This window comes from Bradyrhizobium sp. BTAi1 (assembly GCF_000015165.1).
GTDB lineage: Bacteria > Pseudomonadota > Alphaproteobacteria > Rhizobiales > Xanthobacteraceae > Bradyrhizobium > Bradyrhizobium denitrificans.
This window is the reverse complement of the sequence record NC_009485.1, coordinates 3825338-3940680: the sequence shown is the minus strand read 5'-3', so window position 1 is coordinate 3940680 and position 115343 is coordinate 3825338. Positions and strand designations below refer to the sequence as shown.

Below are 115343 nucleotides of genomic sequence, written 5' to 3'. Positions count from 1 at the left end.
CATGTCGAGATTGGCGTTGATCTTGCCGAGCTCGGAGATCTCGATCTGCTGCGCGGCGCCGGTCTTGGCGCCGCCGCCTTCGAGCAGACGCACGCCGCCGTCGCGGATGTCATAGGTGCCGATGAAGTCGCGGCCGCGGCCGACCGGCCAGGTCATCGGCGTGGTGTCGAGCGCCAGCGTCTTCTCGATCTCGTCGAGGAGATCGAAGGTGTCGCGGCTCTCGCGGTCCATCTTGTTGATGAAGGTGATGATCGGGATGTCGCGCAGGCGGCACACCTCGAACAGTTTTCGCGTGCGCGCTTCGATGCCCTTGGCGGCGTCGATCACCATGACGGCGGAGTCGACTGCGGTGAGCGTGCGGTAAGTATCCTCGCTGAAGTCTTCGTGGCCCGGCGTGTCCAAGAGATTGAACACGAGCCCCTCGAACTCAAAGGTCATCACCGAGGTCACGACGGAGATGCCGCGCTCGCGCTCGATCTTCATCCAGTCCGAGCGGGTGTTGCGGCGCTCGCCCTTGGCCTTGACCTGGCCGGCAAGGTTGATGGCGCCGCCGAACAGCAGGAGTTTCTCGGTCAGCGTGGTCTTGCCGGCGTCCGGATGCGAGATGATGGCGAAGGTGCGCCGGCGCGCCACCTCGTCGGACAAGGCGGTGCGGGCGGGCTGTTCGGTCGTGACGGCGGTATCGGACATGAGGCGGCAGGCGTCGTTTCGGGGCCAGAGAGCGGGCGATGTCGTGGGAAACGCGCGGGATCAATGCCGCCGCGCGCCCTCCATATAGGCGTTTTGCACCGCAACTCCAACCGGGGAGTTAACCGGGCGGCCGACGGGATAGCTCCGGCGCTGGCACCCCGCCCGCGGCCGTCCTTCGAGACGCCCGGCTGTGGCGGGCTCCTCAGGACGAGGTCTGAAACGTGCGGCGAGGTCTTCGCGACCAGATTCCCCCTTCAACCGCATGGTGAGGAGCGCCGCCGTTGCGGCGCGTCTCGAACCATGAGCCCCAACGCCCCTAGGAAGGCACTCCCATCCAGTCACCCGTGCCGGAGCACCGACACCAGCCAGAAGGCCAGCGCCGAGACGATGGCGGAGGCCGGAATCGTGAAAATCCAGGCGTAGACGATCGATCCGGCCACGTTCCAGCGCACCGCCGAGGCGCGGCGGGCGGCGCCGACGCCGACAATGGCGCCGGTGATGGTGTGGGTGGTGGAGACGGGCACGCCGAGGAAGGTCGCCAGGAACAGGGTGATGGCGCCGCCGGTCTCGGCGCAGAAGCCCTGCATCGGGTTCAGCTTGGTAATGCGCAGACCCATGGTGCGGACGATCCGCCAGCCGCCCATCAGGGTGCCCAGCGCCATCGCCGCCTGGCACGACAGCACGACCCAGAACGGAACCGTGAAATGCTCGCCGAGATGGCCCTGCGAGTACAACAGCACGGCGATGATGCCCATCGTCTTCTGCGCGTCATTGCCGCCATGGCCGAGCGAGTACAGCGAGGCGGAGGCGAATTGCAGGATGCGGAAGGCGCGGTCGACTGCGAACGGCGTCGAGCGCACCGAGGCCCAGGACACGATCGCGACCAGGATCATCGCCAGGATCAGTCCGACCAGCGGCGACAGCACGATCGCCAGCACTGTCTTCGACAGCCCGCTCCAGACCGTGGCCGAGATGCCGGCCTTGGCCACCCCTGCCCCGACCAGCCCGCCGATCAGCGCGTGCGAGCTCGACGACGGGATTCCGGCGGCCCAGGTCACGAGGTTCCAGACGATGGCCCCGACCAGCGCGGCAAAGATCACCTGCGCGTCGACGATCGCGGGATCGATGATGCCGGTGCCGATGGTCTGGGCGACGTGCAGGCCGAAGACGCCGAAGGCCACGAAATTGAAGAACGCGGCCCAAAACACCGCATATTGCGGCCGGAGCACGCGGGTCGAGACGATGGTCGCGATCGAGTTGGCGGCGTCGTGCAGGCCATTCAGGAAGTCGAAGGCAAGCGCGACGGCGATGAGGCCGACCAGGATCGGAAGGCCGAGATGAGCGTCCACGGCGCGACCCTACCCTAGACCTGTTCGATCATGATCGAATTGATCTCGTTGGCGACGTCGTCGAAGCGGTCGGCGACCTTCTCCAGATGATCGTAGATCTCCGCGCCGACGATGAAGTCCATGGTGTTGGCGTTGCGGTGCTTGAGGAACAGCTCTTTCAGCCCGATGTCGTGAAGGTCGTCGACGCGGCCCTCGAGCTTGGTCATCTCCTCGGTGATCGCAGTGATCATCGGCACGTTCTGGCCGATCGCCTGCAACAGCGGCAGCGCGCGCCCGATCAGGTTCGCGCAGTCGACCAGCAAGGTGCCCATCTCCCGCATCGTCGGCTCGAACTCCTTGACCTCGAACAGCACCACGGCCTTGGACGTCTGCTGCATCTGGTCGATGGCATCGTCCATCGAGGTGATCAGGTTCTTGATGTCGCCGCGGTCGAACGGGGTGATGAAAGTGCGGCGGACGGCGGTCAGCACTTCGCGGGTGATGTTGTCGGCCTCGTTCTCGAACTGGCTGACCCGCTGGCAATGCACCAGAATGTCGTCGCCGCCCTTGAGCATGTCCTGCAGCGCATGCGCGCCCTGGATCACCACCTTGTTGTGGCGGGCGAACAAATCGAAAAACCGCTCCTCCCGCGGGAGGACGGCACGAAACCAGTTCAGCATGGGACGAGATCCATCGATTCCGAAACGGGCCGGGGCCGGCCCGTCACAGAAGTGTCATACTCCGGATCGCGTCACAGCAGAAGCGGCGGCCGGATCATCCACCGCTTTCTGCCTTTTCGGCGTTACCCCAACAAATCAATGGCTTAGAGGGATCGCTTGAACAGATGGGCGATTTCCCCGACCACCCCGCGGCGGAAGGTGAGCACGCAGGCGACGAAGATGACGCCCTGGATGACGGTCACCCACTGCCCGAAGCCGGCCAGATATTGCTGCATGGCGATGATCACGAAGGCGCCGACGACCGGACCGAACACGGTTCCAAGACCGCCGACCAGGGTCATCAGCACGATCTCGCCCGACATCGACCAATGCACGTCGGTGAGCGAGGCGTTCTGGGCCACGAACACCTTCAGCGCGCCCGCAAAGCCGGCGATGGTGCCGGACAGGATATAGGCCAGCAACTTGTACTGGTCGGTCTTGTAGCCGAGAGAGATCGCGCGCTGCTCGTTCTCGCGGATCGCCTTCAGCACCTCGCCGAACGGCGAGTTGATGGTGCGGAAGATCAGCAGGAAGCCGGCGAGGAAGCCGACCAGCACGACGTAATACAGCGTGGTGGGCTTCGACAGGTCGATGAAGCCGAACAGCCTGCCCTGCGGGATGCCCTGGATGCCGTCCTCGCCATGGGTGAACGGCGTCTGCAGATAGACGAAGTACAGCAGCTGCGACAGCGCCAGGGTGATCATCGAGAAGTAGATGCCCTGGCGGCGAATCGAAATGTAGCCGGTGACGACCGACAGCACGAAGGCGCCGGCGATGCCGGTGAGGATGCCGAGCTCCGGCGGCAGGCCCCAGACCTTCAGCGCATGCGCGCTGCAATAGCCGGCGGTGCCCAGGAACATCGCGTGGCCGAACGACAGCAGCCCGCCATAGCCGATCAGCAGATTGAAGGCGCAGGCCAGCAGCGCAAAGCACAGCGCCTGCATCACGAAGAACGGGTATAGCCCGGTGAACGGCACGATGGCGAGCAACGCGGCCATGATGACGAACACGATCATCTCGTCGCGCATCGCGCGCGGTGTGATCGGCAGGGTCTCGTCGGTGATCGATGTCATGTCAGGCCGCCCGTCCGGTCAGACCCGTCGGCTTCACCAGGAGCACCAGGACCATCAGAACGAAGACCACGGTGTTGGAAGCCTCGGGATAGAAATATTTGGTCAGTCCCTCGATCACGCCGAGCGCGAAGCCGGTGATGATCGAGCCCATGATCGAGCCCATGCCGCCGATCACGACCACCGCGAACACGACGATGATCAGGTCGGCGCCCATCAGCGGCCGGACCTGGTTAATCGGCGCCGACAGCACGCCGGCGAGCGCGGCGAGGCCGACGCCAAGGCCGTAAGTGAGCGTGATCATGCGCGGCACGTTGACGCCGAAGGCGCGCACCAGGGTCGGATTTTCAGTGGCCGCGCGCAGATAGGCGCCAAGCCGCGTGCGCTCGATCAGGAACCAGGTCGCCAGGCACACGATCAGCGAGAACACCACGACCCAGCCGCGATAGATCGGCAGGAACATGAAGCCGAGATTCATGCCGCCGCGCAGCTGATCGGGGATCGCGTAAGGCAGGCCCGAGGAGCCGAAATAGTTCTGGAACAGGCCCTGCACGATCAGCGCGATGCCGAAGGTCAGCAGCAGGCCGTAGAGGTGGTCGAGCCCGGTCAGCCACTGCAGCAGCGTGCGCTCCAGGATCATGCCGAAGATGCCGACGATGATCGGCGCCAGCAGCAGCGCCCACCAATAGTTGATGCCGCCGAGGTTCAGCAGGAAATAGGCGCAGAACGCGCCCATCATGTAGAGCGCGCCATGGGCGAAATTGATGATGTTGAGCATGCCGAAGATGACGGCAAGCCCGAGACTGAGCAGCGCGTAGAACGAGCCGTTGATCAGTCCGACCAGGAGCTGTGCGTAGAGGGCCTGCATCGTCTTGTTCTGTCTTCTCTCGGCGTTTCCTAAAGGACGAGCAGCCCCGGCAGCGGACCGCCGGGGCTGCAGCGGCTCACTTCTTCAACAGGGCGCACGCACTCTTGTCGAGCGGCGTGAAGGCCTGGTCGCCCGGCACCGAGCCGACCAGCTTGTAGAGATCCCACGGCGCCTTGGACTCGGACGGTTTCTTGACCTCGAACAAATAGGCGGTGTGGATGGTGCGGCCATTGGGCTGGATCTCGCCCTTGCCGAACAGCGCATCCTCGGTCGGGATCGACTTCATCTTCTCGACGATCTTGACGCCGTCATGGGGGTTCTCGCCGAGCGCCTCCAGCGCCTTGAAGTAATGCAGGAGGCCCGCATAGACGCCGGCCTGCACCATGGTCGGCGGCGCACCGTTCTTCATCCGCTTGGCAAAGCGCTCCGAGAAGGCGCGGGTCTGGTCGTTCATGTCCCAGTAGAAGGTTTCGGTGAAATTGAGGCCCTGCGCGATGTCGAGCCCGATCGACTTGACGTCGGTCAGGAACAGCAGCAGCGCGGCAAGCTTCTGGCCGCCCTTGGTGATGCCGAACTCGGCCGCCTGCTTGATCGAGTTGGTGGTGTCGCCGCCGGCATTGGCGAGGCCGATGACCTTGGCGCCCGAGGACTGCGCCTGCAGCAGGAAGGACGAGAAGTCGGAGGTGTTGAGCGGGTGCTTGACGCCGCCGATCACCTTGCCGCCATTGGCGGTCACGACCGCCGTGGTGTCGCGCTCCAGCGCCGCGCCGAATGCATAGTCGGCGGTCAGGAAGAACCAACTGGTGCCGCCCGCCTTGACCAGCGCCTGGCCGGTGGTGTGCGCCAGCATGTAGGTGTCATAGGTCCAGTGCACCGTGTTGGGCGAGCACTGCGCATTGGTGAGGTCGGAGGTCGCGGCCCCCGAATTGATGTAGACGCCGTTCTTCTCCTTGACGACGTTGTTGACCGCCAGCGCCACGCCCGAATTCGGCACGTCGACGATGATGTCGACCTTGTCGACGTCGAACCATTGCCGCGCGATCGAGGTGCCGATATCCGGCTTGTTCTGATGGTCGCCGGAGATCACATCGATCTTCCAGCCCTTGCCCGCGAGCCCGGAATCCTCGATGGCCATCTGCGTCGCCAAGGTCGAGCCGGGGCCGCCGAGATCCGAATACAGGCCGGACTGGTCGGACAGCGCGCCGATCTTGACGGTCTTGTCGCCGGCCGAGGCGATGCTGCCCGCCGCGAAGCTGAGCGCCGTTCCCAGCAGCAATGACGCGATGAATCTGTTTTTCATTTCCAACTTTCCAGAATGTTCCAAGAAACGGTCCCAGCGCCGGTCAGACGCCGAGGTAAGTATGAAGCTTGTCCATGTTGGCGGCGAGATCGGCATTGGCGAAACCGTCGATGACCTTGCCGTGCTCGACGACATAATAGCGGTCGGCGACGGTCGAGGCGAAACGGAAGTTCTGCTCGACCAGGAGGATCGTGAACCCCTCCTTCTTCAGCCGCGCGATGGTGTGGCCGATCTGCTGGATGATGACCGGAGCGAGGCCTTCGGTCGGCTCGTCCAGCATCAGGAAGCTCGCGCCGGTGCGCAGGATGCGCGCGATCGCCAGCATCTGCTGCTCGCCGCCGGACAGCTTGGTGCCCTGGCTCTTCAGCCGCTCCTTCAAATTCGGAAACAGCTCGAAGATCTGGTCGAGCGTGAGCCCGCCCGGCCGCACCACCGGCGGCAGCAGCAGGTTCTCGCGGACGTCGAGGCTCGCGAAGATGCCGCGCTCCTCCGGACATAGCGCGATGCCCAGCCGCGCGATTCGGTCCGAAGTCATGCGGATCAGCTGCTGGCCGTTGAACTGCACCGAGCCGGTGCGCTTGCCGATGATCCCCATGATCGACTTCAAGGTCGTGGTCTTGCCGGCGCCGTTGCGCCCGAGCAAGGTGACGACCTCGCCGGCATTCACCGTGAAGTTCATGCCGTGGAGAATGTGGGATTCGCCGTACCAGCTCTCGAGATTTTTCACATCGAGAATGGTGCTGGTGGCAGCCGCCTGCCCTGGCTTTGCAGCCGTCATCACCTCAGGCATGTCCGGCTCCCAGATAGGCTTCCTTGACGCGCTCATCCTTCGCGAGCTCGGAATACGGTCCCTCGGTCAGCACCTGGCCGCGGGTCAGCACCGTGATGGTGTCGGACAGGTTGGCGACGACGCTCAGATTATGCTCGACCATCAGGATCGTGTATTTGGCCGAGATGCGCTTGATCAGCGCGGCGATCTTGTCGATGTCCTCATGGCCCATGCCGGCCATCGGCTCGTCCAGCAGCATCATCTCCGGATCGAGCGCCAGAGTGGTCGCGATCTCCAACGCGCGCTTGCGTCCATACGGCATTTCGACCGCCGGAATATTCGCGAACTCGCTCAGGCCGACATCGTTAAGCAGCTCCAGCGCCCGGGCATTGAAGCGGTTCAGCACGCTCTTGGAGCGCCAGAAGTCGAATGACGAGCCATGCTGCCGTTGCAGGGCGACGCGGACGTTCTCCAGCGCGGTCAGATGTGGAAACACCGCCGAGATCTGGAACGAGCGGACCAGGCCGAGACGCGCCACATCGGCCGGCGCCACGGCCGTAATGTCCTGCCCCTTATAGAGAATCTTGCCCGCTGAAGGGCGCAGGAACTTGGTCAGAAGATTGAAGCACGTGGTCTTGCCGGCCCCGTTGGGACCGATCAGCGCGTGAATGGTGCCCCGGCGTATCTTGAGCGAAACATCGCGAACGGCAAAGAACCCCGCGAATTCCTTCGTCAATCCGTGGGTTTCGAGAATGAACTCGTCAGCCAAACAGAATCCCCCCAGCCGGCGCCGTCGGCGCCCAGCCCTCGCTTCTTCCTGTACGGCGGCTCTGCCGGACGGTTGGACAATTGCTTGCCACCACCCGCGACCGCTTCGCGCCGGAATATGCCGTCAATCGAGGGAGTTAGGCAAGGCGGAAAGCTGGGCATTGGCGTCGCAACGCCATCCATGCACCTTGCGTTGATACGATTCTCTTCTTCCCGCGGACATAGAATACTATGCCACCATCATGCGCTTCACCGCCAGCGCGTTTGGCGCCGGCCCCGCAGCGCGCGTGGTCATTCGCGATCACGACGGCACGGGCTCTTACGGGTTGCCGGCACCGGCCTGCTACTTCGCGCCCTTCACGTCCTTGGCGTAGATCTCCGGCTTGAAGCCGACGATACGGCGGCCACCGAGATCGAGCACCGGCCGCTTGATCATCGATGGCTGCGCCAGCATCAGCGCGATCGCCTTGGCGTCGGTGAGTCCCTCCTTGTCGGCGTCGGGCAATTTCTTGAACGTGGTGCCGGCGCGATTGAGCAACAGCTCCCAGCCGACCTCGTCGCTCCAGGTCTTCAACGTCGCCTTGTCGATTCCAGCCGTCTTGTAGTCGTGGAAGTCGTAAGCCACGCCATGATCGTCGAGCCAGGCACGCGCCTTCTTCATCGTGTCGCAGTTCTTGATTCCGTAGATCGTGATGCTCATGGCTTGCGTCCTCAAACAATCGTGTCGCACCGCAACGGATGTCTCATGTTGCGACAATTGGCCCGGCATTTTGCAGTGCGATTCACCGGCTTTTGATGCGGAAAACACGCTTCGTTCCGCGGTCGGAATTCACCCGGACCTTTGCCACGAAACTGTCGGCTCAGCATTACATTTTCTTCGCATCCCCGGCGTATCTGGCGCGCGAACAGGAGACCGCGATGGGCAAGATCATGGTACGTTGCACGCAGACCGGCCGCAGCATCGAGACCGGGATGGAGATGGAGGCCGCACGCTTTCAGCGCATGCCTGTGTTCTTCTCACGCACCTATTGCCCGCACTGCCGCATCCACCATGAATGGTTCGCCGCTCACGCCTGGGTCGAGGACTCGCGCGACCGCGAGCCGTTCGCTCTCGCCTGACCAGATGCAGAATCCCGATACAGAATAACGTATGCCATTTGGACCTGATCGAGCGACGGCGCGATGATCTCTCTCAGTCGTCCTTCGGGTCATTCTTCAGCGGCTTGGTGGAATCTCCCGGCATCAGGCACGGATACAATTCCTGAAACTCGAACTCGGTCGCGCCGGCAGCGCGATCGAGGCGCAGCACCACGTCGAAGCGCTTGCCTGACCAATGGGTCGGCAACTGGTCGGCATTGCTGACCGGCAGGCGCGGCAGGATGTCGGAGATGATCGCCTTGTGCTCCCAGGCGACCAGCACCGTGCCGGCGAGCGGCAACAGCGCGTCGACCAGCGCGGCTTCCTGTCCCTTCGCAAACGATGTGTTCGGCCTGTCGAGGCCGACGCGCGCCGCCAGGTCCAGCACCGTCTCATAGGGTCGCCGGCTCGGTTCCGAGCCGTCCTTGGTGCTGTCGGGATCGGCCGCATAGACCGCCTGCGGCGCAGGATAGGTCGAACCGCCGAGCCCGGCACCGAACAGCGCCGTCCACGCCCCTGCCCGCTCCCAGCCGAAGATCACCAGCGACTTCGAATCCACCTTGCCCTTGTGCGTCAGGCCCGGACCGGTCGCATCGCCATCAGGCTTCTCGGCGTGGCGGATGATCAGAAGCGTGAGCGCGTCCATCGTGTCCTCCGCGGGCAGACTCCATCGTCAGATGCTGGCGGCCGCCAAAGTAACGCACGCGCCAAGGCCCTGCTGTGAACTCGTTCACAGGATGCATCGCGGCGGGCGCCCCTCAACCGGAAGCCTTGCGCTGCGGCGTTGCGGCGCCAGCGCCCGCGGCTGGCATCAGCGGCTGTCCAATCCAGGCGCGGTTGAGCAGCCGCGTGAACGGCGGGCAAGCATTGCCGCGGATGCGCGCCATCGCTTCCTGATAGGGACCGACGGTCCGCAACCGGTCCGGCAGCATTGCGTAGGCCCGTGGCAGCCAGACGCGGGCCCGCGCAGCGCTGCGCCGTTCGCGCTCTCCATGAGGCAGGTCGAACGCGAGCCGCAGCCGCTCGGGCAGCATCTCCGCGGTCAGCGCGGTGAACCAGCGCGGCGGCCCGATCAGAGTCGCCTCGCCGGAGAAGATGCGCCGCGCGATATCGCGCGCGGCCGTGCTGACCGTGAGCGTCTCCGACGCCATCATCCCGGCGGTGTAGGCCTTGAACGCGTCCCAGTCGCGCGGCAGCATGTCGTGCGGAATCCCGAACAGGCGCGCGAAGCGCATCGCCTCACGCCAATATTGCTCGCGCTCGGCCGCCGCGAGCGGTGGACACAGCAGGCCGTAGGACATCATCGCGGTCTCGACCAGCGTGGCATGGACCCAGCGCAGCGCCTCGACATCGTTGGCACGATAGCGCGACCCCGCCGCGAACGGTCCAACCGTCTCCGGCATCACGCCGTCGACGGCGGCATGACGCCGATACAGCCGGCGCGCCACCGCGACCGCCTGCGCGCGCGTGCCGAACACCATCGTGTAGACGATGCTGAAGGTGCGGTGAAAACGGCCCAGCGGATCGGCGAACACTTTCGACTGCTCGGCGATTCCGGCCGCCACCCAGGGATGGGCGAGCTGCAGCAGCAGCGCCCGCCCGGCGCCGAGAAACAGCGCCGCCTCGCGATGAACGCGCCACATCACGCTGTCCGGGCCGAGCACGCCGTCGCCCGCCAGGGCGGGCGCCGACATCACCTCGTCCAGGCGATTTTCGAAATCGGCTTCGCTGACGATCACGGCCGCTTCGGGATCTCCAGCCCGCGTTGCACCGCCGGCCGTGCCAGGCCGCGCTCCAGCCAGGCCGGCACGTGCGTCAGCTCGTCGAACGCCACCAACTCGCGCGCGCCATAAAAGCCGATCAGATTGCGCACCCAGCCGAGCGTCGCAATGTCGGCGATGGTGTAGTCGGCGTCCATGATCCATTGCCGGCCATCGAGCCGGGCCTCGAGCACGCCGAGCAGCCGCTTGCTCTCGGCGACATAGCGCTGCAGCGGGCGCTTGTCCTCGTACTCACGGCCGGCGAATTTGTGGAAGAAGCCGAGCTGGCCGAACATCGGCCCGATGCCACCCATCTGGAAATGCAGCCATTGCAGGGTCTGCCAGCGCCGCGCCGGATCGGCGGGAAGGAATTGTCCGGTCTTCTCGGCCAGGTACTGCAGGATTGCGCCGGACTCGAACAGGCCGAGGGGCTTGTCGCCGGGGCCATTGGGATCGATGATCGCCGGAATCTTGCCGTTCGGATTGAGCGAGAGAAATTCGGGGGTCTTCTGGTGGTCCTTGCCGAAATCGATCGCATGCGGCTCATAAGGTAGACCCGTCTCCTCCAGCATGATCGAGACCTTCACGCCATTCGGCGTCGGCAGTGAATAGAGCTGGATGCGGTCGGAATGCTGCGCCGGCCAGCGCTTGGTGATCGGGAAGCTGGAAAGATCGGACATTGTGGCTGTGCTCGCGCTGACATCGGTTGCATCAATCTAAGGCCGGACGCCCCTGCTGCAAGGCATGATGCGGAACCGCCGTTGCGCGCCGGTCTTATGATGCTGTCATGTGCGGAGACTCGGCGTGCCCAGTGCAACCTACCAGATGATCATGCAGGCGATGCGCACGCGCCAGCAGGTCCTGTGCATGGATCGGGGTTTCGCCCGCGCGCTGTGCCCGATCATCCTCGGCCATAGCGGCGGGCGCGAGCGCGTGCTCGGGTTCCAGTTCGCCGGCGGCGCGAGCCGCGGCCTGCCACCGGGCGGCCAATGGAAATGTTTCGACATCAGCGGCATGAGCGAGGTCGAGCTGCGCGAGGGACGCTGGCATTCGGGGCGCAGCCATTCCCAGCCGCAATATTGCGTGGCCGATGTCGAACTCGACGTCAATCCGGACAGCCCTTACGTGCCGCGGCCGCCGATCGGCAACAACGGACGGCGAAGTCGATAAGTGCTATTGCGGCTCGCGCAGGCGCACGCGCAGCAACGCCGGCAGCTTCGAGGTCGCTTCATGCTGCGCCAGCTTTGCCGCGACGCGGCGCATCAGCGCCGAGGCGCCCTGCTTCGCGAGCACCTTCATGCCGCGGGCGCTGAAATCCACCACCACCTCGTGATGACGCATGCCCTTGCCGCCCTTGACCAGGCCAAGGTCGCGCACCAGGCAATAATGCCCGTCGCTCATGCGTGCCAATCGGGTGTTCTCGAACATGTCACGAAGCAATGCATCGAGTCGCAAATCCGTCAAGATTGACAGGAACGACTCATGAACTCAGCACCTGCGACACCGGCCGCCGCGGCGCAAAGGGCAGCGCCGGACCATAGCCGAAGCGCAGCACGAGATCCGGCCGCCGGGTGGTTCCGACCACGCGCGCCAGCTCGGGCCGCAACGACGCCACCTCGACTGGCTGGTTGATGAACGCAAGCTTGAGCCCGAGCCGCGTCGCTTCGAGCGCGAAGCGCTGGCAGGCCTGCCCCACCCTGATCCAATGCGACGGATCGGCCCGCTCGGCCGCGAACACGACAAGTCCCGCGGAGGACGCGATCTGGCGGGCATATTTGTCGTTCTCGGCCGCGGCATCGAACAGGCGGTCGAAGGCAACGCCGCCAAGCGCAGTCGGCAAGGACGGGTTGCCGCTCGCCGCAGCGAACAGACCGTCGCCGGTCATCATCGCGCTGTGCGGATTGAAGCGGATCCAACGCTTGAGCTCACGCATGAACGCGACATCGCGCATCTGCGTGTCATTGCCGGCCACGACGAGATCGCGGATGGCAGCGATACGGGCGGGATCGGTGACCAGAGCGAGATCGACACCCGGCACCGCTGCAGCGCTCTGCAGCGCCGCGAGATCGCCCGGCGGCACCGCGCGGCCGTCATACGCGGTCCGCGTCGACTGCCGGCGCACGATCGCCGCAAGCAGCCGATCCTCATGGGGCGCGCCCTTGACGAAATCGTAGCGGATCGTCTGGCCGTCGATCGCAAGCTCGCCTTGATATCCGGCCGCCGCGGCGGCGATCGCGAGATTGGCGGCGGCGCAGCCCAGGCTGACAAACAAATGATGGTCGTCGGGATCGACCGCCGGCGTCCGCCGCGACACATCGGGCCCGATCTCGATCGCATCGCGGCTCACGCGAAAGCGCCAGGGCTGCGTGTTGTGACTGTTCGCTGCGAGCGTCGCATAGCGGATCACGTCAGCAATGTCGGACGACAGCGGCGCGCGCAGCCGCGCGCTGTAGTCGTCATAAGAACTCATCGTTCCCGTCGCTGCGCGCCATGCGCCGGTGCCGCACGCCGCGGCCGCAAGGGCGCCGCCCGCTCCTAACAAAATCTGCCGTCGGTTCATCGAACGCGCTCGCGAATTCGCCGCAATGTGACCTGGGATCACGATAGCGGTGACCTGCGCCGGCGCGTTGTTGCAGATCAACATCTGCAACAACCAACTCATAGATAGCTCGATCGCTGTTGACAGCAACATCAAAGCCGCGTATGTCCCGCGGCCTCGCGAGCGATTGCGCCCGCGACAAAGATGAGCACGACGATGTCCTTCGGCTATGAACATAAGATTTGCACCGCCAACGGCTTTGCGCCGGTGGATGGCGCACGCCATGCTCGGGGGAGCGGTCTTGCTTGAAGCAGGATCCATGAAGTCCGCATCACACGGACCCTCCCGAGCCAGCCGCTCCGGAGGGTTTTTTATTGCCCTCACGCGAGTTGGCTGCACGGCGAACAGCAACGGAAGTGCCGGCGATCTGCCGGAACGGGAGACCCGGATCCCGGGGCTCGCGCAGGTGATGCGCGGCCTAAGCGCGCGGGGCCTGTCGGAGGGAACGAGGCGTCGAGCCGGACACCGATGACAGAGCGAGCTTGCTTGAGAGCTCGCACCACGCGGCGCCCTGTGGCGCCGCAGACAAGTGATTTCAATTCCCGGCCGTTCGCGGCCGGGAGCTGCTGGTGGTGAAGATCGCGGATCCTTCGCGCCAATGCGGCCACGCGCCGCCTTCGATCGATCGTACCGTGGAATCCGTCAAGCGAGACGGGTGAGTCGCGGGTTGCGGTGAGGCCTCGCGCCAAGCCTGCGTTTCGATCGTCGTATTGCCGTGATTGCCCGTTCCCCAGCATGCCATCTATCGTCGCCCGGCCACGGCCGGGCGGCCAAGGCGGTGGTGAAGATGTCTGTTACTTCGTTGAAACCGAGCGCCCGAACAGGGCAGCAACAGCATCGCCGATTCCCCGCCGACGTCATCCACGAGCCGTGGTGAAGATGACTGTTACTTCGCCTTTCACGCGAGAGGTCGCGGGTTCGAATCCCGCCCGGCGTTCTGCCGGTAGCTCAGAGGACAGAGCGCTTTCCGGTCCATTCTCGGTGGACCGGATCTCAGTCGTCGTCCGTTCCCGGCTCGTGGTCGATATCAAACGGTGATCGTTTTCGAACGATCACGTCGTTACGGTGCAGATGTTTGCTGCGCCAGCTCATCCACGCGCCGTGGTGAGGAGTGCTGATACTTCGACTGTTAATCGAGAGGTCGTGGGTTCGAGTCCCACCCGGCGTTCCATGCGCCGGTAGCTCAGTGGCAGAGCACTATCTGCTCCACGCAAATGGAGCGGAGCTCAGCATTCGCCCGTTCCCGGCGCGCGGTCCCTGCAACGCGTGATCTCCAAACCGACCACGCGGAGCCGGCCGGTCCTCCGGCCATTCCATCCATCATCAACCCAACCCGAGGAGGCCATCATGGTCAGGCTCAACACGTTCCTGCGCGCCTTCACCCATGAGGGTGCGCCGTCCCGACAGCTCGCGCCTGCGCAGGCGCTGCAGCGCACGCTGATGAGCTGTCTGTTGTGGGAGGACCAGTTCTACGAGGACGGGGTCGCGATCGCCGACCGGATCAAGGCGCTGGTCCCGCTGGTCGCACCGAGCGAGGTCGCTCAGCTCGCGGTGCGTGCGCGCGAAGAGATGAAGCTGCGGCACGCGCCGCTGCTCGTCGCCCGCGAGATGGCGCGGCTGCCGTCGCACCGTGCGCTGGTGGCCGAGACGCTGGCGCGCATCATCCAGCGCCCGGACGAGATGACGGAGCTGCTGGCGATCTACTGGGCGGACTCGCTGGGGCCGCAGCAGCAGCGCAAGCGGCAGCCGGTGTCGGCACAGGTCAAGAAGGGGCTGGCGAAGGCGTTCGGCAAGTTCGACGCCTATCAGCTCGCGAAGTATGACCGCGAGGGGCCGGTGCGGCTCCGCGACGTCCTGTTCCTGGTTCACGCCAGGCCGAAGGACGCCGCCCAGGAGGCGGTGTGGAAGCAGCTCGTCGATGGCGAGCTACCCTCGCCCGATACCTGGGAGGTGGCGCTGTCGGCCGGCGCGGACAAGCGTGCGAGCTTCGAGCGGCTGCTCGACGAGAAGCGGCTCGGAGCGCTGGCGTTGCTGCGCAACCTGCGTCTGATGCAACAGGCCGGTGTGCCGCGCGCGACGATCGCGGATGCGATCGCGGCGATGCGGACGGACCGGGTCCTGCCGTATCGGTTCATCACGGCGGCGCGGCATGCGCCGGACTTCGAGCCCGAACTCGAGGCCGCGATGCTGCGGTCGATCAAGGGTCATGCGCGGCTTCCGGGCCGCACGCGGCTGCTGATCGACGTGTCCGGCTCGATGTTCGCGGCGCTGTCCGCGAAGTCGGAGATGACGCGCGCCGATGCGGCGTGCGGGCTGGCGGTGCTGGCCCGCGAGGTCTGCGACGAGGTCGAGATCTTCACGTTCAGCGACGCTGTCGTGAAGGTACCGCCGCGCCGTGGCTTCGCGCTACGCGATGCGATCCTCGGATCGCAGCCGCATTCCGGGACCTATCTCGGCCGGGCGGTCCAGGAGGTCGACCGCAAGGGAGACCGCCTGATCGTCTTCACCGACGAGCAGAGCCACGATCCGGTGCCGTCGCCACGGGCGCGCGGGACCATGGTGAACGTGGCGTCGTACCAGCACGGGGTCGGTTACGGACCTTGGACGCGGGTCGACGGCTTCTCCGAGGCGGTGATCGCGTGGATTGCCGCGCAGGAGGAGACGCTGCGCGGGGCGACCCTGCACTGACGACAACCGACCCGGACGCGTCACAGACGCGCCCGGGTCTTCTTCCACATTCAGTGGATCACACGACAAGCATCGGTTTAACTGACGCCATGTACCTGTCCATTGCCACCACCCATCAGCCCGCCACCGATCTCGGCTTCCTGCTCAACAAGCATCCGGATCGGCTGCATGAGCTCGCGCTCACCTATGGCAGGGCGCTGATCGTCTATCCCGAGGCGAGCGAGGCGCGCTGCGAGGCGGCGCTGCTGCTCGACGTCGATCCGATCGGCCTCGTCCGCGGCAAGGGCCAGAGCGACGGGCTGCTCGATCAATATGTCAATGATCGCCCCTATGCGGCGTCCTCCTTCCTGTCGGTCGCGCTCAACAAGGCGTTCCGGACCGCGATGAACGGCGTCAGCAGCGCGCGCCAGGAGCTGGCCGACAGCGCGATTCCGCTGGAGGCGGTGGTGACGCCGCTGCCCCTGCGCGGCGGCGAGACCTTGTTGCGCCAATTGTTCGAGCCGCTGGGTTGGGACGTCACGCTCGCGCCCATCCCGGGACCGCAGGGCGACCCGACCAGCCGCTATGTGCGCCTCACTCTGCGCGGCACCACCAGGCTGGCCGCGCTGCTGAACCATCTTTACGTGCTGATCCCCGTCATGGACGACGCCAAGCATTACTGGGTCGGCGACGAGGAGATCGACAAGCTGCTCAAGCGCGGCGAAGGCTGGCTCGACGCGCATCCGGCCAGGGAGCTGATCGTGCGCCGCTATCTCCGCCATCGCGGCGTGCTGGCGCGCGCGGCCCTGGCGCGGCTCGTGCCCGAGACGGAGGACGAAGCGCTGGAGCCCGAAGCCCAAGGCGCGTCCGAGGAGACGTTGGAGGCACCGATCCGGCTCAACGATCTGCGCCTGGCCGCCGTCGCCGAGGCGCTGCGCACAACCGGCGCCAGCACCGTCGCCGATCTCGGCTGCGGCGAAGGCAAGCTTCTGCAGTTGCTCCTGCGCGAGCGCTGGGTGACCCGGCTGATCGGGCTCGATCCGGCCGCCCGCGAGCTGGAGCGCGCGGCCAAACGGCTGAAGCTCGGCATGCTCGGCGGACCACCCGAGGGCCGCGTCACACTGCTGCACGGCTCCCTCACCTATCGTGATGCGCGCTGGGCGGAGGCGGATGCGGCTGCGCTGGTCGAGGTCATCGAGCATCTCGATCCCGACCGTCTGCCGATGGTCGAACGCGTCGTGTTCGGTGCGGCCCGGCCGCGCGCCGTCGTCGTGACGACGCCGAATGCCGACTACAACGCTCTGTTCCCGAGCCAGCCGGCTGGAGGATTCAGGCATCGCGACCACCGTTTCGAATGGTCGCGCGCCGAATTCGCCGGATGGGCCGCGCGCGTCTGCGCAAGCTTCAACTATCAGGTCGCCTTCTCCGGCATCGGCCGTCACGACGACACGCACGGCACACCGACACAGATGGCCGTCTTCACCCGCTGAGCAATTCCATGAACATCGAAATTCCCGACTTCGCGCTGGTCGTGCTGATCGGCTCGACCGGCTCCGGCAAGTCGACCTTCGCCGCGAAGCACTTCCTGCCGACCGAGGTGATCTCCTCGGACCATTGCCGCGCGCTGGTGGCCGACGACGAGACCGACCAGGGCGTGTCCGCTGACGCCTTCGACATCGTGCGCGAGATCGCAGGCAAGCGTTTGAAGCACCGCCGGCTGGCGGTGATCGACGCCACCAATGTGCGTCCTGCCGATCGCAAGGGCTGGGTCGAGCTGGCGCGCAAATGGCACGCGCTGCCGGTCGCGATCGTGTTCGATCCGGGCATCGACGTCTGCATCGCCCGCAACAAGACACGCCCCGAACGCAGCTTCGGCGGTCCCGTCGTGCAGCGCATGGTCCAGGAGATCCGCCGCGGCCTCGGCGGCCTGCAGCGCGAGGGCTTTCGCCAGGTCTGGAAGCTCGACAGCGTCGAACGCATCGCGGCCGCGACGATCGCGCGGCAGCCGCTGTGGACCGACAAGCGATATGATTCCGGCCCGTTCGACATCATCGGCGACGTCCATGGCTGCGCGAGCGAATTGCAGGCGCTGCTCGCGAAGCTCGGCTATCGGGTCGCATGGCGCGCCGAGGATAGCCGGCGCGCCGTCACGGTGACGCCGCCCACAGGCCGCAAAGCCGTGTTCGTCGGCGATCTCGTCGATCGCGGCCCGCAATCGCCGGACGTGCTGCGCATCGTCATGAGCATGGTCGCGGCCGGCACCGCTTATGCCGTGCAGGGCAATCACGACCGCAAGTTCCAACGCTGGCTGGCGGGCCGCAAGGTCACCATCGCGCATGGCCTGCAGGCGACGATCGACCAGCTCGCCGGTGAGGATCGCGGCTTTCGCGACGCCCTGCCCGGCTTTCTCGATGGCTTGCGCAGCCATGTCTGGCTCGACGGCGGCCGGCTCGCGGTCGCGCATGCCGGATTGAAGGAGGAGATGATCGGCCGCGGCTCCGGCGCGGTGCGCGAGTTCGCGCTCTATGGCGAGACCACCGGCGAGATCGACGAATTCGGCCTGCCCGTGCGCGCTGATTGGGCCGCGGCCTATCGCGGGCCGACCGCGGTGGTCTATGGCCATACGCCGATGCTCAATGCCGAATGGGTCAACAACACGCTGTGTATCGACACCGGCTGCGTGTTCGGCGGCCGCTTGACGGCGCTGCGCTGGCCCGAGCGCGAGCTCGTCGAGGTCGCGGCCGAGCGCGTCTGGTGCGAGCCGGTGCGGCCGCTTGCGGCGCGGACGGCTGCCGGCTCCGCGCAGGCCGAGGCGGATCATTTGCTGGACATCGCCGACGTCAGCGGCCGGCGCTGGATCGACACCACGCTGCGCGGCCGCCTGGTCGTCGCCGAGGAGAACGCCTCGGCTGCGCTCGAAGTGATGAGCCGGTTCGCGCTGCCGCCACAATGGCTGGTCTATCTGCCGCCGACCATGTCGCCGTCGGAGACGAGCGCGCGCGAAGGCTGGCTCGAACGGCCGGAGGAGGCGTTCGCGCATTTTCGCGCCCGCATCGTCGCCGAGGTCGTGTGCGAGGAGAAGCACATGGGCTCGCGCGCCGTGATCGCGCTCTGCAAGAGCGTTGATGTCGCCAAGATGCGCTTCGGCATCGCAGGCGAGGAGAGCGGCGCGATCTGGACCCGCACCGGCCGTACGTTCTTCAGCGACGCGACGATGACCGAGGCGCTGCTGGCCCGGCTGCGTGACGCGGTCGAAACCGCCGGCCTGTGGCAGGAGTTGAAGACCGACTGGCTGCTGCTCGACGCCGAGATCATGCCATGGTCAGCCAAGGCCGGCAGCCTGATCGAGAGCCAGTACACCCCCGTCGCGGCGTCGTCGGTCGCCGGCCTTGCGGCCGCAGAGGATGCCCTGACGCGCGCCGCTGCACGCGGTCTCGACGTCGCAGCGCTCCGCGATCACGTCCGCAATCGCGGCGCGCGGGCACGGCGCTATGGCGAGGCCTGGGCTCCTTATGTCTGGCCGATCGGCGGCATCGACGATCTCAAGGTCGCGCCATTTCACCTGCTCGCCAGCGAGGACCGGGTCTGGTTCGACCAGGATCACGTCTGGCACATGACGATCGCCGACCGGCTGTCGACCGCGGATTCCGTCATCACGCGCACGCGATGGCGCACGGTGACATTGGCCGACGACGCCGCGGTGAACGACGCCATCGCCTGGTGGGAGCAGCTCACGGCCGGCGGCGGCGAGGGCATGGTCGTGAAGCCCAGGACCTTCGTCGCGCGCGGGCCGAAGGGCCTGATCCAGCCGGCGCTTAAGGTGCGCGGCAGCGAATATCTGCGCATCATCTACGGACCGGAATATGATGCGCCGGAGCACATCGCGCGGCTGCGCCAGCGCAAGCTCGAGGGCAAGCGCAACCTCGCTCTGCGCGAGTTCGCGCTCGGCCACGAGGCGCTGACCCGCTTCGTCGCCCGCGAGCCGCTGCGCCGCGTGCACGAATGCGTGTTCGCGGTGCTGGCGCTGGAGAGCGAGACGATCGATCCGCGGCTGTGACCGGACGGCCCCCCTGAGCTTGGCGCGCCTTGACAGGCCGTCGTGCTCAGTTGGATGCGCCGCCCGGCGGAGCGCGCTTCAGCAGCGGCGCGACGGTTTCGATCTCATCGGTCATCACGCCGCCGCCAAATGCCGTGGGCAACCGGGCGATCTCGGCCGGCGTATCGAGGCCCGCGGAAAATGCCTCGCCGCGATACGCGCCGATGACGAAGACACGGCTGCCGGCGTCCGCCATTCGTGCCAGGAACCGATCCGGCCACCCCCAGAGCCACGGCGCGACATTGATCGGGACCAGCACCATCATGGTGCGGCAGGCGGAGGGCACCAGCCCGGTCCAGCCATAACCGATATAGCGCAGCAAGCAGCTCTTCAGCATGCTCCGCGACATGAGCCTCAGCTCGGGTTGCGCCGCCCTGAGGGCCGCGATCGGCGCGTCACCGCCATAGACCATCAGACGGCCGCGTTGCGCCGCATCGATTGGCGCCAGAGCCGCTGCAAGCTGCCGACCTTCCGCCGGATCGTTGCTCTTGATGTTGATCAGGAACGACCGATCCGGAAACGTCGCGAGCACATCATCCAGCGACGGCATCAGGCCGATGCCTTTGCCACGGAACGGAAAGGTCCGGCCGCCATCGGCGGTGTAGCCATAGCCGATGTCGAGGCGTCGCAGCTCCCTCATCGCATGCTCCCGCGTGACGCCCTTACCGTCGGTGCGGCAGTCGAGCGTCCAGTCATGGAACACCGCAAAGCGCCCGTCGGTGGTCGGATGCACGTCGAATTCGACGATATCGGCGCCCGCCGCGAAGCTCGCGCGCATCGAGGCGATGGTGTTCTCGAGATAGTCGTGCGTCGGCGGCAGCATGCGCGCGGCGGTGCAGGTGTCGCCAGTCAGTCCGGTGCGATCGAATTGCTGCGACAGCCCGCGATGCGCCAGCAGCAGCGGCTGCCCTGCTCTCTTCGCCACCCAGAGATTGGTATTGTTGACGAACATGAAGCCGGCACAGATCAGCAGCACCAGCCCGCTCAACTTTCCAAATCGGCTCATGCCACGCCAATTCCACGACGATTCGAGCCGAATTGAGTCTTTTCCTGGCGGACGGCTTCGCGCGCGATGTCCAGCGGCTGCAAGCCGCTCAACAGAGCGTTGCGATGAAGACGTTAAGCGCGAGCCTCGTGGATCGGGAACTGCAGCCGAAGGGGCTCGCGCGAACGCTCAGGGAGTCGCTGAGGGCGGCGTTCGCGCAAACGCGTCCGCGGCCTCCAGTTGCAGGCGATCCGGCGTATCGACATAGCGCGGCGAGTAGTGGAACGTGGTGAGCCGGCGCACGCCGGCCTCGCGCGCCAGACGTCCAGCCTGCGTTGCGGTCAAATGGCGGCGTTCACGCGCGATGGCGGCGTCAGCGTCGGCGAACGCACTCTCGATGAACAGATGATCCGCATTGCGCGCCAGAGCGACAATGGCGGCGGCGTTGTCGGGGGTGTACGCGGTGTCCGTGACATAGGCGACGCGCTGCCCCGGGCCGCTGCGAAGAACGTGCTCGCGCAGCCGTCCGAGGCTCTCGAAGCGGCCATTGCCGACCTCGATCGGCATGTCATCGCCCTCGCCGCGCCGCGCCGCGCTTTTGGCCGTATTAAGCCAGGGACCGACCTCGAGGCCGAGCGATGCCAGCCCTTCGGTCCAGACATTGATCCGCATCGCCTCCTGCAGAGCAAAGCCGAGCGAAGAAATATTGTGCTCGAGGGCGCGGGCCTCGATCGTCAGTTCGCCATCGTCGAACACGACGCCCTTCGGCAGCGACGCGCGCTGCGCGGCTTCGCCACGAAAGGCGTCGCGGGCGCGAAACACCTTGCGATCGGCAAGGCATTCGGCCGCGAACTCGCTGACATCGACGACGAAATCGGGCGAGCTTTCTCCGAGCAGGTTCCACTCATAGGCCGCAAGCTTCGCAGCAATGCCGTCGATCATGCCCACCGGTCCGACCACGCGCAACGCGCCGGGACGCCCGAGATGCACGCGCAGCAACCGGTCGAAGCCGCAGAAATGGTCGAGGTGGCGGTGGCTGACAAAGACGTCGGCGACACGAAGCAGCTCGCGATGCGATAGAGGCACAAGATCGCCGCAGTCGAACAGCATGGCCCTGCGGCCGAAGCGAAAATCAAGATAGACGCCGGGATCCCCGAACACGTCGTTGATCAGGCGCGGCTGCACCAACGCGCTCATCGCCCCCTGCCGCGTCGTGTCATGCGGGCCAATGCTCCTCGCGCGCTCCCCGGCGCAGATGCGGCCGGCGATGTCCGGGCTTCAGGCCATCCAGATCTTCGATCGACATCACGCACAATCCCCAGAGACGTGGGGGATATGCCAGATTTTTGCCGATCGACAAACCCGACGCAGCGACAATGCGTCATCGCGGCTGCGCCGCGGCCGACCGCATCACTGCGACCCGACCCGCCGCGCGCCCTGCTCCTTCAAGATCGCCTCCACCACCTCCGGATCGTCAGCGTGACAATCGACGGACACCTCGATCTCGCCTTCGAGCTCGGGCTTGCCGCTTTTACCGACGCCAGGATGGCCGCTATGGACGTCGGCGCCGGCGGCGCGCGATCCGGCGCTGTTGGCGGCGCCCGATGCCTGGACGAAGACGTCGGTGCGGGCGATGCCATGGTCCTGTACCAGATGCTCGACGGCAAGCTCGGCCTCGCGGCGCGTGGCGAAATGGCCGGTGATCGTGCGTTCCATAGATCGCTCCTGACAAGGGTCGGGCCGTCCCGGCCTGCTCAGGTCCGAACGCGCGGCACGGGGTAGCCGTTCCAGCTCTCAAGCGGCGGCCTTATTCCGCGCGCGACAATCCTCGCGAGGCTGAGCCTGCGCGTCAGTCACGGTGCTCGGCCGGCCCGACCAAGCCCGGGGCCGACCAACGCATCAGGCAATGGCAGCGCGGAACATCCCGCGTGATCACTTGCCGTCGTCGAGATGAACCAGCACCGCGGCATTGGCGATGATGATGGCGTCACTGCCCGCTTCGGCCGGAATCTCCAGCCCGCCCTTCACGGCGGTCACCGTCACCGTGCCATAGGGCAGTTCCTTGGCGACCGCCGCAGTATCGACGGCCTCGGGATTTGGCACGCCGATCGTGACATCGACGAGCATGTCCTGCGGCGTCTTGCCGACCATGCGGAAGAAGCCGAGGCTGGAATGGCGGATCGCATCCGACACCGCGCGCTTCGCAGCCTTGGTGGCGTCACGGCCATGGACGTCGACGCCCATGCCCATCTCAGTGATACAGCGAATACGCGCCATGTCGGAGTTCCCTCGTTCGCTCAGCCTGTGCAGCGTGCGACCTTAGCGCGCGCCGCAGCGGGCGCAACCTGTTGCGGATCGACGCGAGGTCGCGGCAAAAAGGTCATCAAATATCGGCATAAGTCGTGCATGATGCGGCCCTGAATGACCGCGAAATGCTTGCGGAGCCGGATCCATGGGTTTTTCACACAGCCTGGGCGGCACGACCTATCGCTTCGACGATCTCAGGACGCTGCTGGCCAAGGCGACGCCGCCACGTTCGGGCGACGTGCTCGCCGGCCTCGCCGCGCAGGATGCGGCCGAGCGCGTCGCCGCGCGCATGGCGCTCGCCGACCTGCCGCTGCGCCACTTCCTCGACGAGGCCGTCATCCCCTATGAGAGCGACGAGGTGACGCGGCTGATCGTCGATCAGCATGACGGCAGCGCCTTTGCCGAGATCGCGAGCCTGACCGTCGGAGCGTTCCGCGAATGGCTGCTGTCGGATGCGACCGATGCCCGGAGGCTTTCGGCGGTGTCGCCGGGCCTGACGCCGGAGATGGTCGCCGCGGTCTGCAAGATCATGCGGCTGCAGGATCTCGTCACCGTCGCCGCCAAATGCGAGGTGGTGACGCGCTTCCGCTGCACCATCGGCCTGCCCGGCCGGATGTCGACGCGGCTGCAGCCCAACCATCCGCTTGACGATCCCAAGGGCGTCGCGGCCTCGATCCTCGACGGGCTGATGTATGGCGTCGGCGACGCCACCATCGGCATCAATCCGGCGAGCGATGATCTCGACACGATGCTGCGGCTGCTCGACATGATCGAGACCCTGCGGCTCGCCTCGCACGCGCCGATCCAGTCCTGCGTGCTCGCCCATGTCACCACCGCCCTCAAGGCCATCGAACGCCGCGCGCCGGTCGATCTCGTGTTCCAGTCGCTGGCCGGCACCGAGGAAGCCAATCGCGGCTTCGGCATCACGCTGGCGCAGCTCGACGAGGCGCTCGATGCGGCCGAAGGCCTGGCGCGCGGTCCTGCCGGCGCCAACCTGATGTATTTCGAGACCGGACAAGGCAGCGAGCTGTCCTCATCAGGACATTGCGGCGTCGATCAGCAGACCCTGGAGGCACGCTGTTACGCGGTGGCGCGGCGCTACCGGCCGCTGCTGGTCAACACCGTGGTCGGCTTCATCGGGCCGGAATATCTCTATGACGGCAAGCAGATCATGCGGGCGGGGCTGGAGGATCATTTCTGCGGCAAGCTGCTCGGCCTGCCGATGGGCTGCGACGTCTGCTACACCAACCACGCCGAAGCCGACCAGGACGACATGGACGCGCTGCTGACCCTGCTCGGCGTCGCCGGCTGCACCTACATCATGGGCGTGCCCGGCGCCGACGACATCATGCTGAACTACCAGAGCACCTCGTTTCACGACGCGCTCTACATCCGAAAGGTGCTGGGCAAACGCGCCGCGCCGGAGTTCGAGGCCTGGCTGGCGGCCACCGGCATCAGCGACGGCAAGGGCGAACTGCGCTTCGATCCAGCCCGGCTGATGCCGTCGCTGCCGCTGCTGGGAGCCGAAGGGTGAGCGAGACAGACGATCAGGCGCCGGCCACGTCGTCATCCGACGATTGGAGCTGGCTGTCGCGCTACACCGCGGCGCGGATCGCGCTGGGCCGTTGCGGGCCGGGACTGCCGACCTCGGCCCATCTCGGCTTCCAGGCCGCGCATGCCGAAGCGCGCGATGCGGTGCTGAAGCCGTTCGATGCCGCCGGCTGCGCCGCCGACGTCACCGCGCGCGGCTGGCCGGCGATTGTCGTGCGCAGCCGCGCTGCCGACCGCGCCACCTACCTGCAGCGCCCCGATGCCGGTCGCCTGCTGGCGCCGGACTCGGAAGCGCTGCTGTCGGAGCCCCGCGCGCCGGCCGACATCGCGCTGGTCGTGGCCGATGGACTGAGCAGCCGCGCCGTGCAGGTCAATGCTCTGCCTGTGCTCGATACGTTGATGCCACTGCTCGCCGCGACCGGGCGGCGGCTGTCGCCCATCATCGTCGCCGCACAAGGCCGTGTCGCGCTGGCCGATCATGTCGGCGAGCTGTTTGATGCCTCGGCCTCGATCATCCTGATCGGCGAACGTCCGGGCCTGAGCGCGGCGGATTCGCTCGGCCTCTATCTCACCTGGATGCCGCGCCGCGGCCGCGTCGATTCCGAGCGCAACTGCATCTCCAATGTCCGGCACGGCGGGCTCGCGCCGGAGGACGCGGCCAAGCAGGCCGCCGAGCTGATCGCGCGGATGTTCAAGCATCGTGCCGCCGGCGTCAGCCTCGCCCGCCTGCCGCAGCTCCCCGCGCCGGACGGATCGTGACGCCGGCGCGTCGCGCAACATCACACCGCGCAATAGCGATCCTGGATGTCCTTGTCGGCCAACAAAGCGGCGGCGCTGCTCTCATGCACGACCTCGCCCTGGTCGATGATCACGGCGCGATCGGCGAGCCGCAGCGCCCATTCGACATTCTGCTCGACCAGCAGCAAGGTTTTGCCCTGGTCGCGCAGGCGACGAAACAGCACCCCCATCTCTTCGACCAGCACCGGCATGATGCCTTCCGACGGCTCGTCGAGCAGCACCATGCGCGGCCGCGCGATCAAGGCCCGGGCGATCGCCAGCATCTGCTGCTCGCCGCCCGACAAGGTCACGCCCTCCTGATCGAGCCGCTCGCGCAGCCGCGGAAAGGTCTCGGCGATCTCCGCAAACGCCGCGCGCTCCTCGATGTCCGCCTTGGCCGCCACCAGCCCGAGCCGCAGGTTCTCGCGCACCGACAATCCGGGCACGATGCGGCGCTCCTCCGGCACATAAGCGAGGCCAAGGTGGAAGCGCCGATGCGCGGCCAGCGGCAGCAGGTCCACGCCCGCGAAACGCACCTGCCCCGCGGCGCGCGGCATCAGTCCCATGATGGTGCGCAAGGTCGTGGTCTTGCCGGCGCCGTTGCGCCCGACCAGCGCAACCACCTCGCCCGCGTTGACGCGCAGCGAGATACCGTGCAGCACGTGGCTCGCGCCATACCAGGCCTGGACGCCGTCGAGTTCGAGCAATGCGGTCTCAGCCATAGCCTTCACTCTGTCCCAGATAGACCCGGCGCACGTCGGGATTGCTCCTGATGTCGTCCGGCCGGCCGTCGGCGAGCAGCCGGCCGTGGTGCAGCACCAGCACGCGCTGGCTCAGCCCCAGCACCATCTTCATCTTGTGCTCGACCAGCAGCACGGTGCGCCGCTCGGCCAGCCGCTCGAGCAGCGCGACCATGTCCTTGGTTTCCTCGGGCCCCATGCCGGCGGTCGGCTCATCCAGCAGCAACAGCTCCGGCTCGGAGACCAGCGCGATCGCGATCTCCAGCGCACGCTGCTGGCCGTGGGCAAGGAATTTGGCCTGCTCGCCGCGCTTGCCGATCAGCCCGACGGCCGTCAGCGCCGCATCGGCGCGCTCGCTCAGCTCGACAAGGTCGGCGCGCCTGCGCCAGATGTCATAGCTGACGCTCATCGCCTGCGCGGCGACCCGGACATTCTCGTGCACCGACAGGTCGGGGAAGATGTTGGTGATCTGGTAGGAGCGCGAGATGCCGCGATGCACGAAGCGGTGCTGCGGCAGGCCATTCAGCGCCTGCCCCTTGAAGCGCAGCGTGCCCGTGCTCGGCGACAGCGTGCCGGACAGAATGTTGAAGAACGTGCTCTTGCCGGCGCCGTTCGGGCCGATGATCGAGGTCAGCTCGCCTGCCGCGAAAGAGACGGTAATGCCTTCGAGGGCTATGAAGCCGCCGAAGCGACGGCCGATGCCGTCGGCGCGCAACAGCTCGGTGCTCATCGCCGCTCCCTCGCCGCCGGCAGCAGGTCCAGCAACGTGCCCCAGATGCCCTTCGGCAGGAACAGAACGAAGCCGACAAAGATCGCGCCGACGACGATCTGCCAATGCGGCGTCCAGATCGAGACGACGTCTTCCAGGATCAGGAACACCGCGGCGCCGATGAACGGCCCGAAGAAGCTGCGGGCGCCGCCGAGCAGCACCATCATCACGATCATGCCGGATGTCTGATAATGCAGGATGTCGAGCGGCACGATCGACAGGTGCAATGCCGACATGCAGCCGCCGATCGCGGAGATCGCGCCCGACAGCATGAACACGATCAGCTTGCAGCGTTCGACGTCGTAGCCGCACGCCCGTGCGCGCTGCTCATTCTCCCGGATCGCCTCGATCACCGCGCCGAAAGGCGAATTGAGAATGCGCGACTGGGCCCAGATCGCCAGCGCCGCAAACGCCATCAGGACGTAATATTTGTTGACCGGATCGAGAAAATTGATCTGCAGGCCGAGCAGATTGACGTGATCGACGGTGAAGCCGCGCAGCCCGTTCTCGCCCCCCGTCCATGACGACGCCTGCAAGGCGACGTAATAGACCAGCTGCGCCAGCGCCAGCGTCACCATCGAGAAATAGATGCCACGGGTCCGCGTTGAGATGGTGCCGATCGCGGCGGCGAGCGCGGTGCTGGCCGCAATCGCCAGCGGCACCGCGGCGAACCACGGCAGCCCGAAGCGGCCGATGGCGATGCCAGTGAGATACGCACCCGTTCCGAAGAAGGCGGCATGGCCGAACGACAGCAGCCCGGTATAGCCGAACAGGAGATTATACCCCATCACCACGACGCCATAGATCAGCACGTTGACGGCCAGCGCCTTCGACGGCAGCAGCCAGGGCAACAGGGCCAGCGCCACCAGCGACACCAGGACGCGATGGTCGGCGATCGCCGCCATGACGCGCTGCGCCTGCGGAAGCGCCGGTGCCGCGCCGCTCGACTGCATCGCCATCACGCTCTCCCCTTGAGGCCGAACAGGCCCTGCGGCCGGACCAGCAGCACCGCCGCCATCAGCGCGAACATCACGATGGTCGCCATTTCCGGCGCGAACAGCGCCACCATGCTGATGCAGACGCCGACCATCAGCCCCGCGACCACCGCGCCGACGATCGAACCGAGGCCGCCGATCACCGTGACGACGAAGGCCTCCGCGAGCACCAGCGTTCCCATTTCCGGATTGACGCTGCGCATCGGCCCCGCCAGGACCCCGCCCAGCGCCGCCAGGCCGACGCCGAGGCCGAAGATCGCGAGCCAGACCCTGCCGATGTCGACGCCGAGCACGCGCATGATCTGCGGATCGCGGGCGCCGGCCCGCACGATCAGGCCAACCCGGGTTTTCTCCAGCATCAGCCACAGCGCCAGCAGCACGACGGCCACCAAGGCGATCACGAACAGCCGGTACTTCGGAAAGAAGCCGAAGCCGAGATCGACGACGCCGATCAGTTGCGACGGCGTCGGAAACGGAATGCCGTCGCTGCCGAACACGATGCGCACGCCCTCGACCAGAATGTAGCTGAGCCCGAAGGTCAGCAGCAAGGGATCATCGACCGACCGGCCATAGAGGCGCCGGACCAGGACGCGCTCGATCAGCATGCCGAAGGCGCCGACCAGCAGCGGCGCGAGCAGCAGCCCCCACCAGAAACTGCCGGTCAGCGACGCCAGATAGAGCCCGGCATAGGCGCCGATCATGAACAGCGCGCCATGGGCGAAATTGACCACGCCCAGCATGCCGAACACGATGGTCAGGCCGAGCGCCGTGATCACCAGCACCGCCCCAAGGGCGATGCCGGAGAACAGCTGCATGATGATCAGGGAGAGATCCATGCGGTCCGGATCAAGTCGCGTGGCCGAGTTCGCTGCAGCTGCGCAGCATCTCGTCGGCGCCGGGATCGTTGGCCACGATCGCGAACAGGTCGCTGTCATTGGCCATAGCCGACTTCTTCTTCGATTCCAGCACAAGCACCGACTGCACCGATTGGTGGTCGCATTTGCGGTAATGCTGCGGGCCCTTGGTCAGGTCATATTGCAGGGCCTCCAGCGCCGCGACGACCTTGTCGGTCTCGGTGCCGCCGGCCGCCTGCATCGCCATCAGCAGCGAGCCGACACCCGAATAGCCATAGGCGCCGTAATCCGTCGGGATGGCACCGCCATTGGCGGCGCGGAACGCCGCGTTGAATTCGGCCGCGGTCTTGTTCTGGGTCTCGAGTCCCCAATAATAATTGGCGCCGCCGACCACGCCCTCGAACACGTCGGGCCCGACCGCGAGACGCTGGTTGTGCAGGATCACTGGCACGACGATCTTCATCTGCTGCTTGATGCCGAAATCGACCGCCTGCTTGATCGCATTGGCCTGGTCGCGGCCGAAATTGCTGATGCACAGCACATCCGGGCGCAGCGACATCAGCCGCGGCATGAAGGTCGAATAGTCCGCCGCGCCGAACGGGTGCAGGATCTCGCCGACGGTGTCGGCCCCGATCGCCGCCTGCGCCCGCTTGAAGCCGCGCAGCATCTCGTGGCCATAGGCATAGTCGGCGACGAGATGCGCGACCTTCATGCCCTTCTTCAAGGTCTGCCGCGCCACGGCCGCCGTCGTCATGTGCGGATTGAGCGCCTCGTGGAACGTGAACTTGCTGAAATCCTTGGCCTCGTTGATCGTATCGGACTGACTGATCGACACGTAGATGACGCCACGCGCGCGGGTCACCTCGTTGACCGCGAGCTGCACCGCGCTGGAGAGCGCGCCGACCACCGCATGCACCTTGTCCTTTTCGATCAGCTCCAGGGTGCGCGTCGCCGCCTCGCCCGCATTGAGCTTGTCGTCGCGCACCAGCAGCTCGACCTTGCGCCCGGCGATGCCGCCCTTGTCGTTGACCAGCTTGACCGCGAGCTCGGCGCATTTGACCTGGTCGCGCGCCTCGGCCGCGAACGGGCCGGTCAGCGGCGTCGGAAAGCCGATGCGGATGGTCTCGTCAGCGGCGCGACCGAGCCGCGGCATCGCCAGCGTGGCAATGCCGGCCGATGCTCCCAGCAGCGCGTTACGCCGGGATATGCCGCCTGGTCCTGGCCTGTTGTAGCTTGGCATGATGTCCTCCCTCGACCTGTCTTGTTAGTAGCGATTGAGCGCTTTCAATATGCGGGCCGGCGTGATCGGAATCGTGTTGATCGACGCGCCGAACGGCGTCAGCGCGTCGTTGACGGCATTGAGCACGCAGGCCGACGCCGCCGCCGTCCCGGCCTCGCCGCAGCCCTTGGCGCCCAGGATGGTATCGGCCGTCGGCGTCTCGACATGGTCGATGACGATATCGGGCATCTCCATCGCCATGGGCACGAGATAATCGGCCAGCGATCCGTTCAGCAGCTGGCCGGTCTCGCCGTAGCGGCATTCCTCGAACAGCGCAGCGCCGAGACCCTGGACCACGCCGCCACGCAGCTGCTCGTCGACCAGCATGGGATTGATGATACGCCCGCAATCCTCAACGACATAGTGCTTCAGCAGCTTGACGAAGCCGGTGTCGACGTCGACCTCCAGAGAGCAGCCCTGGATGCCGTTGGTGAACGCGAAGGGATAGCCCTGCGGCGCGAAGTGGTGGCTGACGGTCAGCTGCGCCTGCGTCCCCGGTGGCAGCGTGTCGGAGCGGAAATAGGCGATGCGCGCGATCTCCGCCACGTCCAGCCGCGGCTGCCGGGACGCGGCACTGACGACCTGGCCATCGACGATATCGAGCGCCGCCGCCTGCTCCTGCAGGACCAGGGCCGCGATTGCAAGGATGTTGGCCTTGAGCCGGCGCGCAGCCTGCAGCGCGGTCTCGCCGCCGATGCCGGCGCCGCGGCAGGCCCAGGTCGCGCCACCATGCGGCGTCACCTCGGTGTCGCCGGTGATGACCTTGACGTGCTCCTGGGCGAGGCCGAGCTGGTCGGCGACGATCTGGCCGATGATCGCCTCGGTGCCCTGCCCCTGCTCGGTGACCGAAATCGCACAGCGCACCTCGCCGGTCGGCGTCAGGCTGATCGTCGCGCCATCCTGCGACGAGATGCGCGCACCGCCGACGCCGTAAAAGGCCGGGCTCGGATTGGTGATCTCGACGAAGGTCGCAATGCCGATGCCGCGATGCACTCCGCGCCGGCGCAGCTCGGCCTGCTCGCCCCGCAGCGCGTCATAGTCCATGATCTCGCGCAGGCGCCGCAGACAGGCCTGGTGCGACAGGGCCTCGAATTTGTAGCCGGTCGGCGACACCAGCGGATAGGCGTCGTCGGCAATCACGTTGCGATCGCGCATCGCCAACGGATCGAACCCCGCGCGGCTGGCGGCGATGTCGACCATGCGCTCGGTGACGGCGCAGGCGATCGGATGTCCGACGGCGCGATACTGGCTGGTCTGCACCTTGTTCTGGAACACGACCTCCAGCGCCGCCCGGTAAGAGGTGAAATCATAGGGCGCGCCGATCAGGCGGATGACCTGGTTGCCTTCGACCACGCTGGTGCGCGGATAGGTCGAAAACGCGCCGATGGCCGTGGCGTCGTGGACGTCCATCGCGAGGATCTTGCCATCGGCGTCGATGGCCATGCGCGCCTGCACGCGATGGTCGCGGGCGTGAATATCGGAGACGAAGGATTCGATGCGGTCCGCGACATATTTCACCGGACGCCCCAGCATCATGGACAGACCGACCACCGCCATGTCCTCGTGATAGACATGCAGCTTCATGCCGAACGAGCCGCCAATATCCGGCGCGATGACGCGGACGCGCGCTTCCGGGATGTTGTAGTGCCGGGAATAGAGGTCCTGGAACTGATACGGCGTCTGGGTGGCGTGATGCACCGTCAGCATGCCGCTGTCAGGCTCGTAATCCGCGACGATGGCCCGCGGCTCCAAGGTGACCGGCGTATGCCGCCCGAAGCTGAACTGCTGTTCGATCACATGGGCCGCAGCTACGAAGACCTCGTCCACGCCACCGCTGTCAAGCTGGGTCCGAAAGCAGATGTTGGACTGGCTGGCCGGATTGGCCCTTGGCGTCCCCGGCTGGCGCGCCTCGTCGAGATCGACGACCGCGGGCAATTCCTCATAGTCGACCGAGATCAGCTCAAGCGCATCCTCGGCCAGCGCCCGGCTGTCCGCCACGACCGCGACGACCGCCTGCCCGGCCCAGACGACGCGGTCGAGCGGCAGCGGCAGCTGCGGCTCGGAGGTCATGCCCTTGAAATGATCGAGCGTGCCGGTCCATGGCGTGCATATCCTGGCGAGGTCAGCGCCGGTTGCGATCAGATGCACGCCGGCGAGCGCGCGCGCCGCGTCGGCATCGATGCTGATGATCCGCGCATGCGCGTGCGGGCTGCGCAGGAACGCCGCATGCAGCATGCGCGGCAGGCGGATGTCGGTGACGTAGCGCCCGCGCCCGGCGAGCAGGCGCTTCGCGTTCGGCCGCGGCACCGAACGGCCGATATAGGAGTTCGGACGATCAAGCGGAGTGAGCGGCGCGGTCATGACGATGCGCCCTCCGCACCTTGCGCGGCCTTGGCCGCACGTGCCTCGGCAACCGCTGCGATCGCGTCGACGATCGCTTCATATCCGGTGCAGCGGCAGAAATTGCCGGACAGCGCGTCACGAATGGCCTCCCGGCTGGGCCGCGCGACGTTTGAGAGCAGCTCGTGGGCGTTGATCAGCATGCCCGGCGTACAGAACCCGCATTGCAGCGCGTTGCGCCGGTGAAACTCAGCCTGCAGATCGGCGATCACACCGCTCTCGGACAGCCCCTCGATCGTGTCGATCCGCGCGCCATCGGCCTGCACCGCGAACATCAGGCAAGCATGGACGGCGCGGCCATCGAGCTGGACCAGACAGGCGCCGCAAGCGCCCATCTCGCAGCCGGCATGCGTGCCGGTGAGTTCGAGCTGAGTGCGCAGGCAATCGACCAGCGTGTCGCGCGGCGCGACATCGCAAGCCGTCTTGCGGCCGTTGACGACGAAGCGGACGCGGACCGTCGCGTCAGCCTCGTCCAGATCGGACATGATCGAGCTCACGTGGCCCCTCCGATCTGGCCCAACAGCCGGCCGAGCAGGACACGCGCCAGGTGCAGCCGCATCGCGGCCGGAACGTCGTCGCCGTCATCAGGCGCAAGGTCCTCGCCGAGCGCGGCCTGCGCCGCCGCAATCACATCGGGACTCAGGCGTGATCCCGCGATCTCAGATTCGGCTCGGCGCGCGCGCGTCGGGACATTGCCGACCGAGAAGAACGCGATGCGAATGTCCGTGATCAGATCATCCGCGCAGGTCGCGCTGATGCCGCAGCCGACCAGGGCATAGTCGCCGCGCCGACGCGCCAACTCATCGAATGCAATGCGCTGCCCCGGATTGAACAGCGGCACATGAACCGCAACGAGCAGCTCGCCCGGCGCAAGCGCCGTCTCGAACAGATCGACGAAGAAGTCCTCAGCCCTGACCCGGCGCCGGCCGGCCGGCCCGGCGACCTCGATCTCGGCCTCCAGCGCGAGCACCACCGCCGGGAATTCCGACGCCGGATCCGCGAGCGCGACGCTGCCGCCGAGAGTGCCCCGATTGCGGATGGCGGGATGGGCAACGAAGGGCGCAGCAGCCCGCAGCAGCGGCGCAAATTCCGCGATCAGCGGCTCGGTCAGCATCTCGCAATGGCGCGTCAGCGCGCCGATGCGCAGCCACTCGCCCTCACGTCGCACCCCGCGCAGCTCATCGATGTGGTTGATATCGACCAGACGGCGCGGCGCCTGCAGCCGCAGCGCGAGCGCCGGAACCAGGCTCTGGCCGCCGGCAATGTAGCGCGCGTCATCACCGCCTTGCGCGTGAGCGTCAAGCGCCTCCTCGACCGTACTTGCACGAAAATAGCTGAAAGCCCTCGCTTTCATCCGTTTCCTCGCTTCCAGGGCTCATCAGCCCGGATTCCCAGATTTGTGACCATCTGGTCTCAAAACACTGGCACACTGCCGCCAAGCCGGTCAACCAGAAACGAACGATTGGTCACAAATATGCTTTCGGCTATCAAGCCGAGATGCCGCGACAACGATGAAGGCCATGGCCAGACCTCCGAAAACCGCAAGCGCAAAGAAACAGGGCGCCAGCCGTGCGGGCAGCCAGCGAAAGAGCGCAAGCCATCCGAGGCTGCGGCGCCGCAACATGCGCGCCGCCGACCGTGAGAGGCTGATCGTGGATGAGGCGATCCGCTTCTTCGCCGAGCGCGGCTTCGAGGGCCAGACGCGGGAGCTCGCCAAGCGCATGGGCATCGCGCATTCGGTGATCTACCGGCATTTCCCCAGCAAGGAGGCGCTGATCGAACGCGTCTATCAGGAAGTCTATCTGAGCCGCTGGTCGCAGGATTGGGGTCCCCTGATCCGCGATCGCAGCCAGCCGCTGCAGGCGCGCTTGACGGGCTTCTATCTGGACTATGTGGCCCGCGTGTTCGAGTATAACTGGGTGCGGATCTTCGTGTTCTCCGGAATGCGATCGTTCGGCATCACCGGGCGCTACCTCGACCTCGTCCGGCGCGAGATCATCGAGCCGGCGGCGCTTGAGCTCCGACATGAGATGAACTTGCCTGATGTCGAGATCTGCCCGCTCGGCAGCCGCGAAACGGAAATGTTCTGGGGCCTGCACGGACGCATCTTCTACCTCGCGATCCGGAAGTTCATCTACGAGACGCCGGTCCCGTCCGATCTCGAGCAGACCGTTCGCGACGCGATCCAGCTGTTCCTGGACGGCGCGCGATCGACGCTCCCCGGCATTCTGCACGACTCGGCGAGCGGCTGCGGCGCGTGAACGGCCATCGCCGCCGGCCCGACAGTGTCCTTCGACGTCATCGCCGATCCGCCCCTGCTGCCCGGCTGGATCACATCGCCGGGCCGCGGAGCGTATCGCGATCGGCAAGCGCGATTTTTGCTATTTCATTTTTTCCGAATTCATGATCTACTCCTGCGCATCCTGCTTCGGCAAGAGGGGCGGATCGCGATCGTCACGACACGCGAGGCGGGATGCGGTGGCTGCGATCATGCCGCAGCGCGCTCCGATGGCGCGCGGACGAACGGCTGGTGGCGGACGTGAAATCGCGTGGTCCTGGCGCCCCGATGCTGGCGTCAAGCCGTCTGGTGACGATAATCCGGACGGCGACGGTGGCTAACAGGCCGGACACCGGGGAGAGCGCGAGATAAGCGTGAAAACCATCGCGCGGGGAATGCCGGAGTTCGGCTGAACCTGTGGTGACTGCCGCCTGCTTTTTTCTCTGCAGGCGGGCCATGGGTGCGGCCAGCCCCCGGCATTCCCCGCGCCCTCTTCTTCGACAGGGCGGAACGGACTGGAGCAACTCGGACGCATCGGCGCCGCGGGCCGCTTGACGACGTCTCGCTGCTGCGGTCCCCATTGAGGCACGGTTTGACGATACGCTGTTTGACTCCGTGAACGTCTCCAGTCCGGCCTCACGCCCCTCAGGCGACGCGGCCCCGGCCGTTGCGGCTGATCTTCGCCGCGACGAGATAGGACAGCGGCATCGCGACGATGAAGCCGACCAGCGCCGCGAGCGGCAGATCCTTCATCGGACTTCCGACCGGTCCCTGCACCGTCAACAACGCCGTGACCGCGCTGCCCGCCAGCACCGTGCCCAGCATGACCCAGATCAGAATTGCGACCTTGAACATCTCCCATTCTCCGTCAGTAGGAAACATCGATCCCTTGACGTGGCGATGCTCTGCCAGCGGTCTTTGTCCATCATTGATCTGGAACAACCGGACACGACAAAACAGGGAGAAGCACATGCTCCTCCCTGTTCCTATCAATTCCTGTTCCTATCAGTTAGAGGCAAGCTGGCGCGACTGCTCCGTACGGATCCAGCCGACGCCGGCTTCAACGCGGCGCCGGCACGAAGTGGTCGTGCTTGCTGACCGACGTGCCCGTCGCAGGATCGGTGATCCTGATCTCGATGTCGACCGGCACCGGCGGAAGATCGGCGCCCTTCGCCTCGACCGACATCCGGATCTCGCGGGTCTGGTCCTGTCCCACGTCGATCAGCATGCGGCCGTCGGCTTCGCGGCTCTCGCCAGCGACCGTCACCTTGGCATTCGGCGGGCCGACGACGTCGAGCACAAAGTCACGCGCGCCGCGCTTGTTGAGCAGCCGCACCGTGTAGTCATTGCGCACGCCGCCATCCGACAGCTGCACAAACAGCGGATTGCGCTCATGCAGCACATTGATGCCCATCGTGCCGCGCGTCGCCAGCGTGTACAGCATGATACCCCCGACGATGGCGATGAAGCTCGCATAGATGATCGTGCGCGGCCGGATGATGCGGTAGATCTCCGGCTTGCCCTCTTTGCGCCTGGCCACGTTGATGTCGGTGTCGTAGCCGATCAGACCGGTGGGACGGCCGATCTGGGTCATCACGCTATCGCAGGCGTCGATGCACAGGCTGCACTGGATGCAGCCGAGCTGGAGGCCGTTGCGGATGTCGACGCCGGTCGGGCAGACGTTGACGCATTGGTGGCAGTCGACGCAGTCGCCGGCCGGCGCGCCCTGCAGCCGCGCCGCCTCCGCCTTCTTGACCGACATGCGCGGCTCGCCGCGGTCGCCCTTGTAGGTGACGTTGAGCGCCCATTCGTCGGTCAGTGCGGCCTGGATGCGCGGCCACGGGCACATGTAGATGCAGACCTGCTCGCGGGCGTGGCCAGCGAACACGTAGGTCGTCGCCGTCAGAATGCCGATCCAGAGATAGGCCGTGAACGGCGCCTGGAAGGTGGCGAGGTCCTTCACCAGGGTCGGCGCATCGTCGAAATACAGCACCCAGGCGCCGCCGGTCCACCAGCCGATCATGATCCAGAGAAAGTGTTTGAGGGCGACCTGGCGGATATGCGTGAAAGTCCAGCCGCGCTTGTCGCTGAGCATGCGCTCGCGCCGGTCGCCCTCGACCCAGCGCTCGACGGCATAAAACAGGTCCGTCCATACCGTCTGCGGGCAGAGATAGCCGCACCACAGCCGGCCAGCGACCGCGTTCATCAGGAACAGGGCCACTGCGGCAATGATCAGCAGGCCGGTGAAGTAGTAGACCTCCTGCGGCCACAGCTCGATGAAGAAGAAGTAGAAGCGGCGGTGCGGGAAATCGACCAGCACCGCCTGGTTCGGCATCCCGGGACCGCGATCCCAGCGCACGAAGGGCAGCAGATAGTAGATGCCCAGCGTAATACAGAGGATGGTCCACTTGATGCGCCGGAAGCGGCCATGCACGGCCGCCGGATAGACCTTGTCGCGCGCCTTGTAGAGCGGCCCGACGATGTAGGTTTCGTCCGAGTCAGCCATGATATCCTCGCTTCATCTTCATCCTGCCTTCCATGTCGGGCCGGTTCAGGAGAACGCGTTGCCGCTTCGCAAGCCCAGCTTCCTGAACACGATCGCCGCCGGGCAGAAGCCCGTGAACGAGGCCTGGATCATGTTGACGCCTGCAAAGGCCGTCAGCAGGAACCAATAGGGACTGACGGTCCAGCCGAGCGCAAGGCCGAGCAGAACGACGACCCCGGCAAAGAAGAGAACTGCTTTGTCGATATTCATGACATGGTCCTTCATGGTTGCCTTTGAGCGTAATCAAGCCGGCGCCGCGGCATCACTGCCGCAAGCCGGACAGCGTCCAGGCGACGATTCGTTGCGAGTCCATCGCACCCGAGATCCGCGCCAGTTCCCGGCCCTTCTGCAGCAGCAGCAGGGTGGGAATTCCAGAGATGCCGAACTTCGCCGAGATCTCCGGCGCCTCGTCGGAGTTCAGCTTCAGAAGCTGTACGCGCGGTTCGAGCGCCTCGGCGGCGCGCGCGAACATCGGCGCCATCGCCCGGCACGGGCCGCACCACGGCGCCCAGACATCGACCAGCAGCGGCAGGTCGCTATGCGCAACATGGCGCTCGAACGCCGCCTGGTCGACCTCGATCGGATGGCCGGAGAACAGCGGCGCGTGACACTTGCCGCATTTGCCCTGGGTGGGCGCGCGGCCGGCGGGCAGACGGTTGATCTGTCCGCAATGGCCGCACACCAGTTGAAAGGTCCCGCTCATGTGCCTGTCCTGACCTCCTTGATCTTGGCGATGTTGAGCCGGTCGAGCAGAAACTTCTCATAGAACGGCTCCGGCGTGCCGCGCCGCATCTTGCGCAGGAAATACTTCTCGAAGGCGACCTTGGCGTAATGCACCCACTCTCCCTTCGCCGACCAGTTGACGTTACGCGGCGGGATTTGCGGCTGCGCCAGGAAGGCGACGCCGGAATCACCGAAATCGGCGAGGCAGATCGCATTCCAGGTCGGCTGCGCCTTCGGCTCCTGACCGCGCAGCAGCGCGCCGATGTTGAGGGCGGTCGCCGTGACCATCGACTCGATCATGAAGCCGGTCTTGGGCACGCCGACCGGCACCGGCGTCGGCCCGATCGGCGGGATCGCGACGCAGACGCCGATCGCGAACACGTTGGCGAAGGCCGGATTGCGCTGATGCTTGTCGACGATCACGAAGCCGCGCGGGTTGGTCAGCTTCTCGATGCCCCTCACGGCGCCGACGCCGCGGAACGCCGGCAGCATCATGGAATAGGCGAAGGGCAACTCATGCGTCTTGCGGACCGAACCGTCGTCGGCCACCTCCTCCACGACCATGCGGCCGTCCTCGACCTTGGTGACGCGCGCACTGGTGATCCACTTGATGTGCTTCTCGCGCATCTCGCTTTCCAGCAGCCCCTTGGTGTCGCCGACACCGTCGAGACCGAGATGGCCGATATAGGGTTCGGAGGTCACGAAGGTCATCGGCACCTGATCACGCATCTTGCGGCGGCGCAGTTCGGTCTCGAGGATGAAAAGAAATTCGTAGGCCGGGCCGAAGCAGGACGCGCCCTGCACCGCGCCGACGATGACCGGGCCGGGCTTCTCGGCCAGTCTGTCGAACGCCGCCTTGGCATGCGCGGCATGGTCGACATGGCACACCGACTGGGTATGGCCATCGGGGCCGAGCCCCGGAATCTCGTCGAAGGCGAGCTCGGGGCCGGTGGCCACCACGAGATAATCGTAGGCGACCATAGTGCCGTCCGTCAGCTCGACCTGGTTCTCGGCCGGATGGACGCGCTTGGCCCCCTGCGTCAGCAGGCGGATGCCCTTGCGCTGCATGACGTCGACGAGATCGATCTCGATGTCGCCGCGCTTGCGCCAGCCCACCGCCACCCACGGATTGGACGGCACGAAATGATAGGAGGATCCCTGCGAGATGACGGTCACGCGGTCCTCCTTTCGCATCTGGGGCAGCAATTCATAGGCCATCAGCGAGCCACTCAGCCCCGCTCCGATCACGACAACGTCCGCCATTGGGTCCTCCATCGCCTTGCTTCGTTCTTGTTTCGCTCAGCCCTGATCTCCCGGCCGGCCTTGACTATATATTCGTATCTCTGTATATACGCAACTATGAAATTTTATGCAGACATCATGGAAGCGGCGGCCGACCAGGCCAGCGACCTGTTGAAGGCGCTGTCAAACCGGCATCGGCTCCTGATCATCTGCCAGCTGGTCGACACTGAACGGTCGGTCGGCGAGCTCGCGGCGTTCCTCGGACTGCGCGACTCGACCGTCTCCCAGCACCTTGCGCTGCTGCGCAAGGACGGTCTGGTCACCGCCCGGCGCGATGGGCAGACGATCTACTATTCGATCACCAGCGAGCCGGCCCGCGAGGTGCTGAAGACCCTCTATCAGGTCTATTGCGCAGCGCTGCCGCCGAAACCCGCACAAAGACAAAGACTATGACAGTGCCGAGCCCACGACTTGAGCAACGTCAAGTGGGAACCCGTATTCCGGTGGGATGTCTGGACCGGCCGCAACGGTTTCGCCTGACCACCCGATTTGACTCAAAAGAGACAGGACAAGGCTGATGCGCACATTATCGCTCCTGAGCTTGATCGCCGCGATGACGTGGCAGATGGGCTGGCAGGCCGCGCCGGTGCATGCCGAGACGCTGACCGTCACACCGCGCCAAGTCGCCGACGAGAAGGCGGTGTTCGCGACGGTGGAAAGCATCAGCGTGGTCCCGGCGCGCGGCCGCATCGGCGGCACGATCGCGCAGCTCTCCGTTCGCGAAGGCGACCCCGTGAAGCGCGGCCAGCCGATCGCTCTGATCGGCGATGAGAAGCTCGCTCTGCAGCTCAAATCGCTCGACGCCCAGATCGAGGCGCTGCAGGCGCAGGCCAACCAGGCGCAAATCGACTTCACGCGTACCGAAGGCCTCGTCGAACGCGGCACCCTGCCCCGTGTCAAGCTCGACGAGACGCGCACCGCGCTCAATGTCGCCGAGAACGGCCTGCGGGCCAAGACCGCCGAGCGCGCGGTGGTCAATCAACAGATGAGCGAAGGCCAGGTGCTGGCGCCCGATGACGGCCGCGTGCTGAAGAAGCTGGTGACGGTCGGCTCGGTGGTTCTACCCGGCGATCCCGTGGTCACGGTGGCGCAGCAGAACTTCAAGCTGCGGCTGCGCGTGCCCGAACGCCATGCGCTGTTCCTGAAAGCCGGTGACAAGATCCGCCTGGATGGTGCCGAGTTCGGCGAAAGCGGCGACAAATGGGGGGTCATCGACCTCGTCTATCCGCAGATCGAGGAAGGACGCGTCGTCGCCGATGCGATTGTTCCCGGCCTCGGCCAGTACTTCGTCGGCGACCGGCTACGCGTCTGGATCTCCGGCGGCCAGCGCGACGCCTATGTGATCCCCGCCCGCTACGTCACGACCCGCTTCGGCATCGACTACGTCCAGCTGCAGCAGGGAGCGCAGAAGGCGAGCGTACCGGTGCAGCGGGGCCGCGCCCTGCCGAGCGCCGATGTTCCCGATGGTCTCGAAATCCTGTCCGGCCTGCGCGCCGGCGACCAATTGGTGCAGCCGTGAAACTTGGACTCTCAGGCAAGCTGACCCAGGCGACCATTGCCTCGCCGCTGACACCACTGTTCCTGCTCGCCGCGCTCGTGGTCGGCCTCATCGCGGTGGTCGTCATCCCGCGTGAGGAAGAGCCGCAGATCAGCGTGCCCATGGTCGACATCCGCGTCAACGCCGACGGCCTGCGCGCGCCCGACGGCGTCGAGCTTGTGACCAAGCCGCTGGAGACGATCGTCAAGGCGATCGACGGTGTGGAGCACGTCTACAGCCAGACCGAGGATGACCGGGTCATGGTGACCGCGCGGTTCCTGGTCGGCACCAAGTTCGAGGACGCCATACTGCGCGTCCACGACAAGATCCGCGCCAATCTCGATCGCATCCCCGTCGGCATCCCCGAGCCGATGATCGTCGGCCGCGGGATCAACGACGTCGCTGTCACGGTGCTGACCCTGTCACCGAAGCCGGAGGCCGCCGAGCGCTGGTCCGACAAGGACCTCTACGAGCTGGCGGACAAGCTGCGCGCCGAGCTGACCAAGGTCGACAATATCGGCCTGACCTACATCTCCGGCGGCGGCGCCCAGCAGATCCGCGTCGAGCCTGATACCGAGAAGCTGTCGCTGTTCGGCGTGACCTTGCAGCAGCTCGTCGCCAAGGTGAAGGATGCCAACCGCTCGTTCCTCGCTGGCGACGTCCGCGACGGTGGCATCGTGCGCAACGTCACAGCCGGGCAGACGCTGACCGGCATTCCCGATATCGGCCTGCTGCTGATCTCGACCCGCGACGGCCGCCCGGTCTATGTGCGTGACGTCGCGACCGTCGTCATCGGCCCCAATCTCGCCGAACATCGGGTCTGGGACGACGCGCGCAATGGCAAGGGCGACTGGCACCGGGTGCCCGCGGTGAGTCTGGCCCTCGCCAAGCGCGCCGGCGCCAACGCGGTCGTGGTGTCGCACGACATCGCGCAGCGCCTCGAAGGACTCAAGACCAGCCTCATTCCGAGCGATGTCGCCGTCACCGTGACCCGCGACTATGGCGAGACCGCGAACGAGAAAGCCAACGAGCTCTTGTTCCATCTCGGCCTCGCCACGATCTCGATCGTCGTGCTGATTGCGGTTGCGATCGGCTGGCGCGAGGCGCTCGTGACATTCGTGGTGATTCCGACCACGATCCTGCTGACGATGTTCGCCGCCAATCTGATGGGCTACACGATCAACCGCGTCAGCCTGTTTGCTCTGATCTTCTCGATCGGCATTCTGGTCGACGACGCCATCGTCGTGGTCGAGAACATCGCCCGCCACTGGGGCATGGCTGACGGCCGGCCGCGCCTGCAGGCCACGATTGAAGCGGTGGCCGAGGTCGGCAATCCCACGGTCGTCGCCACCCTGACCGTGGTTGCCGCCCTGCTCCCGATGCTGTTCGTGTCGGGACTGATGGGCCCCTATATGGCGCCGATCCCCGCCAACGCATCGGCCGCGATGCTATTCTCGTTCTTCGTCGCCATGGTCGTGGCCCCGTGGCTGATGCTACGGCTGGCGCCAAAGCAGACCACGGCCGCGGCCGGCGCGCATCACGATGCGCATGGCGAAGGCCGCCTCGGGCGCATCTACCGCAGCGTCGCGCGCCCGATCGTCGCCAGCAAGCGCTCCGCCTGGATCTTCCTGCTCGGCGTCGGCATCGCGACGCTGCTCTCGATGACCTTGTTCGCCACCAAGTCCGTCACGGTCAAGCTGCTGCCGTTCGACAACAAGTCGGAGATCGCCGTGATGGTCGATCTGCCCGAGGGCGCGAGCCTGGAGGATACCGAGCGGACGCTGTTTGCCGCAGCCGACATCGCGCACCAGCTGCCGGAGATCACGACTGTGCAGAGCTATGCCGGCACGGCCGCGCCGTTCAACTTCAACGGCCTCGTCCGGCACTATTATTTGCGCGAGCGCCCGGAGCTCGGCGAGCTCCAGGTCAATCTCGCAGCGCGCGGCGATCGCAAGCGGGCGAGCCATGACATCGCGCTCGATCTGCGGCAGCGGCTCAAGGCCGTTTCCGTGCCGTCAGGGACCAGCATCAAGGTGGTCGAGGTGCCGCCGGGGCCGCCAGTGCTGGCGACGCTGCTTGCCGAGATCTACGGCCCGGATGCCGCGACAAGGCGCGCCGTCACGAGCGAGCTGAAGAAGGTGTTCGCCGACGTTCCGTTCATCGTCGACATCGACGATTCGATCGGCCAGCGCCGGCCGCGGCTGCGGCTGTCGATCGACCAGGACAGTCTGGAATTCTTCGGGGTCGAGCAGCGCGACGTCTACGACACCATCCAGACCTTGTTCGGCGGCGTCTCGGTCGGCTACTCGCATCGCGGCGAGGACCGCAATCCGATCGAGATCGCGGTGCGGCTGCCCAAGCGCGACAAATCGTGGAGCGAGGCTTTGGCCTCGACGCCGGTGCCGGCCAACACAGTGCCGGGCAGCAAGACCGTGGTCGAGCTCGGTCAGGTCGTGAAGGCCACGATGGAAGATGGTTCGCCGATGATCTTCCGCCGCGACGGTCGCTTCGCCGATATGGTGATGGCCGAGCTCGCCGGCCGCTTCGAGGCACCGCTCTACGGGATGCTCGCGGTCGCCGACCGCATCGACGCCCATGACTGGGGCAAGCTGCCAAAACCGGCGATCGGCTTCCACGGACAGCCCAAGGACGAGTCCCATCCGACGCTGCTATGGGACGGCGAATGGGAGATCACCTATGTGACATTCCGCGACATGGGCGCGGCGTTCGGCGCAGCGATCCTCGGCATCTACGTGCTGGTGGTGGCGCAGTTCAAGAGCTTCCGCCTGCCGCTCGTCATTCTGACTCCGATTCCACTGACCCTGATCGGCATCCTGCTCGGCCACTGGCTGCTGGGCGCGCCATTCACCGCGACATCGATGATCGGCTTCATCGCGCTGGCCGGCATCATCGTCCGCAACTCGATTCTGCTCGTCGACTTCATCCGGCACAGCGGCGGCGAGGGCAAGACGCTGCGCGACGTCGTGTTGGAAGCCGGCGCAGTGCGCTTCAAGCCGATCCTGCTCACGGCGCTGGCCGCGATGATCGGTGCGGCCACGATCCTGCTCGACCCGATCTTCCAGGGCCTGGCGATCTCGCTGCTGTTCGGCCTGGCCTCATCCACTTTGCTCACCGTGCTCGTGATCCCCGCGATCTACATCGCACTGCGCGAGCCCGGCAAACCCACCACGAAGATGTCGTAGGAGACACGAATGACCAAGTTGTACAGCGAGATCTGCAAGGACCTGTCCGGCAACTTGAAGACGCTGCGCAAGGACATTCCCGACGTGATGCAGGGCTTCTCCGCATTGGCGCGGGCCGCCGGCGCCGACGGCGCGCTCGACAAGAAGACCAAGGAGCTGATTGCGCTTGCCATCGGCGTCGCGGTCCGCTGCGACGGCTGCATCGGCTTTCACGCCGAGGCGCTGGTCCGTCTCGGCGCAACCCGCCAGGAGGTCGAGGAGACGCTCGGCATGGCGATCTACATGGGCGGCGGGCCGTCGCTGATGTATGCGGCCGACGCCATTGCAGCGTTCGAGCAGTTCCAGCAGCAGACGGCGGCCGCCTGAGCGCCCGTCAGCTGCAAATGTCGAGAATGGCCAGCATGTAGATGCGGATCATGTCGAGATAGTCGGGAATGTCGACGCGCTCATCCGGCATCGTATTGTACCGGCCGCCAGGGCCACACACGATGCCCTGCATCCCGCCGGAAGTATAGAGATGGCCGGCGTCTGTGCCATAGAAGCAGCTCGGTGCGACCGGCCCCGTCGGCTGCGCCACGCCGCGCACGGCACGATAGGCATCGTTGACCGCGCGCACGATCGGGCTGTCCGGTGCCACCTCGAAGGGCGGCATGGTGGGCACGCCGGCGCGGTCCTCCGACATCAGATGCGCCTTGAGGCCGGGAAACCGCGCCTCGAGCGCATCGAGCTCGCGCCGCATGTCGGCCAGCGCGCCCTGCTCGGTCTGCCCGGGCGCATAGCGGCCGGAGCCCTTGATGCGGACGAAATCCGCCACCTGCGGCGTCCGCCACTCGTGCAATTCGCGGCCGAGCGCGCCGTGAACGACGCCGACATGGACACGGTTGATCGCCTCATGCGCGGGCGAGCGGGCACCCGAGAACGTCATGGTATTGAGGCGCGGAATGAGATCGCAGGCCGCCATGATGGCATCGACCGCCTGCTCGCGCTTGGACAAATGCCGCGTATTGCCGACGAGCTCGATGATGAACATGAACGCCGCCGCATGCATGGTCATCGCCTGGAGGTCGGTCGGCTCTGAATTGATGAAATAGTCGGCGCGCAGCCCCTGCTCGATCAGCGAATAGGTGCCGACGCCGCCCTGCAGCTCGCCGACCACATAGGTCAGGATGACATCGCCCCTGAGCTTCACGCCCGCATCGATCAGCGTCTTGACCGCGCAGAAATAGGCCGCGTCGCCAGCCTTCATGTTGGACACGCCGATGCCGTAGATGAACTTGTCGTCGACCTTCCCTTCCCAGGGATCGACGGTCCAGCCTTCGGTCACCGGGTTGGTGTCGACATGGCCGTTGAACAGCAGGCTCTTCCCACCCCCGCTGCCCTTCCAGCGTCCGACGGCATTGACCCGGCCTTCGGTGCCGAACGGAGCCACGGCGGCGTCCAGGCCGATTTCGCGCATCCGCTCCGCCATGAAGGTCGCGAGCTGCTTCTCACCCTCCGTTTTCGAATAGCTCTTGTGCTGTACCATGCGCGACAGCAGCGCGAGCGCCCCGGGGACGTCGATGCGGGCGAGCAGTTCGTTGCGATCCATGTGTTGCAATCCTTGCGGTCAGCCGACAGGCGCCGGCGACGCCGCCATCAGTTCGCGGGTGTAAGGGTGAACGTCATCGGTCCCGAACGCGTCGATGGCGCGGCTGTCGACCAGCTGACCATGACGCATCACGACGATGCGGTGCGCAATCTGGCGGATCAGATTGAGATCGTGGGTGATGAACAGATAGGCCGCGCCGGTCTCGGCCCGCAGCGCCAGCAACAGATCGATGATCTGCGCTTGCACGGAGACGTCGAGCGGCGCGGTGATCTCGTCGCAGATCACGAGCCGCGGGCGCGCTGCAAACGCGCGGGCAATCGCAACGCGCTGTTTCTCGCCGCCGGACAGCTGGTGCGGCCAGCGTGTGGCATAGGAGGCCGGCAACCGGACCTGCTCCAGGAGCCGCGGCACGGCAGCGGTATCGCCGCCATACAGCTTCAACGGGCGCGACAGGATCTCACCAATGCGATGGCGCGGATTGAGCGAGGAGTCCGGATGCTGGAACACGATCTGGACATCGCGGCGGTAGCCGGCGCCCATGTCGCCTGCGCCGTGCAACGTGCCGCCGTCGAAACTGATCGCGCCGGAGAACCGGGCGAGACCGGTCAGGGCGCGCGCGATCGAGGATTTGCCCGAGCCGGACTCCCCGACAACGCCGACGATCTCTCCGGCGCGGATGTCGATATCGACGGCCTTTGTCGCCGGCGGCGGCGCGGCGCGGAACAGACCGGCCCTGCCATACTGGACCTCGATGCCGCGGGCCTGAAGCAGCACATCGGTACCGGGGATGTCGTGGACCAGCCGCCGCTCCGGCCGTGGCACCGCAGCGATCAGCGACCTGGTATAGTCGTGCTGCGGTCTGGAAAAGATCTCCGATGCCTTGGCCTGCTCGACGACGCGGCCGTGGCGGATCACTGCGACGCGATCGGCGACACGGGTCATCATCGCCAGATCGTGCGAGATATAAAGCGCCGCGACGCCTGTCTCGGCGCGCAGACGCGCGAACAGATCGATGATGCGGGCGCCGGTGATGACGTCGAGCGCCGTGGTCGGCTCATCGAACAGGATGACATCCGGCCGGCAGCCGAAGGCGGTGGCGATGATCACACGCTGCTTCTCACCGCCGGAAATCTCGTGCGGATACCGCCGCAGCACCGCGGCCGGGTCGCGCAACTCGACATGTCCGAGCAGCTCGATCGCGAGCGCCTTGGCGTCCCGGGCGTTCAGATCACGGTGGCGCATCAGCGCCTCGGTGATCTGGCGACCGATCGTGAGCGTCGGGTTGAGCGCCGTCGACGGATCCTGGAACACCATGCCGATCCGGCGGCCGCGGACCGCGGTGAGCTGCTTGGCCGTCAGGGATTGCAGGTCGATATCGCCGAGCTGCAGCGACCCGGAGATTTCGCGCGCATTGGCCGGCAGATGGCGCATCAAGGCCCAGGCCAGCGAACTCTTGCCGGAGCCGGATTCTCCGACGAGGCCGAGCACCTCGCCCGGCGCGATGGCGAGCGATACGTCGCGCAGCACAGGGACGACGCCCGAAGCCGTCAAATAGTCGAGCCCGTAATTGTCGATCGTGAGCGCAGCTCTCATCGATCATCTCTCGGGTTGAGCGCATCGCGCAAGGCATCGCCGACGAGATTGAACGCAATCGCCGACAGCGCGATCGCGGCCGAGGGCGCGATCAGGATCCACGGGGCGCGGTGCATGTATTGGCGTGCATCGGCGACCATCAGGCCCCATTCCGACGCGGGCGGCTGCGCGCCGAGGCCAAGGAAGCTGAGCGTCGCGAACAGCATGACCGCGAACGACACCCGGATGGTAGCCTCGATGATGATCGGCCCCATCACATTGGGCAGCATCTCACGGAAGATGACGTGAGCCGCCGCCTCGCCGCGCGCGACCGCCGCCTTGACATAGTCCTGATTGCGCACGGCCAGCGCCACCGAGCGCGTCACCCTGGCCATACCCGGCGCAAAGGCCAGCGCAATTGCGACCACGGCATTGCCCGCGCCATTGCCGAGCGTGCTGACCAGCAGCAGCGCCATCAGCAGACCGGGGATCGCCATCACGGCATCGTTGGTGCGCATGATCGCCTCGTCGGACTTGCCGCCGAGATAGGCCGAGCCGATCCCGATCACGGCGCCGATCGCGCTGCCGGCCAGCGTGGCCGCAAGCGCCATCGGCACGGTCGCCCGCGCACCGGACAGCAGCCGGCTCAGAACATCGCGGCCGAATTGATCGGCACCGAGCCAGTTCTGCCATCCCGGAGCCCGGAAGCGGCCGAGGAAGTCCATCTTCTCCGGACCGTAGGGCGCAAGCCATGGTCCGAGGAGACAGAGGATGGCGAGCGCGACGAGCAGTGTCAGCCCGATCACGCCCTGCGGCTTGCGGATCATCCGTTGCAGCAGCTCAGTCATAGCGGATCCGCCGGTCAAGCAGGGCGTAGACCACGTCGGCAAGCGTGTTGGTGATCGCGTAGGTCGTCGCCATGATCATGGCGCCGGCCTGGATCGACGGCAGATCGCGGGTGGTGATCGCGATCATCAGCGCACGGCCAATGCCGGGAATGGCGAAGATCTCCTCGATGACGATGATGCCGCCGAGCAGATAGCCGACATCGAGCGCAACGATGGTGATGACCGGCAGCAGCGCGTTGCGCATGACGTGCCGCACCAGCACCGTGCGCTCCGGCAGGCCCTTCAGCCGAGCGGCACGGACGTAGTCGGATTGCAGCACGTCGAGCGTTTCGGAGCGCATCATGCGCATGACATGCGCGACGAGGATCACCGATACGGTCAGGACCGGCAGCGCCAGATGACGCAGCGCCAGCCCAATGTTCTCCAGCGGCGACACGTAGCCGGTCGCCGGCAGCCACGGCACGATATCCGTCAGCAGCAGCGCCAGCACGGTCGCGGTCACGAACTCCGGCAGCGACACGCCGAGATAGGCGATCACACTGGTGGCGGTGTCCGCCACCCTGCCCTGGCGCAGCGCGGCAAACATTCCCATCGGCACCGCGACCAGGAGGGTCAGAGCAAGGGAGCCTGCGGCGAGCAGCAGCGACCGCGACAGCGCCGTCAGCATCTCCGGCGCCACCGGCAGGCCGGTTCGCATCGAGACGCCGAAATTGCCGCTCACCGCGCGCGCGACCCAATGCACGAACTGCAGCCAGACCGGATCATCGAGCCCGAGCCGCGTGCGGACGGCGGCGAGCGCCTCGGGCGAGGCGTTTTCGCCCAGCAAGGTCTGCGCGGCATCGGCCGGCAGCGCCTGCGTGATGGCGAACACCAGCACGCACACGATGGCGACCGTATAGATCATGAGCAAGAGCCGCCGCAGCAGCCAGGCGAACGACACCGGAGAACCTCGTCTCAGGCGCGCTTGGGCGCGCCGGCGCCGAGCGAGACCAGATCGAGCCGGAACACCGATCCGCGCGGATGCAGCTGATAGCCTTCGACATAAGCCCGTTGTGCCGCGAGAATGTCGAAGAACACCGGGATGACCGACGGCACCTCCTCGGTCATCATCGCCTGCGCCCGCTCATAGAGCGCTGCGCGGTTGGCGTCATCGGTCTCACTGCGGGCGGCGGTGATGAGTTCGTCGAAGCGCGGGTTGTTCCAGCGCGTCTCGTTCCAGGCGGCATCCGAGGTGTAGAGCAGCTTGAAGATCGCATCGGCCGTCGGCTGCATATTGTAGAAGCCGACATAGAAATTGCCTTTCTTCCAGACCTGATCGAGATAGGTCGCATGCGGCATGGTTTGCACGTTGATGCGGAATCCTGCCGGAGCGGCCATCTCGCGGATCGCGACGCCGAGTTGCGTGCGCGTGTCGGGCTTGTCGGAAGCAACCATGGTCAGGTCGATGCCGGACGGATAGCCAGCCGCGGCCAGCAGCTGCTTGGCCTTCGCGATATCCGGCTTCTTCAACGCGCTATCCTTGTAGAAGCGATAGGCCGGGCTGAGCGGCGTGTCGTTCCCGGGCGTGCCATAGCCGCCAGCGACGAACCCCGCCATGGCTTGGCGATCGATGGTCAGCGCCAGCGCCTGGCGCACGCGAACGTCGTTGAAAGGCTTCTGATCGCAGCCCATGTTGACATTGAGGAACTGCCCCGAGGGAACCCGCAGCGCCTTGACACCGGCGGCCTTGCCGAGCCGCTCATATTCGCCGGGCGTGGTCGACAGCATCAGATCGATGTCGCCCGAGATCAGAGCCGACGCTTCGGCGGTGCGATCGGGATAGACCAGAATCTCGACCCGATCGAGCGCGGGGCGAGCCGGATCGTAATAGGCCGGATTGCGCTCCACCACGATCTTGCGGTCCGGCTCGTAGGACACGAGCCTGAAGGGGCCCGACCCGTTCGCCTTCGTCGCGAGGCTGGCAAGGTCGCTGGCGATCACTTTCGCCGGCACGATGCGCGCATTGGTGTAGGCGAGCGCGACCGGGAAGTCGGCGAAGGACCCGGACAGCGTGAACTTCACCGTGGCGGCGTCGACGGCCGCAACATCCCTGATGGGACCGACATTGGTGCGCGCGGGCGAGGCCGTCTTCGGATCGAGGATCGCCTTGAAGGTCGCGACGACATCGTCGGCCGTCAGCGGTGAGCCGTCGTGAAAGCTGACATTGGGCCGCAGCTTGAACGTCCACTCGGTCAACCCCGCCGCATGTTGCCAGGACAGCGCCAGATCCGGCTCGACCGCCATATCCGGCTTCAGCCGGGTCAGGTTGGAATAGAGCAATTCGGTGATGAGATATTCCGGATTGACGCGCGCCAGCAGCGGATGGATGACCGCAGCGCCCTGGTCGACGGAGATGCGCAGCACGCCGCCGCGCTTCGGCGCCTCGGCGGCGAGGGAGATTTGCGGCAAGGCGCCCAACGCGAGCGCGGTGCCAGCGAGGAAATGGCGACGGGTGACGGACGGCATCAGGGCAGAGTCCTCTTAGGGCGTCATGGTTTCGGGAGAGAGTTCGGGACAGAACTCGACTGAAAGATAGGCCAGCACCGATTTCGCCAATGCGACGATGTCGGTCAGCGTGGTCGACTCGCCTGGCGCGTGAATGCGGCTGTCGGGCTTGCCGAGACCGGTGAGCAGCACCTCCTGCATGCCGGTGGCCTGCTGCACCCAGCCGAAATCGGAGCAGCCGGAGGCGCCCCAGCGTGCGAAGTCCTCGGCGGCGTAACCGAACCCGGCCGAAAGCGCCCGCTGCCAGCGCGGCCAGTGGGGACCGCCGGGGTCGGCGGTCGGCGCCAGATGACCGGTGAGGATGATGTCGAGATCGAGGCCGCTTGCGGCCTGCCTGATCACGGTCTCGATCTCGCTGCGCGCGGCGGCAAACTGCTCTTCGGGGGCGTAGCGGCGGCACAACAGGATCTCGAACTGCGACGGGATCTGTCCGCCACACTGCCCGCCATGAACGGCCGAGATGTCGAGGCTCGCGGTGAGCGGCCCGGTTGCCTGCGGCGGTGGCGGCAAGGCCGACGTCCGCTGCGCGATCACGGGCTTCAGGCCGGCGAGCGCAGTGAGGATCGGCAGCGCCGCTTCGATCGCATTGGCGCCGGCGCTGCGCTGCTCGCCGGCATGGGCCGCTTTGCCGCGCACGCGCACCGTCAGCGTGAACAGGCCGAAGCAGCCGGCCCAGATTCGCGGCATGGCGCTGCCGTTGAAGTTCAGAATGTGCCCTTCGAGGCGTCCCTGCTCTGCAAGATAGCGGACGCCCGGATAGAGCCCGGCCTCCTCGTCCGTGCACAGCAGCAGCATCGGATCATAAGCGAGCACTAGGCCCGTCTGCTGCGCGGCGCGCAATGCGAGCAGCGCAGCCGCTATCGATCCCTTCATGTCCGCAGCGCCGAGGCCGAACAGGCGATCACCCTCGCGGGCGAGCTGCAGCGGATCACCGGCCCAACCGGGCGCCGCCGGCACGGTGTCGACGTGGAAATACAGCCCGAGCACCGGCCGGCCGGAGCGGCGCCGCGCAATCAGGTTCGTGCGCTGCCCGCGCGCGCCGGGCGCCCGCCAAAGCTCCTCGGGAACGATCACGCGCTCGCAATCCAGCGCCAGCGGGACAGCGAGCTGCTCCATCAGATCGGCAAAGGCCTCATAGCCGGCGCCCGGCGGAAAGCTGGTGTCGACCGCCACCATGCTGCGCAAATCATCCACCGCGGTTTCGGACAGCCGCTCGATCGCCGCGAAGGCGCCAGCCAGGCTGGCCGCGCCCCGATCCGGGATGTCCAGAGAAATCATTTGCCGCTAACCCAATCCTATATTCTATATAGAAATAGAGAACACGACGTGGCACTTGTCAATTCCATGAAACAGGCAGGCGTGGCCAGCAAAGCGGCAGACGGCATGGGGGCAGGTCCAGGCGGACTGCCGGTGCCGTTGTACGAACATGTCAAACGGCAGATCGCCGAGGCGATCCTCATCGGCGACCTTCCCCCGGGGACGGTGCTGCCCGGCGAGGTCGCGCTCGCCGATCAATATGGCGTAGCTGTCGGCACCATCCGCCGTGCGCTGGCCGATCTCACCGCCGGCGGCATGCTGATGCGCCGGCGCAAGACCGGCACGGTCGTCACCGGTCGCGCATCACAGCATGGGCTCAGTTTCTTCTTCCAATATTTCCGCCTGCTCGGCGCCGACGGCAGCCTGCTCCAATCCGAGGCCGAGGTGCTGTCGGTGATCATACGACCGGCCGCCCCGACCGAGGCGGCGCTGTTCGCCGTGGCGGTCGGCGAGAAGCTGCTGCACCTGCATCGCATCCGGCGCGTCGGCGGTGCGCCGGTGCTGCATTCGCGCATCTCGCTGGTCGCCAGTCGCGTGCCGCAGTTTCCGCGCGAGACGAAGAAGGTTCCCGCCCTGATCTATCGCCACCTGCTCGAGGCCTACGGCATCCGCATCGCGGCCGTGCGGGAGAAGGTGACCGCCGAGGTCGCGACCAAGGAGGACCGCAAGCTCCTCGGCCTCGCGGCGCCGAGCGCCGTGCTGGTCATCGACGAGGAGGCCTACGACCAGACCGGCGCATTGGCGATCCTCAGCCAGCACCGCGCGACGACGGCGCAGCACTATTATTCCAACGAGATCCGCTGAGACGCGAATGTTCGTCCAACGTGCCGCAGCGCGGCCGATCGCCAGCGATCAGCAGTGCCTCCTCACGCCCGCAGGATGCAGCGTGATCTCGAGGGTCACGCCTGGGTTGGTGCCGCCGCCAGTTCGACGCCGCAACAGATGCGGCCGCCGTCGATCACGAACCGACCGGCCAGGCGCGCAACGTCGGCCGGCCAATCGCGCTTGAGAACCCGCGCCTCGAAGGCTCCGGCCGGCCAGTCGATCGTCAACTCCACATCGCTGAATTCGAGGAAGCCGCGGGTGATCGGATACTGACATTTGTAGTAAGCCTCCTTCGCGCTGAAGAACAGGATCGGCAGGATCGGCTGCAGCTCCTGCGGCTGGCGACGAAGCCACGCCCGCTCCCCTGATGTCAGGACCAGGTCGTGCATCGACGGCTCGAGCTCACGCACATCCTCGATGTCGAGACCGAGCGCCCGGACATCGCGGCTGCGCGCGACGACCACGGCGCAATAATCGGCGCAATGCGAGATGCTCCCCGTATAGCCGGAGGGCCAGACCGGCGCCCGGTCGGCCCCTGGGACGAGCGATATCGGGGTCGCGCCGAGCGAGGCGAGCGCCCGGCGCGCCAACATGCGCGCGGTCGCGAATTCGGCGCGCCGCTTGGCGACTGCAGCTCTGACATGGGCCAGTTCCTCCGGGAACAGCTCCTCATCGCCGTGACAGATCTCCGAGGCGACGACCACGACCGGACGTCGAAACAGCTCGGCGATTTCCATGACAGAACTCTCCACCACATCCGGCTCGCGCGCGCACATGGTGCTTCACGAAATCAAGCCGTCAGCCGCGCGTCGGGCTGCTCTTCACGTTGGAGCACGCGCATGCGGCGGATTCAAGCTTGCGCCGGGCCTCTCGGGTTCACCCCGTCAAACTTGGGGGGTGGAGACAACAGCAAGAGCTTCGCAGCCATCATTGCGCGGTTCGGCCCGGCTCCGATCCCAGCGGATTGCGCTGAATGGGCAGCCCGAACGGGTCGGACGGCAACACGGTCGGCCGCGGCGGCGCGCTCCACGGGGATGGCTGGCCACGTCCCGTCTGGGCTCGCGGCACGCCGAACTGACGGCTGGCCGGCGGCGACGGCGCCGTCGCTTGCGGGTACAGCAGCGTCTGCGGCGGAGCTTGCGCAGGCGCGGCACTCTGAGGCGGCGATGCCGGTTGCAGGGGCGCAGCCGGTTGCGGCGATACGGCGGACTGCGGGCCCGTGGAGGGCGACGGCGATGCGGAGCTCGAGGCCGGCGCCGACGCAGCCGGCTGCGCCGGCGCGGTGGACTGTGCGGCGTCGGCCGGCTTCGGCTGCGCCGCCCCGACGGCCGCGTCCTGTTTCTCACCCGAGAGCGCCTCGTTGGTCTTGAACATGTCGGCGCCCAGGATCAGCGGCAGCTCCTTCGATGAATTGCCGATCACCACCACCTTGGCATTGTTCGACTTGGCGAGCTGCAGGGTCGCCTCGATGCCTTGCCAGGTCAGCAGCGCGGGCGTGAGACTCGAGCCGACGATGGTCTGGAAATCGCGGATGCCGGCCGCCTCGATGCGGCGACGCGCAGCCTCACCCTCGACCGACTGCAGAATATACATGTAGGCCTGGGCCCGCTGCTCCTCGGCGAGCTTGTGGTCGATCGCCTCGTTGATCTGCTGGGGCAACTCCACGCGCCTGATGATCACCTTGACGAGGCGCACCAGATCAACCGGAAATTCACTGATGGCCTCGCTGAGGACACGGCTTTCCAGTTCCTGATTGGAGAGCAGATAGAGCTGGTCGCCGGTGATCTTGCCGACGACGTCGCGCACCCCGCCGCTGATCGCCGGCTCGACGATTTTCTCGAAATAGTCCGGCCCCAGTTGACGGTTGAGCTCGGCGAGCTTGCCGGTCGCGGGTGTCGCGAACACCGTCACATCGACCGAGATCGTCAATCCGCCCTGGCTCAGCGCCTCGACCTTGTAGCTGCGTGAAATCAGCCGGGTGTCGTAGATCCGCACCGAATTCCACGGCCATTGCAGGTGCAGGCCCTCGTTGTAGACCATATTGTCGCTGGTGCCGCCGAAGAACAGCGAATATCTGACCCCGGCAAAGCCGGGCGGAATGACGATGAAAATGTGCCACCAGGAATAAATGACGAGGAAGCTGACGATCGCGAGCGTGACCAGGAACGCCGTCCTGAGGCGAGCGCGCAGCCGTCCGCCGCCGCCCATCTGCAGATCCGGCATCGGGACATGTTTCATACGCGCGCCTCCTGCGAGCGGATGCTGCCCTGCTCCATGTAGATCACCCGGTCCGCAACGCCATAATAGCGATCGTCATGCGTCACCGCCACGATCGTCTTGCCCTGCGCCTTCAACTCCGGCAGCAGCTTCGTATAATAATAGTCGCGCGACGTGACATCCTGGTCCGCCGCCCATTCGTCGAACACCATGATCGGCTTGTTCTCGAGCAGCGCGCCGATCATCGCCAGCCGCTTGCGCTGGCCGGTCGACAGATCGAGCGTCGAGAACGCGCCGTCAACGAACTTCACCTTGCGGTCCAGACCGAACCGGCGCAGCAGGTCGTCGACGCGCCCAGGGTCGGTATCACGCAGGCCGTAGAGCCGGTCGAATAAATGAAAATCAGCGAATACCACCGAGAACAGTTGACGATAGCGCGCCGCATTATGCGGGCGGACCGCAGCACCGTTCCATACCAGCTGGCCGCCGAGCGGGCGGTACAAGGCGAGCAACAGTAGCAGCAGCGTCGACTTGCCGCTGCCATTGCCGCCGGCGATGAACACGATCTCACCAGGCCGTAGCGACAGATCGATGGGGCCGACGCGAAAGCCCTGCCCGGCCTCGGCGCCGCCATGCTCAAACGTCAACTCGCGCAACCCGATCGAGTGGAATTCCGGATCAGCCAACAATGACGTCGGCTGCGCGTCGCGGTCGGCGCTCTCCAGCCACGCCTCGACCGACCAGATGTGCTCCGCCGCGGCATTGGCCTTGATCGCCTCCGGCAGCGCCCGCACGAAGACCTCCATCGGTCCGGCAATGAACAGGATGATATAGGTGATCTTCTCGATGACCAGCCGATCGACCTGGTATTGCGGCAGAATGAAAATGATGGCCGCGAGCAGCATATAGAAGAAGGTCTGGCTGGAGGCGAGGCCCTTGAGAAACTGGCGCTGCGACTGGATGCGCAGCTCCCGCGCCTGTGCGCCGTAGCCGAGAATGTAATTGTCGAGCAGATCATCGCCCTTCTCCGGCGCGATCTTGATCTCGCGGAAGCCATAGACGAGATGACGGATGCTGTCGAACAACCGGCGCTCGCTCTCGCTCGCGGCGTCCAGGATCGTCCGGCTCGAGCGTTGGCTGCGCCGGTAGTAGATGATCGCCGCACACACCAGCACGCACAGCATGATGAACGCGAACATCGACAGGGTCGCGACATAGAAGGCAGAGAACAGCAGCATCACCGCCGATGACGCCCCGATCACGATCGACTCGCTGGCCTCCGAGATCACGAAGCAATCATGCGACAACGTCCCGATCAGTCGCTCGCGGTTCATCGCATCGAGCGCCTGAAGGTCGATATCGCGGAGCTTGCGCACGATGTTCTCGCGTATGCGCGTGAGCATCGCCTGGACGATGATCGCCGTCCGCGACAGGGCATAATTGCGCGCCCAAAGAAAGATTGTCGCCAGCAGAGCGAACAGCAGCAGATTCGGCAGCGTCGCGCCGGCCTCCCCACCTCCGACCACCGCATTGACCACCGCCATGGAGGCGCCCATGGCGATGCCGGACAGCGCCGTCATCAGCGCCAGACTCAGCGCTTCACGCGGAGCGTCCGATTTGTCGCGGATCAGTGCGGTGTAGCTCGGTATCGGCCCCATGCGGGAGCAGCTCCTGCGCGTCTCACGCGTCAATGATGAATCCGGGCCAACACCGGCTCGGGACGCGCCAGGAACATGCGGTCCGAACTAGACAACGGCTGCAAGCCGTCGATCCAGGTCGCGCTGTCATCGAAACGGGCAAAGAACGGTCGCTTGACCCAATCCGCGATCCGCGCCTGCACGTAGCTGAGGACGAAGCTGCGGGTGCCGCCCATATCCGCGACACCGTCGACCGCGACCTTGCCCATGTCGGTCGACATGATCGGCCCGCGCGCCGAGCGCGCCAGGCCGGAGACCTGCCTGATGCCACCGCGGTAGATCTCGAGTGCGCGCGCCAGCGGCACCTCGAAGAATGCGCGCGGCCCGGTGTCGCGGAGCACGAACATATAATAGGGCACGATGCCCTGCCGGACCTCGCGGCTCCAGAGCTCTTGCCAGATCCGGGCGTCGTCATTGACGCCGCGGACGACAGGCGATTGGCTGCGCAGCACCGCGCCGGTCGACAACAGGCGCTGCACCGCACGACGCGCAGCCGCCGTCTCGAGCTCGCGCGGATGGCTTATATGCAGCATGATCGCCAGATGACGACCGGAGCGGACCACCTCTTCGAGAAGCGCGATCAGATCGTCGGCGTCGTCATCGGTGGTAAAACGGTAGGGCCAGAAGCCCAGCATCTTGGTCCCGATGCGGATGGTCGTGACATGGGCGAGATCAGCACCAAGCAGCGGCAGGAGATAGCGGCGCAAGACCGACGCCCGCATGATCAGCGGGTCACCCCCGGTCAGCAGCACGTCGGAGATCTCCTTGTGCTCTTTAATATACGCGACGAAGCGCTGGCTCTCGTCGGTCGCCATCCGCAGATCCCGGTTGCCGATGAATTGCGGCCAGCGGAAGCAGAACGAGCAATAGGCCGCGCAAGTCTGGCCGCTGGCTGGAAAGACCAGGCAGGTCTCGGCATATTTGTGCTGCAGCCCCGACACCCCACTACCGCCGAGTTCCGGCATGTTCATCGTCATCTGCCGCCCGGGATGGGGATTGAAGCGCCGGTGAATCGCCGCCGTCACCTCGACCGGAGCCGAACCGCCGACGCGCAATGCCCGTTCCAACGCGTCGAAGTCGGCCGGATCGAGCATATGACGATCCAGCATCGTCAGGCGGTAGAACGGATCCTCATCCGGCTCGGCCCAATCGATCAGTTCATCGAGCACATAATTGTTGACCCGGAACGGCAGCACCTGACCGACGACTCTCATGTCGTGCAGGGCTCGGTCCGGAATGTCGCGGTAGCGGCGTAAAATGTCGATGTGCTGCAGCCCGTACAGCTTGAGAGACTTTCCCGCCACGCGCGACCTCGCACCAAATATCCGGCCCCTTCGACCCACGGACAACCATCCACGCGGATCGGAAACCACGACGACAAACAGCCGTCGTCGAAGCGACGACAGATGAACGCAAGCTGATGACTAAACGGAAACGCCGGAAGACAAGTTCGCGACTGACCGCCCCTGATCTCGTCGCCCTTCTCTCAGCATGAACACTGCCCGACCGCGACTGTAGGTAGCCACCGAATTGTTGTCAATCAATCGGACGGGTCCTACACATCAAGCGCCTTGCATGACCGCGTATCGTCATCCAGACTAATCTGGTTGATTCATGTGAGAGTGACACATGCCTCTGATCCTGGTCGCTTTCTATATTCTCCTCTGTCTATTTGTCGGCTTTTTGGGGCGTTACACGCGTCCGGGACCGTGGATCATCTTCATTCTATCTCTCATCTTCACGCCATTCGTCATTCTGCTGCTGATGGTCGTGTTTGGTGAGCCATCGCGACCGCAGCGCACGAGCTGATTTCAGATGTGCGGGCTGGCGGGCGTCTGGTGCTGGGATACGCCGATCGACCGCCCGGCCATTGCCCGGGCGCTCGGCTTGCTGGACCATCGCGGCCCCGATGGAAACGGGCTGTGGATATCCGAGGACGGCAAGGTTGCGCTGGGCCATACAAGGCTCAGTATCATCGATCTTGTCACCGGCGAGCAGCCGCTGTCGCATCCCAACGGCAAGCTTCAACTCGTCGTCAACGGCGAGTTCTATGATTACGAACGCATCCGCAACGATTTGACGGCCCGCGGCGCACGATTCAGGACCCGCTCCGACAGCGAGATCGCCCTGTGGCTATATGACGAGTCCGGCACGCGCTGCTTCGCCGATCTCAACGGCGAGTTTGCTTTCATTCTCTGGGACGCCGGCGCCGGCCGCCTGATCGCTGCACGGGACAGGTTCGGCATCAAGCCCCTGTTCTACGCCGTCCAATCCGGACGCATTCTGCTCGCGTCGGAGATCAAGGCTCTGCTGGCGATGGGCGTGCCGGCGCAATGGGACGTCGAGGGCTATCTCGATGCTGCCCATGTGCTGCAGAACGGAACGCTGTTTTCCGGCATCCGCCAAGTCCCGCCAGGTTGTTATCTCTCGGCCACGCGGCACGGCATTACCATTCAACGCTATTGGGACGCTCCCTTCGCGTCGGCGCTGTCACCGATCGAGGACGAGCATGGCGCGCTCGATCAGATCCGCGCCCAAATGTCGCGGGCGACGCGATGGCGGATGCGCGCCGACGTACCGGTCGCGGCCTATCTCAGCGGCGGCATCGATTCGATGTCCGTACTCGCGCTGGCAGCCGCCACGACGAACCGGGCACCGGACGCATTCACCATCGCCTATGAAGACGCGGCCTACGACGAGAGCCATCGCGCAGAGAGCTTTGCGACGCAATTGGGTACCCGCTTCCATCGCGTACCCGTCAACGGCGCGGCACTGGCGGACCATTTCGCAACCTCGCTCTGGCACAGCGAGACCGCGTGCTTCAACCCGCACGGCACGGCCAAATTCATCCTCAGCAAGGCCGTACGTGATGCTGGCTATAAAGTCGTCCTGACCGGTGAAGGGGCCGATGAGATCTTCGCCGGCTATGCACCTTCGCGTGTCGATGCGCTCGGCGGCAGTGCGGCCATGCAGGCGATGATCGCTACACGCGACCGCGCGACCTATGCGGTGACGCCGCAGCACACGGCGACCGACCAGCTCCCACTCATCGCGCAGAGATTTGGTACGGTGCCGACCTGGTTGCGACACCAGATGGCGCACCTGCTGGGCGTCGCCGACCTGCTCCGCGATGATCTGCGCACCGCATGGTCGACCGACCGGCCGTTGGCGGCCTTTCTGAAATATCTCGAGCCGTGGACCGTTCCTGCGCTCGATACGGTCGATCTCGGGATCGCCCTGATGCTCAAGACGACCCTGCCCAATTATGTCCTGGTCACGCTCGGCGACCGCATGGAGATGGCCCATTCCATCGAGGGCCGCCTGCCGTTCCTCGATCACCAGGTCGTTGAGCTGGCATGGCGGTTGCCCAGCCACTTGAAGATTCGCGACGGCGTTGAAAAATTCGCTTTGCGGCAAGCGATGCGCAACCTGCTGCCGGCAGACGCCGTCGACCGGCAGAAGCATCCCTTCATTGCGCCGCCGACCGCCACCGATGCCAAACACCCGTTCGGTGCCATGATCCGCGATGTGCTGCATGGGCCGGCTCTGGCCGCACTCCCATTCTTTGAGCCGAGAAAGGTGCGCAAGCTGATCGACCGTCTGACGTCACTCCCTCCAGAGGATCGCCTGCGGCTCGAACCGCTGCTCGTCGAGATCGCCAGCCTATGCATTATCCACGATCTTTTCAAAATGAGTTCATCCAGCGATCCGAGCGCGCAGCTATCAATCCAGATGCCGTCAACAGAGGCCTTGGCGTAAGAGCTTCCAGTTGACGTCAACCATCGCCACCTATATCTCTTCTTGCAGCTATCCTGATACTCGTCCTTTGCGAGTAGATCAGCTCTCCGGTCAAGTCGCGTTCCGTTTGTTGTGTAACGCTCACCATTTTCACCGCCCGTTCTGTTGTGCTCGTTCTTCCATGGTAACGCACGCGTCGGACTGATGCGCAGACGTTCTGTTGTCTATTGCGTCTTGATCAAGAGGGAGTCGTGAGCGTGCCAGCAATTTGTGTGGAGATACGCAGAGTTGGCGGCGCGCTGAGGATGCATGATCCATGCGCTCGCTTTGCATCACGCTGGCCGGTTCGGCCGAACGCGCCTCGACGCGCATCTTGAGCTCCGTCGAGCGGAGCGGTGCTTGGCGGCGACGTGCACGACAATCAACGACTGAAACACTTCGACGGCTGGGGGACCGCGGATGGGCATCAATGTGGACACGACGGCGTCGCTGTCGCGACGACAGGCGCATTGGGAGAAATCGTCGTCGATCCGGTCGCGGCCACGGCGCGTGCTGCGCAATGTCAGTCCCGATGAACACTTCTATCCCACAGCTCGTCAGCCCATTGCGCTGCATCCGCTGGTCAAGGCTCTCGGCACCGCCGCTCGGCAGCGCATTCTGCTGCAATCACTTTACAAATTCCTGAATGATATCGCGTTCGTCGAAACCCGGGTCGTCAGCGAGGTCTCGCTCGCGATTGCCAATGATCAGCTGCCATGGCCGTTTCCGGCGCAGCTGCGCGCCGACGTGCTCACCGTCGTCATCGACGAGGCCTTCCATGCCCATGTCGCGATCGACTTCATGGAGCAGGTACAGCGGCTGACCGGTGTCACGCCGCTGTCATTGCCGACGACCCTCACGGTCGAACAGGCGATCCGAAACGCTCTTCCCAAGCTGCCGGCTGATCTGCACATCGCGCTCAAGACGATCTCCGTCTGCATTGCGGAGAACTCCGTTACCAAGGATCTGATCGACGTGCATCGCGAGGACGGCCTCAATGAGACCTTCCATGCCGTAAACGGCGATCACATGATCGACGAGGTCCGCCACTGCCTGATCTTCGGCGATGTCCTCCGACATCTCTGGAGCGTCCTGACGCTTGCGCAGCGCCGTGCGATCGGTGCCGTTCTGCCCGACTTTCTCGGCGACTATCTTAGTCTCTCTCTGCAGAAGCAGTTCGACATCGACATTCTCGCCGACGTCGGGCTCGACGCACGCCAGATTGAGACCGTCATCGCCGCCACCCATCTCGACCAGGATCTCGCCACTTACCGCACCGTCAACCCGATCGTCGACAAGGTCGTGAACTTCCTGGCCGAAAGCGGCGTGCTCGACGATCCCGAGATCCGCAAGGCGTTCGAGGACCGGCGTCTGGTTGACAGTTGAGATCGCGGCGAGACCACGCTTTCTCGCCGAAGTCTGGCGCAGAACGGCTGATAGGAGACGGACGAGACCACCATGCGGAGCCTCGATTGCGTTGTTCAGGGCAATGACGATCTGACGCTGGAGATCGTCCGTCATCTGCACGAGAGCGGGCACGCTGTCACGGTTTTGATCACCCAAAATCCGCGTTGTCTCGCTTTCGCGCACACTGCGCGGATCAGGTCCGCGCCATCGCGGCCCTCCGCGCTCGGCGGCTACGATCTCGCCGTCCATGCCGATGGCCTGGCCGATGGTGTTCCGGATCTGCCGCCGGGCACGCTGGTGTTGCGGCCGCTGCAGCGCGACGGCGATGGCCCGGCAGTGCTCGTAGCTGCGATTGCGTCACAGCGCTCGTCCTTCGAGATCGCCTGGATGGACGGCCAGCGAGTGCTATGGACCGCGTCCGTGCCGCTCTCGGCGCGCGACAGGGCCGGCACCGTCGTCGAGCGCGCCCACCGCGCGGCGCTCGATGGCTTGACCGAGTTGGTTACCATGCTGGCGCGCGAGGAAGAGCTCGCCGACACGCCGCCGCCCGTGACGACTCCGGTCGAAACAGCGACGCTGCGAGCCGTGCATCGCCTGCATTTCGACATCGACGCCGCGACGCTCAGCGCGCTGCCCCGGGCTATCGATTTCGGCTCCCACCGCGCACGCTGCGCGCTGCGGCTGGTCGCAGGAGGAGTTGGCCTTACCGTTGGACAGATCGACATCGCCGAGTCGTCAGAGACCACTCCGGGGCAAGTGCTCGCAGTCAGCATGGATAGTGTCGTGATCGCCGCCCGGAACGGAAGCGTCCGGCTCGGCGGTCTGCACGACGCAGATGGCCGAGCGCTCGATCGGACAGCGATCGCGGCATTGTTTGCTGTCGGCCAGACGGTCGATGGCGCTCCGCCCGATGCCACGGTCCTGCGGCGCATGCAGGCGGCGGAGGCGCAATGGACCACCGCCATCGCGGCGATCGAGCCGGCACGCCTGGATTTCCTCGCGGCCATCACGCGCAACATCCAGCCGGCAAACGGCACGGCAGACTCTTGCATCCGACAGACTGCGGTCGGTCTCCCCAATATCGGCGACGATCGTTTCAAGCCCCCTGCTCTCTCCTCACTCGTGGCCGCCGTCGTCGCGACCGCGGCGCGGGCACTCGATGCCACGACCGTCAGCCTCGCGCTCCGACTGCCGATCCGACCCGATCCCTTCGCGGCGCGCTTGGTGCCGTTGACACTTGCAGCTTCAGCCGATCGCGGCTTTGCCGAGCTCTGCGCCGACAGCGAGGTCCTTCTATCACTCGCCTTGTCGGAGCCGATGGCGGCCGATCTGCCGCAGCGTCTCGGCCGAACGGATTGGAGCGAGCAGGTGCCGGTCGCGATCCTGACCGGCGACGGTTCCGCTCCGGCAACGCCGTTGCGGCTGCGCGTGACGCTTGCTCCGGGCCAGACGAATACCGTCCAAGCCGCTGCGCTCGAATGGAGCGCCGCCAGCTTGGAGCCTGCATTCGTGGCCGGGCTCGCGGACTCGATTGCGACGGTCTGGAACGCCGGCTGCGCCGATCCCGACACCCAGCTCGGCGACCTGCCTTTGCTGTCGGCCGAGGCCCACGCGGCCCTCCGCGCGAGCAGCAAGGGGTCCGATGTCGCGACGGCGCGCGATCTCACGCTCAACGCTCTGCTCCACACCGCCGCTCTGACCTATGCCGAACGGCCGGCCGTGTCGTTCAATGCGATCGGCCTCGACTACACCACGCTGCATGCGCATGTGCGCGTTCTGGCACGACAGATCCGCGCGCGGACGCGGGCGCATGGCGATCACGTGACGGTCGCGCTGATGTTCGAGCGCGGTATCGCCATGGTCGTCGCGCTGCTCGCGACCCTGGAAGCGGGCGCGGCCTATCTGCCGCTCGATCCACGCGACCCACGTCCGCGCATCGCGCAGATGATCGAAGATGCCGCGCCTGTGCTTGTGCTTGTCGGCGCCGAATTCGAGGACCACCTGTGCGCCGGCATCGACCAACTGACGGTCGATCCGCTCGGTGCGGCGGCGGGACCCGAGGCCGAATGCCCCTCGGTAGCACCCGATGATCTCGCTTATATCATCTTCACCTCGGGCTCGACCGGGCGGCCGAAAGGCGCCATGCTCACGCATGGCGGCGTCGCCAACCGGATCGTCTGGATGCAGAAACACTACGGGCTGCAGCCGACGGACCGCATCCTGCAAAAGACACCCTACACGTTCGATGTCTCGGTATGGGAGTTTCTGCTGCCGTTGATCTCCGGCGCCGAGCTGGTGGTCGCGCCGCCGGACGCGCACAAGGACCCGCGCGCCATCGCCGGGCTGATCCGTGATCGCGGCATTACCGATATTCACTTCGTGCCCGCAATGCTGTCGGTGTTCCTGGGCAACGCTGACCTCGCCGACCTGGTGTCGCTGAAGCGCATCTATTGCAGCGGCGAGGCGCTGCCGACCGCGGTCGCGGCGCAGTGCCGCGCGCGGCTGGCGCATGCGGAGCTGCACAATCTTTACGGCCCGACTGAAGCATCGATCGATGTCAGCGCGTGGTGCTGCGATATCGGCGATGCCGAGCGCCACGCGGTGGCGCCGCTCGGATGGCCGGTCGACAACACGGAGCTCCATATTCTCGACGGCCGACTGCTCCCGATGCCGCTGGGCGTGCCAGGCGAGCTCTGCATCGCCGGCATCGGCGTCGCCCGCGGCTACGTCAGTCGGCCGGAGTTGACCCGCGAGCGGTTCGTCGGCAATCCCTTTGCTGATGGCGTCCCGCACATGGCGCGGCTCTACCGCACCGGCGACGTCGCCCGCCGCCTGCCTGACGGCGCCATCGAGTTCCTCGGCCGGCGTGATTTCCAGGTCAAGATCCGCGGTTTCCGCGTCGAGCTCGGCGAGATCGAAGCGGTGCTGCTGGAGCAATCCGACGTCGCGCAAGCGGTCGTCGCGCGGCGCGCGACCGATGGCCGTGAGCTCACCGTTGCCTATCTCGTCGGACGGAACGGCCGTCCGGACCTCGCTCGCACTCACGAGAGGCTCAGGCAGCGGCTGCCGGACTACATGGTGCCCGACCACATCATCGTCCTGGACGCGCTGCCGCTCTCTGCCAACGGCAAGCTCGATCGCAAGCAATTGCCTGACGTTGTCCCTGCCCCTGCTGCGGCCATTGTATCGATCGCCGATCCGGTGGAGCGCGAGCTGGCCTCTATCTGGAGCGTAGTACTTAAGCGGCCGCAGATCGGGCGCACCGATCACTTCTTCCGGCTCGGCGGCAATTCGCTGATGGCCGGCGAGATGATGCTCCGCGTCGAGCAGAGCCTGCGCGTCGGTCTCACCTTCCGCGCTGTCTATGAGAACGCGGTGTTGTGCGATCTCGCGCAGCACATCAAATCGGATGCGGCACGACCGGCCGGCCGTCAGATCGTGATGGAGCGGCTGTAATGTCCCTGATCGAATCCGATCCGTCGGAGCTCGTCGACCGGCTGGCCAGGGAAGGCTTCCTGCTTCGCCGCAACGGCGAACAGCTCAGCCTGATCAATCTGGCGAACCGGCCGCTGCCCGACACGCTGCGCGGCGAGATCGGCTCGCAGCGCGAGTCGATCATGCTGCATCTGGCCGACCGGATGTGGCCGCTGTCCTTCAACCAGCAGCGGATGTGGTTCATCGACCGACTGCAGCACGGGCACAGCGTCGCCTACAACGTGCCGCTCGCGACGCATATTCGAGGTCCGCTCGACGTTGGCGCGCTCAGCCAGGCGCTGACGATGCTGGCGGCACGCCACGCGATCCTGCGCACCACCTTCATCGAGCATGAGGGCGGGTCGGCTCAGCGCATCGTCGCCCCGGCTCCCGTCCAGCTCCACGTCGAGCCGATCAGTGAAAGCGCGTTGCCGCAGCGGCTCGATGCCGAAGCGCGGCGGCCGTTCGACCTCTCAACCGGCCCATGCTGGCGCGTCAATCTATTCGCCCTGTCGCACGACCATCATGTGCTGCTGATCAATCAGCACCACATCATCAATGACGGCTGGTCGCTGGTCGTGATGCAGCGTGACCTCGCCGCCCTGTATGATGGCGCGCGGCAGGGCCGGCCGTCTGATGCCGCCGACCCGCCGCTGCAATTTGCCGAGTTCGCGCTGTGGCAGCGCCGCGCGCTCCCGGCCGTGATCGAGACCGCGCTGGACTATTGGCAGCGGCGGCTCGATGGATTCGCTCCGTTCGATCTGCCGGCCGATCGCCCGCGGCCGCAGCGGCTGAGTGGCCATGGCCAGACTTACCGCTTCGCCTTGCCGCCGGCGCTCACCGATGCGCTCCGCGACGCCGCGCTCGGCCAATCGGTCACCCCCTGTGCCGGTTGGCTTGCGATCTTCGCGCTGCTGCTGTCGCGCCTCGGCGGCCAGGACGACATCGTCGTCGGCATGCCGTTTGCCAATCGCCGCGACCCCGCGGTCGCCGATCTGATCGGCTATGTCGCCAACACGTTGCCGCTGCGCGTCGATCTCACCGGGAATCCCAGCTTTGCGGCCCTGATGACACGGGTCGCATCGGAATTGCTCGACGCCGACGCACATCAGGAGGCGCCATTCGACCTGATCGTCAACCGCATGGCTGGCGCGCGCGATCCCAGCCGAAACCCGATCTTCCAGGTCGCCTTCGTCTACCAGACCTTCGCCGACGGCCTTGCCAATCTGCGCCTGCCCGGCCTGACCTGCGAGACTGCCTTCATCGATACCGGCACGGCCAAGTTCGATCTCACGCTCACGCTCTCCGAGACGGCCGAGGGCATGGTCGCCGAGATCGAATACAGCACCGATCTGTTCGACTCGTCGACGATCGAGCGCCTGACGGCGGAACTCCTGCATCTGGCAGAGATTGCGACGCGGGATTGCGACGCGGCGATCGAGACGCTCGAGATCCTGCCGCCATGCGAGCGCGCGGCGCTCATCGCCTTCGGCGCGTCGGAAACCGCGGCTCCGGATGAGAGCACGCTGGTGGATCTGTTTGCGCAGACAGTGGCTGCGCATGGCGAGCTCCTGGCGATTGCGGGCGATCAGGCCCTGACGTATGCCGCGCTCGACCGCCGATCCGACGCGTTGGCCGCTCACATCAGGGCGGGCATGACCGCATCTGGCCTCGCCATCGCCGATGGCGTGATCGGGGTCGCGGTTCCGAAGAGCGCCGACCTGATCGTTGCCTTCCTCGCGGTGCTTAAGGCAGGGGCTGCCTATCTGCCGCTCGCGCCCGATCTTCCGTCCGAGCGCCTGCGCTTCATGGTGGAGGACGCCGCGCCACGCCTGATCATCGTCACGGATCAGACATCCGGCCTCTTCGACAGCATGCCGGTGCCTCAGCTGCTGGTGGACATGCAGCATGAGGACGCGCACGCCGATGCGGCGGCCAGACCGCCGCGCCGGCACGATCTGGCTTATGTCATCTACACGTCCGGTACGACCGGGCGCCCGAAGGGCGCATTGATCGAGCACGGCTCGCTGGCGAATCTGGCGCGCGCACAGCGCGATCTCTTCGGTCTCGAGCCGGGCGCCCGGGTCCTGCTTTACGTCGCCATGAGCTTCGACGTCTCGATCGGCGCCATCGCCACCGCGCTTGCTGCCGGTGCCACGCTGCACCTCGTGCCACAACGGCTGATGGCCGAACCCGAGGCGATCGCGGCCATGATCCGCGATCACGCCATCGATCTCGTCGAGTTGCCGGCCACCATTGCCCAGCAGCTTCCAAGGCGGCAGGACGCTGCGCCCCGGACATTGGTGATCGGCGGCGAGGTCTGTCCGCAGGACGTGCTGGCCTATTGGTCCGGACAGTGCCGCGTCATCAATGCGTATGGACCGAGCGAGACCGCGGTGCTCGCGACCACCGACGCGATCTGCAAGCCGATCACCCCGCATGTGATCGGCCGGCCGATCGCGAATGTGCAGGTCCGGATCCTGGACGGCAACGATCGGTTTTGTCCGATCGGCGTGCCCGGCGAGATCTGCATTGGCGGCGCTGGCGTGGCGCGTGGCTATCTCGGACGCCCGGACCTGACGGCGCGCCAGTTCATGGCCGACCCGACGGGCCCAGGCCGGCTGTATCGCAGCGGCGACATCGGGCGCTGGCGCAGCGATGGACGCCTTGAATGGCTCGGCCGCGTCGATGAGCAGATCAAGCTCAACGGTCTGCGGATCGAACCCGGCGAGATCGCGCGCGTGATGGAGCAGCACGAAGGTGTCACCTCCGCCCACGTCCTGGTTGACCAGGACGGCCGCTCGTCGCGCTTGGTCGGCTTCTACGCCGCGGCCCCGGAGTTCGACGAACCGGCGCTGCGACATCATCTGCGGGCAAGGCTGCCCGCTTATATGGTGCCGTCGCTGCTGATGCGCCTCGACGCGCTGCCGGTCGGCCCCAATGGCAAGCTCGACCCGCGCGCGCTGCCGCGCCCGCAGGCGGAGGTGATGCCGGAGGGGCGGACGCCGCGTACGCCGCTTGAGACGACGTTGGCGAGCATTTGGTGCAGCGTGCTGCGGCTCGAACGTATCAGCATCGATGACGAGTTCTTCGCGCTCGGCGGCGACTCCATCATGACTATCCAGGTGTGCGCCGCCGCCCGCGCCGTCGGCATCGCCCTGACAGCGCAGGCGATGTTTGAAAATCCCACCATCGCCCGGCTGGCCGAGGCGGTCTCGCGCACGCCGGCAGCAATTGTCGTGCCGCCCGCTGAGCCCGAGCAGACGGATGCGTCGATCGACATCCCCCCTGACGTGCTCGACACCTTGTGGAGCGTCGGGCGCGTCGAAGCCGTCTACGGACTGTCGCCGCTGCAGGAGGGGCTGCTGTTCCATGCGCTCTATGCGCCAGGCTCCGACCAATATTGCGTGCAGCTGTCGTGGCGCCATCAAGGACCGCTGGATCCCGCGGCGCTGCGTCTCGCTTGGGAAGGCGTCATCGCGCGGCACGGCATCCTGCGCACCGGCTTCGTGTGGGAGGGCGTGAGTCGGCCGTTGCAGGTGGTCTATGCAACTGCTCCGCTCGATTGGAACCAAGCCGATTGGCGCGGCGACGATGCCGCCAGGCTGGACACGTTCTTGTCCGAAGATCGTCGCCGCGGTTTCGCACTCGGTCGGCCGGGGCTGATGCGGCTGCGACTGATGCAGCTGACTGACGACAGCTGGGCCATCGTTTGGACGACGCATCATCTGCTGATGGACGGCTGGTGCCTGCCGCTGATCCTGCAGGAGGTGGCGCTGCGCTACCGCCAGGCCTGCGGCGAGGCCGTCGCGCTGCCGCCAGCGCCGCCGCCGTTCGAGCGCCATATCGCCTGGCTGGCGCGGCAGGACCGCGACCTTGCACAGGCGTTCTGGCGCGCGCATCTCGCCGGCATCGAGGCGCCGACACCGCTGGCGATCAACCACCGGCCGCTCGACATCCGTCGCCCGATCGAACGGCTGCAGCGAGAGTCCGTGCTGCTCGACAAGACGCGCAGCGCGGCGCTGGCCGCGTTCGCGCGCCAACACCGGATCACGCTCAACACGCTGATCGAGCTGGCCTGGGCTGCCCTGCTGTCGCGCTATAGCGGGCATGACGATGTCGTGTTCGGCATTGCCGTGTCGGGCCGGCCGCCCGAACTGCCGCAGGTCGAACGGATGATCGGCCTGTTCATCAATGCCGTGCCGTTGCGGCTTTCGCTCGACCAGGACCGCAGCACCCTCGATCATCTGCATGCAGTACAGGCCGCGACCCGCGGTGCCGAGGCGCATGCGACGGTCGGACTCGCCACGATTCAAGGCTGGAGCAAGCTCGAATCCGGCAGCGCCTTGTTCCAGTCGCTGCTGGTGTTCGAAAGCTATCCCGGCGGTCTTCCAGCCGAAGTAACCGAGCTGCGCATCGACGAGAAGACCAACTACCCGCTCACTTTGGCCGTGCTCCCGGGCACCGCGATCGAGCTGCGCGTGCTGTACGATGCCGACAGTTTTACGGCCGCTGCGGTCGCTCAATTGTGCGCGCATCTCGACCGCACCATCACCTGGCTGACGCAGCATGCGGCACGGCCGCTCGGCGAGCTCGACTTCCTCTCCGTGGCCGAGCGCCACGATTTGCTCATGGCCTGGAACGACCGCTGGGTCCCCTACCCGCGCGATGCCACCTTGCATGGATTGTTTGCCGAGATCGCGCGCCGCCACCCGTCGGCGACCGCAGTGGTCGAAGGCCATCGCCACATCGACTTCGGCACGCTCGATCGAACTGCCAACCGCTTGGCGCACCGCATCGTCGCGAGCCCCGCCCCATCCGGTGGGATCGCGCCGGGCCGCCCAATCGCGCTGTGCTGTGGCCGCACCATCGAGATGGTGATCGCCATTCTCGCGATCCTCAAGGCCGGCGGCGCCTGGGTGCCGCTCGACCCGGATTATCCGGCCGAGCGGCTGAGATTCATGATCGAGGACAGCGCCGCCGAGCTCGTGCTGGCGAGCCCCAAGGCGGCCCGCGACGTCGCCGTCCTGCAGTCGCCGCAGCGCCTGCTGCTGATCGTCGAGCCGACCGATGGGAGCGGCGATGATCGTCCGCCTCCCGCCACAACGGGACCTGCTGACGCGGCTTACGTGATCTACACCTCGGGCTCGACCGGGCGTCCCAAGGGTGTCGCCTGCGTGCACCGCGCCGTCATCAACTTCTGCCACGAATGGCAGAGCAAGCGCGCGATCGCGCCAGGCGATGCGGGAACGCTGACCAGCAGCCTCAGCTTCGACGTGTCCGTCTATGAGATCTTCTCCAACCTGTTGTTCGGCGCCGCGGTCCATCTGCTCGACAAGGACACCATTCTCGATGCTGATCGCTTCGCGCGCTATCTGCGCGACCAGCGGATCCAGAACTGCTATCTGCCGCCGCATCTGCTGACCGCCGTCGCGTCGCTGGTCGCGGCGGACGGGGCGAACTATGCCCTCAAGCGGCTGATGGTCGGCGTCGAGCCGCCGCTCGAACAGGCGATGTGGCGCATCAAGCAGGCCGTGCCTGGAGCTGCCGTCGTGAACGGATACGGCACCACCGAGACGACGATCGGCTCGATCGCCTATTATGTCGAGCGCGACACCGGGCGCAGCGGCAACGCGCCGATCGGCGTGCCCTTCCAGAACCAGACCGCCTATCTGCTCGATAAGCGGCTGCGGCCGGTGCCGCTCGGCGCCATCGGCGAGATCTATATCGGCGGCGACGGTGTCTCGGCCGGCTACCTCAACCGCCCGGAGCTCACCGCCGAGCGGTTCATGGACAATCCATTCCAGTCGCTCCCTGACCGGCTGGCCGGGCGCAACGCCAGGATCTATCGCACCGGCGATCTCGGCCGGATGCTGCCCGACCGCCAGCTCGAATGCCTCGGCCGCATCGATACCCAGATCAAGATCCGCGGCTATCGGGTCGAACCCAGCGAAATCGAGGCGGTCATCGCCGCCTGCCCCGGCGTGACACAGAGCGCGGTCATCGTCGTCGACAGCGGCGCGGCAAGGCGGCTCGTCGGCTATTACGCGGCCCCGTCCGGACAGCCTGATGAGCAGACGGTGCGGGCGCGGCTCGCTGCGCTGCTGCCGCCCTATATGGTGCCTGCGGTTCTGATGCGACTCGACCGGCTCCAACTGTCGCCGAACGGCAAGATCGACCGCAGGGCGCTTCCGCTGCCCGCGAGCGCTACGCCTGACAAGCGCGACCTCAGCGCACCGCGCGACGACACCGAGGCCGCCCTCGCCGCGGTGTGGCGCACCGTGCTGAAGCTCGACCAGATCGGCATCGACGAGGATTTCTTCGCGCTGGGCGGCGACTCCATTCTCACCATCCAGGTGATCGCCCGGGCGCGCCAGATGGGATTGGAGCTGAGCGCCAGTCAGCTGTTTGCCGCCCCGACCATCCGCGCGCTCGCCGCCAGCCTGCGGCGCGAGGCGCCGGAGGCCCTGGTTGTCATTGATGACGACGACGCCGATGCCAGCCGCGCACCGCTCGCGCCGATCCAGCAATGGTTCTTCGCGATCGGCCATTCCGACCTCAACCATTGGAATCAGGCGTTCCTGTTCCACGTCGATGCCAGCGTCACAATCGCGCGCATCGCTCACGCGCTGTCCCAGCTTGGCGAACTGCACCCGGCGTTCGCGAGCCGCTTCGTCAGCCATGCCGACAAGGGTTGGCGCGAGACGACCGGCCCCGCGGCGTGGCCGGTCGAGGCGTTCGACCTCACCGGTTGCGCCGACGCTGCGGCGGCACTTCGGGCGGAAGCCGATCGCGTTCAGGCGCGGCTCGACATCAGCCACGGGCCGCTGGCGCGCGCGACGCTGTTCACCGGCCATCCCGACCGGCGCCCGCGGCTGCTGCTCGCCGTCCACCATCTCATCATCGACGGCGTATCCTGGCGCATCCTGCTCGAAGACCTTGAATGCCTGTTGGCCGGCGGAACGCCGGCCAGACCTGCAGTGCGCTTTACATCCTGGCGCAGCGCGCTGGCCCGTTACGCCCGCACCGCTGCGGTCGCGCAATGGGATTACTGGCTCGCCGTCGGCGCCAACGCCTCTGCGCTGCCGCTCGACAGCAGCGAGGCCGATCCAGGCTGTGGCGAAGACGCTGACCGCATCTGCTTCACGCTCGGCACCGACACCACGGGACGGCTGCTGACCCGGGCCGGCCCAGCCTATCGCACCCAGATCAACGATCTGCTGCTGACCGCACTGGCGCTGGCAGTGCGCAGCTCCACCGGACTCGCCGATGTGATCGTCGATCTCGAAGGTCACGGGCGCGAGGAGTGCGTGAGCGCACGCGACGTGTCGCGCACGGTCGGCTGGTTCACCTCGATGTTCCCCGTCCATCTCACCCTGCCGGCCGGCAGCGACATCGACGCGGCCATCAAGGCAATCAAGGAAACCTTGCGCGCCGTTCCCGACAAGGGCGTCGGCTATGGCGCGCTGCGTTTTCTGTCTGACGATCCCCGTCATGCGGCGCTCGCTGCCGGTGCCAAGGCGCGCATCGGCTTCAACTATCTCGGCCGCTTCGATGCGCTGAGCGGGCGCTACATCACCCTGTCTGAGGAGTCCGCCGGCACCGCGGTCTCGCCGCGCAACAGGCTGATCCATCCGATCGAGATCAGTGCCTATGTGTCCGATGGCGCGCTCAAAGTGACCATCGAATACAGCGGCAGGTGCTGTGCAAGCAGCCGCGCCCAGCGCCTTGCGGATGCGTTTGCGACCGCCCTCGGCGATGTCGTCAAGCATTGTGTGAGCGGCGCTGGCGGCCTGACGCCGAGCGACTGCCCGCTCGCGCCGGATGTGAGCCAGGCCACGCTCGACGGGCTCGCGCGCGCCGGCCGGATCGACACCGTCTACGGCCTCGCGCCATTGCAGGAAGGCTTGTTGTTCCACGCACTCTACGCACCGGACTCCGATCAGTATTGCGTGCAACTGTCGTGGCGCCATCAGGGTCAACTCGACACCGCTGCGCTGCGCCGCGCCTGGCAAGGGATCATCGATCGGCATGGCATCCTGCGCGCCGCCTTCATCTGGGAAGGCGTGACGCGGCCGCTGCAGGCGATCTATGAAAACGTTCCGCTCGACTGGGAGGAAGCGGACTGGCGCGGCGGCCCAGACGATCAGCTCGACGCCTATCTGGCCGAGGACCGCCGCCGCGGCTTCAGGCTCGACCGACCCGGCCTGACACGGTTGCGGCTGATGCGGCTGCGGGACGATGGCTGGGCGGTGGTTTGGACGACGCATCATCTGCTGATGGACGGCTGGTGCCTGCCGCTGATCCTGCAGGAGGTCGCGCTGCGCTATCGCCAGGCCTGTGGCGAGGCGATCGAGCTGCCGCCCGCGCCGCCGCCATTCGAGCGCCACATCGCCTGGCTCGCCCGGCAGGACCGCAACCAGGCGCAGGCGTTCTGGCGCGCCCATCTCGCCGGCATCGAGGCGCCGACTCCGCTCGCGATCAATCACCGGCCGCTCGACATGCGACGCCCGATCGAGCGCATGGAGCGACGCCGGCTGCTGCTCGATCGCACGGACAGCGCGGCGCTTGCAACATTCGCACGGCAGCACAAGGTCACGCTCAACACGCTGGTCGAGCTCGCTCTGGCCGCCGTGTTGTCCCGTTACAGCGGCCAGGATGAGGTCGTGCTCGGCATCGCCGTCGCCGGGCGACCAGGCGAGCTGCCGCAGGTCGAGCGCATGATCGGCCTGTTCATCAACACCGTCCCGCTGCGGCTGTCGCTCGATGCCGAACGCAGCGTGCTCGAGAACCTGCATGCGGTCCAAGCCGCCACGCGCAGCGTGATCCAGCACGGCTATCTGTCGCTGACCGAGATCCAGGCGCAGAGCGCGGTGCCGAACGGCACGCCGTTGTTCCAGCAATTGCTGGTGTTCGAAAACTATCCCGACGACGGCATCGGCGCCGCGCCGGCCGGCGGCTATCTCGACATGCGCGGCGACATCAAGACCAGCTTCCCGCTGACGCTGGTGGTCGTGCCCGCTGCCGAGCTTCTGGTGCAGGCCTCCTACGACGCGGCCTGTTTCGACGAAACGGTGATCGCGCGACTGCTCGGCCATCTCTCCGAGACGCTGCGATGGCTGGCCGCCAATCCCGAGCGGCCGCTCGCGGACGCCGCCCTGCTGACCGAAGCGGAACGGCGCGCGGCCCTTGCGGCGGCCGTGACGGCGGTGCCCTATCCGCGCGACATCTCGCTTGCGGACATGTTCGAGGCCGTCGCGCGCCGCCAGCCGCAACGCGCGGCCGTGATGCACGGCGACAGCGCCATCGCGTTCGGCGAACTCAACGTCCAGGCCAATCGGCTCGCGCACCGTCTCCGCAAGCTCGGCGTGCGCGCGGAGACCGCGGTCGGCATCAGCATCGAACGCTCGATCCCGCTGATCGTCGGCCTGATGGGCATCCTCAAGGCCGGGGGCGCCTATGTGCCGCTCGAACCCGACGTGCCCGATGACCGGCTGCAATTCATGCTCGCGGATTCGCAGGCGCCGGTGCTGGTCACCACGGCGGCCCTGGCCAACAAGTTTCCGCAGTTCACGGGCGAGGTGATCGCGCTCGACGATCCCATGCTCGACAGCGAGACGGCATGCGATCCCACGCGGGAGGCCGTCGCGGATCCCCTGCTCTACATCGCCTATACGTCCGGCTCGACCGGACGGCCGAAGGGCGTGATGGTCCAGCAATCGACGGTGCTCAACCGCTTTCACTGGCTGTGGCGGTCCTTGCCGCTCGCCGACGACGAGGTCGGCTCGCAGATCAGCTCGATCAACTTCGTCGACGCGGTCTGGGAGGTCTTCAGCCGGCTCGCGCGCGGCATTCCCTTCGTCGTGTGCTCCGACGAGGTGGTCCGCGATCCCCAGCGCATGGTCGACGCGCTCGCTCGCCATCGCGTGACCCGGCTCGAGCCGGTGCCGTCGCTGCTGGCCTCGCTGCTCGACAACGTGCCTGACATCGCCGAGCGGCTGCCGCATCTGCGCTATTGCATCTGCTCCGGCGAGATCCTGCCAGTCGAGCTCGCCCGGCGCTTCCGTGCGACCATGCCTGCGGTGCGGCTGTTCAACCGGTACGGTTCGACCGAGGCGACCTCGGTGCTGTGGCAGGAGGTCGTGAACACCGAGGCCTATGGCGCCAACGTGCCGGTCGGCCATCCGGTGCAGAACGTCGGCATCTGCATCCTCGACCGCCGACGGCGGCCGCTGCCGCATGGCATCGCGGGATCGCTCTATGTCTACGGCGATGCCGTCGCGCGCGGCTATCATGGCCGTCCTGATCTCACCGCTGAGCGCTTTGTCACGCTGCCGCTGATCACGCAGGAGGTGAGAGCCTACTACACCGGCGACCTCGCCCGTCAGCGCGCCGACGGCAGCATCGAGGTGCTCGGCCGCGACGACAATCAGCTGTCGATCCATGGCTACCGCATCGAGCCGGGCGAGATCGAGACCGCGCTCGGCCGCCTCGCCGGCATCCGCGACTGCGTAGCCGTGGTGCGCGACATCGGCGGCAGCCGCCAGCTCGTCGCCTTCTACGCCGAGGCCGACGACGCCGGGACCGCACTGAGCCCGCAGGCATTGCGCAACCACTTGGCCGGGCAATTGCCGGCCTACATGGTGCCGTCGCTGTTCGTGAAACTCGCGGCGCTGCCGCTGACCATCAACGGCAAGGTCGATCGCAAATCGCTGGTCGCGCGCGACCTCGAGATCGGCCCGCTCGACAGCGATGCGCTGCTGCCACGCGACGCGACCGAGCGCCGGCTGCATGACCTCTGGGCCCAGGTCATCGGCATCGACCATTTCGGGGTCGAGGACGACTTCTTCGCCGTCGGCGGTCACTCCCTGCTCGCCGTCCGCCTTGCTACGCGCATCAACACGACGTTCCGTCGCAGCTTCCCCGTCGCGTGGATATTCAGCACGCGCACCATCGCCGCGCAGGCCGCGGCGCTGCGCAAGGACGGCGCCGGCGCCGATTTCGAGCCCACCGTGATGCTCAAGCGCGGCCGCCGCATCCTGTTCCTTGTCCATCCTGGGCATGCCGGCGCCGAGGCCTATTCGGCGCTGGCGCCGCTGCTGCAGGATGATCTTGCGATCTGCGCGGTCGAGTCCTGGAACCTGTATGGCAACGATCAGCCCGTCACCGGCATTCCCGCGCTGGCGCGGCGCTATCTCGCAGCGATCAGGACCGTGCAGCCGACGGGACCTTATCTGCTCGGCGGCTGGTCGTTCGGCGGCAGCGTCGCCTATGAGATCAGCTGCCAGCTCGCCGCCGCCGGCGAGCGCGTCGAGCAATTGATCCTGCTCGACTCCTTCGGCCCGCATGACGGACGCCAGGCCTTCGTGGCCGCGTTCGACGCAGCCGCGCGTGCGGCCTTTCTCGACGTGCCGTTTTATCGCGACATGCCGGACGAGATTCGCGACCGCATGGCGCGCGTGATCCGCATGGAGAACGCCATGCTCGCCGACTTCCGCCCGCAGCGATATGACGGCCCGGTGCTGCTGCTGAAGGCCAACGAAGCCGAGACGCCGCCGGAGCCGTGCGTCGCGGCGTATCCCTCCGGCTTTCTCGACATGCTGCAAGCCACTCAGGCGGCGCCCGACAATTTCTGGGGACGCGTGGCCAGCCGGCTCATCGTGCGGCCGGTCGCCGGCACGCATGGCGGGCTGATGAGCGGCGCTGCCGTGGCCGAGATCGCCGCGATCCTTTCGCAGACCTGTCTTGAACCATCAAACATAGAGGATTCGTCCATCATGGGATCAGCGCCATGAACCAGCTTTCGCTTGCTACGCCCGCTGCGGCCCGCGCCGATCAGCGCGTCCAGGACCAGAACCAGGTCCTTGCTCTCATCGATCTGATCGAGCGCGGTGGCGGTTTTCCCGCCACACCGGCGACCGGCACGATCTACAGCCGGCTCGCGGACCGCGCCCACCGGCTCGACACCATCGACGCGGTCTGTCGTCGCGGCTTTCGCGAGGACGACGCCGAGGCGCTGCGCGCGGCGCATCGATTGCTGGCGCAGATCTATGCGGAGCGGCTGCGGCTGCCGAGCGGCGATGAGCGGCGCCCGAGCGCGGAGGCCGACGACATCGCCGAGCTGATCGAGACCTATCTGCTCGGCTTCGAGGAGCGCGCCATCGATCACGGGCTGGTGGCGAGCGCTCCGCGCACCGGCGCAGCGCTGGCGAGCTGGCTGCGCGAGCTGGTCGAGCAGCATCCGGCGACGGCGCATCCGTTCTACACCGACTTCATGCGCCGCGCGACCAAGCGCGACCTTGAATATTACTCGATCCAGGAAACCACGCTGGATCCCCGCTTCGACGACGCGATGGCGCTGCTGCAGCTCGGCACGCCCGACGTCGCCAAGATGGAAATCGCCAAGAACTACTGGGACGAGATGGGCAATGGCGAGATCCCGCGCATCCATACCAAGCTGTTCCAGCGGGTGCTCGACGTGCTCGGTATCACGGCCTCGGCGGTGCGCGCGCAGCTGCGCACCGAGTCGATCGCCTGCGGCAACCTGTCGATGACCATGGTGCTGCAGCGCTGCCACTTCCATAAGGCGATCGGCTATTACGGCGTCACAGAATATGTGGTGCCGTTCCGCTTCGGCCATGTGGTCGAGGCCTGGGAACGGCTCGGGCTCGATCCGTCGGGCCTCGACTATTATCACGTGCACTATCAGATCGACGCCGAGCACGGCAATGCGTGGTTCGATCACGTGATTGCCCCGATCGTCGATGCGCAGCCGGACACGGCGGCATTGATCGCGCGCGGCGCGCTGTATCGTCTCAATTCGTCCCAACGTTATCTCGACCGCTTGCTGAGCGATGTCTCTGGAGGAACCGGCCATGCTTGACCAACCGAAGAATGACGACGGCAAAAGCGCGATCGCCGATCCCGCTCTCTCGCCGGAGGCGCGCCAGGTGCGGGCGCACGAGATCATCCGCGACCACGTGCTGATTTCGATGGCGGCGGGCCTCATTCCCGCGCCGGGCATCGATCTCGGCGCTGCGCTGGCCAATCAGCTCGCGCTGCTGGCGCGGCTGACCAAATTGTACGGCGTGCCGTACAGCGAAAACCTCGGAAAATCGGTCGTCGGCAGCCTGATGGCGAGCTCCGGCGGCACCTTCGCCGGCGGGGCGCTGTCGCTGACGCTGGTCAAATTCGTTCCCTTCATCGGCACGGCCTGCGGCGTCATCGCGATGCCGACCGTGCTCGGCGCCTACACCTACGCGCTCGGCAAGGTGTTCGAGGCGCATTTCGAGGACAATGGCACACTCCTCACCTTCAACGCCGATCGCTATCGCGACCTCTGGCACAAGATGCTGAAGCGCGGCAAGACGGAGGCGGCATCGATGAAGGATCAGGCCGCCACCGCCGCGCCGAAGGCGAGCTGAGACGCGCCGCGATCACGCCAGGCCTGCAGAGCAGCCTTTGCGGTCGACAGACCGTCTCGCGGAATCGCGCGCGACGGGTTCGGCGGTCGTGATCGACGTGGACATGGTATCGGCTGGACATGGTCCCGGCGGATGACGCCGGGGGCCCGGATCGTGACACATTGCCGTCCTGCACGGGCTAACCTTGCACATCGACGTCCGGGAAGCGATGCTGCTGCATCGCGCTCACCAAGGATTCGTCATGTCCGTCGACACCGCCGCCGCCACCGATCGCCTGATGCGTTTTCTCGCCGTGCCGGGGGTGACCGGACAGGAGAAGGCGATCGCGCGCGAGATCATGGCGGCGCTGAAGCAGGCCGGCGTGCCGGCCAAGGCGATGCGCTTCGACGATGCCAATACGCGCATTGCGCTGCCGACCGAGACCGGCAATCTCATCGTGGAGCTGCCCGGCCGCGGCACGATGCGCGATCAGCCGCGCCCGATGTTCATGACCCACATGGACACGGTGCCGCTCTGCGCCGGGGCGCAGCCGAAGATCTCCGGCCGGAAGATCGTCAACCAGGCGAAGACCGCGCTCGGCGGCGACAACCGCTGCGGCTGCGGCATCCTGGTGTCGCTCGCGGCCGAGCTGATCCGGCAAAAGCTCGATCATCCGCCGATCACGCTGCTGTTCTGCGTACGCGAGGAGAGCGGCCTGCACGGCGCGCGCCACGTCGACCTCAACGCGCTCGGCGCGCCCGCAATGGCCTTCAATTTCGACGGCAGCTCCGCCTCCAGCATCACCATTGCCGCTGTGGGCGCCGACCATTGGGAGGCGGAGATCTTCGGCCGCGCCTCCCATGCCGGCGTCGCGCCAGAGCGGGGCATCAGCGCCACCATGATCCTGGCGCTCGCGCTCGCCGACGTCAGAGCCGGCGGCTGGTTCGGCAAGGTGGTGAAGGGCAAGGGCAAGGACGCCAGGCAGGGCACCAGCAATGTCGGCCCGGTCACCGGCGGCGACGGCCGCCCTGCGGGCGACGCCACCAATGTCGTCACCGACTACGTCCATGTGCGCGGCGAATGCCGCAGCCATGACGCCAAATTCGTTCGCGAGATCAGCAACGCCTACAAAGCCGCGTTCGAGAAGGCCGCCAAGCAGGTCACCAACAGCGATGGCAAGTCCGGCCGCGTCAAGTTCAAGGCAGTGACGGAGTTTCCGCCGTTCCGGATCAAGGAGACCCTGCCCGTCGTCAAGCGCGCCACCGCCGCCGTCACCGACATCGGCGCCACGCCAACCTTGCGCGCCGGCAATGGCGGCCTCGACGCCAATTGGATGGTCCGCCACGGCATCCCCACCGTCACCTTCGGCACCGGCCAGAACGAGCCGCACACGATCGACGAATGGATCAGCCTGGACGAATATGACCGCGCCTGCGCGCTGGCGCTGCGGCTGGCAACGATGGGATGAGAGCCCTCTGACGCATCGAGTTCGTCTCCCTCTCTCTCCCCTGCGATGGCCGGGGTCGTTCGCTTCGGCGACCGATCTCCGGCCATCGATGATCGACCGTCGGCCCCATGGGGTCACACGACGGTAATCTTGGCGCTGTCCATATCGCCGCGTTTGGGGTCATCGGGCCAAAGGGGCGAACCTTGCCAAGGGACAGCAGAGCGCGCGGCGTGACACTCGCGCCGGCTGGACAGATCGATGTGCTGGAGTTTGCGCGGGAGCTGCAGGAGGCGTTCTCCTTCGCCATCCTCGACGCCTCTGGCGCGAGCCGGGACCTGCCCATTCCCTCCGATTCGGACATTCAGGACTCCGTCAATGCCTCGGAGAGCGCGACTCATCGCGTCCTGCTGAACGGGGAAGCCATCGGCGGCGCCGTCTTGTCGATCAACCCCGTCTCGCAGCGCAATGCGCTCGACCTGTTCTACATCGCTCCCAGGCACCAGGGGTGCGGCCTCGGCCACGCGGCATGGCGAGCCATCGAGGCGCATTATCCGGCCACCCGGATCTGGGAAACCCACACGCCCTATCTGGAGAAACGCAACGTCCACTTCTACGTCAACAAATGCGGGTTCAAGATCGTGGCCTACTACAATGCCCACCATCGCGACCCGCTCGGGCCGCCGCCCGAGGACGTGGCGGAGGATGCAGACTTCTTCCGCCTCGAGAAGATCATGAGGAATGGACCATGAGTCCTGCCCGGCATCGAGCGACTTGCAGCAGCGGAGGATCCCCTGTCCCGCGATAAGCAGCGACATGCTCCATCGCGTGATCGCGGGGTCCCCGCTCTGCCGTCATTCATTCCTGGGATCGCAACGCGCGCCTACCCGACGATCAGCTAATTGTTCAGGTGCTTCCCGAAGACATGATGGCCGTCACTGCAGCTCTGCTGACGCTGCGGGAACAGACCCGAGTTTGAGCACACAGGCGTTCCATTGGTTGCTGCAAACGTCTCAACCGATGCCACTGACCGCAACCGTCATCGTCACTGCGGTCGCGCGTCGGGCGCATATTGAGCAGCAAACGCAGCGCTCGGCGGAATCGGCTTGATGACATCGATCAGCACGCCGTTGGGATCCTGGGTGATGAAATGCCGCTGGCCGAACTCCTCGTCGCGCAGCGGCAGCAGGATCGGCAATCCCGCCGCGACCGCCTCGGCATGCATCGTGTCGACGTCGTCGACCTCGAAATTCAGCAGCAGGCCCGAGGCCCGTCCGCGACCGGCGGCGGGGATCGTCTCGTGATCCCCCCTCAGGATCGCGAGATTGACGGCGGGGTCGCGCGTGGACTGCAGGTGGACGTACCAATCGGCCTCGAACAGCGGTTGAAACGCCAAGTGCCGGACATAGAACGCCGCAGTGGTGGCGACGTCGTCAGCCATGAGGACGGGGTAATAGCTGGTAATCTTCATGCTTCCCTTCTCCCTCAAATATAGATACATTCTGCCTGTATCTTTATTTAACAAACAGGCAGCCTGCATGCAAGTAAAATCGGTTCGACGCAGCAATCCCGAGCGGACGGCCGAGATGCGGGCGCGGCTGGTCGCCAAGGCGCGCCGGCTGTTCGTGACCCACGGCTATGCCGCGACCAGCACGCCGTCCATCGTCGAGGCAGCCGGCGTCACGCGCGGCGCGCTGTACCACCACTTTGCGGACAAGCAGGCGATCTTCCGCGCCGTGGTCGAAGCTGAATCGGAAGCCGTCGCCGCGGCGATTGCAGCAGCCGACACGCCGGGCTTGTCCGCGCGCGCGCGGCTGCTCGCTGGCGCCAAAGCGTATGTGCTGGCAATGCAGGCCCAGGGACGCACACGGCTGCTCCTGATCGAAGGCCCAGCCGTGCTGGGCCGCGACACGATCCGCGAGATCGAAGGCCGCAACGGGGACGCCAGCCTGAAGACCGGCCTCGAAGAGGCGATCGCCGAGGGCACCCTGCCCCGCCTGCCGATCGAGGCGCTCACCTCGCTGCTCTCAGCCATGTTCGAGCGCGCCGCTATAGATGTCGCCGAGGGCGAGCCGACGGACAATGTCCTTGCCGTCATCGCACAAGTCCTGCGCGGGTTGGCGACGTCAGAGCAGAAGGCGTGAACCCTGCCTTTGCGACCAGCATGGCTGCGGCGCTCGCGACGGGCGTCCTCGCGGCGGTCGCCGCCTTTCATATCAGCCTGCCGGATCGTTCAAGGCTCTGGCTGCTGCTGCCGGCCTCCAGCTGTTTGCGCCTGGCTCTCGAATATCGGTGATGCATCGGCGATGATCCTGATGTGGAATGTGGGCGCGGCCTTGGTGTTCGCTACGCCGGGGGGCCGTGTTCGGACAATCTGCAATGCGATGGCTTGCGCAGCGGCTGAGCTGACTTTCTGGAAGCTGAGTTCCCCCGCTTCGGACCAAATTGACGTCCTGGCTTGAAGTCCTTGAGGCGCATGGAGGGCCACATCCCAGCCGCTCGTCCGCGATGCACATTCTGGTCATTTGCACTCCGGCGAGATGAATGACATGAGTCTGGATCATGCCAATTTTCAAGCCACCGCACTCGCTGGACAATGAGACGAGCCGTGACGAACGCTTCGGTTTGCGGCTCATCCGACATCGATGTTCGAGCAAAGGGACTTCGCGTGGCCTATAGAGCAGACCGGACGTCCCAATACGACTTCCTGTCTGGCGGCGGTCAGATGGGCCGCCTCATGCTCGCGCACGACTGGTCGACTTCTCCGCTGGGTCCCCCGGACGGCTGGCCTCAAAGCCTGCGCTCGGTGGTCGGCCTGCTGCTCGGTTCCAAGTTTCCGATGTTCGTTGCGTGGGGAACCGAACTGGGATTCCTTTACAACGACTCCTACGCCGAAATCCTCGGCGGCAAGCATCCGAAGGCGCTTGGCGAGCGCTTTTCCGAGATCTGGGCGGAGATTTGGCCAGATATCGCGCCGCTGATCGAAGCGGCAATGGCCGGCGAGGCCACCTATCGCGAGGACCTGCCGCTCCTCATGAACCGCAAAGGATTCGAGGAGCAGACCTGGTTCACCTTCAGCTATTCGCCAGTGCGGAACGAAGCGGGTCAGGTCGCAGGAATGTTCTGTGCGTGTAGCGAGACGACGGCGAAGGTCGTTGCTGAACGCCGTTCCCTGGAGGAACGCGAGCGGCTGCAGCGCATGTTCGAGCAGGCGCCCGGCTTCATGGCCATGTTGAGCGGGCCCGAGCATCGCTTCACGCTCACCAACCCCGCCTTTCAGCAACTGATCGGCCACCGTGACGTGCTTGGCAAACCAGTGTCCGCGGCCCTTCCTGACGCCGCCGCGCAGGGTTACGTCGAGCACTTGAACAAGGCGTTCAGCACCGGAGAAGCGCTCATTTTCTCGAGCGCTCCTTATGCGATGCAGGCTGCACCGGGCGGCCCCATCACTGAGCGGCTGGTTGACTTCGTCTACCAGCCGGTTCGCGATGCCGATGGCGCCGTCACCGGGGTGTTCGTCGAGGGCTATGATGTCACCGAACGCGTTCGCGCCGAGGCGGCGCTCAGTGCCAGCGAAGCGCGGCTCAAGCTTGCACAGCAGGCAGCCGGAATCGGCGTGTGGGATTGGGACCTCGTCACTGGCGCGATCAGCTGGTCGCCGGAAATGTACGACATCCTGGGGCTCGATCCAGCCAAGCATGCGGGAACGCCCTATGACACGTGGCTTGGTATTCTCCATCCGGATGACCGTGACCTGGCCGACAGGACTGCGAGAGAAGCGGCGGCGAAGGGCGAAGCGTTCAGCATCGACTTCAGGATCAAGCACCAGCAGACCGGCGAGCAGCGCTGGGTGCGTTCGCGCGCGACGGCCGTGCTCGATGACCAAGGCCGGCCGGCCCGCCTCGTGGGGGTGAATGTCGACGTCACGGGCGAGCGTCGACGCGAGGAAGGACTGCGTGAGCTGGCCGGCGATCTGCAGACCGCGGTCGAGGCAAGCGAACGGGAGCGGAATCGGATCTACGACCTCAGCAACGACCTCTTCGCTGTCGTTGGCTTCGACGGCTTCCTCAAGACCATCAATCCGGCCTGGGAGAGACTGCTGGGCTATTCACGCGCGGAGCTTCTGGCCAAGCCGCTCGCGGCGGTCATCCATCCTGATGACCTCGCTGCTGCGGGTCAGGTGATCGCGGCGCTGCAGACGCGCGATCCGCTGCAGCGGTTTGAAAACCGCCTGATCACGGCGGACAACAACACGATCTGGGTCGCCTGGGCCGCGGTGCCGGAAGGCGACCGCTTCTATGCCGTCGGTCGCGACGTCAGCCGGGAACGCGAGCAGGACGAGGCGCTGCGTCAGAGCCGAAAAATGGAGGCGATGGGACAGCTCACCGGCGGCGTCGCGCATGACTTCAACAACCTGCTCACCCCGATCGTCGGAGCGCTCGATATGCTCCAGCGCAGGGGCGTCGGCGGCGAGCGCGAGCAACGGCTCATCGCCGGCGCGGTGCAATCGGCAGATCGGGCAAAAACGCTCGTGCAGCGCTTGCTCGCCTTCGCCCGCCGACAGCCGCTCCAGCCCGTCGCGGTCGACCTCGGTCTGCTCGTTGCCGGCATGGGCGAGCTGGTGGCGAGCACCACGGGACCACAGATCAAGGTCGTCGTCGATGCCGCACGTGACCTGCCGCCAGCCAAGGCCGACCCCAATCAACTCGAGATGGCGGTGTTGAACCTTGCGGTGAATGCCCGCGATGCGATGCCGGACGGCGGGACGCTACGCATATCCGTCCGGGCGGCAACGATCGGCCGACAACACCGCTCCAACCTCAAACCCGGCCCCTATCTCCATCTCTCAGTCGCGGATAGTGGGACCGGGATGGACGAAGTGACGCTGTCCCGCGCGATTGAACCCTTTTTCTCGACGAAGGGTATCGGCAAGGGAACGGGGTTGGGCCTGTCCATGGTGCACGGCCTCGCCACCCAGTTGGGTGGCGCCCTCACCATCCACAGCACCCCGGGAGTAGGCACCAACGTCGAACTCTGGTTGCCGCAGGGAGATGCGCAGACGGGCACGCCGCTTGCCCTCGAACGAGCGCCGGCGCTTGCGGCTCGCCGCGGGACCGTGCTGCTCGTCGACGACGAAGACCTCGTTCGGCTCAGTACCGCCGAGATGCTGATCGAACTCGGGCACGAAGTTGTCGAAGCGGGCTCGGCCGAAGAGGCGCTCCGGCTGCTCAACGGCGGGCTGTTCCCCGATCTCGTCGTGACGGATCACCTGATGCCTGGAATGTCCGGCACAGAACTGGCCCGGCGCATCCAGGCCGAACGTCCCAACGTGAAGGTGCTGATCGTGTCGGGATATGCAGAGGCGGTCGGCATAGCGCCTGATCTCCCGAGGCTGACCAAGCCGTTTCGGAACTTGGAATTGGCGGCGAGCCTCGACAGTTTAGGCCGATAGCACGTCGGCAATGTCCGCAGTTGTTGCTCGAGGTCCGCTCCTGACGTGACGCAGCGACGGAACGACTCCCCGTGACGATCTCCAAGCGTACGAACTCGACGATGAGCAGCCTCCCGTCGATGCTCCACCTTGACAAAGGGCGCATTCAGAACAAAAAATGAACAACGAATCCACTGGCCTGCTCGCGGAAAGCAGGTTCGTTGACCAGCATGGTTAGGAGCCCGGCGCACCTCACATGAAGCTCCCCACGCTGCCGGTCTATTATTACCTCGACCATTTCGTCGAAATGCTCCAGTTCGTCGAGACGACGTATGGCGAGATCCTCACCGATGAAGATCATGCGTTCACGCAGCGCTTTCGCGGCCTCTCCAAGGACGCGCAATGTCTCTTGATCAGGATGGTCAACAGGCGCGGGACGATCTTCAATCGCGCGCTGTTCAAGTACAAGGAGATCACCGATCTCGAGTCCGCGGCTCAGGACTTGATCGACTGTGGCCAGGCGCGCGGTCTTCGCGCCGAGGACTACTCCGCCTTCGTGCTCAGCCTGCCGAAGACGGCGCTCCTCGACGGTGCCCGTGCGGCCGGATTTGGCCGCGAGGTCCGCACGGCCTGGTCGAAGCCGGCGCTGGCCGACTTCTTCGTCGCGGCAATCCCCTTCGATCTTGCCGCGAAGCATTGCGGCGCCGGAAGCTTCATAGCGCTCGACAACACACGGTCTATCGAATTTCTGCTGTATCTCTATTTCGGCAAGACGGCCGATAGTCTCAAGAACTTCGCGCTGCGCGATCTCGGCGTCCTCCGCACCAACAAGGAGACGTCGTTCAGCTCTCGCTTCGCCGACGCCGACGAAGCGCGTGCGTGCTTTCATTACAGCCAGGTGCTGGACCGCATCGAGCTGCAATCCGCCGACATCGACCAACGGACGGTCGCGGAGATCCTGGACGGTCCGCCGCGGACAACCGATTACGCCGCCGACCTTGCGGCCCGCGCCGCGTGTCAGGTCGGACAGTTTTTCGAGAAGCACGGCGATACAGGTCTCGCCGAACGGCTCTATCGTTTCGGCCGGTCGGCCGACTGCCGCGAGCGCCTTGTCCGGTTGCTGTACGCCAAAGGCGACAAGGACGCCGCTGAAGCTCTGCTGCGGGACATGATCGACGATCCCGAAACTGACGACGAGCATCTCTTCGCAACGGACTTCTATGCTCGGAAGTTCGGCGGGCGGCGGACAGGCCTGTGTACCGAATTGCTGCGCTCGGGGCGCCAAATCGTCGTCGACGACACACATCGCGGTCATCCGGAAGCAGGCGTTGCCGGCGTGCTGAGACGTCAGGGCGGCGAAGTCTATTTCGCGGAGAATACGCTCTGGCTGACACTGTTCGGATTGTTGTTCTGGGATGAGCTCTTCGAGTCCGGCCAGCTCAGCAGTGGTTTCGATTGGATCCCGCATTGCCTGCGCGACCGAACCTTCCATCGCCGGTTCGCCCCGCGGATCGACAGCACGCTCGCGCAGGTCAGAGCTGGAGATGCGCTTCCGATCGTTCTGCGCACCATCGCTTCCAAATGGGGCCAGCCGAACGGGATCTTTGCCTGGGAGCACGTGCAGATGGGTGCGTTGCGTGCCCTGCTCGCATGCGCCAATGCGGACGGCCTGGCTGCGATTGTGCGGGCGATGTGCGAGGACTTCCGCGGCATGCGGGACGGCTTCCCCGACCTGATGCATGTGCGCGACGGCAAAGTGTCTTTCGTCGAGGTCAAGGCCGAAGGCGACGCCATCCGCCGCAATCAATTGACCCGGCTACGCCAGCTGGAGCACGCCGGCATCCCTGCTGAGATCGGTCGCGTGGATTACAGGTTCGACCCGGAGCAAGACTACGTGGTCGTGGACATCGAGACCACAGGCTCCTGGTCGTCCGGTGATCGGATCACCGAAATCGGGGCGGTGAAGGTCCGCAACCATCAGATCGTCGAGGAGTGGCACTCTCTGATCAATCCACAGCGGCCGATCCCGGCAAAGATCGTCGAGCTGACCGGCATCACCAACCAGATGGTCCGGGATGCCCCCTTTTTCCACGACATCGCCGACAGTTTCATCGCGTTCATGGGCGACGGAATCTTCGTCGCCCACAATGTGAACTTCGATTACGGGTTTTTGTCGTACGAGTATGAACGGCTCGAACGGCGCTTCCGCTTCCCGAAATTGTGCACCTGCGTCGGAATGCGGCGGCGCTATCCCGGGCATAAATCCTACGGGCTGGGAAAATTGTGTGCGATCTACGGCATTGCGCTCGACGATCATCATCGCGCCCTGTGCGATGCGCGGGCAGCAGCGCGGCTGCTGCATCTCATCAACAAGAAGCGCGTCGACGAAAATCCGCTGGAGGCCGAGCAGGCAGCGTAGTGGCGTCGAGCAAGTTGCGGGCGAAAGCACCGCCTTGTGCTGGCGAAGCTCGGCATCATCGACCCGGCCCGGCTGTTGTCTGAGATGCGCTTAGCCTCGCCGTTTCAGCCGACCATCCATTGACATAGCTCAACCGGCGGGGACGGCGCTCACGATATCGATCTTCACGGGGAGGGTTTCGGGAGCTCACCAGGGATTTGTTCGTCATATCTCCGTTTGGCAACGCACCGATGATGGCCGTATCCGACGATGCAAATTGATGGCGCACAGGATTGGACCCACGCATTTCCGCTGCTCCGACAGCTGCCGAACGAGCTCTTCGTTCAGCTGCGCGACGCCAGCCTGATCGTCGAGCTGCCCGAGGGCAGCCGCATCTTCGGCCCCGGTCAGGCGCCGGACTCCTTCCTGCTGCTGCTGGACGGCACCATTCGCGTGCAACAGACCTCGGAATCCGGCCGCGAGATCGTGCTTTACCGCGTGCAGGCTGGCGAAAGCTGCGCGCTGACCACTGCCTGCCTGCTGGGTTACGAAGACTATCAGGCCGAGGGCATCGCGGAGACGCGGATTCGTGCCGTGGCCATGCCCCGCGCGCTGTTCGACCGGCTGATCGCCAGCTCGCGCGAATTCCGCCAGTTCGTCTTCACCGCGTTCAGCCGCCGCGTCACCAACCTCTTCCGCCTCATCGAGGAGGTCGCGTTCCAGCGGATCGACGTGCGGCTGGCCCAGAAGCTCCTCGAACTCGCCGTATCGAGGCAGCACATCGCGGCAACGCACCAGGATCTCGCGAACGAGCTCGGCAGTGCGCGCGAGGTCATCAGCCGGCAACTCAGTGAATTCGCACGGCGGGGCTGGCTGCGAGTGGCTCGCGGCACGGTCGAAATCATCGACGGATCGGCCCTCACGCAGCTTGCCCGACATGGCTAGAGAGCCGCCCGCTCGGTGACTTAGTTACAGACCGTTCCAACGCAGCGTTCTATGGATTTGCCGGCACAAGCCAAAGGGGAGCGCGAGATGACACAGAACATTGGCAAGATCGATCGTCTGATCAGGATCATCGTGGGACTGGCGATCCTGAGCCTTACCATCATCGGCCCGCAGACGCTGTGGGGCCTGCTCGGCCTGATCCCGCTCGGCACGGCGCTCATCGGCTGGTGCCCGCCCTACGCGATGCTCGGCATCAACACCTGCGGAACCAAGCCCGGCGCGGCGTCTTAGCTCGCCCGGACGACAACGATATCGGGCGACGGCGCCGCCCGACGCGCTTCCTCCTGGAGCAGCAGCCATGTCCTATCCCATCGATCTGCGCGTGCAGCCCAAGGTGGCGGGCTTCTTCGATCCGGAAACCAGCACGATCAGCTACGTCGTCAAGGATCCGTCGTCCACCGCCTGCGCGATCGTCGACCCCGTCCTTGACATCGACTATGCGGCGGGCCGCATCGGCACGCGGTCGGCCGACATGCTGATCGACTATGTGACGCTGAACGGCCTGCAGCCGGAATGGCTGATCGAGACGCACGCCCACGCCGATCATTTGTCCGCCGTGCCCTACATCCAAGGCAGGATCGGCGGCAGGATCGGCATCGGCGAGCATATCCTGACTGTCCAGGAGACCTTCGGCAAAGTGTTCAACGAAGGCACCGAGTTTCGCCGCGACGGCAGCCAGTTCGATCGGCTGTTCAAGGATGGCGAGACCTACACGATCGGCCAGATGACGGCATTCGTCATGCACACGCCGGGGCACACCCCCGCCTGCACCACCCATGTCATGGGGAATGCAGCCTTTGTCGGCGATACCCTGTTCATGCCCGATGGTGGCACCGCACGCGCCGACTTCCCGGGCGGCAATGCGCGCACGCTGTTTCGCTCGATCCGGACCATCCTTGAAACCCTGCCGCCCGAGACCCGGCTGTTCATGTGTCATGACTACGGGCCGAACGGCCGGGCCGTGCGCTGGGAGACGACCGTAAGCGACGAACGGGTGCACAACATCCATGTGCGGGACGGCATGACCGAGGACGCGTTCGTCGCGCTCCGCGAGGCCCGCGACAGGACGCTAGGCATGCCCCGCCTGATCATTCCCTCGCTGCAGGTCAACATCCGCGCCGGCCATTTCCCGCCTGCGGACACGAGCGGAAAGGTCTTCCTGAAGGTGCCGATCAACGTGCTCTGACAACGAATGAGGAGTCGAGCCACCCTGCGCTGCCGCCTAGCCGCGTCACGAAGATGTCAGTTGCCAGACACGGCCGGTTTGCGCGACCAGTTCCGATCGGAGCAGATGGTCCCGATGCGACGCCCCGTTCTCATGCTGCATGCGATGATGCGCCGCCTGGCCGCGGCGCTGATTGCGATCGTCATCGGCTTGGCTCCTCTTCTGGGCGCATTCGAGCCGGCTGCAGCCGCAACGGCTGGTCGCGCTGACGCCGTACGGCATTGGTCTGGCGCACAAGCGGACATGCCGAAGCCCTGCAAGAAGGCCGTGCTTCCAGGTGCCATCAGCACATGCCCGTTCGCCGGAGCCGGTGTCACGGCGCTTCCACCGAGCGAAGACCTGACCGCGCAGCCGATCGCGGCCGCTCGGACGCTGACATGGCGACCGCACGATGCTGCGCTGTCGACGCAGTGTCACGCGTCCTCACCCTACCGCCCTCCCTGTCGGCTGTCCTAGGCTGACGGCTCGCTGGCTGACAGCTCGCTCCTTGTCGCACGCAACGTAACGCTGCGACATCGGCGGACGAATATATCGATCGATCGCATGTCGACCGGATCATCTCCGGAACCTGTGAGCTGGCTCGCCCAACGCCGGATGCGGCGCAGCGCGGGCTCGCCGGGCCGTGCGCGATCAGCGCGAGGGAGTTCTTCATGTCCATTCGTCGTCTCGGTCTCGGTGCCCTTCTGCTCGCAGCGTTGCATCTGATACCAACGATGGCCGCAGCCGCCGGCCCGCCGCACAAGGCGGAGGTCGACACACGCCTGCTGATCGGCGAGGTCGCGCAAATCGGCGGCGGCTCGACTGAGGCCTGGGCGGGTCTGGACGTCAGGCTCGGATCCGGCTGGCACACATACTGGCGATCAGCGGGCGATGCCGGTGCACCGCCCGACTTCGACTGGTCCGGCTCCCGCAACGTCGCGGGCGTCACCATCGAATGGCCGGCGCCGCGCCGCTTCACCGAGCAGGACATCGACACGTTCGGTTATGACGAACATGTGCTGTTCCCCTTGCGCGTCCGGCTGCAGGACAAGACGGCTCCCGCGCATCTTGCGCTCAAGGCCGTTCTGTTTGTGTGCTCCGTCATCTGCACCCAGCAGGAGGCGCAGCTCGCGGCCGACATTCCTGCATCGACACGCCAGCCGAACGATCAGGCGCAGATCGACGCGTGGCGGCATCTCGTCCCGCGCGAGACATCGCCCGGCCTGTCCATCACAGCGCTGCGGCTGGATCGCCAGGCCAAGCCGCAGCTGCTGCTCGACGTGCAGGCCTCGCCGCTGCTGGTCGCGCCGGACGTCTTCATAGATGGCCATGACGCAATCTCCGGAGGCCGCGTACGGGTGAACCGCAGGTCCGACGGCGGCGTGCGTTTCACCGTCCCGGTGCTGGGTCTCGATCAGGCCGGACCGATCGACCGGCTTCGGGTCACGCTGGTCGACGGCGACCGATCCATTGAAGCTACGCTCCCCGTGAGCGCAGCCGACACTGCACCCGCGACCGCTCCGGCGACGGCGATGCCTCATGCCGCAGCCGCGTCGATCTGGACCATTCTCGGCATCGCCCTGCTCGGCGGCTTCATCCTCAACTTCATGCCCTGTGTGTTCCCTGTGCTGTCCCTGAAGCTGGTGTCGCTGGTCGATCATGCGCCGGATCGGTCGGCTTCGCCGCGATCGGCATTCCTGGCGACGGCGGCCGGCATCATCGCATCGTTCGTGACCCTCGCCATCGTCCTCTCGGCCATGAAGGCGGCGGGCGCGCAAGTCGGCTGGGGCCTGCAGTTCCAGCAGCCTGTCTTTCTCGTCGCGATGATCATCGTGCTCGCCGCCTTCGGCGCCAATCTGCTCGGCCTGTTCGAGATCAGCCTGCCCTGGCGGATCGTAAGCTGGCTCGGCGCTACCACCGGCGATCGGACGCTCGCGAGCCATCTCGTGAACGGTTTCGTCATGACGCTGCTGGCGACGCCGTGCTCGGCTCCGTTCGTCGGCACGGCCATAGCGTTCGCGTTGTCGCAGGCTGCGCCTCAGATCCTGCTCGTGTTCACCGGGCTCGGCGTCGGGATGGCGGCGCCCTATCTCTGCCTCGCCGCAGCGCCCCGCTTTGCCACGCTCGTCCCGCGGCCGGGGCGTTGGATGCTGAAGCTGCGCGCCGTCGCAGCGATCGCGATGGCCGCGACCGCGGCATGGTTGCTGATCGTGCTCTCGGATATCAGCGGGCCGATGCCCGCCATCGTGCTCGCCGCCGCGCTGCTCGTTGCCATCCTGATCATGACCGCGCGCCGCTTTCCGCTCCGGCGGGCGATGGTCGGGGCCGGCCTCGCTGTCACGATCGCGGTGGCGCTGATGGCCGCCACCCATGTCCCGCAGCCGCCAGCGACGGCGCCATCGAGCGGGATCGTCTGGCAACCGCTGGAACCGGCCGAGATCGCAGCGCAGGTCCGCGCCGGGCACACCGTGTTCGTCGACATCGGCGCGAGCTGGTGCGTCACCTGCAAGGTCAATGAGAAGCTCGTGCTCGACAGCACAGCCGTGCGCAGCCGCCTCTCCTCCGGCGTGGTCGCCATCCGCGCGGACTGGACCTCACCCAGCGATGCGATCGCGGCCTATCTCCGGTCCTTCGGCCGCTACGGCCTGCCCTTCAACGCCGTGTTCGGCCCGGGCGCGCCGGACGGCATCCTGCTTCCCGAGCTGCTGACTCCTCAGATCGTGCTCGATGCCATCGACACCGCATCCAACCCGCCTCACCCGGAGAACCACAAGACATGACCCGAACACGCTCTCGCTCGTCCTTTGCGATCGTGCTGCTGCTGACAGCCGCAATGCTGCCGCTGCAGGCCCGCGCCGAAGACGCCGACACCGACATCCTCAGCGAAGCGCGCATCCTGCATGACGCCGCCATTCCCGCTGCCGGCAACGCCGATGGCGACATCACGATCGTCGAATATTTCGACTACCAATGTCCGTATTGTCGCAAGATCAGCCCCGACCTCGCCAAGGTGGTGCGCGAGGACGGTCACGTCCGGCTGGTCTTCAAGGACTGGCCGATCTTCGGCGGCGTCTCGATCTACGCGGCCCGCCTCACCTTGGCCAGCAGATATCAGGACAAGTTCGCCGAGGCGCATGAGGCGCTGATCTCGCTCAAGGAGAAGCTGTCCGAGGCCAAGGTCGATGCGGCGCTTTCGGCCGCCGGGATCGACCTCGCTCGCGCCAAGGCCGATCTCGCAGCCAAGCGGACCGAGATCGATGCGGTGCTTGCGCGCAACCACGAGCAGGCCACCGGCCTCGGATTCCAGGGCACGCCGGCCTTCATCATCGGCCATTTCCGCGTCCCCGGGGCGCCGAACGCCCAGGCCTTCAAGCAGGCCATTGCAGATGCCCGCGCCGCGGCGACCAAATAGCAGGCGGCGACGTTGCCGGTACCGTGCACGGACGCGACTCTTCGCGCTGGGCGCGGACCGGCGGCTCAGGCCACCGGACCGCCGTGTGCGCGCCAGCCGCTCATGCCTCCGGCATAGTGGCGGACGTTCTGTCGTCCTGCCGATAGCGCGCGCCGCAGCGCCGTCGCCGAGCGGCCGCCGGCCTGGCAGATCAGAACCACCGGCTCGTCCTGGGTAAGACTGTCCGGATCGAAGCGCGACAGCGGATGATTGACCGCGCCCGGAATATGGCCGCCGTTGAACTCGTGCGGCTCGCGTACATCGACGATCACGCAGCTGCGCTGTTGATGCGCCCGAACCAGCTCGTCATGCGCGATGGCCGGCACGCTGACCGATCCCGTCAGCCTGTTGAACAATCCTGCTAGCATGGGAGACGCCTCTTACTGTTGACGATGGACGTTCGGGCCGGTCAGCCGGCCCGCGTGCGCCGCGCCTTGGCCTCTGACGATTCGACCCAGAGGAAGAAAGCGCCCGCGCCGATCGCCAGAGCGGCGAACCAGATACCATCCGGTACGCCGGTGATGTCCGGCAGACGTACCTTGCCGAGCGCCCAGACGTTGAGAATGTGAGCCTTCACCCAATCGAAGCTCAATGCGTAGAGGATTGCACCGACGATCATGCCGAACGCGCCGACAGCGGCGTGCACGCTGCCGCTGGCGATGGCGCCGAGCGCGGTGCCCGGGCAGTAGCCGTAGACGACCATGCCGACGCCGAACAGCGCCGCACCGAGCGCCACGGCCACCATGTTGGCGTCCTTGACGTAATATTTAGTGTTGCCGGTATCGACCAGCAGCAGCACGCCGATGCCGCCGACCACGATCGCAGTCCCCATCACCTTTAGCACCGTGAAGTCACGCAGCCGGAACTGGTTCTCGATAACGTTGCAGCTCGTGACCTTGCCCTGCTGCAAGAGATAGCCGAACACGGCGCCCATCAGGAGCGGGCCGGCGATGCTCATCACTGACGTCATGACCTTCTCCTCTCAGGCTTTGCGGAACATCAGGCGCGACACCAATAGGCCGGTCGCGAACATCACGGCAAGAAACAGCCAGCTCGACAGCGCCAGTTGCAACCCGCCGGAAATGCCGTGTCCGCTGGTGCAGCCGCCGGCGAGACGCGCGCCATACATGATGACGATGCCGCCCAGGAACGCGGCGACGAAGCGCTTGAACACGGACGGGCCGAAGCGCTCCTTCCAGACCTCCGGCACCAGCTCGAGCCGCCAGGTGCCCGAGATGATCGCCGACAGGAACGCGCCGAGCGGAATACCGACCAGGAACCAGACGCCATAGTCCCATTTCAGCGGCATCGACTTCCAGTAGCTGTTGGTGGCGACGGCGTCGGATCCGATCACCGGGACCGCGAACAGCGAAGCGACGCGCGAAAACGCGGTGGTGACGCCAAGTGGATCGCCGAACCCGGCAAAAGCCACCCAGCTGAGAATGCCGATGCCGGCACCGACCAGATAGGGCGACCAGTCGATCCGTCTCGCCTTCCGTACATCTCCGACCACGACATCGGTCATCATCGTCATGACGCCAGTCCTCCTGCTCGCGCGCGGCGCAGCCGCGCTGACAACGACGGATTATATACGCACATTCGTACTTGTGAATATTTATTATGAGGATATCGTAGCGGTCGGCTGTGCAGCGTCGTGCATCGGCTTGGCGGCGAACAGCCAGCGGTCCACGACGAAATCGGTGGCGGCTGCGCCGAGCCACATGCCGCCGAGCACAATCCATGCTGTCAGCGCGAACACCGATGCCCCGGTCACGCCGGCCCCGACGGCGCACCCGCCGGCCAGCATCGCTCCGAATCCCATGAGGACGGCGCCGACCAGATAGCGCCGCATGCCGCGCCCGTCCGAAAAGCCTTCCAGATTGAGCTCGCCCGCCAGCGCCGCCGCGACGAACGAGCCGATGAACACGCCCGGGATGATGCCGAGGTCGAAGCCGGGCTTCAGCTGGGGGCTGGCGAGCACTTGCATCAAGAACTCCGCCGAGGGCCCGCTGAAGGTCAGGCTCTTCAGCGGCACCGGCGCAAACGACGCCTGGCCGAGCTGATAGGTCAGCAGCCAGCCGGCTGCGACGGCAGCACCCGTGGCCACCGCCGAGTACAGGATCCGACCTCCGACCTGGAATTTGGACACGGCGGCGAGCCCGGCCAAGAACCACAGCATGCCGAAGCCGAGCTTCTCGGGCGTACCGCCGCCCAGCACGCTCATGATGTCGCGCGACGGTCCGCCATCGACGAGCCAGAGATTGGTGAGCCACTCACGCAACGGCGCAAGCAGACCGTGATAGGCCGACTGCGCCGTCACCGCGAAGATCAGGCCCGACAGCAAGGCTCGCAGATTGCCATTCGCGGAGAGCACCAAGAGACGGCTGGCACAGCCGCGCGCCAGGATCATGCCGCAGCCGAACAGGGTGCCGCCGATCATCGCCCCGGAGATGCTGCCCTGCTGCGCCAGCTGACGCGCTTCCGAAACATCGAGCAGGCCCATGGCCACCAGCGACTGGGTGCCGAGCAGCGCCGAGGCAAAGGTCAGGAGCCAGACGGCGAGGCGCGGCCCGCCCTGCCCGCGCGCGAACTCGATCGTCGCGGCCCGCAGACAGAAGCGGCTGCGCTGGGCGAAGAAGCCGAAGGCACCGCCGACCGCGAGCCCGCACAGCAGCAGCACCGGCTCCTCACCCAGACGATCGATCAATGCGGTGAGCACGGGCGCTCTCGTCGTTCAAGTCTGCCGCACAACGCGCCGGGCGGCGTCGGCAAGGACGTATGCGGTCGTCACGGGCGCAGATAGGCATATCCGCTCTGTTGCAACTCGGTAAGGCGCACCACGCCGCCCTTCTCCGCCACGGCGAAGCCCGGCAGGAGATCGTCGAGCTTCACGCCCTGCGCCTTCATGGTATTGGCACAGGCGTCGAACCCGACGCCTGCCTTCATGAGCCGCTCAGCCAGTGCCGAGATGGTCTGGTCGGCCGAAATCGCATGAAAGGCCCGCAAGCCCGGACCGTGGATCACGAGGCGAATGTCGGCCCGTCCAGGTCCGCCGGTGCCGTCGACGTGGTTCTGGATGTTGCCGAGAACGAACAGGGCGCGATCCTGATCGGCAAGATGATAGACGACGCGCTGGCGAGCAGACTCGGTCGCCGCCCGGGCGCTGCCGACGCCGAAGAGTCCAAACAGACTGGCAAGTCCAGCTTGCATCAAAGATCGTCTTTCCATAGGTGACTCCTAACGCACGGCTGCAATGAAGGCTGCGATGCGATCCGCTGCATCCTCGGCGGCGAGATCGCGAAAGAAATGGTCCGCGTCGTCGATCGTCTCCAGCCGGACACGGCCACCGGCCGATGACGCCAGCGGCGCGAACGACGCGGCGACGTCCAGCACGGTCTTGTCCTGCGCAGCCGCCAGCACCAGAATCGGAAGGCTGACATCGGCAATCAGCGACGCCGTGTCCTGGCGCCGGTCGGCGCGATAGAATGCGGCAAAGGCCCGCGCCGTCACCTCGGCATCGCGGCAGTAGATGAAGCCAGGGACGGACATCCATTCTCCGCCCCGTCCGGCGGCGAGCGCCGCTTCGGCCTTGTCGAGCAGCGCCGTCAGCGATTGGCCATAGGTCTCCGCATAGGCCGCTCTCAGGCTCGCCTCGGTGCCTGCGGTGGCCGGCGCGAGCAGGATCGCGCCTGCGACGGCAGCCTTCGAATTGGCGGCGAGATACCGCGCCACCTGGTTGGCGCCGCGCGAATGCCCGAGCACGAAGACGCGCGACGACGTCTTGCGCGCTTCGCTCAGCCACGCCGCGATCTCCGGGATTGCGTCGTCAGGCGCATAGTCATGAGGCCTGCCGCAATCGTACATGCCGCTGCGTCGATCGAGACCGAGCACGAGATTGTGGGCCAGCGTGGCGATGCCGCGCTCGGACAGCGCCTTGGACAGGCCCTGGATGGTCTCCATGTCCTTGTGCGCGAGCGTGCCATGCGTAATCAGCACCAGCGGCACATCCGGCCCCAAAAGCGCCGGCAGCCTGAGGGTGCCGAGCGCCGTGCGACCGCCGATGATGAGTTCGCGCGACTCCTCTGCGGCGAGGACCGCACAACTCACCAACGAGAGCACCAGAGCGAGCCACCACCGCATCGTCAAACCCTCAGGGACGCACGATCGTCCAGTTCTTCTCAGCCAGTTCCAACAGGGTCGCGACCCCGGTCTTGACCACGGTGACGCCCTCGAGCAACGGCGGCTGCCGTCCCTCCCTGCCCGCCAGCGTCTCCAACGTGTTGCCGCAGGCGATGAAGCTCACATTGGGCATCGACTTCGCGAAGCCCATCACCCGCTCCTTCACAGGCGACCGATCGGCCAGCAGCATGTCGAGGCCGCCATTGAAGGCCACGATCACGATCTCGACCTCGTCGCCTTCGCCCGAATAGTGACGCGAGACATTGGCAGCGACGTCGAGCACCGCGCGCATCTTGGCCGGCTCCTCGTCGCTGATCTGCAGCGCGAGCCTGTGCGGCTCGGCCGCGACGGCAACGGATCCACACCCGCTGGCGACCAGGAAGACGGATGCGACCGCCGACAGCATCCTGCGGCGGCTGCATCCGGCAATCCTCACTCGACGCCTCGCGGCTTGCCATCCTTGTCTTCCGGCGTGACGTCGACCGCGGTCGCGCGTCCGGTGATCTTGACCGGCGCGATGCAGTTCTTCATGCAGGGCTCCTTCTGCCAGAACGCCTTCTCGCTCGTCGCCCGGTCGTCCATGATGAACCCGCCCTCGTTCGGCATCTTGATCGTGGCGAGATTGCTGTTGCTCAGCTCGAAGTTCTGATCGGTGATCACGTCGTTCAGATAGAGCACATAGGCGACCAGCGCGTAGTACTCGTCGACCTTCAGCGATTGCGGGCTGCCGAAAGGCATCGCGTGGCGGACGTAGTCGAACAGCGTCGAGGCGTACGGCCAGTAGGAGCCGACCGTCTTGACCGGATTGTCTGATGTCAGCGAGCCCTTGCCGCCGGCGAGCACCGGCCAACGCCCGGCCCCCTCACCGAACTCGCCATGGCAGCTCGCGCAATTATCCATGAACAGCTTCTCGCCCTGGGCGACGGTGCCCTTGCCGACTGGCAGGCCCTGCCCGTCCGGACGCACGTCGATGTCCCAGCCGCGGATTTCGTCGGCGCTCGGCGCCCGGCCGATGTTGAAGCGCTGCGCCGGCTTGGCCTCGGCTTGGGATTCGGTCTTCTCGCCCGGACCACCGGCGAACGCGACCGAGCCGGCAAGCGCGGCGAGCGCGACGGCTGCAATGATCAGCTTAGGCGACCTCGACATTCTCGACCTCACCATTTGCCTGCACGTGCCAGGTCTGGATGCCATTGTTGTGATAGATGGAGTTGTAGCCGCGCACCTTGCGCAGCTCGGCCTTGGACGGCTGCACATAGCCGGTCTCGTCCTGCACCCGCGACTGCAGCAGCAGCGACTCGCCGTTCCAGTCGAACTCGTAGTAGAAGCGGGTCAGCGCCTTATCGAGCACCGGGCCGTCGAGCCGCGCCGGCCACCAGCTGCGGCCACCATCGAGCGACACGTCGACGCGCTTGACCTTGCCGTTGCCCGACCAGGCCAGGCCCGAGACGATGGTGAACCCCTTGCCGTGCTTGATCGGCGCCTGCGGGCTCGGGCTCGTGATCACCGACTTCGCATCCATGGACCAAGTGAAGCGCCGCGCCTTGCCATTTGGTAGCAGATCCGTGTACTTCGAGGTCTCCTCGCGGGTGTGCCAGGGCTGGTCGCCGACCTCGATGCGGCGCAGCCACTTGACCCAGAGATTACCCTGCCATCCCGGCACCACCAGACGCATCGGATAGCCCTGCTCGGGATACAGCGCCTCGCCATTCATCTTGTAGGCGATGATGCAGTCGTCGAGCGCCTTCTCGGTCGGCAGGCTGCGATCCATCGCGGCGGAATCGGCGCCCTCCACCAGCAGCCACTTGCCGCTGGACTTGACGCCGGCCTCTTCCAGCAGCGTCCGCAGCGAGACGCCGGTGTATTGCACGCAGTGGATCATGCCATGCGTGAACTGGCAGCCATTGAGCTGGGCGCCGCGCCATTCCATGCCGGAATTCGCCGCGCATTCCATGAAGTGGATGCGGTTGACGCGCGGAAAGCGCTTGAGCTCGTCGAGCGAAAGCAGCAGCGGCCGCTCGACCAGGCCATGGATCATCAGTCGGTGATCGGCCGGATCGACATCGGCCACGCCGCCGTGATGGCGCTCGAAGCACAGCCCGTTCGGCGTGATGATGCCTTCGAGCTCATGCAGCGGCGTGAAGCTGACCGAGGATTCCCGCGAGGCTGTCAGCCATTCGACGTCGCGCCGGACGACGTCCTTCTCGAATTTCGACGGCTTGCCGTAGGGACGCACGGCCACGCCCTCGCCGAGGGTACGCGTCCATTCCGGTACGTTCGGCGGCTGGTTGGCCGGATTGCCTGCGCCGGCGCGGGCCGGCGCGGCGATCGCAGTGGCCGCGAGGCCACCGGCGGCGGTCAGGAAACCGCGGCGCGAGGCGCGCGGGAGTGAGGAAACTGATTTGTCCTTCGACATCGTCGTCACACTCCGGAGACTTTGACGGCCCGATTGGGCTCGAGACGAACGGTTTTCTGACGCTGCAGATAGCCCGACACGACCTCCCAGATCGGCGGGCCCTGCGTACCCTCGTTGACGCTGGCCCAGCCGGCGACCTGATACTCGCGCGCCGGATCGATCACCGCGCCGGTCTTGATCAGGCGCATGTCGGAGATGCGCTGTCCTTGCGGCTTGTTGACGTCGATCGCGTAGGACATGCCGCCGATGCGGACCATGTCGCCGCCCTGCTGGTAGTAGGGGTCGACATTGAACAGATTGTCGGCCACGTCCTCGATGATTTCCTTGAGGCGCGTGCCGGTCATGCCCATGCGATAGACCGCGGGATAGGTGATCGCGGTGGCGTTGGTGACGTCCTCGAAGGTGATGTCCTGGCCCGGCATGACGCTGGTGCCCCAGCGGAAGCCCGGCGACAGCGCAATCTCCGCATCGCGTTCCTGCAGCAGAGCCTGACAGATCAGATCGTCGAACGTGCCGTTGAAGTTGCCGCGGCGGTACAGCAGCGTCTCGGTGCGTCCGAGCGCGCGGCCGAGATCGGCCGCGAACGGCTTGCGCACCTCAGCGATCTTGGCTGCCATCGCCGTATCCGGCGTGATCACGTCGGAGAACAGCGGGATCAGCCTGTAGCGATAGGCCTTGACCTCGCCATCCTTGACGTCGAGATCGAGCCGCGACACGAACTTGCCGGAGGAGCCGGATGCGATCAGCAGCGTCTTGCCGACCTTGACCGCTTCGGGCAGCGCATCATGGGTGTGGCCCGTGAGAATGACGTCGAGACCCTTGACGCGGCTGGCCAGTTTGCGGTCGACGTCGAAGCCGTTGTGCGACAGCAGCACCACCAGCCCGGCGCCGGCCTTGCGCGCCTTGTCGACCTGGGTCTGGACATCCTCCTCGCGCACGCCGAACGACCAGTTCGGGATCATCCAGCGCGGATTGGCCACCGGTGTATACGGGAAGGCCTGGCCGAGCACTGCGATCTTGACGCCGCCCCGCTCGATCATCGTCGAGGCCTCGAACGCCGGCTCATTCCACTCGGTGTCACGGATGTTGAGGCCGAGGAACGGAAAGCCGAGCCCGTCGACCGCCTGCTTGACGCGCTCTGTGCCGTAGGTGAACTCCCAATGCCCGGTCATCGCATCCGGCTTCAGCAACGCCATGCAGTCGATCATGTCCTGGCCGCGGGTCTGCAGCGACGACCAGGACCCCTGCCAGGTGTCGCCGCCGTCGAGCAACGCGACCTTGTCGCCGCGCTCGGCGCGGATCGCCTTGATGACGGTCGCGGCGCGATCGAGTCCGCCGATCCGTCCGTAGGTCTTGGCAAGCGCCTCGAAATCCTCCGAGGTCAGCGCATAGGCGGACGACGATCCGGGCGCAATGCCGAACCGCGTCAGAAACTCCTTGCCGGTGACATGCGGCGGTTGCCCCTTGGCGTCGCCGACCCCGAGATTGGTCGAGGGCTCGCGGAAATAAAGCGGCATCAGCTGGCCGTGGATGTCTGTGACATGCACCAGGGTGACGTTTCCGAGCGGATCGAACGCCAGAAGCTCCTTCTCGGTCAGCTTCTGTTGCGCAAAGGCGCGGGATGTGCCCGCGAGGCTGGCGCCGCCCGTCAGGGCAGCCGCCGCCAACGCGACCTGAACGAATTCGCGACGCGATATCATGATGTGTCTTCCTTGTGTCCGCAGCTAGTTGCGGACCGACGGTGTCTCGACGGGCAGACCGATGCCGCGCCAGGCGACGTAGAGCTCGAGCGCGAGGAACTCGTCCGACAGCGGCTTGTAGGGTACGCCGCGCACGTCGAACATGCAGCCCTCGAAGCGTTCGTGCAGCGGGATCAGGCGCTGATCGCGCAGCCGGTAGGTCGGAAAACCGTTGGTCTGGCCCTGGCTGAGAAAATCGGCGCGCATGAACTTGCCGTTGTTCTTCTCGTGGCAGGAGGCGCAAGCGAGATCGAGCTGGCCGACGCGCGTGTAGTAGATCTCCTTGCCCTTTTCGAACCATGGCGACATCGGACCGTCGGCCTTCACCGCCACCGGCAGGCCGCGCGACTGGAAGCGCACGAAGGTCGTCATGTCCGTCAGCTCCTTGGACTTGAACGCCCAGGGCTCCGCCTTCATGTGCTCGGTGCGGCAGATGTTGATCTGCTGCTCGAGATTGACGGGCTTGTTGAGCTTCTCGCTCCATTTCGGCATGGCCGCGCCGACGCCCTTCATGGTCTTTTCGGCCTCGCCGTGGCAGCTCATGCACGACTTGCCTTCGCCGCCGTCGACCGTCTTCCAGACATCGGCCGCACGCTCCACGGCGAGAAAACCCGGATTCTCCAGGTCGTCGTCCTGCAGCGCGCGGGTTTCCTTGGTGCGGAACTGATAGCCCGAAATGATGGTCTGGAACACGTGACCGGGAGGCGCCGGAATGCCCTTGCGTTCCAGCTCCTCGCCGGAGGTCGCGACCGCCGAGAGGACCAGCGCAGCCGTCGCCAGACCAGCGAGAGAACCGTAGCGAATGGACATCCGTCACTCCCCGTAGCGATCACACGATTCCGGTCAGGCCTTCAGCGCGATCTTTTCCTCGGCTGTCACCACCGAGCCGTCGTCATCGGTCCAGGCGAACTTGAAGGTGCCCTCCTCGTCGATCCTGGCGTCGAACTGGATGTATGGGTTCGCCGAGATCGCCGGCTCCAGCGCGCAGGAGAACACCGGCCTGCCGTTGAACTCGCAGGTGAACTTGTTGATGATCTTGCGTGCAATCGGCTTGCCCTGTGCATCCTTGCGCTGGCCCGATTCCATCAGATGCGAGACCAGCGTCTTGATCTGGATGATCTCGCCCTTCTTGGCTTCCTTCGGAAGCTTGATCCGCGGCTTGTCTGCCATGTTCTCTCTCCTGTCTCAGCCGCCGCAGCCGCCGATGGTGACCTTGACCGTCTTGCGCTCGGTGAACAGCGAGCCGTCGCTCATCTTCGCGACCGCGATCACGTTCTGGGTCTGCGCCAGACGGATGCGGATCGACGCCTCCGCCTTGCCGGACATCGGCGTGAACATCAGAGTCGCGACGCCGGCATTGGGATTGCCGTCGGCCACGAACAGCACTTCCTTGACGTAGTTCTCGGCCGTCATCGGGCTTTCGACCGTGAGCGCGAGCGGCACAGTGTTGCCGTTCTCGGCAATCTCAGGCAGATCGAGCGTGATCTTGCCCTTGGCCGCTTCCTTGCCACCGGTGAACTTCTTGATCAGCTCGGCCGCGTCGTTGCTCGGCTCGGCGTTGGCGGCCATCGGCAGCACCGTCAAGGCGACGAAACCGCCACCGAGAAGGAACGCCTGTCGTCTGTTGATTGCGCCCATGCATCATCCTCCAGAGGCGGTTATTTCAATGTTTCGAGAAACGCGACGACGTCCTCGACCTGCGCGGCCGTGAGGACGGACTTGCCGACGAATTCCGGCCTGACCCGATTGAGTCCGTCGTTTTTGTAGAAGGCGGGCATCACCGTGTCGGTGAAAATGCGCTTGGGATCGGCAACGATCAGGCGCAGCTGCGCCGTATTGTAGCGGGTCGCGACGCCATCCAGCGACGGACCGAACTCGCCGTGAAACTCTTCCGACTTCAGCGCCGAGACCTGATGACAGGCAAGGCAGTTACCCAGCGTCCGCGTCAGAAACACCTTCTTGCCGGCCTCGGCATTGCCGGGCGCACCCGTCAGGGATTTTGGAATCGCATAGTCGACGATGTCGAGCCTGATCGGCTCGTCACCTCGCGCGGTTGCCGACAGCAACACGCAGAGCAAGGCGGCCGGAATCAAACGGCGCATGTTTCCACCCTGACCGACGAGGCTTCCCCTCGCCTGCTGATGCGACGGACTTACGGTCCATCATATTCATAAATTATGATTTGATAATGTGATTAATGTCAACCGAATTCGATGCGGCAGCGCACTCAACCCTTCGACGACGTGAGATAGTCGCGGAACGAGCCGCGCTCATAGGCCTTGTCGCGTACGAAGCGGAACATCGCGAGGAAATGCGGCGGCTTGAGATAGCCGGGCGCGCGCGCCACCTCGCGTGCAAGCGGCTCCTTGGCTGCAACGCCGTCGACCGACGGCGGAAAGAACTGGAACGTCGGCGTGAATCGGATCGCGTAGCGCTCGGCGAGCTCCTTCTCGGTCAGCTCCCGGCCATCGAAATCGATCACCTTGCGCGCGCCGAGCAGGTTGAGTTGCAGCACCTCGAAATTGGCGCGGATGTAGTCCGCGATCGCTTGATCGGCGAAGTTCACCAGATGCGTCTCGCGGCAATAGGGACAGCCGCGCAGCTCCCACATCACAGCAAGCCGCTTGCCCTCGGACGAGGCGCTCTCGAGGTCCTCGCGCAGATCCAGGAAACTGTTGAGGAACCAGGACTGGTGATAGAGCCCGTCATCGCCGAGCACCGCGTCGGCGCGCGCCGGCGTGTGTATGGCGCCGAACGCGGCTGCTGCAGGCAGCAGCGCAACCAGATCGCGTCGGGTCATCGTCCGGTTCGTCATCATCAGCCTGCTCGCGCGCTTTGCCAAGTCCATGGAATTTCGATACATAATATTCGAATAGTAGAATGTGAGAAGGGACATTCGATGCTGCGCCGCGCCATCCTGCTGTCGCTCGTGCTGTCATGCCTCGCGCATGGCATACGCGGGCACACCGAAGAGAACGCGGATGTTGCGGCCTTCATGCACGCGGCGATGGCCAGCCTGCGCACAGCCGCGAGTTATGGGCGCACCGGCAATGTGGGCTTGGCGCAGCTCGAGCTCGACGACGCCCGGACCGCCTGGGCCAGGCTCGCCGAGCGCTCCAATGCGCCGTCTTCGGCCCAATCCTTCGCCGCGCTGATCGCCACTGGACACGATCGCCTGAAGCAGGCGGACGAAGCGCTGGCCGCGGGTGATGGTGCCCGCGCTGCGGCGGCCATTGCCGCGTTGCGCCAGTCGCTTCACGCCTTCAGACGCGAGGCCGGCGTGGTCGAGCTCAGCGATTGCGTGTTCGGCCTGTCACCTGTCATGAACGAGTTGCGCAACGCCGCGATACGGTTCGCGGCGGGCAAGGCAGATGCCGGCGATGTCGTCCAGGCCGGCACCGCGCTGCGCGAGCGGCTGCAGCGCTGCAGCGGCCTGGCGACGCCGGACGTTGCGAGCCAGGCCGAATTCCGCCGCCTGATCGACGGCGCCACAGCAAGCGCGGGCGAGATCGGCCGTGCCGCACGCGAGGGCGATGCCGGTCTCGTGCATCGCTATGAGATCGAGCTGCAGTCCTTCGTCAATCTGCTGGACTTCCGCTTCGGCTGATCAGCCGATCGTGGCCAGCGAGGGAAAGCGCTCGAATATCCATTCCGACATCCGCGGGACCACGCCGGTGAGAAAGGCCGCGCCGGTCAGCACCAGAAAGCCGCCCATGGTCTTCTCGACCAACGCGAGATGCGGCTTGATGCCCTTCAGCAGGGTCATGAACTCGCTCATGAAGGCGGCGGCGATCAGGAACGGGATTCCGGTTCCGAGCGAATAGGCCGCGAGCAGCAGAGCGCCCTTGGCGACTGTCGCCTCCGCGCCGGCCATCATCAGCACGGCGGCCAGAACCGGCCCCGCGCATGGCGTCCAGCCGAAGGCGAAGGCCAACCCCATCACGAAAGCGCCGAGCAGTCCGGCCGGCTTGCGGCCGACATCGATGGTCGCGCTGCGGTACAGCAGCGGAATCCTGAGCAGCCCGAGGAAATGCAGGCCCATCATGATGATGACGAGGCCGGCGACGAGGCCGAGCTGGCTGAGGTGGCCGGCGATGAATCGGCCGAACACGGAGGCGGTGGCGCCAAGACCGACGAAGACAAGCGAAAAGCCGGCGACGAAGCAGAGCGCCGTCAAGACCGTGCGCCGCCGCGGCACCGGTGCGGCCTCGATGACGGTCTCGGCCGCCGACACCCCGGCCATGTAGCACAGGAACGGCGGCACCAGCGGCAGGATGCACGGCGACAGGAAGGACAGCAGCCCCGCGGCCAGCGCGGCGCCCAGCGTGACGTCGAGATCCATCATTCCTCCCGGGCTGGACACCCCTGCCCCATGCAGCCCGCCTTGACGACGCGGGCTTCGGAAACGGAGCACTAGTACATATTCGAATTCAATGATAGATTGGAGCGCAAGTCCAGCAAGAGGATTGCGGCATGACGCTCAAAATCGCAAAACTCGCATGGGCGGTGGCGGCGGGCCTTTGTCTCTCGTTGCCGGCCGCCGCCTCCGAACTCGTGATGTTCGAACGTGCGGGCTGCGGCTGGTGCGCCCGGTTCAATGCCGAGATCGCGCCGATCTATTCCAGAACTGACGAAGGCCGCGCATTGCCGCTGCGGCGGGTCGACCTCGGCCAGCCGCTGCCGGCGGATCTCGCCGGCATCGATCCGGGCGCGTTCACCCCGACCTTCGTGGTGGTCGATCAGGGCCGCGAAATCGGCCGGATCCGCGGCTATCCCGGTGATGCGTTTTTCTTTGGGCTGCTCGGCCGTATAATGAATGCTACAAGCGGGGCGCCGGCCCGCTCCTGACGGACAATCGAGGATCCAGAATTCATGCCGCTGCCGAAGTTGAAGGACATCGAAACCTCCGCCGAGCTCGAGCAGATGATCGAGAAGGCGCGGGAAGCCAGCGAGATGCTGAAGGCGCTGTCCCACGAGTCCAGGCTGCTGCTGCTCTGCATTCTCTCCGAAGGCGAAAAATCCGTCACCGAGCTCGAGCAGTTCCTGGGCGAGCGGCAGTCGACCGTCTCGCAGCAGCTCGCCCGTCTCCGGCTCGACCGGCTGGTCACGACGCGGCGCGAGGGCAAGACGATCTACTACAGCCTCGCCAGCGAGGACGTCCGCAAGATCCTGACGGCAATCTACGACGTCTTCTGTGAGCCCGTCCGCAAGCGCCGCCGCTGACATTCGTCGCATCGCAATCGCCTTCGCTGACCGTCCGGCTCCCACCGCAGACAGAGCAGCGGGCGCGGCAGGAGGTCTGGCTTCGCCGCCGATCCTGGCGCACAATGCCGGGACGAAAACAAGGACATCGGGGGGAATGCTCAGTCCGTCAGCATTGACGTTCATGTGCGGTCTGCTGGCAGGCGGCGTTCTCGGCGTTGCCGGGCGCGCCGGCCGGTTCTGCACGCTCGCGATGCTGGAGGACGCGTTTTTCGGTGCGGATACGCGGCGCCTCAAATCCTTCGCCCTGGCTGCGGCGGTGGCGCTGGTCGCCACCCAATTACTCGCGAGCTTCGGCCTCGTCGATCTTTCGCGCTCCATCTATCTGACCTCATCCATTCCGCTCGGCGGCGCCATCCTGGGCGGCTTCATGTTCGGGATCGGCATGGCACTGGTCGGCACCTGCGGCTTCGGCACGCTGGTCCGCATCGGCGGCGGCGATCTGCGCGCCATCGTCGTGTTCCTGGTGCTCGGCGTCTCGGCCCTGGCCGCAATGCGCGGGCTCACCGGATTCCTGCGCGTTGGACTCATCGAGCCGCTGTCGCTGCGCCTGCCGGAGACGATGAGCCAGGGCATCGACGTTCTGCTGTCGACAGTGCTTGGATCATATGCGCGGCCGGCCGTCGTCTCCATCGCGGCCGTCGCGCTGGCCGCCTGGGCGCTGGCTGACGGGCGCCTCGTCAAATCGCCACGGCTGCTGCTCTCGGGCGTCGCCGTCGGCAGCGCGGTTGCGTTCGGCTGGTTCGCCACCGGCTGGCTCGGCAATGACGATTTCGATCCGGCGCGCGTGGCCTCGCTGACTTTCGTCGCCCCGCTCGGCAACACCGTGCTCTATATCGCCACGCTGTCCGGCAGCCGGGCCGATTTCGCGATCGGCTCGGTGGCGGGCGTGATCCTGGGCTCCTTCGTCGCGGCGATGTTCTCGCACGTGTTTCGCTGGGAGGCCTGCGACGACGCGCGCGAACTGAAACGTCACATGGTCGGCGCGCTGCTGATGGGCACCGGCGGCATCATGTCGATGGGCTGCACCATCGGCCAAGGCCTCTCGGCGCTCTCAACGCTCGCGCTGTCCGCGCCGCTGACCATGCTGGCGATCACCTGCGGTGCACGCCTCGGACTCGAATACACCATGACCGGCGAATGGCGGCCAGCCGTGCGCAACCTGCTCCGGATCAGCCATTGATCGACGGCAAATTTGCGGTTGCACCCTGCACCAGCCGACAGTCCGACGCGGTTCAAAGAACAAGCGCCGGAAAAAGCGGCCGTCCGCTGATAGCCGCGGCCGGCGTGCAACAAGGTTACGCGGCAGATCGGAAGATTTGGTTCCCCGAAGCACGGTGGCTGAGCCACTCGGCTACGACCGCCCTTCCTCCGAGCTGCGATCACGATCGACCTGCGACTGAGCTCAGGAACTGCGGCATCGCATGTGCGTTGGCTGCGTGCGGGGCTCGTGCCGTACGGAGTTGAAGATGTCTCAGGCCGATCATAGGAGCCTTCAGGACCACGAGCACACAGTCCATTACGACGGGCCCAGCGGCGGCTGGGGATCGCTACGCGGCATCGCACGGATCTTCGGCAAGGAGTGGGCCACGCCGGCGGCGCTCGAGACCCTGGCGCGGCAGAACAAGCCCAAAGGGTTCATGTGCGTGTCCTGCTCCTGGGCGAAGCCCGCGGACTACCACACCTTCGAGTTTTGCGAAAACGGAGCCAAGGCCACGCTGTGGGAGCTCACCACGCTTCGGTGCACGCCCGACTTCTTCGCGCAACACACCGTGGCCGAGCTGCTGACCTGGAACGACTACGATTTGGAGCAGCAGGGCCGCTTGACGCATCCGCTGCGGTACGACCCCGAGAGCGACAAGTATCAGCCCTGCTCGTGGGAGGAGGCTTTCCACGCGATCGGCGCAGAGCTCCGTCGGCTCGATCCGACATCCGTCATCTTCTATTCGTCCGGCCGGGCAAGCCTGGAGACGTCCTACCTCTACGCGCTGTTCGCACGCGCCTATGGCAACAACAATCTGCCTGACAGCTCGAACATGTGCCACGAGACCACCTCGGTGGCCCTGAAGAAGGTCATCGGCGCGGGCGTCGGGACGGTCGTGTTCGACGACCTGAAGAATTGCGACGCCATGTTCTTCTTCGGCCAGAACACCGGCTCCAACAGCCCTCGCTTCCTGCATCCGCTGCAGGATGCCGCGAAGCGCGGCGTGCCGATCGTCACGTTCAATCCGGTGCGCGAGAAGGGCCTGATTGCGTTCACCAACCCGCAGAACCCGGCGGAGATGCTGACCGGCAGCGAGACGCCGATCAGCACGCAATATCACCAGGTCCGGCTCGGCGGCGACATCGCCGTCATGCTGGGCATCTGCAAGCATGTGTTCGCCGCCGACGACGCGGCCAAGGCCGAGGGGAAACGGGTTCTCGATGTCCGCTTCATTGAACAACACACCCAGGGTTTCGGCGACTTCGAGGCCAAGGTGCGCGGCACATCATGGTCCGAGATCGAGGCGAAGTCCGGCTTGAGCCAGGGCGCGATCGAGCGGGCCGCAGAGATCTACGTCAAGGCTGACCGGGTGATCGGCGTCTACGGGATGGGCCTGACTCAGCATGTTCACGGCTTCGAGAATGTCGCCATGTTCGTCAACATGCTGCTGCTGAAGGGCAATATCGGCCGCGACGGGACCGGAATATCTCCGGTCCGCGGGCATTCGAACGTGCAGGGACAGCGCACCGTCGGCATCTCCGAAAAGCCGGAGCTGGTGCCGCTCGACAAGATCGCCGAACAGTTCGGGTTCGATCCGCCCCGCGACAAGGGGATGAACACGGTCGAAGCCTGCGAAGGCATTCTCTCGGGGAAGGTCAAAGCCTTTTTCGGCCTTGGCGGAAACTTCGTCCGAGCGATACCGGAGCGTGAGGCGATGGAACGTGCATGGCGCAAGATGGACCTGACGGTCCAGATCGCGACCAAGCTCAACCGCAGTCATCTGGTGAACGGCAGGACCGCCTATCTGCTGCCCTGTCGCGGCCGCACCGAACAGGACCTGCAGGCCAGCGGGCCTCAAGCCGTGTCGATGGAGGACACGTTCAGCTGCATCCAGGGCTCGATCGGGTTGCGGAAGCCGGCAAGCGAACATCTCAAATCGGAGGTCGACATCGTCGCCAGTCTGGCCGAGGCAACCCTGCCGCCCAATCCCAGGCTGAAGTGGCGCGAATGGGTCGACAACTACGCCCTGATCAGGGATCTGATCGCGCAGACCTACCCGGACGAATTCCACGATTTCAACGAACGGATGTTCAAGCCGGGCGGATTCTATCGCGGCAATTCCGCACGCGAGCGGATCTGGAAAACCACCAGCGGCAAGGCCGAGTTCACCGTCCCCGACACCCTGGACGCCGCGGGATTCGACGACGCACCTGGACGCTACCGGCTGCTGACGATGCGCAGCAACGACCAGTTCAACACGACGATCTACGGATTCAGCGACCGCCTGCGCGGTATCGAGGGCACCCGTCAGGTGCTGCTGATGAATCCCGACGACATCGCCAAGGCCGGACTGCAGGAGGGACAGATGGTCTCGCTGATCAGCGACGCGCAGGATGGCATCCACCGCGAGGCGGGACCGTTGAAGGTGACGCCGTTCAGCCTGCCTGCTGGATGCGTCGGCTCGTACTATCCGGAGATGAATCCGCTCATGCCACTATCGCATCACGATCAGCAGTCGAAGACACCGGCGGCCAAATCGATCGCGGTGAGACTGAAAATCTAGGAGGGCAGACGATCGTCGGCCGCCTGCGACTACAGGTTTTTGTCCCAGCGGCAGCGAGCGAGGCACGCCACAGACGTGGCTCCTTCAATCCGACGGATTCCCCCGGGTGACGGACAATCCTTAGGCCACGCTCCGCGTCATCATGTCGTGCCATGCTTGGCCCGCGATCCAGAGTCGCACCGAGCACGCCGCCGAGAGACGCGCCGCTCACCTGTTCGGACCGGCGGCGCTGAGCCAGGCGCCCTCGTCGAAGCCGAGCCCCATCGCGCCCTTGATGTCGGGAAGCCCGATGCCGAGCAGGCGACTCTGAAAGCTCGCGATGAACGGTCCCAAGATGACCGCGCCAACGGCGCCCGTGACCGGCCCCAGTGCTTCAACGTCGACTGAGTTGGACCTGCTCACGCGAACCTCCCGCTGCGGAGCAGCTCATTCGACTTTTCCGGACCTCACTCTCCCGGTGGTGAACTCAGCGTGGCGGGACCGCGTCGTCATGTCGTGCCGCCCTCGCCTTGATGCTCCAGGACTGCGCCGAGCACGCCGGCGATGAGGGCCCGCAGTTCGTCCTCGTCGGACTCCACGAAAGGTTTGACGCGAATGACGTTCCTGAACAGGGTGACCCCGGTCAGCAGCGCCATCGCGAGCGTGGCACAGCGGGCGCTCGCATCCCCGATCCGGCCGGACAGAGGCTCGATCGCCGTCTCCAGGACGAACTGCCGCAAGATCGGCAGCGCTTCCGGGCTCGAAATCGAATGAATGAAGATCCCGAGCGCCTGCCCCTTTGGTGGGCGGCTTGACACCGCGCGCTGCGCCATAGAGGCGGCGATCTCCTCCGGCGTTCCCGCGATCAAATCCGTCATGTCCGCAGCGTCTCGGATGGCTTCCGTAAACAGCTTCTCCTTGGATCCGAAGCAGCGATGCACATAGGAGACGTCGATGCCGACGTCCCCTGCAATGTCCCGCAGGCTCGTCCGCTCGTAAGAGTTCTGCGAAAAGCGTTTGACGGCGGCCTTCAGGATCCGCTCGCGAGAGCTGGTCTTAGGGCGCGATGTTGCGGTGGCGGTCATGAGGGCTCGCTATCGGGTGTCGCCGTTCCGATTGGACAGGAGCGGAGCGGCATGCCGGTCGGTCCGGCCACGATCATCCTAACATGCTCGGCAGGTCAACGTGTGTTGACTTGCATCAAGCCGGGCGGCCCGTGATGGCCTAGGCTTGGCCAGCCTTTCGAAGCTGCAGAGGAAATCATCTCCATGGTCAAGCGAGCACGTCCGGCATTGGCTGGTGCAGGTCCCACCGCATGCGCGGGTCGAACGCGGAGCTTCGGCGCGCATCGGGGCATGGCGCGTCGCGTCGCGCAGATCATGGAGGACTGACCGATGACTGGAGCCCTGGAGACCCCGTCCAAGAGTTCGCTGCCCCCTGCCCCGTCGCCGACCGGCGCGGCCCCGCTTTCGGTCAAGCCGACCAAGCGGCCGCCGCCGCGGACGTCATGGCGGAAGGTCCTGTTGCTGCTCCTCTTGCTGGGTGCGGGCGGTGGGTACTATGCGTGGCAGAAGCTCAGCCATCCGGGGCTCCCGCCAGGGCTCGCCAGCGGCAACGGGCGGATCGAGGCGACCGAGATCGACGTGTCGACCAAGATCGCCGGCCGGATCAAGGAGATCCTGGTCAACGAGGGCGATTTCATCTCCGCCGGTCAGGTCCTGGTGCGAATGGACACGGAGCAGCTGGAAGCGCGGCGTCGTCAAGCCGAGGCCGAGTTGCGGCGCGCCGTCATCGGAGTCGAGACGGCGAAGAGCCTGATCCGCCAGAGGGAGGCGGAAGGCGTCGCGGCGGATGCCACGGTTGCTCAGCAGGACGCGAAATTCGAACAGGCCGAGAAGAAGCGTGCACGCTCCGAGCAGTTGATCACCACCGCCGCGGTCTCGCAGCAGGTGCTCGACGACGATCGCGCCAATTCACTCGCGACCAAGGCAGCGGTAAGTGCAGCCAAGGCCCATGCGGCCGCGACCGAGGCAGCGCTGAGTGCGGCCAAAGCCCAGGTGGTGGATGCCGAGGCCGCGGTCGATGCAGCGCGGGCGGCCATCGAGACGATCTCTGCCGATATCAATGACAGCACCTTGAGGTCACCCCGCGACGGTCGTGTGCAATATCGCGTCGCCCAGCTCGGCGAGGTATTGGCGGCGGGCGGACGCATCCTCAACCTCGTCGATCTCGGCGACGTCTACATGACGTTCTTCCTGCCGACGGCAGAGGCCGGGCGGGTCGCCATGGGCAGCGATGTCCGCCTCGTGCTCGACGCGGCGCCGCAATACATCGTGCCGGCGAAGGTGACGTTCGTCGCCGACGTCGCGCAGTTCACGCCGAAGACAGTGGAGACCGAGGAGGAACGGCAGAAGCTGATGTTCCGGATCAAGGCCCGGATATCGCCGGAGCTGCTCAGGAAGAACATCCGCAACGTCAAGACCGGGCTGCCGGGCATGGCCTATGTCCAGCTCGATCAGAATGCGGACTGGCCGGCGACGCTGCAGCGAGGTCTGGTGCAATGAGCGGGAAGCCGGTGGGCGCTGATCACCAGCCGCAACGCCACATTGTCCGTCTGGAAGAGGTCGGCCTCCGCTTCGGCAAGACGCGAGCGCTCGACGCTATCACGCTCGATCTGCCGTCGGGCTGCATGGTCGGCCTGCTGGGGCCTGACGGCGTCGGCAAGTCCAGCCTGCTGTCGCTGATCGCCGGCGCGCGGGTCATCCAGGAAGGCCGGGTCGAGGTGCTCGGCGGCGACATGGCGGATGCCGCGCATCGCGCGCGGGTCTGCCCGAAGATCGCCTATATGCCGCAGGGGCTGGGCAAGAACCTCTATCCGACGCTGTCGGTGTTCGAGAATGTCGACTTCTTCGGACGTCTGTTCGGGCACGACAGGCACGAGCGCGAGCGCCGCATCGGCGACCTGCTGAAGCGCACCGGCCTGGCGGCCTTTGCCGAGCGGCCGGCCGGCAAGCTGTCCGGCGGCATGAAGCAGAAGCTGGGGCTGTGCTGCGCGCTCATTCATGACCCGGACCTTCTGATTCTCGACGAGCCAACCACGGGCGTCGATCCCTTGTCGCGCCGCCAGTTCTGGCAGTTGATCGACAACATCCGGGCCGACTCGGCCGGCATGAGCGTCATCGTCTCCACCGCCTATATGGAGGAAGCGGCCAGATTCGACTGGCTGGTGGCGATGGATGCCGGACGGGTGCTGACGGCCGCGACGCCGCGCGAACTGCTGCAGCAGACCGGAACGACGACGCTCGACGACGCCTTCATTGCGCTCCTGCCGGATGAAAAGCGCCAAGACCACGCGCCCGTGGTGATTCCGCCGCGTGCCGCTGCAGCCGACGAGGACGTCGCGATCGAGGCCGACCACCTGACGATGAGGTTCGGCGATTTCACGGCGGTCGACGATGTCAGCTTCCGCATCGGGCGTGGCGAGATCTTCGGCTTCCTCGGCTCGAACGGCTGCGGCAAGACCACGACGATGAAGATGCTGACCGGGCTGCTGCCGGCCAGCTCGGGAGAGGCGCGCCTATTCGGGCACGACGTCGACCCGAACGACATGGCCGTCCGCCGCCGCGTCGGCTACATGTCGCAGGCGTTCTCGCTCTACACCGAATTGACCGTGCAGCAGAACCTCGAGCTGCACGCGCGTCTGTTCGGCCTGCCTCCGGCAGAGACACCGGCGCGGATCGAAGACATGGCGCAGCGCTTCGAGCTTGCCGGCGTCATGGACGCACTGCCCGAGGCCCTGCCGCTCGGCATCCGTCAGCGACTGTCCCTGGCGGTGGCGATGATCCATCTGCCCGAGATGCTGATCCTGGACGAGCCCACATCGGGCGTGGACCCGGTGGCCCGCGATGCGTTCTGGCGGATCCTGGCCGATCTGTCGCGCCGGGACAACGTCACCATCTTCGTCTCGACGCACTTCATGAACGAGGCGGAGCGCTGTGACCGCATCTCGCTGATGCATGCGGGACGCGTGCTCGTCAGCGACACGCCGGCGGCCATCGTCGCGCAGCGCGCGGCATCGACGCTGGAGCAGGCGTTCATCGCGTATCTGGAGGAGGCGACGCACGCAACGGATCCGGTGCCCACGCCTGCCCCGACGGCTCGGGACGGAGACGATGTCGCCGCGGAACGCAAAGCCGGGCGACGGCGCCTGTTCGATGCGAGGCGTCTGCTCGCCTATAGCCAGCGTGAGGCGCTGGAGCTGCGGCGCGATCCGATCCGGGCCGCTCTCGCCACGATCGGCAGCGTGGTCCTGATGCTGGTGATGGCCTACGGCCTCAACCTCGACGTCGACAACCTGTCCTTCGCCGTGCTCGATCGCGACAATAC

General features: G+C 65.8%; 99 protein-coding genes and 3 tRNA genes (2 of these 102 running past the window's edge). 42 read left to right on the top strand and 60 right to left on the bottom strand.

Features of this window, described 5'->3' with window-relative positions; all coding sequences use genetic code 11:
- From BBTA_RS17625 to BBTA_RS17585, 9 genes are all read right to left on the bottom strand, one after another.
- Nucleotides 1-690, bottom strand: the beginning of a protein-coding gene (locus BBTA_RS17625; RefSeq protein ID WP_012043848.1) for a peptide chain release factor 3. 930 nt of this gene lie to the left of the window's left edge; the window shows 690 of its 1620 coding nt (coding positions 1-690); it begins with the start codon at nt 688-690; its stop codon lies off the left edge, out of view.
- 338 nt (nt 691-1028) lie between these two features.
- Nucleotides 1029-2039 carry an inorganic phosphate transporter gene (locus BBTA_RS17620; protein ID WP_012043847.1) on the bottom strand — a complete coding sequence of 337 codons (1011 nt, stop codon included), beginning with the start codon at nt 2037-2039 and terminating at the stop codon, nt 1029-1031.
- 14 nt (nt 2040-2053) lie between these two features.
- On the bottom strand, nt 2054-2698 hold the full coding sequence (locus tag BBTA_RS17615; RefSeq protein WP_012043846.1) for a DUF47 domain-containing protein: 645 nt from the start codon (nt 2696-2698) through the stop codon (nt 2054-2056).
- Between the two features lie 143 nt (nt 2699-2841).
- The gene (locus BBTA_RS17610) at nt 2842-3810 is read right to left on the bottom strand and encodes a branched-chain amino acid ABC transporter permease (protein WP_012043845.1); all 969 of its coding nucleotides are present in this window, start codon (nt 3808-3810) and stop codon (nt 2842-2844) included.
- Between the two features lies 1 nt (nt 3811).
- Nucleotides 3812-4675, bottom strand: a complete 864-nt coding sequence (locus BBTA_RS17605) for a branched-chain amino acid ABC transporter permease (protein WP_012043844.1) — start codon at nt 4673-4675, stop codon at nt 3812-3814.
- Nucleotides 4676-4751: 76 nt separating this feature from the next.
- Nucleotides 4752-5975 (bottom strand): ABC transporter substrate-binding protein, encoded by a 1224-nt coding sequence (locus BBTA_RS17600; protein WP_041750731.1) that lies wholly within the window; start codon nt 5973-5975, stop codon nt 4752-4754.
- Nucleotides 5976-6018: 43 nt separating this feature from the next.
- Nucleotides 6019-6765 carry an ABC transporter ATP-binding protein gene (locus BBTA_RS17595; RefSeq protein ID WP_012043842.1) on the bottom strand — a complete coding sequence of 249 codons (747 nt, stop codon included), beginning with the start codon at nt 6763-6765 and terminating at the stop codon, nt 6019-6021.
- Nucleotides 6758-7513, bottom strand: a complete 756-nt coding sequence (locus BBTA_RS17590) for an ABC transporter ATP-binding protein (protein ID WP_041750730.1) — start codon at nt 7511-7513, stop codon at nt 6758-6760. The genes BBTA_RS17595 and BBTA_RS17590 overlap by 8 nt, the downstream gene beginning before the upstream one ends.
- Nucleotides 7514-7855: 342 nt before the next feature.
- A complete protein-coding gene (locus BBTA_RS17585) occupies nt 7856-8212 on the bottom strand; it encodes an ArsC family reductase (RefSeq protein WP_012043840.1) in 357 nt (118 codons plus the stop codon).
- 218 nt (nt 8213-8430) lie between these two features.
- On the opposite strand from BBTA_RS17585, the gene BBTA_RS17580 reads away from it, so the two are divergent.
- The gene (locus BBTA_RS17580) at nt 8431-8631 is read left to right on the top strand and encodes a hypothetical protein (RefSeq protein WP_012043839.1); all 201 of its coding nucleotides are present in this window, start codon (nt 8431-8433) and stop codon (nt 8629-8631) included.
- Between the two features lie 73 nt (nt 8632-8704).
- Here BBTA_RS17580 and BBTA_RS17575 read toward each other — a convergent pair whose 3' ends face one another.
- The 3 genes from BBTA_RS17575 to BBTA_RS17565 form a co-directional block, all read right to left on the bottom strand.
- Nucleotides 8705-9295: a hypothetical protein gene (locus BBTA_RS17575; RefSeq protein ID WP_012043838.1), complete on the bottom strand. Its 591-nt coding sequence runs from the start codon at nt 9293-9295 to the stop codon at nt 8705-8707.
- Between the two features lie 112 nt (nt 9296-9407).
- On the bottom strand, nt 9408-10388 hold the full coding sequence (locus BBTA_RS17570; protein WP_012043837.1) for an oxygenase MpaB family protein: 981 nt from the start codon (nt 10386-10388) through the stop codon (nt 9408-9410).
- Nucleotides 10385-11089: a glutathione S-transferase family protein gene (locus BBTA_RS17565; RefSeq protein WP_012043836.1), complete on the bottom strand. Its 705-nt coding sequence runs from the start codon at nt 11087-11089 to the stop codon at nt 10385-10387. Before BBTA_RS17565 ends, BBTA_RS17570 begins: the two co-directional genes overlap by 4 nt.
- Before the next feature lie 124 nt (nt 11090-11213).
- On the opposite strand from BBTA_RS17565, the gene BBTA_RS17560 reads away from it, so the two are divergent.
- A complete protein-coding gene (locus tag BBTA_RS17560; protein WP_148221465.1) occupies nt 11214-11579 on the top strand; it encodes a hypothetical protein in 366 nt (121 codons plus the stop codon).
- 3 nt (nt 11580-11582) lie between these two features.
- Here BBTA_RS17560 and BBTA_RS17555 read toward each other — a convergent pair whose 3' ends face one another.
- Nucleotides 11583-11810: a hypothetical protein gene (locus BBTA_RS17555; RefSeq protein ID WP_012043834.1), complete on the bottom strand. Its 228-nt coding sequence runs from the start codon at nt 11808-11810 to the stop codon at nt 11583-11585.
- 79 nt (nt 11811-11889) lie between these two features.
- The gene (locus BBTA_RS17550; protein ID WP_012043833.1) at nt 11890-12969 is read right to left on the bottom strand and encodes a nitroreductase family protein; all 1080 of its coding nucleotides are present in this window, start codon (nt 12967-12969) and stop codon (nt 11890-11892) included.
- 906 nt (nt 12970-13875) lie between these two features.
- Between BBTA_RS17550 and BBTA_RS40105 the strand changes: the two genes are divergently transcribed.
- The 6 genes from BBTA_RS40105 to BBTA_RS17530 all read left to right on the top strand — a co-directional run bounded on the left by BBTA_RS40105 (nt 13876) and on the right by BBTA_RS17530 (nt 19732).
- Nucleotides 13876-13943, top strand: a tRNA-OTHER gene (locus BBTA_RS40105).
- Between the two features lie 161 nt (nt 13944-14104).
- Nucleotides 14105-14179, top strand: a tRNA-OTHER gene (locus tag BBTA_RS17545).
- Between the two features lies 1 nt (nt 14180).
- Nucleotides 14181-14259, top strand: a tRNA-OTHER gene (locus tag BBTA_RS40100).
- Between the two features lie 96 nt (nt 14260-14355).
- The gene (locus BBTA_RS17540; protein WP_012043832.1) at nt 14356-15696 is read left to right on the top strand and encodes a vWA domain-containing protein; all 1341 of its coding nucleotides are present in this window, start codon (nt 14356-14358) and stop codon (nt 15694-15696) included.
- Nucleotides 15697-15785: 89 nt separating this feature from the next.
- Nucleotides 15786-17165, top strand: coding sequence for a 3' terminal RNA ribose 2'-O-methyltransferase Hen1 (locus BBTA_RS17535; protein ID WP_012043831.1), 1380 nt, complete (start codon nt 15786-15788; stop codon nt 17163-17165).
- 8 nt (nt 17166-17173) lie between these two features.
- Nucleotides 17174-19732, top strand: a complete 2559-nt coding sequence (locus BBTA_RS17530; protein WP_012043830.1) for a polynucleotide kinase-phosphatase — start codon at nt 17174-17176, stop codon at nt 19730-19732.
- Nucleotides 19733-19778: 46 nt separating this feature from the next.
- Here the strand turns inward: BBTA_RS17530 and BBTA_RS17525 are convergent, their stop codons facing one another.
- The 4 genes from BBTA_RS17525 to BBTA_RS17510 all read right to left on the bottom strand — a co-directional run bounded on the left by BBTA_RS17525 (nt 19779) and on the right by BBTA_RS17510 (nt 23033).
- Entirely contained in the window at nt 19779-20777 is a 999-nt protein-coding gene (locus BBTA_RS17525) for a glycerophosphodiester phosphodiesterase family protein (protein WP_012043829.1), read from the bottom strand.
- A 168-nt stretch (nt 20778-20945) separates the two neighbouring features.
- Complete coding sequence (locus BBTA_RS17520) at nt 20946-21953, bottom strand: MBL fold metallo-hydrolase (protein ID WP_012043828.1); 1008 nt, start codon at nt 21951-21953, stop codon at nt 20946-20948.
- Nucleotides 21954-22166: 213 nt separating this feature from the next.
- On the bottom strand, nt 22167-22472 hold the full coding sequence (locus BBTA_RS17515) for a hypothetical protein (RefSeq protein ID WP_012043827.1): 306 nt from the start codon (nt 22470-22472) through the stop codon (nt 22167-22169).
- A 216-nt stretch (nt 22473-22688) separates the two neighbouring features.
- A complete protein-coding gene (locus BBTA_RS17510) occupies nt 22689-23033 on the bottom strand; it encodes a Lin0512 family protein (RefSeq protein WP_009027116.1) in 345 nt (114 codons plus the stop codon).
- A gap of 175 nt (nt 23034-23208) precedes the next feature.
- Between BBTA_RS17510 and BBTA_RS17505 the strand changes: the two genes are divergently transcribed.
- Together BBTA_RS17505 and eutC are read left to right on the top strand one after the other, a co-directional pair.
- On the top strand, nt 23209-24597 hold the full coding sequence (locus BBTA_RS17505; RefSeq protein WP_012043826.1) for an ethanolamine ammonia-lyase subunit EutB: 1389 nt from the start codon (nt 23209-23211) through the stop codon (nt 24595-24597).
- The gene (gene eutC / locus BBTA_RS17500; protein WP_012043825.1) at nt 24594-25373 is read left to right on the top strand and encodes an ethanolamine ammonia-lyase subunit EutC; all 780 of its coding nucleotides are present in this window, start codon (nt 24594-24596) and stop codon (nt 25371-25373) included. The genes BBTA_RS17505 and eutC overlap by 4 nt, the downstream gene beginning before the upstream one ends.
- A gap of 20 nt (nt 25374-25393) precedes the next feature.
- On the opposite strand, the gene BBTA_RS17495 is transcribed toward eutC, so the two are convergent.
- From BBTA_RS17495 to BBTA_RS17460, 8 genes are read right to left on the bottom strand one after another with little or no spacing between them, the layout of a single operon-like run.
- On the bottom strand, nt 25394-26113 hold the full coding sequence (locus tag BBTA_RS17495; protein WP_083780672.1) for an ABC transporter ATP-binding protein: 720 nt from the start codon (nt 26111-26113) through the stop codon (nt 25394-25396).
- Nucleotides 26106-26861, bottom strand: a complete 756-nt coding sequence (locus tag BBTA_RS17490; protein ID WP_012043823.1) for an ABC transporter ATP-binding protein — start codon at nt 26859-26861, stop codon at nt 26106-26108. The genes BBTA_RS17495 and BBTA_RS17490 overlap by 8 nt, the downstream gene beginning before the upstream one ends.
- Nucleotides 26858-27859, bottom strand: coding sequence for a branched-chain amino acid ABC transporter permease (locus BBTA_RS17485; protein WP_012043822.1), 1002 nt, complete (start codon nt 27857-27859; stop codon nt 26858-26860). Before BBTA_RS17485 ends, BBTA_RS17490 begins: the two co-directional genes overlap by 4 nt.
- Nucleotides 27859-28731 carry a branched-chain amino acid ABC transporter permease gene (locus BBTA_RS17480; RefSeq protein WP_012043821.1) on the bottom strand — a complete coding sequence of 291 codons (873 nt, stop codon included), beginning with the start codon at nt 28729-28731 and terminating at the stop codon, nt 27859-27861. The genes BBTA_RS17485 and BBTA_RS17480 overlap by 1 nt, the downstream gene beginning before the upstream one ends.
- 10 nt (nt 28732-28741) lie before the next feature.
- Nucleotides 28742-29989 (bottom strand): ABC transporter substrate-binding protein, encoded by a 1248-nt coding sequence (locus BBTA_RS17475; RefSeq protein WP_012043820.1) that lies wholly within the window; start codon nt 29987-29989, stop codon nt 28742-28744.
- 24 nt (nt 29990-30013) lie between these two features.
- Nucleotides 30014-32389, bottom strand: a complete 2376-nt coding sequence (locus BBTA_RS17470; RefSeq protein WP_012043819.1) for a xanthine dehydrogenase family protein molybdopterin-binding subunit — start codon at nt 32387-32389, stop codon at nt 30014-30016.
- Nucleotides 32386-32913: a (2Fe-2S)-binding protein gene (locus BBTA_RS17465; protein ID WP_012043818.1), complete on the bottom strand. Its 528-nt coding sequence runs from the start codon at nt 32911-32913 to the stop codon at nt 32386-32388. The genes BBTA_RS17470 and BBTA_RS17465 overlap by 4 nt, the downstream gene beginning before the upstream one ends.
- A gap of 8 nt (nt 32914-32921) precedes the next feature.
- Nucleotides 32922-33782 carry a xanthine dehydrogenase family protein subunit M gene (locus tag BBTA_RS17460; RefSeq protein ID WP_012043817.1) on the bottom strand — a complete coding sequence of 287 codons (861 nt, stop codon included), beginning with the start codon at nt 33780-33782 and terminating at the stop codon, nt 32922-32924.
- A 268-nt stretch (nt 33783-34050) separates the two neighbouring features.
- On the opposite strand from BBTA_RS17460, the gene BBTA_RS17455 reads away from it, so the two are divergent.
- Together BBTA_RS17455 and BBTA_RS40760 are read left to right on the top strand one after the other, a co-directional pair.
- Nucleotides 34051-34689 carry a TetR/AcrR family transcriptional regulator gene (locus BBTA_RS17455; protein WP_012043815.1) on the top strand — a complete coding sequence of 213 codons (639 nt, stop codon included), beginning with the start codon at nt 34051-34053 and terminating at the stop codon, nt 34687-34689.
- Between the two features lie 24 nt (nt 34690-34713).
- Nucleotides 34714-34971, top strand: coding sequence for a hypothetical protein (locus BBTA_RS40760; RefSeq protein ID WP_041750729.1), 258 nt, complete (start codon nt 34714-34716; stop codon nt 34969-34971).
- A gap of 380 nt (nt 34972-35351) precedes the next feature.
- Here BBTA_RS40760 and BBTA_RS17445 read toward each other — a convergent pair whose 3' ends face one another.
- From BBTA_RS17445 to BBTA_RS17425, 5 genes are all read right to left on the bottom strand, one after another.
- The gene (locus BBTA_RS17445) at nt 35352-35561 is read right to left on the bottom strand and encodes a hypothetical protein (RefSeq protein ID WP_012043813.1); all 210 of its coding nucleotides are present in this window, start codon (nt 35559-35561) and stop codon (nt 35352-35354) included.
- 205 nt (nt 35562-35766) lie between these two features.
- Nucleotides 35767-37212, bottom strand: coding sequence for a cytochrome c oxidase accessory protein CcoG (gene ccoG / locus BBTA_RS17440; RefSeq protein ID WP_012043812.1), 1446 nt, complete (start codon nt 37210-37212; stop codon nt 35767-35769).
- 45 nt (nt 37213-37257) lie between these two features.
- Entirely contained in the window at nt 37258-37461 is a 204-nt protein-coding gene (locus tag BBTA_RS17435; protein WP_012043811.1) for a DUF2892 domain-containing protein, read from the bottom strand.
- Nucleotides 37462-37513: 52 nt separating this feature from the next.
- Nucleotides 37514-37954, bottom strand: coding sequence for a thioredoxin TrxC (gene trxC / locus BBTA_RS17430; RefSeq protein ID WP_012043810.1), 441 nt, complete (start codon nt 37952-37954; stop codon nt 37514-37516).
- Entirely contained in the window at nt 37951-39237 is a 1287-nt protein-coding gene (locus BBTA_RS17425; protein ID WP_012043809.1) for an NAD(P)/FAD-dependent oxidoreductase, read from the bottom strand. The genes trxC and BBTA_RS17425 overlap by 4 nt, the downstream gene beginning before the upstream one ends.
- A gap of 96 nt (nt 39238-39333) precedes the next feature.
- On the opposite strand from BBTA_RS17425, the gene BBTA_RS17420 reads away from it, so the two are divergent.
- From BBTA_RS17420 to BBTA_RS17405, 4 genes are all read left to right on the top strand, one after another.
- Nucleotides 39334-39669 (top strand): helix-turn-helix transcriptional regulator, encoded by a 336-nt coding sequence (locus tag BBTA_RS17420; protein ID WP_041750728.1) that lies wholly within the window; start codon nt 39334-39336, stop codon nt 39667-39669.
- A 124-nt stretch (nt 39670-39793) separates the two neighbouring features.
- Complete coding sequence (locus BBTA_RS17415; protein ID WP_012043807.1) at nt 39794-40795, top strand: efflux RND transporter periplasmic adaptor subunit; 1002 nt, start codon at nt 39794-39796, stop codon at nt 40793-40795.
- Nucleotides 40792-44016: an efflux RND transporter permease subunit gene (locus tag BBTA_RS17410; protein WP_012043806.1), complete on the top strand. Its 3225-nt coding sequence runs from the start codon at nt 40792-40794 to the stop codon at nt 44014-44016. The genes BBTA_RS17415 and BBTA_RS17410 overlap by 4 nt, the downstream gene beginning before the upstream one ends.
- Nucleotides 44017-44025: 9 nt before the next feature.
- Entirely contained in the window at nt 44026-44382 is a 357-nt protein-coding gene (locus BBTA_RS17405; protein ID WP_012043805.1) for a carboxymuconolactone decarboxylase family protein, read from the top strand.
- Nucleotides 44383-44389: 7 nt separating this feature from the next.
- On the opposite strand, the gene BBTA_RS17400 is transcribed toward BBTA_RS17405, so the two are convergent.
- The 6 genes from BBTA_RS17400 to BBTA_RS17375 are packed head-to-tail and all read right to left on the bottom strand — an operon-like array spanning nt 44390 to nt 51846.
- On the bottom strand, nt 44390-45604 hold the full coding sequence (locus tag BBTA_RS17400; protein WP_041750727.1) for a M20 family metallopeptidase: 1215 nt from the start codon (nt 45602-45604) through the stop codon (nt 44390-44392).
- An 18-nt stretch (nt 45605-45622) separates the two neighbouring features.
- Nucleotides 45623-47197, bottom strand: coding sequence for an ABC transporter ATP-binding protein (gene nikE / locus BBTA_RS17395; RefSeq protein WP_012043803.1), 1575 nt, complete (start codon nt 47195-47197; stop codon nt 45623-45625).
- Nucleotides 47194-48024 carry an ABC transporter permease gene (locus BBTA_RS17390; RefSeq protein WP_041750726.1) on the bottom strand — a complete coding sequence of 277 codons (831 nt, stop codon included), beginning with the start codon at nt 48022-48024 and terminating at the stop codon, nt 47194-47196. The genes nikE and BBTA_RS17390 overlap by 4 nt, the downstream gene beginning before the upstream one ends.
- Nucleotides 48017-48964: an ABC transporter permease gene (locus tag BBTA_RS17385; RefSeq protein ID WP_012043801.1), complete on the bottom strand. Its 948-nt coding sequence runs from the start codon at nt 48962-48964 to the stop codon at nt 48017-48019. Before BBTA_RS17385 ends, BBTA_RS17390 begins: the two co-directional genes overlap by 8 nt.
- Nucleotides 48965-48978: 14 nt before the next feature.
- Nucleotides 48979-50529 carry an ABC transporter substrate-binding protein gene (locus BBTA_RS17380; protein WP_012043800.1) on the bottom strand — a complete coding sequence of 517 codons (1551 nt, stop codon included), beginning with the start codon at nt 50527-50529 and terminating at the stop codon, nt 48979-48981.
- A gap of 15 nt (nt 50530-50544) precedes the next feature.
- Nucleotides 50545-51846, bottom strand: coding sequence for a M20 family metallopeptidase (locus BBTA_RS17375; RefSeq protein ID WP_012043799.1), 1302 nt, complete (start codon nt 51844-51846; stop codon nt 50545-50547).
- 105 nt (nt 51847-51951) lie between these two features.
- Here BBTA_RS17375 and BBTA_RS17370 point away from each other — a divergent pair, with 105 nt between their 5' ends.
- Complete coding sequence (locus BBTA_RS17370) at nt 51952-52689, top strand: GntR family transcriptional regulator (RefSeq protein WP_041751488.1); 738 nt, start codon at nt 51952-51954, stop codon at nt 52687-52689.
- A 95-nt stretch (nt 52690-52784) separates the two neighbouring features.
- Here BBTA_RS17370 and BBTA_RS17365 read toward each other — a convergent pair whose 3' ends face one another.
- The 4 genes from BBTA_RS17365 to BBTA_RS17350 form a co-directional block, all read right to left on the bottom strand.
- On the bottom strand, nt 52785-53447 hold the full coding sequence (locus BBTA_RS17365) for a 4'-phosphopantetheinyl transferase (protein ID WP_244424447.1): 663 nt from the start codon (nt 53445-53447) through the stop codon (nt 52785-52787).
- Between the two features lie 190 nt (nt 53448-53637).
- Nucleotides 53638-54948 carry an SPFH domain-containing protein gene (locus BBTA_RS17360; RefSeq protein WP_012043796.1) on the bottom strand — a complete coding sequence of 437 codons (1311 nt, stop codon included), beginning with the start codon at nt 54946-54948 and terminating at the stop codon, nt 53638-53640.
- Nucleotides 54945-56585 (bottom strand): cyclic peptide export ABC transporter, encoded by a 1641-nt coding sequence (locus BBTA_RS17355; RefSeq protein ID WP_041750725.1) that lies wholly within the window; start codon nt 56583-56585, stop codon nt 54945-54947. The genes BBTA_RS17360 and BBTA_RS17355 overlap by 4 nt, the downstream gene beginning before the upstream one ends.
- A gap of 29 nt (nt 56586-56614) precedes the next feature.
- Nucleotides 56615-57928 carry a KamA family radical SAM protein gene (locus BBTA_RS17350; RefSeq protein WP_148221464.1) on the bottom strand — a complete coding sequence of 438 codons (1314 nt, stop codon included), beginning with the start codon at nt 57926-57928 and terminating at the stop codon, nt 56615-56617.
- A gap of 325 nt (nt 57929-58253) precedes the next feature.
- Between BBTA_RS17350 and BBTA_RS17345 the strand changes: the two genes are divergently transcribed.
- The 9 genes from BBTA_RS17345 to BBTA_RS17305 all read left to right on the top strand — a co-directional run bounded on the left by BBTA_RS17345 (nt 58254) and on the right by BBTA_RS17305 (nt 80881).
- Entirely contained in the window at nt 58254-58433 is a 180-nt protein-coding gene (locus BBTA_RS17345) for a hypothetical protein (protein ID WP_012043793.1), read from the top strand.
- 6 nt (nt 58434-58439) lie between these two features.
- A complete protein-coding gene (gene asnB, locus BBTA_RS17340; RefSeq protein ID WP_012043792.1) occupies nt 58440-60383 on the top strand; it encodes an asparagine synthase (glutamine-hydrolyzing) in 1944 nt (647 codons plus the stop codon).
- 438 nt (nt 60384-60821) lie between these two features.
- Complete coding sequence (locus tag BBTA_RS17335) at nt 60822-61787, top strand: diiron oxygenase (protein ID WP_012043791.1); 966 nt, start codon at nt 60822-60824, stop codon at nt 61785-61787.
- A gap of 72 nt (nt 61788-61859) precedes the next feature.
- Complete coding sequence (locus tag BBTA_RS17330) at nt 61860-65264, top strand: amino acid adenylation domain-containing protein (protein WP_012043790.1); 3405 nt, start codon at nt 61860-61862, stop codon at nt 65262-65264.
- Nucleotides 65264-77077 carry a non-ribosomal peptide synthetase gene (locus tag BBTA_RS17325; RefSeq protein WP_148221463.1) on the top strand — a complete coding sequence of 3938 codons (11814 nt, stop codon included), beginning with the start codon at nt 65264-65266 and terminating at the stop codon, nt 77075-77077. The genes BBTA_RS17330 and BBTA_RS17325 overlap by 1 nt, the downstream gene beginning before the upstream one ends.
- Nucleotides 77074-78165: an iron-containing redox enzyme family protein gene (locus BBTA_RS17320; protein ID WP_012043788.1), complete on the top strand. Its 1092-nt coding sequence runs from the start codon at nt 77074-77076 to the stop codon at nt 78163-78165. The genes BBTA_RS17325 and BBTA_RS17320 overlap by 4 nt, the downstream gene beginning before the upstream one ends.
- Nucleotides 78158-78706, top strand: coding sequence for a YcjF family protein (locus BBTA_RS17315; RefSeq protein ID WP_148221462.1), 549 nt, complete (start codon nt 78158-78160; stop codon nt 78704-78706). Before BBTA_RS17320 ends, BBTA_RS17315 begins: the two co-directional genes overlap by 8 nt.
- 241 nt (nt 78707-78947) lie before the next feature.
- Nucleotides 78948-80153 (top strand): M20/M25/M40 family metallo-hydrolase, encoded by a 1206-nt coding sequence (locus BBTA_RS17310; RefSeq protein WP_012043786.1) that lies wholly within the window; start codon nt 78948-78950, stop codon nt 80151-80153.
- A gap of 209 nt (nt 80154-80362) precedes the next feature.
- Nucleotides 80363-80881, top strand: a complete 519-nt coding sequence (locus BBTA_RS17305; RefSeq protein WP_012043785.1) for a GNAT family N-acetyltransferase — start codon at nt 80363-80365, stop codon at nt 80879-80881.
- Between the two features lie 293 nt (nt 80882-81174).
- On the opposite strand, the gene BBTA_RS17300 is transcribed toward BBTA_RS17305, so the two are convergent.
- Complete coding sequence (locus BBTA_RS17300; RefSeq protein WP_012043784.1) at nt 81175-81600, bottom strand: VOC family protein; 426 nt, start codon at nt 81598-81600, stop codon at nt 81175-81177.
- A gap of 67 nt (nt 81601-81667) precedes the next feature.
- Between BBTA_RS17300 and BBTA_RS17295 the strand changes: the two genes are divergently transcribed.
- From BBTA_RS17295 to BBTA_RS17255, 9 genes are all read left to right on the top strand, one after another.
- Nucleotides 81668-82273: a TetR/AcrR family transcriptional regulator gene (locus BBTA_RS17295; RefSeq protein ID WP_012043783.1), complete on the top strand. Its 606-nt coding sequence runs from the start codon at nt 81668-81670 to the stop codon at nt 82271-82273.
- 20 nt (nt 82274-82293) lie between these two features.
- Entirely contained in the window at nt 82294-82425 is a 132-nt protein-coding gene (locus BBTA_RS41640; protein ID WP_256374712.1) for a hypothetical protein, read from the top strand.
- A 312-nt stretch (nt 82426-82737) separates the two neighbouring features.
- A complete protein-coding gene (locus BBTA_RS17290; protein WP_244424446.1) occupies nt 82738-85581 on the top strand; it encodes a PAS domain-containing protein in 2844 nt (947 codons plus the stop codon).
- 235 nt (nt 85582-85816) lie between these two features.
- On the top strand, nt 85817-87979 hold the full coding sequence (locus tag BBTA_RS17285; RefSeq protein WP_012043780.1) for an exonuclease: 2163 nt from the start codon (nt 85817-85819) through the stop codon (nt 87977-87979).
- 255 nt (nt 87980-88234) lie between these two features.
- Complete coding sequence (locus BBTA_RS17280; RefSeq protein ID WP_085972706.1) at nt 88235-88903, top strand: Crp/Fnr family transcriptional regulator; 669 nt, start codon at nt 88235-88237, stop codon at nt 88901-88903.
- 87 nt (nt 88904-88990) lie between these two features.
- Nucleotides 88991-89194 (top strand): DUF2892 domain-containing protein, encoded by a 204-nt coding sequence (locus BBTA_RS17275; RefSeq protein WP_012043778.1) that lies wholly within the window; start codon nt 88991-88993, stop codon nt 89192-89194.
- Nucleotides 89195-89261: 67 nt separating this feature from the next.
- Nucleotides 89262-90149: an MBL fold metallo-hydrolase gene (locus BBTA_RS17270; protein WP_012043777.1), complete on the top strand. Its 888-nt coding sequence runs from the start codon at nt 89262-89264 to the stop codon at nt 90147-90149.
- A gap of 689 nt (nt 90150-90838) precedes the next feature.
- Nucleotides 90839-92947: a protein-disulfide reductase DsbD gene (locus BBTA_RS17260; RefSeq protein WP_012043775.1), complete on the top strand. Its 2109-nt coding sequence runs from the start codon at nt 90839-90841 to the stop codon at nt 92945-92947.
- The gene (locus BBTA_RS17255; RefSeq protein ID WP_012043774.1) at nt 92944-93579 is read left to right on the top strand and encodes a DsbA family protein; all 636 of its coding nucleotides are present in this window, start codon (nt 92944-92946) and stop codon (nt 93577-93579) included. The genes BBTA_RS17260 and BBTA_RS17255 overlap by 4 nt, the downstream gene beginning before the upstream one ends.
- A 65-nt stretch (nt 93580-93644) precedes the next feature.
- Here BBTA_RS17255 and BBTA_RS17250 read toward each other — a convergent pair whose 3' ends face one another.
- The 15 genes from BBTA_RS17250 to BBTA_RS17180 form a co-directional block, all read right to left on the bottom strand.
- Complete coding sequence (locus BBTA_RS17250) at nt 93645-93986, bottom strand: rhodanese-like domain-containing protein (RefSeq protein WP_012043773.1); 342 nt, start codon at nt 93984-93986, stop codon at nt 93645-93647.
- 41 nt (nt 93987-94027) lie between these two features.
- Complete coding sequence (locus BBTA_RS17245; RefSeq protein ID WP_012043772.1) at nt 94028-94588, bottom strand: YeeE/YedE thiosulfate transporter family protein; 561 nt, start codon at nt 94586-94588, stop codon at nt 94028-94030.
- Nucleotides 94589-94600: 12 nt separating this feature from the next.
- Nucleotides 94601-95143 (bottom strand): YeeE/YedE thiosulfate transporter family protein, encoded by a 543-nt coding sequence (locus BBTA_RS17240; protein ID WP_012043771.1) that lies wholly within the window; start codon nt 95141-95143, stop codon nt 94601-94603.
- 93 nt (nt 95144-95236) lie between these two features.
- Complete coding sequence (locus BBTA_RS17235; RefSeq protein WP_012043770.1) at nt 95237-96337, bottom strand: YeeE/YedE family protein; 1101 nt, start codon at nt 96335-96337, stop codon at nt 95237-95239.
- A 68-nt stretch (nt 96338-96405) separates the two neighbouring features.
- The gene (locus tag BBTA_RS17230) at nt 96406-96828 is read right to left on the bottom strand and encodes a DsrE family protein (RefSeq protein ID WP_012043769.1); all 423 of its coding nucleotides are present in this window, start codon (nt 96826-96828) and stop codon (nt 96406-96408) included.
- A 27-nt stretch (nt 96829-96855) separates the two neighbouring features.
- Nucleotides 96856-97758 (bottom strand): alpha/beta hydrolase, encoded by a 903-nt coding sequence (locus tag BBTA_RS17225; RefSeq protein ID WP_012043768.1) that lies wholly within the window; start codon nt 97756-97758, stop codon nt 96856-96858.
- Nucleotides 97759-97768: 10 nt separating this feature from the next.
- Nucleotides 97769-98203, bottom strand: a complete 435-nt coding sequence (locus BBTA_RS17220; protein ID WP_012043767.1) for a hypothetical protein — start codon at nt 98201-98203, stop codon at nt 97769-97771.
- 26 nt (nt 98204-98229) lie between these two features.
- Nucleotides 98230-98943: a cytochrome c gene (locus BBTA_RS17215; RefSeq protein WP_041750722.1), complete on the bottom strand. Its 714-nt coding sequence runs from the start codon at nt 98941-98943 to the stop codon at nt 98230-98232.
- Nucleotides 98927-100210, bottom strand: a complete 1284-nt coding sequence (gene soxC, locus BBTA_RS17210) for a sulfite dehydrogenase (protein WP_012043765.1) — start codon at nt 100208-100210, stop codon at nt 98927-98929. The genes BBTA_RS17215 and soxC overlap by 17 nt, the downstream gene beginning before the upstream one ends.
- Before the next feature lie 5 nt (nt 100211-100215).
- Nucleotides 100216-101910 carry a thiosulfohydrolase SoxB gene (soxB, locus tag BBTA_RS17205; RefSeq protein WP_041750721.1) on the bottom strand — a complete coding sequence of 565 codons (1695 nt, stop codon included), beginning with the start codon at nt 101908-101910 and terminating at the stop codon, nt 100216-100218.
- Between the two features lie 24 nt (nt 101911-101934).
- Nucleotides 101935-102759 carry a sulfur oxidation c-type cytochrome SoxA gene (gene soxA, locus BBTA_RS17200; RefSeq protein WP_012043763.1) on the bottom strand — a complete coding sequence of 275 codons (825 nt, stop codon included), beginning with the start codon at nt 102757-102759 and terminating at the stop codon, nt 101935-101937.
- Between the two features lie 33 nt (nt 102760-102792).
- Nucleotides 102793-103119, bottom strand: coding sequence for a thiosulfate oxidation carrier complex protein SoxZ (soxZ, locus tag BBTA_RS17195; protein ID WP_012043762.1), 327 nt, complete (start codon nt 103117-103119; stop codon nt 102793-102795).
- 15 nt (nt 103120-103134) lie between these two features.
- Nucleotides 103135-103587 (bottom strand): thiosulfate oxidation carrier protein SoxY, encoded by a 453-nt coding sequence (gene soxY, locus BBTA_RS17190; protein WP_012043761.1) that lies wholly within the window; start codon nt 103585-103587, stop codon nt 103135-103137.
- Nucleotides 103588-103607: 20 nt separating this feature from the next.
- Nucleotides 103608-104051: a sulfur oxidation c-type cytochrome SoxX gene (gene soxX / locus BBTA_RS17185; RefSeq protein ID WP_041750720.1), complete on the bottom strand. Its 444-nt coding sequence runs from the start codon at nt 104049-104051 to the stop codon at nt 103608-103610.
- 125 nt (nt 104052-104176) lie between these two features.
- A complete protein-coding gene (locus tag BBTA_RS17180) occupies nt 104177-104749 on the bottom strand; it encodes a thioredoxin family protein (protein ID WP_244424444.1) in 573 nt (190 codons plus the stop codon).
- Between the two features lie 99 nt (nt 104750-104848).
- On the opposite strand from BBTA_RS17180, the gene BBTA_RS17175 reads away from it, so the two are divergent.
- On the top strand, nt 104849-105556 hold the full coding sequence (locus BBTA_RS17175) for a hypothetical protein (RefSeq protein WP_012043758.1): 708 nt from the start codon (nt 104849-104851) through the stop codon (nt 105554-105556).
- Here the strand turns inward: BBTA_RS17175 and BBTA_RS17170 are convergent, their stop codons facing one another.
- Nucleotides 105557-106291 (bottom strand): cytochrome c biogenesis CcdA family protein, encoded by a 735-nt coding sequence (locus tag BBTA_RS17170; protein ID WP_012043757.1) that lies wholly within the window; start codon nt 106289-106291, stop codon nt 105557-105559. It lies immediately after the preceding gene.
- A gap of 131 nt (nt 106292-106422) precedes the next feature.
- On the opposite strand from BBTA_RS17170, the gene BBTA_RS17165 reads away from it, so the two are divergent.
- The 4 genes from BBTA_RS17165 to BBTA_RS17150 all read left to right on the top strand — a co-directional run bounded on the left by BBTA_RS17165 (nt 106423) and on the right by BBTA_RS17150 (nt 110978).
- Nucleotides 106423-106797, top strand: a complete 375-nt coding sequence (locus BBTA_RS17165; RefSeq protein WP_012043756.1) for a thioredoxin — start codon at nt 106423-106425, stop codon at nt 106795-106797.
- Nucleotides 106798-106821: 24 nt separating this feature from the next.
- Nucleotides 106822-107172, top strand: coding sequence for a helix-turn-helix transcriptional regulator (locus tag BBTA_RS17160; RefSeq protein WP_012043755.1), 351 nt, complete (start codon nt 106822-106824; stop codon nt 107170-107172).
- 136 nt (nt 107173-107308) lie between these two features.
- Nucleotides 107309-108394 carry a YeeE/YedE family protein gene (locus BBTA_RS17155; RefSeq protein WP_041750719.1) on the top strand — a complete coding sequence of 362 codons (1086 nt, stop codon included), beginning with the start codon at nt 107309-107311 and terminating at the stop codon, nt 108392-108394.
- A 286-nt stretch (nt 108395-108680) separates the two neighbouring features.
- The gene (locus BBTA_RS17150) at nt 108681-110978 is read left to right on the top strand and encodes an FdhF/YdeP family oxidoreductase (protein WP_041750718.1); all 2298 of its coding nucleotides are present in this window, start codon (nt 108681-108683) and stop codon (nt 110976-110978) included.
- Between the two features lie 207 nt (nt 110979-111185).
- On the opposite strand, the gene BBTA_RS17145 is transcribed toward BBTA_RS17150, so the two are convergent.
- Nucleotides 111186-111380 carry a hypothetical protein gene (locus tag BBTA_RS17145; RefSeq protein WP_041750717.1) on the bottom strand — a complete coding sequence of 65 codons (195 nt, stop codon included), beginning with the start codon at nt 111378-111380 and terminating at the stop codon, nt 111186-111188.
- Nucleotides 111381-111466: 86 nt separating this feature from the next.
- Nucleotides 111467-112042, bottom strand: coding sequence for a TetR/AcrR family transcriptional regulator (locus BBTA_RS17140; RefSeq protein WP_012043752.1), 576 nt, complete (start codon nt 112040-112042; stop codon nt 111467-111469).
- A 309-nt stretch (nt 112043-112351) separates the two neighbouring features.
- On the opposite strand from BBTA_RS17140, the gene BBTA_RS17135 reads away from it, so the two are divergent.
- Together BBTA_RS17135 and rbbA are read left to right on the top strand one after the other, a co-directional pair.
- Nucleotides 112352-113521, top strand: coding sequence for an HlyD family secretion protein (locus BBTA_RS17135; protein ID WP_012043751.1), 1170 nt, complete (start codon nt 112352-112354; stop codon nt 113519-113521).
- On the top strand, nt 113518-115343 hold the 5' portion of the coding sequence (rbbA, locus tag BBTA_RS17130; protein WP_012043750.1) for a ribosome-associated ATPase/putative transporter RbbA. Its footprint extends 949 nt past the window's final position; only the first 1826 of its 2775 coding nucleotides appear in the window; it begins with the start codon at nt 113518-113520; the stop codon falls past the right edge of the window. The genes BBTA_RS17135 and rbbA overlap by 4 nt, the downstream gene beginning before the upstream one ends.

Bases quoted from the DNA above. Each gene is read 5' to 3' on its own strand.
- BBTA_RS17615 (WP_012043846.1), bottom strand. From the start codon at position 2,698: ATGCTGAACTGGTTTCGTGCCGTCCTCCCGCGGGAGGAGCGGTTTTTC.
- BBTA_RS17610 (WP_012043845.1), bottom strand. From the start codon at position 3,810: ATGACATCGATCACCGACGAGACCCTGCCGATCACACCGCGCGCGATG.
- BBTA_RS17605 (WP_012043844.1), bottom strand. From the start codon at position 4,675: ATGCAGGCCCTCTACGCACAGCTCCTGGTCGGACTGATCAACGGCTCG.
- BBTA_RS17600 (WP_041750731.1), bottom strand. From the start codon at position 5,975: ATGAAAAACAGATTCATCGCGTCATTGCTGCTGGGAACGGCGCTCAGC.
- BBTA_RS17595 (WP_012043842.1), bottom strand. From the start codon at position 6,765: ATGCCTGAGGTGATGACGGCTGCAAAGCCAGGGCAGGCGGCTGCCACC.
- BBTA_RS17585 (WP_012043840.1), bottom strand. From the start codon at position 8,212: ATGAGCATCACGATCTACGGAATCAAGAACTGCGACACGATGAAGAAG.
- BBTA_RS17580 (WP_012043839.1), top strand. From the start codon at position 8,431: ATGGGCAAGATCATGGTACGTTGCACGCAGACCGGCCGCAGCATCGAG.
- BBTA_RS17575 (WP_012043838.1), bottom strand. From the start codon at position 9,295: ATGGACGCGCTCACGCTTCTGATCATCCGCCACGCCGAGAAGCCTGAT.
- BBTA_RS17565 (WP_012043836.1), bottom strand. From the start codon at position 11,089: ATGTCCGATCTTTCCAGCTTCCCGATCACCAAGCGCTGGCCGGCGCAG.
- BBTA_RS17555 (WP_012043834.1), bottom strand. From the start codon at position 11,810: ATGAGCGACGGGCATTATTGCCTGGTGCGCGACCTTGGCCTGGTCAAG.
- BBTA_RS17550 (WP_012043833.1), bottom strand. From the start codon at position 12,969: ATGAACCGACGGCAGATTTTGTTAGGAGCGGGCGGCGCCCTTGCGGCC.
- BBTA_RS17540 (WP_012043832.1), top strand. From the start codon at position 14,356: ATGGTCAGGCTCAACACGTTCCTGCGCGCCTTCACCCATGAGGGTGCG.
- BBTA_RS17535 (WP_012043831.1), top strand. From the start codon at position 15,786: ATGTACCTGTCCATTGCCACCACCCATCAGCCCGCCACCGATCTCGGC.
- BBTA_RS17530 (WP_012043830.1), top strand. From the start codon at position 17,174: ATGAACATCGAAATTCCCGACTTCGCGCTGGTCGTGCTGATCGGCTCG.
- BBTA_RS17525 (WP_012043829.1), bottom strand. From the start codon at position 20,777: ATGAGCCGATTTGGAAAGTTGAGCGGGCTGGTGCTGCTGATCTGTGCC.
- BBTA_RS17520 (WP_012043828.1), bottom strand. From the start codon at position 21,953: ATGAGCGCGTTGGTGCAGCCGCGCCTGATCAACGACGTGTTCGGGGAT.
- BBTA_RS17515 (WP_012043827.1), bottom strand. From the start codon at position 22,472: ATGGAACGCACGATCACCGGCCATTTCGCCACGCGCCGCGAGGCCGAG.
- BBTA_RS17510 (WP_009027116.1), bottom strand. From the start codon at position 23,033: ATGGCGCGTATTCGCTGTATCACTGAGATGGGCATGGGCGTCGACGTC.
- BBTA_RS17505 (WP_012043826.1), top strand. From the start codon at position 23,209: ATGGGTTTTTCACACAGCCTGGGCGGCACGACCTATCGCTTCGACGAT.
- BBTA_RS17495 (WP_083780672.1), bottom strand. From the start codon at position 26,113: ATGGCTGAGACCGCATTGCTCGAACTCGACGGCGTCCAGGCCTGGTAT.
- BBTA_RS17490 (WP_012043823.1), bottom strand. From the start codon at position 26,861: ATGAGCACCGAGCTGTTGCGCGCCGACGGCATCGGCCGTCGCTTCGGC.
- BBTA_RS17485 (WP_012043822.1), bottom strand. From the start codon at position 27,859: ATGGCGATGCAGTCGAGCGGCGCGGCACCGGCGCTTCCGCAGGCGCAG.
- BBTA_RS17480 (WP_012043821.1), bottom strand. From the start codon at position 28,731: ATGGATCTCTCCCTGATCATCATGCAGCTGTTCTCCGGCATCGCCCTT.
- BBTA_RS17475 (WP_012043820.1), bottom strand. From the start codon at position 29,989: ATGCCAAGCTACAACAGGCCAGGACCAGGCGGCATATCCCGGCGTAAC.
- BBTA_RS17470 (WP_012043819.1), bottom strand. From the start codon at position 32,389: ATGACCGCGCCGCTCACTCCGCTTGATCGTCCGAACTCCTATATCGGC.
- BBTA_RS17465 (WP_012043818.1), bottom strand. From the start codon at position 32,913: ATGTCCGATCTGGACGAGGCTGACGCGACGGTCCGCGTCCGCTTCGTC.
- BBTA_RS17460 (WP_012043817.1), bottom strand. From the start codon at position 33,782: ATGAAAGCGAGGGCTTTCAGCTATTTTCGTGCAAGTACGGTCGAGGAG.
- BBTA_RS17455 (WP_012043815.1), top strand. From the start codon at position 34,051: ATGCGCGCCGCCGACCGTGAGAGGCTGATCGTGGATGAGGCGATCCGC.
- BBTA_RS17445 (WP_012043813.1), bottom strand. From the start codon at position 35,561: ATGTTCAAGGTCGCAATTCTGATCTGGGTCATGCTGGGCACGGTGCTG.
- ccoG (WP_012043812.1), bottom strand. From the start codon at position 37,212: ATGGCTGACTCGGACGAAACCTACATCGTCGGGCCGCTCTACAAGGCG.
- BBTA_RS17435 (WP_012043811.1), bottom strand. From the start codon at position 37,461: ATGAATATCGACAAAGCAGTTCTCTTCTTTGCCGGGGTCGTCGTTCTG.
- trxC (WP_012043810.1), bottom strand. From the start codon at position 37,954: ATGAGCGGGACCTTTCAACTGGTGTGCGGCCATTGCGGACAGATCAAC.
- BBTA_RS17425 (WP_012043809.1), bottom strand. From the start codon at position 39,237: ATGGCGGACGTTGTCGTGATCGGAGCGGGGCTGAGTGGCTCGCTGATG.
- BBTA_RS17420 (WP_041750728.1), top strand. From the start codon at position 39,334: ATGAAATTTTATGCAGACATCATGGAAGCGGCGGCCGACCAGGCCAGC.
- BBTA_RS17415 (WP_012043807.1), top strand. From the start codon at position 39,794: ATGCGCACATTATCGCTCCTGAGCTTGATCGCCGCGATGACGTGGCAG.
- BBTA_RS17405 (WP_012043805.1), top strand. From the start codon at position 44,026: ATGACCAAGTTGTACAGCGAGATCTGCAAGGACCTGTCCGGCAACTTG.
- BBTA_RS17400 (WP_041750727.1), bottom strand. From the start codon at position 45,604: ATGGATCGCAACGAACTGCTCGCCCGCATCGACGTCCCCGGGGCGCTC.
- nikE (WP_012043803.1), bottom strand. From the start codon at position 47,197: ATGAGAGCTGCGCTCACGATCGACAATTACGGGCTCGACTATTTGACG.
- BBTA_RS17390 (WP_041750726.1), bottom strand. From the start codon at position 48,024: ATGACTGAGCTGCTGCAACGGATGATCCGCAAGCCGCAGGGCGTGATC.
- BBTA_RS17380 (WP_012043800.1), bottom strand. From the start codon at position 50,529: ATGCCGTCCGTCACCCGTCGCCATTTCCTCGCTGGCACCGCGCTCGCG.
- BBTA_RS17375 (WP_012043799.1), bottom strand. From the start codon at position 51,846: ATGATTTCTCTGGACATCCCGGATCGGGGCGCGGCCAGCCTGGCTGGC.
- BBTA_RS17370 (WP_041751488.1), top strand. From the start codon at position 51,952: ATGGGGGCAGGTCCAGGCGGACTGCCGGTGCCGTTGTACGAACATGTC.
- BBTA_RS17365 (WP_244424447.1), bottom strand. From the start codon at position 53,447: ATGGAAATCGCCGAGCTGTTTCGACGTCCGGTCGTGGTCGTCGCCTCG.
- BBTA_RS17360 (WP_012043796.1), bottom strand. From the start codon at position 54,948: ATGAAACATGTCCCGATGCCGGATCTGCAGATGGGCGGCGGCGGACGG.
- BBTA_RS17355 (WP_041750725.1), bottom strand. From the start codon at position 56,585: ATGGGGCCGATACCGAGCTACACCGCACTGATCCGCGACAAATCGGAC.
- BBTA_RS17345 (WP_012043793.1), top strand. From the start codon at position 58,254: ATGCCTCTGATCCTGGTCGCTTTCTATATTCTCCTCTGTCTATTTGTC.
- asnB (WP_012043792.1), top strand. From the start codon at position 58,440: ATGTGCGGGCTGGCGGGCGTCTGGTGCTGGGATACGCCGATCGACCGC.
- BBTA_RS17335 (WP_012043791.1), top strand. From the start codon at position 60,822: ATGGGCATCAATGTGGACACGACGGCGTCGCTGTCGCGACGACAGGCG.
- BBTA_RS17330 (WP_012043790.1), top strand. From the start codon at position 61,860: ATGCGGAGCCTCGATTGCGTTGTTCAGGGCAATGACGATCTGACGCTG.
- BBTA_RS17325 (WP_148221463.1), top strand. From the start codon at position 65,264: ATGTCCCTGATCGAATCCGATCCGTCGGAGCTCGTCGACCGGCTGGCC.
- BBTA_RS17320 (WP_012043788.1), top strand. From the start codon at position 77,074: ATGAACCAGCTTTCGCTTGCTACGCCCGCTGCGGCCCGCGCCGATCAG.
- BBTA_RS17315 (WP_148221462.1), top strand. From the start codon at position 78,158: ATGCTTGACCAACCGAAGAATGACGACGGCAAAAGCGCGATCGCCGAT.
- BBTA_RS17310 (WP_012043786.1), top strand. From the start codon at position 78,948: ATGTCCGTCGACACCGCCGCCGCCACCGATCGCCTGATGCGTTTTCTC.
- BBTA_RS17300 (WP_012043784.1), bottom strand. From the start codon at position 81,600: ATGAAGATTACCAGCTATTACCCCGTCCTCATGGCTGACGACGTCGCC.
- BBTA_RS17295 (WP_012043783.1), top strand. From the start codon at position 81,668: ATGCAAGTAAAATCGGTTCGACGCAGCAATCCCGAGCGGACGGCCGAG.
- BBTA_RS41640 (WP_256374712.1), top strand. From the start codon at position 82,294: ATGGCTGCGGCGCTCGCGACGGGCGTCCTCGCGGCGGTCGCCGCCTTT.
- BBTA_RS17285 (WP_012043780.1), top strand. From the start codon at position 85,817: ATGAAGCTCCCCACGCTGCCGGTCTATTATTACCTCGACCATTTCGTC.
- BBTA_RS17275 (WP_012043778.1), top strand. From the start codon at position 88,991: ATGACACAGAACATTGGCAAGATCGATCGTCTGATCAGGATCATCGTG.
- BBTA_RS17270 (WP_012043777.1), top strand. From the start codon at position 89,262: ATGTCCTATCCCATCGATCTGCGCGTGCAGCCCAAGGTGGCGGGCTTC.
- BBTA_RS17260 (WP_012043775.1), top strand. From the start codon at position 90,839: ATGTCCATTCGTCGTCTCGGTCTCGGTGCCCTTCTGCTCGCAGCGTTG.
- BBTA_RS17255 (WP_012043774.1), top strand. From the start codon at position 92,944: ATGACCCGAACACGCTCTCGCTCGTCCTTTGCGATCGTGCTGCTGCTG.
- BBTA_RS17250 (WP_012043773.1), bottom strand. From the start codon at position 93,986: ATGCTAGCAGGATTGTTCAACAGGCTGACGGGATCGGTCAGCGTGCCG.
- BBTA_RS17245 (WP_012043772.1), bottom strand. From the start codon at position 94,588: ATGACGTCAGTGATGAGCATCGCCGGCCCGCTCCTGATGGGCGCCGTG.
- BBTA_RS17240 (WP_012043771.1), bottom strand. From the start codon at position 95,143: ATGACCGATGTCGTGGTCGGAGATGTACGGAAGGCGAGACGGATCGAC.
- BBTA_RS17230 (WP_012043769.1), bottom strand. From the start codon at position 96,828: ATGCAAGCTGGACTTGCCAGTCTGTTTGGACTCTTCGGCGTCGGCAGC.
- BBTA_RS17225 (WP_012043768.1), bottom strand. From the start codon at position 97,758: ATGCGGTGGTGGCTCGCTCTGGTGCTCTCGTTGGTGAGTTGTGCGGTC.
- BBTA_RS17220 (WP_012043767.1), bottom strand. From the start codon at position 98,203: ATGCTGTCGGCGGTCGCATCCGTCTTCCTGGTCGCCAGCGGGTGTGGA.
- BBTA_RS17215 (WP_041750722.1), bottom strand. From the start codon at position 98,943: ATGTCGAGGTCGCCTAAGCTGATCATTGCAGCCGTCGCGCTCGCCGCG.
- soxC (WP_012043765.1), bottom strand. From the start codon at position 100,210: ATGTCGAAGGACAAATCAGTTTCCTCACTCCCGCGCGCCTCGCGCCGC.
- soxB (WP_041750721.1), bottom strand. From the start codon at position 101,910: ATGATATCGCGTCGCGAATTCGTTCAGGTCGCGTTGGCGGCGGCTGCC.
- soxA (WP_012043763.1), bottom strand. From the start codon at position 102,759: ATGTCCATTCGCTACGGTTCTCTCGCTGGTCTGGCGACGGCTGCGCTG.
- soxZ (WP_012043762.1), bottom strand. From the start codon at position 103,119: ATGGCAGACAAGCCGCGGATCAAGCTTCCGAAGGAAGCCAAGAAGGGC.
- soxY (WP_012043761.1), bottom strand. From the start codon at position 103,587: ATGGGCGCAATCAACAGACGACAGGCGTTCCTTCTCGGTGGCGGTTTC.
- soxX (WP_041750720.1), bottom strand. From the start codon at position 104,051: ATGCGCCGTTTGATTCCGGCCGCCTTGCTCTGCGTGTTGCTGTCGGCA.
- BBTA_RS17180 (WP_244424444.1), bottom strand. From the start codon at position 104,749: ATGACCCGACGCGATCTGGTTGCGCTGCTGCCTGCAGCAGCCGCGTTC.
- BBTA_RS17175 (WP_012043758.1), top strand. From the start codon at position 104,849: ATGCTGCGCCGCGCCATCCTGCTGTCGCTCGTGCTGTCATGCCTCGCG.
- BBTA_RS17170 (WP_012043757.1), bottom strand. From the start codon at position 106,291: ATGGATCTCGACGTCACGCTGGGCGCCGCGCTGGCCGCGGGGCTGCTG.
- BBTA_RS17165 (WP_012043756.1), top strand. From the start codon at position 106,423: ATGACGCTCAAAATCGCAAAACTCGCATGGGCGGTGGCGGCGGGCCTT.
- BBTA_RS17160 (WP_012043755.1), top strand. From the start codon at position 106,822: ATGCCGCTGCCGAAGTTGAAGGACATCGAAACCTCCGCCGAGCTCGAG.
- BBTA_RS17155 (WP_041750719.1), top strand. From the start codon at position 107,309: ATGCTCAGTCCGTCAGCATTGACGTTCATGTGCGGTCTGCTGGCAGGC.
- BBTA_RS17150 (WP_041750718.1), top strand. From the start codon at position 108,681: ATGTCTCAGGCCGATCATAGGAGCCTTCAGGACCACGAGCACACAGTC.
- BBTA_RS17140 (WP_012043752.1), bottom strand. From the start codon at position 112,042: ATGACCGCCACCGCAACATCGCGCCCTAAGACCAGCTCTCGCGAGCGG.
- BBTA_RS17135 (WP_012043751.1), top strand. From the start codon at position 112,352: ATGACTGGAGCCCTGGAGACCCCGTCCAAGAGTTCGCTGCCCCCTGCC.